Origin of the sequence: Ruegeria denitrificans, assembly GCF_001458295.1 — a bacterium.
In the GTDB taxonomy this organism is placed as follows: Bacteria; Pseudomonadota; Alphaproteobacteria; order Rhodobacterales; family Rhodobacteraceae; genus Ruegeria; species Ruegeria denitrificans.
On sequence record NZ_CYUD01000004.1, the window covers coordinates 1 to 113,590 of the forward strand.

Annotated in this window: 106 protein-coding genes, 3 tRNA genes and 1 pseudogene (1 of these 110 cut by a window edge); 42 read left to right on the forward strand and 68 right to left on the reverse strand. The window is 56.9% G+C overall.

The annotated features are described in order from the left end of the window. Positions 1–214 precede the first annotated feature (214 nt). Positions 215–907, reverse strand: a complete 693-nt coding sequence (locus RUE5091_RS06650) for a nitroreductase family protein (RefSeq protein WP_058281134.1) — start codon at positions 905–907, stop codon at positions 215–217. 58 nt (positions 908–965) lie between these two features. Here RUE5091_RS06650 and RUE5091_RS22540 point away from each other — a divergent pair. Continuing rightward, positions 966–1,461: pseudogene (locus tag RUE5091_RS22540) on the forward strand (IS6 family transposase); the annotation flags it as partial. A gap of 119 nt (positions 1,462–1,580) precedes the next feature. Here the strand turns inward: RUE5091_RS22540 and RUE5091_RS06655 are convergent. Genes RUE5091_RS06655 through RUE5091_RS06680 form a run of 6 tightly spaced genes read right to left on the reverse strand, consistent with a single transcriptional unit; the run spans position 1,581 to position 8,768 of the window. After that, positions 1,581–2,522: an ABC transporter permease gene (locus RUE5091_RS06655; protein ID WP_058281135.1), complete on the reverse strand. Its 942-nt coding sequence runs from the start codon at positions 2,520–2,522 to the stop codon at positions 1,581–1,583. Then, the gene (locus RUE5091_RS06660; protein ID WP_058281445.1) at positions 2,519–3,562 is read right to left on the reverse strand and encodes an ABC transporter permease; all 1,044 of its coding nucleotides are present in this window, start codon (positions 3,560–3,562) and stop codon (positions 2,519–2,521) included. Before RUE5091_RS06660 ends, RUE5091_RS06655 begins: the two co-directional genes overlap by 4 nt. Beyond that, positions 3,552–5,072 carry an ABC transporter ATP-binding protein gene (locus RUE5091_RS06665; RefSeq protein WP_058281136.1) on the reverse strand — a complete coding sequence of 507 codons (1,521 nt, stop codon included), beginning with the start codon at positions 5,070–5,072 and terminating at the stop codon, positions 3,552–3,554. Before RUE5091_RS06665 ends, RUE5091_RS06660 begins: the two co-directional genes overlap by 11 nt. Then, complete coding sequence (locus tag RUE5091_RS06670) at positions 5,069–6,427, reverse strand: amidase (protein ID WP_058281137.1); 1,359 nt, start codon at positions 6,425–6,427, stop codon at positions 5,069–5,071. Before RUE5091_RS06670 ends, RUE5091_RS06665 begins: the two co-directional genes overlap by 4 nt. Before the next feature lie 16 nt (positions 6,428–6,443). Beyond that, entirely contained in the window at positions 6,444–7,427 is a 984-nt protein-coding gene (locus tag RUE5091_RS06675) for a BMP family protein (RefSeq protein ID WP_058281138.1), read from the reverse strand. A 39-nt stretch (positions 7,428–7,466) separates the two neighbouring features. Further along, positions 7,467–8,768, reverse strand: a complete 1,302-nt coding sequence (locus RUE5091_RS06680; RefSeq protein ID WP_058281139.1) for an amidohydrolase family protein — start codon at positions 8,766–8,768, stop codon at positions 7,467–7,469. A gap of 447 nt (positions 8,769–9,215) precedes the next feature. Here RUE5091_RS06680 and RUE5091_RS06685 point away from each other — a divergent pair, with 447 nt between their 5' ends. Next, entirely contained in the window at positions 9,216–9,644 is a 429-nt protein-coding gene (locus RUE5091_RS06685; protein WP_058281140.1) for a MarR family winged helix-turn-helix transcriptional regulator, read from the forward strand. A gap of 155 nt (positions 9,645–9,799) precedes the next feature. On the opposite strand, the gene maiA is transcribed toward RUE5091_RS06685, so the two are convergent. The 16 genes from maiA to RUE5091_RS06765 form a co-directional block, all read right to left on the reverse strand. After that, a complete protein-coding gene (gene maiA / locus RUE5091_RS06690) occupies positions 9,800–10,432 on the reverse strand; it encodes a maleylacetoacetate isomerase (protein ID WP_058281141.1) in 633 nt (210 codons plus the stop codon). Between the two features lie 85 nt (positions 10,433–10,517). Then, complete coding sequence (locus RUE5091_RS06695) at positions 10,518–11,063, reverse strand: VOC family protein (RefSeq protein WP_058281142.1); 546 nt, start codon at positions 11,061–11,063, stop codon at positions 10,518–10,520. 63 nt (positions 11,064–11,126) lie between these two features. After that, complete coding sequence (locus tag RUE5091_RS06700; RefSeq protein WP_058281143.1) at positions 11,127–12,443, reverse strand: TRAP transporter large permease; 1,317 nt, start codon at positions 12,441–12,443, stop codon at positions 11,127–11,129. Further along, entirely contained in the window at positions 12,440–12,988 is a 549-nt protein-coding gene (locus tag RUE5091_RS06705) for a TRAP transporter small permease (protein WP_082637164.1), read from the reverse strand. Before RUE5091_RS06705 ends, RUE5091_RS06700 begins: the two co-directional genes overlap by 4 nt. A gap of 3 nt (positions 12,989–12,991) precedes the next feature. Then, positions 12,992–14,026 carry a TRAP transporter substrate-binding protein gene (locus tag RUE5091_RS06710; protein WP_058281144.1) on the reverse strand — a complete coding sequence of 345 codons (1,035 nt, stop codon included), beginning with the start codon at positions 14,024–14,026 and terminating at the stop codon, positions 12,992–12,994. A 16-nt stretch (positions 14,027–14,042) separates the two neighbouring features. Continuing rightward, a complete protein-coding gene (locus tag RUE5091_RS06715) occupies positions 14,043–14,234 on the reverse strand; it encodes a DUF2783 domain-containing protein (protein ID WP_058281145.1) in 192 nt (63 codons plus the stop codon). Next, entirely contained in the window at positions 14,231–15,865 is a 1,635-nt protein-coding gene (locus tag RUE5091_RS06720; protein ID WP_058281146.1) for an FAD-dependent oxidoreductase, read from the reverse strand. Before RUE5091_RS06720 ends, RUE5091_RS06715 begins: the two co-directional genes overlap by 4 nt. A 25-nt stretch (positions 15,866–15,890) precedes the next feature. Then, positions 15,891–16,841, reverse strand: coding sequence for an MBL fold metallo-hydrolase (locus RUE5091_RS06725; protein ID WP_058281147.1), 951 nt, complete (start codon positions 16,839–16,841; stop codon positions 15,891–15,893). Between the two features lie 522 nt (positions 16,842–17,363). After that, on the reverse strand, positions 17,364–18,092 hold the full coding sequence (locus RUE5091_RS06730) for a metallophosphoesterase family protein (protein WP_058281148.1): 729 nt from the start codon (positions 18,090–18,092) through the stop codon (positions 17,364–17,366). Between the two features lie 43 nt (positions 18,093–18,135). Continuing rightward, a complete protein-coding gene (locus RUE5091_RS06735; protein WP_058281149.1) occupies positions 18,136–19,191 on the reverse strand; it encodes an aldolase/citrate lyase family protein in 1,056 nt (351 codons plus the stop codon). An 11-nt stretch (positions 19,192–19,202) separates the two neighbouring features. Beyond that, positions 19,203–20,003: a 2-oxo-hept-4-ene-1,7-dioate hydratase gene (hpaH, locus tag RUE5091_RS06740; protein WP_058281150.1), complete on the reverse strand. Its 801-nt coding sequence runs from the start codon at positions 20,001–20,003 to the stop codon at positions 19,203–19,205. After that, positions 20,000–20,854 carry a fumarylacetoacetate hydrolase family protein gene (locus RUE5091_RS06745; protein ID WP_058281151.1) on the reverse strand — a complete coding sequence of 285 codons (855 nt, stop codon included), beginning with the start codon at positions 20,852–20,854 and terminating at the stop codon, positions 20,000–20,002. Before RUE5091_RS06745 ends, hpaH begins: the two co-directional genes overlap by 4 nt. Further along, positions 20,854–22,335, reverse strand: a complete 1,482-nt coding sequence (locus tag RUE5091_RS06750; RefSeq protein ID WP_058281152.1) for an NAD-dependent succinate-semialdehyde dehydrogenase — start codon at positions 22,333–22,335, stop codon at positions 20,854–20,856. The genes RUE5091_RS06745 and RUE5091_RS06750 overlap by 1 nt, the downstream gene beginning before the upstream one ends. Before the next feature lie 24 nt (positions 22,336–22,359). After that, a complete protein-coding gene (gene hpaD, locus RUE5091_RS06755) occupies positions 22,360–23,202 on the reverse strand; it encodes a 3,4-dihydroxyphenylacetate 2,3-dioxygenase (RefSeq protein WP_058281153.1) in 843 nt (280 codons plus the stop codon). Positions 23,203–23,366: 164 nt separating this feature from the next. Beyond that, on the reverse strand, positions 23,367–24,875 hold the full coding sequence (hpaE, locus tag RUE5091_RS06760) for a 5-carboxymethyl-2-hydroxymuconate semialdehyde dehydrogenase (RefSeq protein ID WP_058281154.1): 1,509 nt from the start codon (positions 24,873–24,875) through the stop codon (positions 23,367–23,369). Positions 24,876–24,878: 3 nt separating this feature from the next. Next, positions 24,879–25,277 carry a 5-carboxymethyl-2-hydroxymuconate Delta-isomerase gene (locus RUE5091_RS06765; RefSeq protein WP_058281155.1) on the reverse strand — a complete coding sequence of 133 codons (399 nt, stop codon included), beginning with the start codon at positions 25,275–25,277 and terminating at the stop codon, positions 24,879–24,881. 106 nt (positions 25,278–25,383) lie between these two features. On the opposite strand from RUE5091_RS06765, the gene hpaR reads away from it, so the two are divergent. Next, complete coding sequence (hpaR, locus tag RUE5091_RS06770) at positions 25,384–25,824, forward strand: homoprotocatechuate degradation operon regulator HpaR (protein ID WP_058281156.1); 441 nt, start codon at positions 25,384–25,386, stop codon at positions 25,822–25,824. Between the two features lie 33 nt (positions 25,825–25,857). Here hpaR and RUE5091_RS06775 read toward each other — a convergent pair whose 3' ends face one another. Next, positions 25,858–27,210 (reverse strand): aminotransferase class III-fold pyridoxal phosphate-dependent enzyme, encoded by a 1,353-nt coding sequence (locus tag RUE5091_RS06775; protein WP_058281157.1) that lies wholly within the window; start codon positions 27,208–27,210, stop codon positions 25,858–25,860. 35 nt (positions 27,211–27,245) lie between these two features. Beyond that, a complete protein-coding gene (locus tag RUE5091_RS06780) occupies positions 27,246–28,025 on the reverse strand; it encodes an IclR family transcriptional regulator (RefSeq protein WP_058281158.1) in 780 nt (259 codons plus the stop codon). A gap of 108 nt (positions 28,026–28,133) precedes the next feature. Here RUE5091_RS06780 and RUE5091_RS06785 point away from each other — a divergent pair, with 108 nt between their 5' ends. The 6 genes from RUE5091_RS06785 to RUE5091_RS06810 are packed head-to-tail and all read left to right on the forward strand — an operon-like array spanning position 28,134 to position 35,606. Then, positions 28,134–29,063 (forward strand): tripartite tricarboxylate transporter substrate binding protein, encoded by a 930-nt coding sequence (locus RUE5091_RS06785; protein ID WP_058281159.1) that lies wholly within the window; start codon positions 28,134–28,136, stop codon positions 29,061–29,063. 56 nt (positions 29,064–29,119) lie between these two features. Further along, positions 29,120–29,656 (forward strand): tripartite tricarboxylate transporter TctB family protein, encoded by a 537-nt coding sequence (locus tag RUE5091_RS06790; protein ID WP_058281160.1) that lies wholly within the window; start codon positions 29,120–29,122, stop codon positions 29,654–29,656. 9 nt (positions 29,657–29,665) lie between these two features. Further along, positions 29,666–31,198: a tripartite tricarboxylate transporter permease gene (locus RUE5091_RS06795; protein WP_058278613.1), complete on the forward strand. Its 1,533-nt coding sequence runs from the start codon at positions 29,666–29,668 to the stop codon at positions 31,196–31,198. 7 nt (positions 31,199–31,205) lie between these two features. Next, positions 31,206–32,690, forward strand: a complete 1,485-nt coding sequence (locus RUE5091_RS06800; protein ID WP_058281161.1) for an aldehyde dehydrogenase — start codon at positions 31,206–31,208, stop codon at positions 32,688–32,690. Between the two features lie 28 nt (positions 32,691–32,718). Further along, entirely contained in the window at positions 32,719–33,954 is a 1,236-nt protein-coding gene (locus RUE5091_RS06805) for a Tm-1-like ATP-binding domain-containing protein (protein WP_058281162.1), read from the forward strand. Continuing rightward, on the forward strand, positions 33,951–35,606 hold the full coding sequence (locus RUE5091_RS06810; RefSeq protein WP_082643576.1) for a sulfatase-like hydrolase/transferase: 1,656 nt from the start codon (positions 33,951–33,953) through the stop codon (positions 35,604–35,606). Before RUE5091_RS06805 ends, RUE5091_RS06810 begins: the two co-directional genes overlap by 4 nt. 748 nt (positions 35,607–36,354) lie before the next feature. On the opposite strand, the gene RUE5091_RS06815 is transcribed toward RUE5091_RS06810, so the two are convergent. Beyond that, positions 36,355–36,431: transfer RNA gene (locus RUE5091_RS06815), tRNA-Ile, on the reverse strand. Between the two features lie 107 nt (positions 36,432–36,538). Between RUE5091_RS06815 and purM the strand changes: the two genes are divergently transcribed. From purM to rnd, 3 genes are all read left to right on the forward strand, one after another. Continuing rightward, entirely contained in the window at positions 36,539–37,588 is a 1,050-nt protein-coding gene (gene purM, locus RUE5091_RS06820) for a phosphoribosylformylglycinamidine cyclo-ligase (RefSeq protein ID WP_058281447.1), read from the forward strand. Further along, positions 37,585–38,181 carry a phosphoribosylglycinamide formyltransferase gene (purN, locus tag RUE5091_RS06825; protein WP_058281163.1) on the forward strand — a complete coding sequence of 199 codons (597 nt, stop codon included), beginning with the start codon at positions 37,585–37,587 and terminating at the stop codon, positions 38,179–38,181. The genes purM and purN overlap by 4 nt, the downstream gene beginning before the upstream one ends. A gap of 111 nt (positions 38,182–38,292) precedes the next feature. Next, positions 38,293–39,450 carry a ribonuclease D gene (gene rnd / locus RUE5091_RS06830; RefSeq protein WP_058281164.1) on the forward strand — a complete coding sequence of 386 codons (1,158 nt, stop codon included), beginning with the start codon at positions 38,293–38,295 and terminating at the stop codon, positions 39,448–39,450. Between the two features lie 6 nt (positions 39,451–39,456). Here rnd and RUE5091_RS06835 read toward each other — a convergent pair whose 3' ends face one another. Then, on the reverse strand, positions 39,457–39,984 hold the full coding sequence (locus RUE5091_RS06835) for a hypothetical protein (RefSeq protein WP_058281165.1): 528 nt from the start codon (positions 39,982–39,984) through the stop codon (positions 39,457–39,459). Between the two features lie 139 nt (positions 39,985–40,123). Between RUE5091_RS06835 and RUE5091_RS06840 the strand changes: the two genes are divergently transcribed. Then, positions 40,124–40,534 (forward strand): SufE family protein, encoded by a 411-nt coding sequence (locus RUE5091_RS06840; protein WP_058281166.1) that lies wholly within the window; start codon positions 40,124–40,126, stop codon positions 40,532–40,534. Positions 40,535–40,540: 6 nt separating this feature from the next. Here the strand turns inward: RUE5091_RS06840 and RUE5091_RS06845 are convergent, their stop codons facing one another. Beyond that, complete coding sequence (locus RUE5091_RS06845) at positions 40,541–41,206, reverse strand: DUF1638 domain-containing protein (RefSeq protein ID WP_058281167.1); 666 nt, start codon at positions 41,204–41,206, stop codon at positions 40,541–40,543. Between the two features lie 87 nt (positions 41,207–41,293). Continuing rightward, positions 41,294–41,992, reverse strand: coding sequence for a cobalamin B12-binding domain-containing protein (locus RUE5091_RS06850; RefSeq protein ID WP_058281448.1), 699 nt, complete (start codon positions 41,990–41,992; stop codon positions 41,294–41,296). Between the two features lie 290 nt (positions 41,993–42,282). Here RUE5091_RS06850 and RUE5091_RS06855 point away from each other — a divergent pair, with 290 nt between their 5' ends. After that, positions 42,283–43,347: a PA0069 family radical SAM protein gene (locus RUE5091_RS06855; RefSeq protein WP_058281168.1), complete on the forward strand. Its 1,065-nt coding sequence runs from the start codon at positions 42,283–42,285 to the stop codon at positions 43,345–43,347. Positions 43,348–43,395: 48 nt separating this feature from the next. Here the strand turns inward: RUE5091_RS06855 and gltA are convergent, their stop codons facing one another. Together gltA and gltX are read right to left on the reverse strand one after the other, a co-directional pair. Further along, on the reverse strand, positions 43,396–44,691 hold the full coding sequence (gltA, locus tag RUE5091_RS06860) for a citrate synthase (RefSeq protein ID WP_058281449.1): 1,296 nt from the start codon (positions 44,689–44,691) through the stop codon (positions 43,396–43,398). A gap of 120 nt (positions 44,692–44,811) precedes the next feature. Further along, positions 44,812–46,212, reverse strand: coding sequence for a glutamate--tRNA ligase (gene gltX / locus RUE5091_RS06865; RefSeq protein ID WP_058281169.1), 1,401 nt, complete (start codon positions 46,210–46,212; stop codon positions 44,812–44,814). Between the two features lie 78 nt (positions 46,213–46,290). Between gltX and RUE5091_RS06870 the strand changes: the two genes are divergently transcribed. After that, positions 46,291–48,342 (forward strand): ComEC/Rec2 family competence protein, encoded by a 2,052-nt coding sequence (locus tag RUE5091_RS06870; RefSeq protein ID WP_058281170.1) that lies wholly within the window; start codon positions 46,291–46,293, stop codon positions 48,340–48,342. On the opposite strand, the gene lexA is transcribed toward RUE5091_RS06870, so the two are convergent. The 6 genes from lexA to RUE5091_RS06900 all read right to left on the reverse strand — a co-directional run bounded on the left by lexA (position 48,336) and on the right by RUE5091_RS06900 (position 53,161). After that, positions 48,336–49,034, reverse strand: coding sequence for a transcriptional repressor LexA (gene lexA, locus RUE5091_RS06875; RefSeq protein ID WP_058281171.1), 699 nt, complete (start codon positions 49,032–49,034; stop codon positions 48,336–48,338). The two genes, RUE5091_RS06870 and lexA, sit on opposite strands and share 7 nt — an antisense overlap. Positions 49,035–49,112: 78 nt before the next feature. Further along, positions 49,113–50,285, reverse strand: a complete 1,173-nt coding sequence (locus RUE5091_RS06880; protein ID WP_058281172.1) for a molybdopterin molybdotransferase MoeA — start codon at positions 50,283–50,285, stop codon at positions 49,113–49,115. Next, positions 50,282–50,755 carry a cyclic pyranopterin monophosphate synthase MoaC gene (moaC, locus tag RUE5091_RS06885; protein ID WP_058281173.1) on the reverse strand — a complete coding sequence of 158 codons (474 nt, stop codon included), beginning with the start codon at positions 50,753–50,755 and terminating at the stop codon, positions 50,282–50,284. Before moaC ends, RUE5091_RS06880 begins: the two co-directional genes overlap by 4 nt. Then, complete coding sequence (trpC, locus tag RUE5091_RS06890; RefSeq protein ID WP_058281174.1) at positions 50,755–51,567, reverse strand: indole-3-glycerol phosphate synthase TrpC; 813 nt, start codon at positions 51,565–51,567, stop codon at positions 50,755–50,757. The genes moaC and trpC overlap by 1 nt, the downstream gene beginning before the upstream one ends. Next, a complete protein-coding gene (gene trpD, locus RUE5091_RS06895) occupies positions 51,564–52,583 on the reverse strand; it encodes an anthranilate phosphoribosyltransferase (RefSeq protein ID WP_058281175.1) in 1,020 nt (339 codons plus the stop codon). Before trpD ends, trpC begins: the two co-directional genes overlap by 4 nt. Next, entirely contained in the window at positions 52,580–53,161 is a 582-nt protein-coding gene (locus RUE5091_RS06900; protein WP_058281176.1) for an anthranilate synthase component II, read from the reverse strand. Before RUE5091_RS06900 ends, trpD begins: the two co-directional genes overlap by 4 nt. Before the next feature lie 117 nt (positions 53,162–53,278). On the opposite strand from RUE5091_RS06900, the gene RUE5091_RS06905 reads away from it, so the two are divergent. Continuing rightward, positions 53,279–54,805: a divergent polysaccharide deacetylase family protein gene (locus tag RUE5091_RS06905; RefSeq protein ID WP_243470727.1), complete on the forward strand. Its 1,527-nt coding sequence runs from the start codon at positions 53,279–53,281 to the stop codon at positions 54,803–54,805. A gap of 44 nt (positions 54,806–54,849) precedes the next feature. Here the strand turns inward: RUE5091_RS06905 and trpE are convergent, their stop codons facing one another. From trpE to fabI, 5 genes are all read right to left on the reverse strand, one after another. After that, positions 54,850–56,361 carry an anthranilate synthase component I gene (trpE, locus tag RUE5091_RS06910; protein ID WP_058281178.1) on the reverse strand — a complete coding sequence of 504 codons (1,512 nt, stop codon included), beginning with the start codon at positions 56,359–56,361 and terminating at the stop codon, positions 54,850–54,852. A gap of 12 nt (positions 56,362–56,373) precedes the next feature. Beyond that, entirely contained in the window at positions 56,374–58,215 is a 1,842-nt protein-coding gene (locus RUE5091_RS06915; protein ID WP_058281450.1) for a peptidyl-prolyl cis-trans isomerase, read from the reverse strand. An 80-nt stretch (positions 58,216–58,295) separates the two neighbouring features. Next, positions 58,296–59,471, reverse strand: a complete 1,176-nt coding sequence (locus RUE5091_RS06920; RefSeq protein ID WP_058281179.1) for an aminotransferase — start codon at positions 59,469–59,471, stop codon at positions 58,296–58,298. A gap of 27 nt (positions 59,472–59,498) precedes the next feature. After that, positions 59,499–60,008, reverse strand: coding sequence for a xanthine phosphoribosyltransferase (gene gpt, locus RUE5091_RS06925; RefSeq protein ID WP_058281180.1), 510 nt, complete (start codon positions 60,006–60,008; stop codon positions 59,499–59,501). A gap of 5 nt (positions 60,009–60,013) precedes the next feature. Beyond that, on the reverse strand, positions 60,014–60,820 hold the full coding sequence (fabI, locus tag RUE5091_RS06930) for an enoyl-ACP reductase FabI (RefSeq protein WP_058281181.1): 807 nt from the start codon (positions 60,818–60,820) through the stop codon (positions 60,014–60,016). A gap of 136 nt (positions 60,821–60,956) precedes the next feature. On the opposite strand from fabI, the gene pdxH reads away from it, so the two are divergent. The 4 genes from pdxH to RUE5091_RS06950 all read left to right on the forward strand — a co-directional run bounded on the left by pdxH (position 60,957) and on the right by RUE5091_RS06950 (position 62,805). Beyond that, on the forward strand, positions 60,957–61,562 hold the full coding sequence (gene pdxH, locus RUE5091_RS06935) for a pyridoxamine 5'-phosphate oxidase (RefSeq protein ID WP_058281451.1): 606 nt from the start codon (positions 60,957–60,959) through the stop codon (positions 61,560–61,562). 142 nt (positions 61,563–61,704) lie between these two features. Then, the gene (locus RUE5091_RS06940) at positions 61,705–62,211 is read left to right on the forward strand and encodes a cold-shock protein (RefSeq protein WP_370732069.1); all 507 of its coding nucleotides are present in this window, start codon (positions 61,705–61,707) and stop codon (positions 62,209–62,211) included. A gap of 6 nt (positions 62,212–62,217) precedes the next feature. Further along, complete coding sequence (locus RUE5091_RS06945; RefSeq protein WP_058281183.1) at positions 62,218–62,685, forward strand: DUF192 domain-containing protein; 468 nt, start codon at positions 62,218–62,220, stop codon at positions 62,683–62,685. A 43-nt stretch (positions 62,686–62,728) separates the two neighbouring features. Next, positions 62,729–62,805: transfer RNA gene (locus RUE5091_RS06950), tRNA-Pro, on the forward strand. Between the two features lie 10 nt (positions 62,806–62,815). Here the strand turns inward: RUE5091_RS06950 and RUE5091_RS06955 are convergent. Next, positions 62,816–63,250, reverse strand: a complete 435-nt coding sequence (locus tag RUE5091_RS06955) for a hypothetical protein (protein ID WP_058281184.1) — start codon at positions 63,248–63,250, stop codon at positions 62,816–62,818. 531 nt (positions 63,251–63,781) lie between these two features. On the opposite strand from RUE5091_RS06955, the gene RUE5091_RS06960 reads away from it, so the two are divergent. Next, the gene (locus RUE5091_RS06960) at positions 63,782–67,402 is read left to right on the forward strand and encodes a vitamin B12-dependent ribonucleotide reductase (RefSeq protein WP_058281452.1); all 3,621 of its coding nucleotides are present in this window, start codon (positions 63,782–63,784) and stop codon (positions 67,400–67,402) included. 548 nt (positions 67,403–67,950) lie between these two features. Beyond that, on the forward strand, positions 67,951–68,196 hold the full coding sequence (locus tag RUE5091_RS06965) for an EF-hand domain-containing protein (protein WP_082643577.1): 246 nt from the start codon (positions 67,951–67,953) through the stop codon (positions 68,194–68,196). Between the two features lie 47 nt (positions 68,197–68,243). Here the strand turns inward: RUE5091_RS06965 and RUE5091_RS06970 are convergent, their stop codons facing one another. Continuing rightward, complete coding sequence (locus RUE5091_RS06970; protein WP_058281185.1) at positions 68,244–69,788, reverse strand: trimethylamine methyltransferase family protein; 1,545 nt, start codon at positions 69,786–69,788, stop codon at positions 68,244–68,246. A gap of 417 nt (positions 69,789–70,205) precedes the next feature. Here RUE5091_RS06970 and RUE5091_RS06975 point away from each other — a divergent pair, with 417 nt between their 5' ends. After that, entirely contained in the window at positions 70,206–70,724 is a 519-nt protein-coding gene (locus RUE5091_RS06975; RefSeq protein WP_058281186.1) for an outer membrane protein, read from the forward strand. 6 nt (positions 70,725–70,730) lie between these two features. Here the strand turns inward: RUE5091_RS06975 and RUE5091_RS06980 are convergent, their stop codons facing one another. After that, a complete protein-coding gene (locus RUE5091_RS06980; RefSeq protein ID WP_058281187.1) occupies positions 70,731–71,921 on the reverse strand; it encodes a pyridoxal phosphate-dependent aminotransferase in 1,191 nt (396 codons plus the stop codon). A 265-nt stretch (positions 71,922–72,186) separates the two neighbouring features. Here RUE5091_RS06980 and cysS point away from each other — a divergent pair, with 265 nt between their 5' ends. From cysS to RUE5091_RS06995, 3 genes are read left to right on the forward strand one after another with little or no spacing between them, the layout of a single operon-like run. After that, positions 72,187–73,584, forward strand: a complete 1,398-nt coding sequence (cysS, locus tag RUE5091_RS06985; protein ID WP_058281188.1) for a cysteine--tRNA ligase — start codon at positions 72,187–72,189, stop codon at positions 73,582–73,584. Continuing rightward, a complete protein-coding gene (cimA, locus tag RUE5091_RS06990; RefSeq protein WP_058281189.1) occupies positions 73,584–75,218 on the forward strand; it encodes a citramalate synthase in 1,635 nt (544 codons plus the stop codon). Before cysS ends, cimA begins: the two co-directional genes overlap by 1 nt. Beyond that, entirely contained in the window at positions 75,215–75,997 is a 783-nt protein-coding gene (locus tag RUE5091_RS06995) for a squalene/phytoene synthase family protein (RefSeq protein ID WP_058281190.1), read from the forward strand. The genes cimA and RUE5091_RS06995 overlap by 4 nt, the downstream gene beginning before the upstream one ends. Positions 75,998–76,000: 3 nt before the next feature. Here the strand turns inward: RUE5091_RS06995 and RUE5091_RS07000 are convergent, their stop codons facing one another. Beyond that, positions 76,001–77,227, reverse strand: coding sequence for an MFS transporter (locus RUE5091_RS07000; RefSeq protein WP_058281191.1), 1,227 nt, complete (start codon positions 77,225–77,227; stop codon positions 76,001–76,003). 98 nt (positions 77,228–77,325) lie between these two features. Here RUE5091_RS07000 and RUE5091_RS07005 point away from each other — a divergent pair, with 98 nt between their 5' ends. Genes RUE5091_RS07005 through RUE5091_RS07015 form a run of 3 tightly spaced genes read left to right on the forward strand, consistent with a single transcriptional unit; the run spans position 77,326 to position 79,126 of the window. After that, positions 77,326–77,958, forward strand: coding sequence for a DNA-3-methyladenine glycosylase family protein (locus tag RUE5091_RS07005; protein ID WP_058281192.1), 633 nt, complete (start codon positions 77,326–77,328; stop codon positions 77,956–77,958). Further along, a complete protein-coding gene (locus tag RUE5091_RS07010; RefSeq protein ID WP_058281193.1) occupies positions 77,955–78,620 on the forward strand; it encodes an alpha/beta hydrolase in 666 nt (221 codons plus the stop codon). The genes RUE5091_RS07005 and RUE5091_RS07010 overlap by 4 nt, the downstream gene beginning before the upstream one ends. Before the next feature lie 2 nt (positions 78,621–78,622). Continuing rightward, the gene (locus RUE5091_RS07015; protein ID WP_082643578.1) at positions 78,623–79,126 is read left to right on the forward strand and encodes a GNAT family N-acetyltransferase; all 504 of its coding nucleotides are present in this window, start codon (positions 78,623–78,625) and stop codon (positions 79,124–79,126) included. Positions 79,127–79,130: 4 nt separating this feature from the next. On the opposite strand, the gene RUE5091_RS07020 is transcribed toward RUE5091_RS07015, so the two are convergent. Beyond that, positions 79,131–79,556 (reverse strand): VOC family protein, encoded by a 426-nt coding sequence (locus RUE5091_RS07020; protein WP_058281194.1) that lies wholly within the window; start codon positions 79,554–79,556, stop codon positions 79,131–79,133. 31 nt (positions 79,557–79,587) lie between these two features. Then, positions 79,588–80,193: a pseudouridine synthase gene (locus RUE5091_RS07025; RefSeq protein WP_058281455.1), complete on the reverse strand. Its 606-nt coding sequence runs from the start codon at positions 80,191–80,193 to the stop codon at positions 79,588–79,590. A 211-nt stretch (positions 80,194–80,404) separates the two neighbouring features. On the opposite strand from RUE5091_RS07025, the gene RUE5091_RS07030 reads away from it, so the two are divergent. Continuing rightward, the gene (locus RUE5091_RS07030; protein WP_058281195.1) at positions 80,405–80,992 is read left to right on the forward strand and encodes an HNH endonuclease; all 588 of its coding nucleotides are present in this window, start codon (positions 80,405–80,407) and stop codon (positions 80,990–80,992) included. Here RUE5091_RS07030 and RUE5091_RS07035 read toward each other — a convergent pair. Continuing rightward, positions 80,989–81,453 carry a disulfide bond formation protein B gene (locus tag RUE5091_RS07035; protein ID WP_058281196.1) on the reverse strand — a complete coding sequence of 155 codons (465 nt, stop codon included), beginning with the start codon at positions 81,451–81,453 and terminating at the stop codon, positions 80,989–80,991. The two genes, RUE5091_RS07030 and RUE5091_RS07035, sit on opposite strands and share 4 nt — an antisense overlap. Continuing rightward, entirely contained in the window at positions 81,450–82,028 is a 579-nt protein-coding gene (locus RUE5091_RS07040) for a YqaA family protein (RefSeq protein WP_058281197.1), read from the reverse strand. The genes RUE5091_RS07035 and RUE5091_RS07040 overlap by 4 nt, the downstream gene beginning before the upstream one ends. A 145-nt stretch (positions 82,029–82,173) precedes the next feature. Here RUE5091_RS07040 and RUE5091_RS07045 point away from each other — a divergent pair. Then, positions 82,174–82,259, forward strand: a tRNA-Leu gene (locus tag RUE5091_RS07045). A gap of 75 nt (positions 82,260–82,334) precedes the next feature. Here RUE5091_RS07045 and RUE5091_RS23235 read toward each other — a convergent pair. Both RUE5091_RS23235 and RUE5091_RS07050 read right to left on the reverse strand, forming a co-directional pair. Beyond that, positions 82,335–82,481: a hypothetical protein gene (locus RUE5091_RS23235; RefSeq protein ID WP_165590758.1), complete on the reverse strand. Its 147-nt coding sequence runs from the start codon at positions 82,479–82,481 to the stop codon at positions 82,335–82,337. Further along, positions 82,478–83,971, reverse strand: coding sequence for a BCCT family transporter (locus RUE5091_RS07050; RefSeq protein WP_058281198.1), 1,494 nt, complete (start codon positions 83,969–83,971; stop codon positions 82,478–82,480). Before RUE5091_RS07050 ends, RUE5091_RS23235 begins: the two co-directional genes overlap by 4 nt. Positions 83,972–84,354: 383 nt before the next feature. On the opposite strand from RUE5091_RS07050, the gene RUE5091_RS07055 reads away from it, so the two are divergent. The 3 genes from RUE5091_RS07055 (at position 84,355) to RUE5091_RS07065 (ending at position 88,465) form a co-directional block, all read left to right on the forward strand. Further along, positions 84,355–85,323 carry a TAXI family TRAP transporter solute-binding subunit gene (locus tag RUE5091_RS07055; protein WP_058281199.1) on the forward strand — a complete coding sequence of 323 codons (969 nt, stop codon included), beginning with the start codon at positions 84,355–84,357 and terminating at the stop codon, positions 85,321–85,323. A 104-nt stretch (positions 85,324–85,427) separates the two neighbouring features. After that, positions 85,428–88,037, forward strand: a complete 2,610-nt coding sequence (locus RUE5091_RS07060) for a TRAP transporter permease (RefSeq protein ID WP_058281200.1) — start codon at positions 85,428–85,430, stop codon at positions 88,035–88,037. Continuing rightward, a complete protein-coding gene (locus tag RUE5091_RS07065) occupies positions 88,034–88,465 on the forward strand; it encodes a universal stress protein (protein WP_058281201.1) in 432 nt (143 codons plus the stop codon). The genes RUE5091_RS07060 and RUE5091_RS07065 overlap by 4 nt, the downstream gene beginning before the upstream one ends. Positions 88,466–88,472: 7 nt before the next feature. Here RUE5091_RS07065 and RUE5091_RS07070 read toward each other — a convergent pair whose 3' ends face one another. Genes RUE5091_RS07070 through RUE5091_RS07080 form a run of 3 tightly spaced genes read right to left on the reverse strand, consistent with a single transcriptional unit; the run spans position 88,473 to position 92,561 of the window. Continuing rightward, entirely contained in the window at positions 88,473–89,513 is a 1,041-nt protein-coding gene (locus tag RUE5091_RS07070; protein WP_058281202.1) for a lipocalin-like domain-containing protein, read from the reverse strand. Continuing rightward, positions 89,503–91,917: an ABC transporter permease gene (locus RUE5091_RS07075; protein ID WP_058281203.1), complete on the reverse strand. Its 2,415-nt coding sequence runs from the start codon at positions 91,915–91,917 to the stop codon at positions 89,503–89,505. The genes RUE5091_RS07070 and RUE5091_RS07075 overlap by 11 nt, the downstream gene beginning before the upstream one ends. Continuing rightward, positions 91,914–92,561: an ABC transporter ATP-binding protein gene (locus RUE5091_RS07080; RefSeq protein WP_058281456.1), complete on the reverse strand. Its 648-nt coding sequence runs from the start codon at positions 92,559–92,561 to the stop codon at positions 91,914–91,916. The genes RUE5091_RS07075 and RUE5091_RS07080 overlap by 4 nt, the downstream gene beginning before the upstream one ends. 151 nt (positions 92,562–92,712) lie before the next feature. Between RUE5091_RS07080 and RUE5091_RS07085 the strand changes: the two genes are divergently transcribed. Next, on the forward strand, positions 92,713–93,147 hold the full coding sequence (locus RUE5091_RS07085; RefSeq protein WP_058281204.1) for an ion channel: 435 nt from the start codon (positions 92,713–92,715) through the stop codon (positions 93,145–93,147). Here RUE5091_RS07085 and cls read toward each other — a convergent pair. From cls to RUE5091_RS07100, 3 genes are all read right to left on the reverse strand, one after another. Beyond that, on the reverse strand, positions 93,144–94,556 hold the full coding sequence (cls, locus tag RUE5091_RS07090) for a cardiolipin synthase (protein WP_058281205.1): 1,413 nt from the start codon (positions 94,554–94,556) through the stop codon (positions 93,144–93,146). The genes RUE5091_RS07085 and cls overlap by 4 nt on opposite strands. A gap of 23 nt (positions 94,557–94,579) precedes the next feature. Beyond that, entirely contained in the window at positions 94,580–95,554 is a 975-nt protein-coding gene (locus RUE5091_RS07095; protein ID WP_058281206.1) for an HAD family hydrolase, read from the reverse strand. 69 nt (positions 95,555–95,623) lie between these two features. Continuing rightward, positions 95,624–97,234 (reverse strand): arylsulfatase, encoded by a 1,611-nt coding sequence (locus tag RUE5091_RS07100; RefSeq protein ID WP_058281207.1) that lies wholly within the window; start codon positions 97,232–97,234, stop codon positions 95,624–95,626. A 196-nt stretch (positions 97,235–97,430) separates the two neighbouring features. Here RUE5091_RS07100 and RUE5091_RS07105 point away from each other — a divergent pair, with 196 nt between their 5' ends. After that, the gene (locus RUE5091_RS07105) at positions 97,431–98,111 is read left to right on the forward strand and encodes a Crp/Fnr family transcriptional regulator (protein WP_058281208.1); all 681 of its coding nucleotides are present in this window, start codon (positions 97,431–97,433) and stop codon (positions 98,109–98,111) included. 3 nt (positions 98,112–98,114) lie between these two features. On the opposite strand, the gene RUE5091_RS07110 is transcribed toward RUE5091_RS07105, so the two are convergent. The 8 genes from RUE5091_RS07110 to RUE5091_RS07145 form a co-directional block, all read right to left on the reverse strand. Next, positions 98,115–99,344 carry a BatD family protein gene (locus tag RUE5091_RS07110; RefSeq protein WP_058281209.1) on the reverse strand — a complete coding sequence of 410 codons (1,230 nt, stop codon included), beginning with the start codon at positions 99,342–99,344 and terminating at the stop codon, positions 98,115–98,117. Beyond that, positions 99,341–100,846, reverse strand: a complete 1,506-nt coding sequence (locus tag RUE5091_RS07115) for a VWA domain-containing protein (protein WP_058281210.1) — start codon at positions 100,844–100,846, stop codon at positions 99,341–99,343. Before RUE5091_RS07115 ends, RUE5091_RS07110 begins: the two co-directional genes overlap by 4 nt. Beyond that, complete coding sequence (locus RUE5091_RS07120; protein WP_058281211.1) at positions 100,843–101,826, reverse strand: VWA domain-containing protein; 984 nt, start codon at positions 101,824–101,826, stop codon at positions 100,843–100,845. The genes RUE5091_RS07115 and RUE5091_RS07120 overlap by 4 nt, the downstream gene beginning before the upstream one ends. Continuing rightward, entirely contained in the window at positions 101,823–102,299 is a 477-nt protein-coding gene (locus RUE5091_RS07125; protein ID WP_058281212.1) for a DUF4381 domain-containing protein, read from the reverse strand. Before RUE5091_RS07125 ends, RUE5091_RS07120 begins: the two co-directional genes overlap by 4 nt. Further along, complete coding sequence (locus tag RUE5091_RS07130) at positions 102,296–103,243, reverse strand: DUF58 domain-containing protein (RefSeq protein WP_058281457.1); 948 nt, start codon at positions 103,241–103,243, stop codon at positions 102,296–102,298. The genes RUE5091_RS07125 and RUE5091_RS07130 overlap by 4 nt, the downstream gene beginning before the upstream one ends. Positions 103,244–103,261: 18 nt before the next feature. Next, on the reverse strand, positions 103,262–104,239 hold the full coding sequence (locus RUE5091_RS07135; RefSeq protein WP_058281213.1) for an AAA family ATPase: 978 nt from the start codon (positions 104,237–104,239) through the stop codon (positions 103,262–103,264). 119 nt (positions 104,240–104,358) lie between these two features. Beyond that, entirely contained in the window at positions 104,359–105,468 is a 1,110-nt protein-coding gene (locus RUE5091_RS07140; protein ID WP_058281214.1) for an acetoin utilization protein AcuC, read from the reverse strand. 3 nt (positions 105,469–105,471) lie between these two features. After that, on the reverse strand, positions 105,472–106,551 hold the full coding sequence (locus tag RUE5091_RS07145) for an AI-2E family transporter (protein ID WP_058281215.1): 1,080 nt from the start codon (positions 106,549–106,551) through the stop codon (positions 105,472–105,474). Between the two features lie 157 nt (positions 106,552–106,708). Between RUE5091_RS07145 and RUE5091_RS07150 the strand changes: the two genes are divergently transcribed. The 3 genes from RUE5091_RS07150 (at position 106,709) to RUE5091_RS07160 (ending at position 109,759) form a co-directional block, all read left to right on the forward strand. After that, complete coding sequence (locus tag RUE5091_RS07150; protein WP_058281216.1) at positions 106,709–107,575, forward strand: YihY/virulence factor BrkB family protein; 867 nt, start codon at positions 106,709–106,711, stop codon at positions 107,573–107,575. Further along, positions 107,572–109,473: a multiheme c-type cytochrome gene (locus tag RUE5091_RS07155; protein WP_058281217.1), complete on the forward strand. Its 1,902-nt coding sequence runs from the start codon at positions 107,572–107,574 to the stop codon at positions 109,471–109,473. The genes RUE5091_RS07150 and RUE5091_RS07155 overlap by 4 nt, the downstream gene beginning before the upstream one ends. 97 nt (positions 109,474–109,570) lie before the next feature. Then, on the forward strand, positions 109,571–109,759 hold the full coding sequence (locus RUE5091_RS07160) for a hypothetical protein (protein WP_058281218.1): 189 nt from the start codon (positions 109,571–109,573) through the stop codon (positions 109,757–109,759). 1 nt (position 109,760) lies between these two features. Here the strand turns inward: RUE5091_RS07160 and RUE5091_RS07165 are convergent, their stop codons facing one another. Next, complete coding sequence (locus RUE5091_RS07165; RefSeq protein ID WP_058281219.1) at positions 109,761–110,477, reverse strand: RlmE family RNA methyltransferase; 717 nt, start codon at positions 110,475–110,477, stop codon at positions 109,761–109,763. After that, on the reverse strand, positions 110,477–111,589 hold the full coding sequence (locus tag RUE5091_RS07170; protein ID WP_058281220.1) for a Ppx/GppA phosphatase family protein: 1,113 nt from the start codon (positions 111,587–111,589) through the stop codon (positions 110,477–110,479). Before RUE5091_RS07170 ends, RUE5091_RS07165 begins: the two co-directional genes overlap by 1 nt. A gap of 241 nt (positions 111,590–111,830) precedes the next feature. Here RUE5091_RS07170 and RUE5091_RS07175 point away from each other — a divergent pair, with 241 nt between their 5' ends. The 3 genes in view from RUE5091_RS07175 to RUE5091_RS07185 are tightly spaced (at most 26 nt apart) and all read left to right on the forward strand, a layout consistent with a single transcriptional unit that may run on beyond the window. Next, positions 111,831–112,127, forward strand: coding sequence for a virulence factor (locus RUE5091_RS07175; RefSeq protein ID WP_050603423.1), 297 nt, complete (start codon positions 111,831–111,833; stop codon positions 112,125–112,127). Between the two features lie 26 nt (positions 112,128–112,153). Beyond that, positions 112,154–113,080, forward strand: coding sequence for a methylenetetrahydrofolate reductase (locus RUE5091_RS07180; RefSeq protein ID WP_058281221.1), 927 nt, complete (start codon positions 112,154–112,156; stop codon positions 113,078–113,080). A 9-nt stretch (positions 113,081–113,089) separates the two neighbouring features. Continuing rightward, a protein-coding gene (locus RUE5091_RS07185; protein ID WP_058281222.1) for a methyltetrahydrofolate cobalamin methyltransferase crosses the window boundary here: on the forward strand, positions 113,090–113,590 show its 5' portion. Its footprint extends 564 nt past the window's final position; 501 of the gene's 1,065 nt are visible here — the first part of the coding sequence; it begins with the start codon at positions 113,090–113,092; the stop codon falls past the right edge of the window.

Sequence of the window (113,590 nt, forward strand, 5' to 3'; positions counted from 1 at the left end):
CTGCACTTTGGCACATTCGATGCCGGTGGAGCAGGAGCCACCCACCTCATCCGCTTAGGGCCGCATTGTTCGTTCTTGATCAAAGTCAGAGTAAAAGTGGGAAAACTTTAGCCAAAGTGCATGTCACTACACTGCGAAAATCCAGATTGATGCAGTGCAGCGTGTTGCCGGAACAGCTTAACCTTCAATTTCGGAAAATGAACCTAGGCAGTACTTAATCAGCAACCGTCAGGATCTCGTCAAGTGGCTTTTTGATCTTCGCCACAGCAGGTACCTTTGCGTCCTTCGCGGCATGACCAACAGCCACGATCATGATGGGTTTTTCGCTATCCGGTCGATCAAACATCTTATTGAGGAACTTCATCGGATTTGGTGTATGCGTCAAAGTGACCAGGCCCGCATGATGTAGTGCGGCCAACAGGAAACCGCAGGCAATGCCCGTGCTTTCGGGTACGTAGTAGTTCTTGAAACGCGTTCCGTCCTCGAAATGGCCCCAGCGCTGCGCAAAAACGACGATTAACCATGCGGCTTCCTCGAGATGCGGTTTGTTGTCGTTGGTGCCAATTGGTTCCAGCGCTTTCAGCCATTCGTCACCCGCGCCACCATCATAGAACTGCCGCTCTTCCTCCTCGGCGGCTTCACGGATCTTCTTCTTGAAGGTGGGAGCCGAGATAGCGACAAAGTGCCAGGGTTGATGGTTTGCTCCTGAGGGCGCTGTGCCCGCCGTGCGTATGCACTCTTCAATCACTTCGCGAGAAACCGGCTTGCTTGAATAGTCCCTAACCGTATGCCGCCGCTTCATCCGCTCATAGAATGCGCGGGCTTCTTCAAGGCTTTGAGCCGCCGAATAATCCAGGTGGTCAGGAAGATCGATGGGTTCGTATTTTACTTTATCGCGTGAAAACATTGATGATCTCTTCTGGATATGCAGTTTGACTGTTTATGCATCTCGCCCGGGGTTTTGGAAACAGGGCCGAAAAGGCGACGTCTGTCACCTCGATGAAGTTGTCGTGAGCATCTCTGGCCGCAAGTATTGGCTTTGGCGCGGCCGATAAACATGGCGTCGTGCTGGACGAAGTTCTCCAACCGAAACGGGACAAACGGGCCCCAAAACGCCTGTTGCGCCACCTGATAAAACGTCTTGGTTTCATTCCCAAGTGGGTCATCACAGACAAGCTGCGCTCATATGGCGCCGCTAATCGGGGGATCGCTCCAAGTCTAGAGCATCGGTCGCACAAGGTTCTCAATAACCGCGCTGAAAACAGCCATTTCCCATTCCGAAAACGGGAACGGTCGAAGCAAGGCCATCGGTCTCCAGGTGGTTTTAAGAGGTTCGCGGCAACCCATTCAGCCGTTCGGAATTGCTTTTGTGTCCCAGCACGTCGTTGCTCAGCCTTAACAATTCGAAACCACCGGTTCGAGGCATTTGATGCCTGGAAGGCCGCAAACCAAGCTGCTTGAAATCCGAGTATCAGTATTCCTTGGTGCGCCGCAATTTAACGCGATAACACACGTTCAGATTTGCAGCGCGAAGTCTTTCATCTTGATCAATTCCGGTGAATATGCGCGAACGAATGCCGCTAACGTTCACCGCGCCGGTAGGGTGCCATCAACGCTGCAGGTATTTCGGCTCTGCGTGCGACGAGGACGAGCGCGACGATGGAAAGTACGTAAGGCGCCATCAGGAAGAGCTGGTAGGGTACGCCTTCAATCGCAGTCTGCAGCCGCAGCTGGTATGCATCGAAGAATGCGAACAATACCGCGCCAATCAGCGCCTTGCCGGGCCGCCAGCTGGCGAAGACAACCAGCGCAATGCAAATCCAGCCACGCCCCTGAACCATACCCGGGAAAAAGCTGTTAAACGCCGTTGTCGTCAGGAAAGCCCCGCCCACCGCCATCAAAGCCGATCCGACAACAACTGCGCCGATGCGGATGCGGATGGGGTTCAGCCCCTGCGCCTCAACAGCATGCGGGTTTTCACCGGTCATACGAATGGCCAGCCCCAGCGGTGTACGGGCAAGAACATAAGCCATCGCAGCCACAGCAAAGAGCGCCAGATAAGTCGGCAGGGCCTGGGAAAACAGGATCGGACCGAGAACAGGTATATCGGAAAACCCCGGAACATTGAGCGGCTGGAAAGGCTCTATCGTTGGGGGCAAGTCACCCACTTCGACAAGTAGCCTGTAGAGGTAGTAGGCCAAAGCAGATGCAAACAGCGTAATACCAAGCCCCGATACATGTTGCGAAAGCCCAAGCGGAACCGTCAGCATGGCATGCAGCAAGCCCATCACGGCGCCGCAAAGGGCCGCAATCATCAGGCCCACGAGCAAAGGTGCACCCATGTAGACGGCAAGCCAACCGCTCATCGCGCCCATGGTCATAATCCCTTCGATTCCCAGATTGAGCACGCCCGAACGTTCGCAGAGCAATGCGCCAAGGACTCCAAATATAAGTGGCGTAGCAATACGCAACACGGAAGCCCAGAGGCTGGTATTCAGCAGCAGTTCAATTGCATCACTCATCGACGCACCCGATAGGTTGTGAAAAGAAGGGCCACGATCATGGTAAGCAAACAGAGCGCTACAATCACATCAGCGATGAAACTGGGAACACCGGTCGCGCGGCTCATGGCGTCGGCCCCGACGAAGACTGTAGCAACGAAAACAGCGGCAGCAACGACCCCGGCCGGATGCAAAGCGGCGAGCATTGCGACAACGATGCCTGCATAACCAAAACCGGGGCTCATCGTGGTGGTGACCCCAGCTGTAACACCCATGACTTCGACAGACCCGGCGAGCCCCGCCAAGGCGCCCGAAAGCAGAGCTACGCCCATGATCGTTCGGGGCAGGGATATTCCGGCAAAAGCGGCGGCACTGGCATTTAGACCTGCGGCGCGCGTTTCAGCACCAAATACGGTGCGCGCCAGGATCAGCCAAACTGCACCTGCTGCTGCGATGGCAATAAGCAGCCCGATATGCAGACGCGTGCGCGGGATCAGATCCGGCAGACGAAAATCCCCGTCTACGGGCACAGAAGAGGGCCACCCAAAGGCCAACGGATCACGCATCGGGCCTTCAATCATGAGGCCCACAAAAAGGATTACGATGAAGTTGAGCAGAAGGGTCGTCACCACCTCATCCACCCCGAAACGCAGGCGTAAAAAGGCAGGCCCCGCCAAAAGAGCAGCGCCCGCAGCCATGCCTGCCAGCATCAAAAGTGGAATACCGATCCACCCCAGAACCCCGAGCGAATGGCCGATCCAAGCGGTGATCAGCGCGCCGACAAAGAACTGCCCTTCGCCGCCGATATTCCAAAGCCGCGCACGAAAGGCGACAGCCGCGGCAAGTCCGGTGAAGATAAGCGGCGTGGCACGGGTCAGCATCTCGGTGATCGAAAGGCGTGAGCCGAACGCTCCGGTCAGCATTTCACCATAAGCCATAAGCGGGTTTACCCCAGCAGCTGCGATAAGACCCGCAGCCAATAGCAATGCGGTAAAGATCGCCGCCAACGGCGCAATGACCACAAGGTGCAGCGGAACATGTGTGCGTCGTTCAAGCCTCACTATCATCTTCCTTCCAGACACCCGCCATCATCAGGCCAAGGCGTTGCGGGTCAGCCTCGTCGGCGGATATGGGCTCCGACAAGCGCCCTTTAACGATGGCCTGTATACGGTCTGACAGGGCCACGGCTTCTTCCAATTCTTCTGAAATGAGCAATATCGCGGCACCTTCAGCCCGTGCCGCCAAGAGCTCGACATGAACCGCGGCAATTGCCCCCTCATCAAGGCCGCGCGTTGGCTGGTTGGCGAGGACAAAGCACGGCCCGTTGGTTAGGACCCGACCAAGGATCAGCTTTTGCATATTGCCGCCAGACAGCAACCGTGTTCGCGTGTCGGGACTGGCACCACGGATATCAAAACGTTTAATCAGCCCTGAAGTGTAATCGCGGGCGGCACGTTGCCGGACAAATCCTCGCCGCGAAAATTCCGGTGTGCGCAGCCGTTCGAGCACTGCATTTTCCCACAAGCTCAACTCGCCCACGACACCTTCTGCATGGCGGTCTTCAGGCACCCTGCCTGCTCCGGCGCGGATCATTCCACGCGGTCCCAGATGGCTGATTTCTTCGTCTAGGAGTGTCAACCGCCCGGCGCTTGGGTGGACCAACCCAGAAAGCAACCCGCCGAGCGAAGCCTGACCATTGCCTGAAACGCCAACGATACCAAGGATTTCACCAGTATGGACGGTGAATGACACGTCATCCAGACGCAACTCACCGTCCTCTTCCACGCGCACATTGTTTGCAATCAGAACTGGCGCGCCAATCTTATGGTCATGGCGTACGGGCCGTTCCACTTTGCGGCCAACCATCAGTTCCGCCAGCTCTCCGGGGTTGGTTTCAGAGGTTTTGCGTTCTGCAACCATCTTGCCGCCGCGTAGCACTGCCACACGGTCAGAGGCAGCCATGACCTCATGCAGTTTGTGGCTGATGAAGATAAGCGAAAGACCCTCCTTCGTCATGTCGCGCAGGGTCTCGAACAGGCGCATCGCCTCGGGCCGGGCCAGAACGGCGGTAGGTTCATCCAGGATCAATATTCGCGCGTCGCGGTAGAGCGCTTTAAGAATTTCAACACGCTGTCGTTCTCCCACGGAAAGCGACCGAACCTTGGCCTCGGGGTTCACGGGCAGGCCAAACCGCTCTGCGATCTGCAACAACTTTTCGCGCGCCTCACCACGAGCGGATCGCGCGCGCGTCAAGTGTTCGGAGCCAAGCATGACGTTTTCAAGAACGGTGAGGTTGCCCGCAAGCGTGAAGTGCTGGTGAACCATTCCCACTCCCACCTCGATCGCTGCGCGTGGAAGGCCCGGAGGCAGCTCTTCGCCGAACACCCTGACAGTACCTGCGTCGGCTGCGTAGTGGCCAAACAGGATATTCATCAGCGTCGTCTTGCCTGCGCCGTTTTCACCCAGAAGCGCAAGGATTTCCCCCTCCGCCAGTGTCAGGGTCACATCATCATTTGCGGTAAGCGTTCCAAAACGCTTGGTGATGCCGTGAAGCTCCAGAACCTTGGTCATGCGGGTAGGCCTGCGATTGGGGACGGAAAGGAAAGTGCGGGCGCGCGGGTCTCGATAAGTGCACCGAGTTTTAGCAGTGCGAAATCGGCGCCGGTGGGACCAATCAGTTGCACACCGAGAGGAAGGTCATTTGCCATGCCAAAAGGCAGCGCCAGGGCTGGCAAGCCCGCGACATTGGCAAGCGCGGCGTTTGGTGCAAAAGCTTCCAGCCGCGCCATGTGTGCGTCAGGGGTTGAGCCAGACAGATCCAAAGTGCCGACAACGGGCGGAGCAGAGGAGAGGACCGGCATCAGGATGGCATCGGCGGATTTGAAAAGCTTGCGGGAGCGATTTGTCAGGCGTGCCAGCTGTCGCGAGGCCGCAAAAAGCGCGGTGGCAGGTGTCGCACGACCCTCAGTAGCCATGGCGGCTGCGAGCGGTGGAACCTGGTCGTCAGAGATCTTGAGTGCGGTCAGCCATTCAGCCAACGAAACAGCCAGTATGGTTCGGGCGATTTCATGAGCCTCAGCCCCAATCCGGTCGGGGGCACGAACATCATGCACTTCACAGCCTGCGTCGCGCAGCGCGTCGGCAGCACCTTCTGCAGCTTTGCGCTGATCAGGTCCACAACGATCCGGCAATGCCACCGCGACACGGGGACGTTTTGGGAAGTGCACTGGGGCCATTGGCCGGACTACAGATTGAAGGGCGGTCTCCACGTCGCGAACCGAGCGCGCCAAGACCAGCTCAGATGCTATGCCCATCAGGTGATTGGCAAAATCAGGGCCTCCGGGCACCGCACCACGAGACGGCTTGAGCCCGGTCAAACCGCAACACGTAGCAGGTACTCTGATTGATCCGGCTGCATCCGTGGCATGAGCAATTGCAACGATACCGGCTGCAACCGCAGCCGCAGCGCCGCCAGATGAACCACCGGGTGTCAACGCGGGATTCCATGGATTTCGGGTCGCCGCCATGCCATCTGGTTCGCATGTCAGGGAAAGGCCGAATGCGGGTGTTGTAGTCAAGCCAAATGGGATCAATCCAGTTTGGCGCAAATCCTGTAACAGGCGATTGTCACTTTCGGGTTTACGCGCTTGTGCTCGGATTGCTGCGGATCCAGCCGCAGCAGGTAGCCCTTTTGCGAAACCACCGAGGTCTTTCACCAAAAACGGAACCCCATGAAACGAACCGCGCTGTTCAGATGGCAATGCGTCTGCTGCCCTTGCCCCGGCGCGCGCCATTTCTTCGTCCAGAAATGCCACGGCCCCCAAATCCGCCTGCGCGTGGCAGGCAGAAAGGCTTGCCTCCATCACGTCGACGGCAGTGATCTGCCCTGTCGTAATGGCGGCCGCAAGAGCCGTGGCATCGGTCACGTCAAAACCCGCGGGATCAGGAGGGCTCGCTTTCGTCGATCGGAACGTCCCATTCGCCGGATTGGATCGCGGCCTGTTTAGCCTCCATCGCCGGGATGGCGTCAGCAGGCACTTCATCGGCGACATAGATCAGTTCATTGCCGCCATGAGCCATGAAGGAATATTCCGTGTAGTTGCGCCCCGTTGGATTGCCGGCTTGAACGTCCGCTACGATGGCCTCGATAGTAGGACCGTAATTCCAGATCGCGTTGGCAAAGACTGTACCAGGATAGCGAGGCGTATAGTCAATAAGCGAACCGATGGCCTTCACGCCCCGCGCTTGGGCGGCATCAGCAGTGCCAATGCGCTCACCAAACAGGACATCCGCGCCCGCGTCGATCTGGGCAATCGCAGCTTCTTGCGCGCGGGCCGGATCAAACCATGCTCCGATAAAGCCGTTGACGAAGGTGGCATCAGGGTTCACCTCGGTCACCCCCATTCGGAAGGCATTGATCAACAGGTTCACTTCAGGGATCGGATAACCGCCGACCGAACCAAAGACATTGCTTTCTGACATTTGGCCCGCAAGCATCCCGGCCAGATAGGCCGCCTCGTGATTGCGGGTGCCAAAGACACCGAAATTGTCACCCTCCGGCCCACCGGAAGAGCCCATGAGGAAAGCGGTATCCGGGTAATCGCCCGCCACTTCGCGTGCTTCGCGTTCCACGGCGTAGGACTCGCCCCAAATGATTTGCGCACCACCTTCGGCATACTCGCGCATCGCGCGGGGATAGTCAGTCGGAGCTACACCTTCCGAGAACTCATACTCGATCAGACCAGCATCGGCGGCCTCCTGCATCGCGACGTGTATACGACTGTTCCACGCGTTTTCAACCGGAGACATATGCACGCCAGCGACTCGGGTCGCAGATTGTGCGTTCACGCGACGGACATAAGCCGGCAGGGCCAGTGTGGCCGCAGCGCCGACCATCAGTTGACGGCGGGTTGTGGTGAGTTTCATTGGTAGATCCTCTTCTGTTGGTGGCGATTGTTCTTGTTCTTAAGCTTCCTGAGTATTGGGCCTGGGCGCGTATTCTGCGGGATCCAGGGTCGTGGGGCGGCCGGGCAACGAAAGCGCGGCCATTCGGGGTTCTGTACGGGCCAACACCTTCCCGTTTTTGATCACGGCAAGGCGGGTGGCTTTCATGCGAACAGCTTCAATGGGATCACGCGCCTGCAGCACAACCATATTGGCAGGGCCGCCCTCGCGGATTGTCGGGTCGGGCAGGCCCATGGCTTTGGCGCCATTTTGGGTTACCGACGTGAATGCCCATTCCATCGCTTCTCGGGATGTCATCGGTACCGCGTGCACACCCATATGAGCCACTTCCAGCATGTCGGCGGACCCGAGCGAATACCACGGGTCCATTGTGCAATCCTGCCCGAAGGCAACGTTTACACCGGCCGCGCGCAGCTCTGGCACACGAGTCAGGCCTCGGCGGCGCGGATAGGTGTCCGAACGCCCTTGCAGCGTGATATTGATCAGAGGGTTGGGTACCACGTTCATTCCGCTTTCTGCGATGAGTGGGATTAGCTTCGATGCATAGTAGTTGTCGTAAGAATGCATTGCAGTGACATGGCTTGCAGTTACACGGCCCCCAAGCCCAAGGCGCGTGGTCTCAAAGGCCATCGTTTCTACGTGGCGAGACATCGGATCGTCGCTTTCATCGCAGTGCAGGTCCAGCATCAGGCCGCGGTCCGCCGCAATCTCGGCCAGTCTCGTGACCGATCGAGCCCCTTCCGACATCGTGCGTTCAAAATGCGGGATCCCGCCCACGACATCGACACCCATATCAAGCGCCTGGATCAGGTTTTTCTCTGCGTTGTCTGATCGGTAAAGGCCATCTTGCGGGAATGCTACCAGTTGCAGGTCGATATAGGGGGCAACCTGTTTACGTACCTCCAAGAGCGCTTCAACACCCACCAACGGGGCGGATGAAACATCCACATGCGAACGGATAGCCAGCAGTCCCTGCGACACGGCAAGGTCGCAATAGCGCATGGCCCGTTCAATCACGGCTTCGGGTGTCAGCAGGGGCTTCAGTTCCCCCCAAAGCGCGATGCCCTCCAAAAGCGTGCCCGAGACATTCATGCGCGGCAACCCGAGGCTTAGGGTCGCGTCCATATGGAAGTGCGGGTCCGTAAAAGGAGGGGAAACCAAACGCCCAGTCGCCTGAATCTCTTCATGCGCCTCAGCCTTGATATCAGGCGCAATTTCCACAATGCGGTCTGCCTTGATCGCGATATCCACCGGCCCGCTGCCATCCGGCAGGCTGGCCTGTCTGATGATTATATCGAGCATCCACCTCCCCCCAAATTTGACCGCATGGTAAAAAGTATTCTGCAAGAATGCTAATAGTTTTTGCGGCTCTTCCGGATCCAGTGTTTCAGCTAGTCTCGGTGCGTGCCTATAACCAAGGCTTGTGTTGACCATTCTTGGCAGCTGAAGCTGACATAACGATCAACTTTCGCTTTTGGGATTTTGCGTTGCAGAACTGCTAATTTTTGCAAAGGTCGGTTCACGCTGGGAATCTGTCCGTTTCAGCAGAATGCCGATCCGGACCCTTGATCCAGCGGATCCGCAGTTTTCTTGCAAGCCGAAAAATACTTCGTAACAGAATCAAAACACTGGGAACCTCGATTTCGTAAACTTCGGCTTATAGTTTGCAAAACAACCAGCATAAGGATGGCGAAGATCAGTGCAGGCAAATTTCGTTGCATGTGAAACAAAGCGGTCTTATAGTTTCGTATGCAACTAGATTCCTTCTTTCCCTATCGTCTCGCCGTGGCGTCCGAAGCGTTCTCACGAAAACTCACGGAAGTATACCAGCGCGAATTCGGGCTATCACGGGAGGAATGGCGCCTGCTTTTTCTACTTGCCAATGCCAAAAGCCTGACCTCTCTAGAACTCTCGCAACGCACCACTCTGGACAAGGTTCAAGTCAGTCGGGCCGCGCAGAGGCTTGACGATAAAGGTTTGATAACCAGAGCAATTTCCGAAGAAGATCGCCGGATAAGGGTCTATCATTGTACGCCGGAAGGCCATCGGCGTTTCGAACAGTTGCTGCCACAAGTCGATGCTTGCGCGCAAGGGATGCTGAATTCCATGTCGGCTGAGGACCGCGCAGCGCTGGACCAAGGCGTGACTGCTCTGCTTAAAGCCGCGTCGGTGACATAGGTACTAAGCCAATCTGCGCAACTCAAGCCATCTGGAGAGCTGGCTGCCGACCGGCGTAGAAATCCGTGTAATCGGTGACGCGGAAGGGCATTGCCTTCCCGGTCGGGCTAACGCCGTCGACTTAGAATAGAATTAGGTCTGCCAGTGTATTTCTCTCAGGAGGCATCGGGCTGGCTTTCAGGTCGGGCGGCGTCGAAAGCGGGTAGGGTGAATGCGCGTTCTTCGATCTCAAGCAGACGGTCGAATGGAGTCATATCGACACCCCAGCGATGTGCATTGTAAAGCTGTGCGACAAGGCAGATATCGGCAAGGTCCGGCTTGTCACCAAAACTGAAGGTGGTGTTAGTTGGCAAAAGCGCTTGGTAGGCATGGAAACCTTCGGTCATCCAATGCCGGAACCACTCGACCCCATCCTCAGCCGTAAGCCCGTACCGGGACTTCAGATGCGCAGTGATCCTAAGGTTGTTAACTGGATGAATGTCCATCGCGATGGTATGGGCCGCAGCCTGTACCCGCGCACGCTCGAACGGGTCCTCCGGCAGGAACGGAGGTTCGGGTATGGTGGCGTCGAGATAATTGATGATCGCAAGCGATTGAGTGAGTACACGACCGTCCTCAAGGATCAGCGTAGGGACGCCCTTCCCGGGGTTCAGCGCGACGTAGTCCGGCGCGCGCTGTTCTCCGGCAACAAGGTTGACCGGAACTGTTTCATAGGAAATACCCTTGAGATTCAGTGCGATCCGGACGCGAAAAGAGGTCGTCGAACGCCAATAGCCGTATAGTTTCATGACTTCCTAGTTTTGTGGTCAGCCGTCTTGGGTTTTTCCAAAGGTCGGTTCCCGCGCCAGAAAGTCTTCTGGCACGAGAAGCCTGTTAGGCAGACTTGTTGAGTTCTTTGGCATGCAGCCAATCGGCATGTTTCGGAGCTTTCTTGGTCTTCGACCACTCTTCCAACATGAGCCACTTCACTTCGTCCATGCGCTCCAGCAGCGCTTCTTCTTCCGGGTCCGGGCAGGCCAGTTCGATACGATGGCCGGAAGGATCAAAGAAGTAGATAGAGTGGAAAATCGAATGGTCGGTCACGCCGAGTACTTCGACGCCATTAGCTTCCAGATGGTCCTTGAACTGAAGCAGCGTTTCACGATCCTTCACCTTGAAGGCGATGTGCTGCACCCAGATTGGGGTATTGGGATCCCGGCCCATTTCCGGCTTCGTGGGCAGCTCGAAGAAGGCCAGAACATTCCCATTCCCGGCGTCCAAAAACAGATGCATGTAGGGGTCTGGTTCATGCGTCGATGGGACATGATCCTCGGCGATGGCCAGGATGAAGTCCATGTTCAGCATTTTTCCATACCATTCGATCGTCTCTTTTGCGTCTTTGCAGCGGTAAGCGACGTGATGGATCTTCTCGATTTTCATCGACTTCTCCTTTCCGAGGTTGCAGTTTTTAAGGCCAAAGCGACGTACGGTCGCCCCAGCGGTTCACATCAATCCCACCAGCCAGAGTGACAGGGAGGGTATGAGGATGAGCAGGATCAGCCGCAGGATGTCTGCGATCCAGAATGGCAGTACGCCGCGAAAGATCGTTCCAAGTGAGACATCTTGCAATACGCCCTTCAGTACGAAGACATTCATACCGACCGGCGGCGTGATCAGGCTGATTTCAGTAGCCACAACAACGACGATGGCGAACCAGATAAGGGCGTTTTCAGGATCGAGCAGGAGTTCATTGGCAAACTCAAGCTCGAACATTAGCGGGTAGAAGACCGGCACCGTCAGCAGGATCATCGACAGACTTTCAAGTACACAGCCAAGCACCATGTAAGTCAGCATTATGAACACGATGACCGCCCAGACTGGCAATTCATTGTCGATAACAAAGCCTGATAGGGCATCCGGCAGTCCGGCGTAGTTTATAAAGTTGGTAAATAACTCGGCGCCGATAATCACAGCAAAGATCATGGCTGTAGCCCGGATCGAATCCAGCGTAGCTGCGAAAAAGCTGCGCAAGGTCATCGTCCTGAGGGCAATGGCGATCAGGATCGAAGCACCTGCACCCATTCCGGCCGCCTCAGTTGGTGTAAAGAACCCACCGTAAATTCCAACCATGATGAAGAGAAAAAGGCCCAGCACACAGATGACGCCTACGACGTCAGCCCGGCTCATCGGTTCGGTGTTTTCCTCCTCCGGAGCCAGAGAAGGGTTCAACCGTACTGCAACCATGACCGCGCCAAGATAAAACAGCACACCAATGATACCTGGCACAATTCCCGCGATAAAAAGCTTGGCAATATTGGTTTCGGTCAACAGGCCGTAGATGATCAGGATCACCGACGGCGGGATCAAAATGCCCAGTGTCCCACCCGCGGCGATAGAGCCTGTCGCCAGCCGGTCATCATAGCCAAAACGACGCATTGAAGGCATGGCAACTTTTGACATCGTGGCAGCAGTGGCCAAGGACGAGCCACACACTGCGGAGAAACCGCCGCAAGAAAAAACCGAAGCCATGGCAAGTCCGCCGCGCAGTCTGCCAAAAAGCCGATCGGCACCGGCAAACAGCCCATGTGCCACGCCTGAGCCTGCCAACACGTTGCCCATGAAGATGAACAGAGGGATGACCGAAAGGGAGTAAGACAAAGAAGTGTCAAAGGCCACTTGCCCTGTCATAGCCCAGGCAGGCTCCCAACCACGCATATAGGCAAACCCAAAGCCGCCTACAGCCGCCATTGCGAACGCGATAGGCACGCGCAGTAGTATAAGTCCCAGCAGGATCGCAAAGCCGATCAGAGATTCAATCATGGGGCGCCCTCTAGGTGATCTTGATCGGTGTCGTGTTCGATGGGCGGTTGTAGTCCACGCAGGAATGCGATGAACGCCGAAACCATGCAGGAGACCCCAGCCAGATAGCCGAATGGCGCCAGTGGAATCTCCAGCGCGTTGGTCACCGCGCCGTCATGGGCGGCTTTGGCCGCATGGGTGAAAAGCCGCCAAGAAAAGGTGGCTAACAGGGCCGCAGAGAAGAGGCCTGCAAACGCAGACAAAAGACGTTGCGTCTTGCGTCCAAGCGCCAGATTCAGCAGGTCGACCTCGACATGTTCGCGGCGCTCTGTCGTCAGTGGTAAGGCCAAGAAAACAAGCGCTGCCAGGAGTATTTCAGTGAGTTCAAAGGCACCGGAAAGCGGTGCGTTGAACAGGTAACGCCCAACTACATCCACACAGGTGATGAGGACGAGGCTGAACAGGATCAGTGCGGCCCCGACACCCAGAGATCTGTCGAGCAGCAGCCCGATGTCCAGCCCCTCATCAGGGGGCTGGTCGGGGAAACGATGGCGAAGCCGCTCCATGGATCAGAAGTCCACGCCAGCTTGTTTGCGCATTTCTTCCAGAGCAGCAGTGCCGTCATAGCCGTCTGCCGAGATGGCTTCGGACCACGCTGTTTCGGCATCTGCTGCTTGGGACTTGATCGCATCAACGACTTCGGCTGGCGCTTCGTAGATTTCGATCCCGGCCTTTTCCGCCGCGGCACTGCCTTTCTCGTCTGCACCGACCCAAGCTTCGCCAACCAGTGCGGCAAAAGCTTCACCGGAAATCGCCTCTATGGCTGCCTGATCCTCTTCAGAGATCTCGTTCCATTTGTCTTCGTTCATGACCATGAACCAAGTGGTGTTGTAGATACCACCGGGCACTTTCATTGTGTACTTGACGTCTTCGGTCAACTTAAACGCAGCAAGAGCATCGTAGGGGAACGTCACGCCGTCGATTACTCCGCGCGAGAGCTTTTCATACACCTCACCCGAAGACATGAAGAGCGTTGTGGAGCCGAGACCAGACATCAGGTCTGAGATGTAGCCACCAGGAACGCGAATCTTGAGACCCGAGAAATCGTCTGTCTTTTCGATCTTGCGGACATTGTTGTGCAACATGCCGGGGCCGTGCACAAAGAGCCCCAGAAGCTTGGTGCCCTCATGTTCTTTCTGCGCCTCCAGCGGGCCGGAATAGACATTCCAGAATGCTTTGGAACCAGCAACGGCATCGTCACCAATGAACGAGAACTGACCGATCCGAGAGCGGGTGAAACGGTCATCTGTGGTAAAGGAATGCAAGCCATAGGTGATGTCAGCGATACCTTCGGCAGCCATGTCGTAATGTGCCGGGGGCGGGCCCATGGGTTTTGCAAGTACACGTACGGTGACGCGGCCATCGGTGACTTCTTCCACTTGCTTGGCCCAGGGTTTGATAGCCTCTACTACGATCGGGTGGCGCGGCGGCAGCCAGCTCGAAAGCGCCAGCTTGGTCTCTGCTACGGCAGTCGTTGCGATGGACATGGCCGCGGTTGCAATGCCGGCGAGCAGCAGGGCGTTGCCCTTCAGTTTGATATTCATGGTATCCTCCCTTGGATTATGTGATGTCGGCGGCATTGAGCGCCTGGGTCAGGACGTCCCGGTCGCCGATGTGGTTGGCCAGGATCAGAATTAACCTTGCGTTGATTGTATCGCTCTCGGCCTTGGTCTTGCCGTCATGCGTTGCCAGCAGGTCGGCGTAGAAATCGTCGGTTCCGTCGATATTTGGTGTCAGGATCAGATCGCTCATTGGCTTACTTCCTTCCCGATCGCACGGCGCAGGGCGGTGCGCATCAGGGTTTCGTTGTATTCCGCTCGGCGGGCAGCGACATGCTGATCCGGTCGGATCAGGTAGACTGCCGAACTGGCTTCGCCGAGATAGCGTTTCCTGAGTTGACCAGTCGGGTCGTCGCGGGTCGAAAGAGCCAGCCGGCGTGCCGTGATCCCATCCTCTTCCAGAACTTCAGGTGCTTCTGCATCGATTGTCAAAAGGATGAACTCATCACCCAGCTTTGACAGCAAAAATTCATTGCCCAGCGGAGCATCGGGGCAGGGGGCGCCGGGCTGCGTCCTTTCAGGACCGCCTGCCAGCGCGTCAGCGGAATTGAGCCCCGATCCACTGTACACGCATGGAACCGAGAGCCGACCCGAGTTGACCATCGGTCGTGCGAACTCATACGTTCCGCTCAGGCTGAGCACGGCATCACGAAATATCCGGCTGGTTTCTGATTTCGGCGTGATGAAATCGGTGGACCGTGTAGAATTCAGGATGTTTTCGTCCGCGCCATGAACCCGTTCGTTATCATAGGTGTCAAGCAGGCTCTCAGGCGCTTTGCCTTGAATAACCAACCCGAGTTTCCAGCCAAGATTGTCCACGTCCTGCATGCCGGAATTGGCACCACGCGCACCAAAGGGCGAGACTTGGTGCGCCGCATCACCAGCAAAAAACACCCGCCCCGAGCGGAAACTGTCCATCCGCTTGCACTGGAAGGTGTAGATAGAGGACCAGACCATTTCATAGTCCACATCCCCCAGCATTGCGTCCAATCGGCGACGGATATTCTCTTCTTTAAGTTCTTCTTTGCGGTCAACATCCCAGCCGATCTGGAAGTCGATCCGCCAGACATCATCAGGTTGTTTGTGCAACAAAGCCGATGCACCTGAGCCATGGGTCGGTTCAAACCAGAACCAGCGCTCGGTAGGGAAATTCAGATCGCCTTTCAATTTGATATCGGCGATCAGGAAGCTGTCTTGAAAGACGCGACCGCTGAAATCGAGATCAAGCATCCCGCGCAACGGTGAGTTGGCGCCGTCGCACCCGATAAGCCAGTCCGCTTCAAGCGTGTATGGCCCATCCGGTGTCATCACCTTCAGGGTGACGTGATCGTCGTGTACTTCGACGCTGTCCACACGGTTCTTGCCACGCAACTGGATCGGAGCACCCTTGTCCTGCAGCTCGCGCAGGCGATCGATCATGTATTGCTCGAAATAAGGCTGTTGTAGATTGATGAAGGCGGGGTATTTATGCCCGTCTTCCGGCAACAGGTTAAATTCGAATACCTTGTCATCGCGATGGAATACCTTACCGAGATTCCAGACTACGCCTTTTTCGAGCATCGGTTCGCCGCAGCCATAGCGGTCGGCCACTTCCAGGCAGCGCTTTGCGAAACAAATCGCCCGACTGCCCATGCCGATCCCCTCATGATCATCAAGCACAACTACCGGAACACCTTGGCGGCCGAGGTCCAGCGCTGTGGCTACTCCGATCGGCCCGCCGCCCATGACCACAACCGGATGACGCACCGGCGCGTCAATATCCTGATCGGGCGATTTCTCGTATGGATAGCTCTTGTAAGCGAGCGTGTAACGGTCATCAAACATTGGAAAATCCCCTCCCTTCAGGCGTTCAGCCTTGCAGTTGTTCCCACATTTCTAGATCCCGCTGAGCCGTCCAGATACGTGGTGTGTCGATGCCGCGGGCTTCGTCATAGGCGCGCGCAACATTGAACGGCAGGCAGTGTTCGTAGATCGCGTAGTCAGCGAATTTCGGGTCGCACGCGTCACGTACAGCGTCCCAGGCATCTTTCAGGCTGCCGCCGCTAGCGGCGACACGAGCGGCCGGGCGATAGGTGCTTTCAACAAAATCCCGGGTGGACTCGATTGCTGCTTCAACCATGTCTTTACCGACCAGTGCATCACCGCGGCCGGGCGCTATAGCATCGACGTCAAATGCGGCGATATTGGCCAGAGTGCCACCCCAATCGTTGAAATGGCCGTCGCCGCAATAGCAGGCCGAGTGGTACTCGACGATGTCACCGGTAAACATGACGTTCTGATCGGGGACGTGAATGACGATGTCACCGGCAGTATGGGCGCGACCAAGATGCATTAGATCGACGCGTCGACTTCCAAGGTAGACGCTCATGCGATCCTTGAAGGTCGTAGTGGGCCAGGTCAGTCCGGGAATGCTCTCATAGCCTTCGAACAGACGTGGAAAACGCTGAAACTCACTGTCCCAGTCTTCTTGGCCGCGTTCGACAACCTGCGCCCGGGTTGTTTCGGACATGAGAACCTGATCTGCGCCATATGCTGAAGCGCCTAGAACACGAACCGCGTGATAGTGAGTTAGCGCTAGATGTGTAATCGGTTTGTCGGTAACTTCTCTGACCTTCTCAATCACCTTGCCAGCCAGACGTGGCGTGGCCTGCGCCTCGACAATCATGACGCTATCATCGCCGATGATCACGCCGGAATTGGGATCACCTTCAGCAGTAAATGCCCAAAGCCCTTCACCCACTTCGGTGAAGCTAATCGTCTTTTCAGCCAAATCTCCCTGAGATGCGAATGTCTTAGCCATTGTGTTCTCCCGAAGTATGTCGCTCGCGTGACTCGTTTGTTGCATTTGCAACGAATATCGTTACATATGAAACTAAAGTCAATGCCGTTTCGTTTGGAGTTGCGTGTTTGAACTATTGTTGCTGAGTGCATTCGAAGATTTTTTCGAAGTTTCCGGCGTAGAAAAATGTTGTCCATTCCCGCTGTTTTTGCGGCCAATTATGCCGACCGCCGTAAAGAACTAATGTTCCATTAAGCGACTGATAGGCCCAATGGGATGGTTCAAGGCTTAGCGCTAATGGCTTCCACGTTGTATAGGATCGAAATGGTCAACATGACCCGCAAGCGTCGATTCACGTCCGGTCTCTCTCAGTTTCCACATTGCGCCGTGTAGGCGGGACAATTTGATTATTCCTGGATTCACAATCGTCGCGGCCAATTGCCCGAGACGGAATCTGCTGATGGCGATCCTGGTTGAGAAGCTTCTGAAACAGAAACGGCACCGGCGACGCTACATTTTTCGCCATGTGAGCCCGAGACCGCCTCAGTGAGTCACAAGTTTCCGCCCACCATCATCCAGTACCCAGCATTTGGTGCCTTCAAACACGGCGGTGGTCAGGGCGTGGCCATAGCCTGCACCTGTATCCAGATTGATACGGTTTCCATGATGTTCAGGTGCGGCCACGTGGCTGTGGCCATGGACTACCAACCATGGATGTGGATCTTTATGGTTCAGGAATTCCTCACGAATCCATATCAGATCGTCGTGGTCTTGCTGAGCCAGTTTCAACCCGGGTCGAATACCTGCGTGCACGAACAGCAATGCGCCGTCCTGATGGAACGGATTTAGCCCGTTCAGAAAATCGATATGAGCCTGAGGGACGGCCTCCTTGGCCTCGGCGTGAACTTGATAGATTCTGTCCACGTTGGTGGCTTTTACCCCATAGGACTGCAGCGTTTCGGTCCCGCCGATCCGAGGATGAAGCCAGTGATACCCGACCAACAGGCGCGCATCATTGCGCGGATAGTCCTCCAGAAACATTGCGCACATCTGGTCATGATTGCCACGCAGAAAGACCCAGTTCTTACCGTCGGCGTTCCCTCGGACCAGCAGATCCAAAACCCCGCAACTTTGCGCACCCCGGTCCGTATAATCACCAAGAAACACGATCTTGGCGTCTGGTCCTCCATCCCGTTCGATCCGGTCCAGTGCGTCTTCAAGCATCCCCAGTTGGCCATGGATATCGCCGATTGCGTAAATCGGATCTGACATGAGTGTTCCTTGTAGTCGTCTTCAGACGGTAGTTGATTTGGGATCAGTCCACCCAGTCAATGCTGAAGTCTTCGCGAAAAGCAAACCGTACCAGATGCGCTTCGATGACTTCCTGCCAGCGGGTCAGATCACCGCGAGGGCCGGTTTGCGCCGTCAGCGAAAGGCTGGTTTCACCTGCGACCAAGGTCAGCCGGCTTCCGCCCGGAAATTCCACGCTGCCGTGGGTGTCGTCGAAAGCCACCTGGGCCTTGTGGGACCAGTGTTTGCACAATTGCTGCAGGTACTTGCTGGCCGCTTCCGTTTTAGCAACACCCGAAACGCTTTGGTCAGGTAGCAACGCCAAGGCTTCATCGGCGGCCCGGCGCACCGCCTGCGCGAACAAAGTAACGTCGATGTTTGTGGCCAGGAAGGTCGCCCCCAGATCCAGACATTTACGCTGCATGGCCGGATCAAGTGTCAGTATCCCGGCAAATTTGCCTGCCGCGACGACCCGAGTTATCGCGTCCAAAACGGCTTCTACCACTTCTGTATGACTAGCATCACCGATATGTCCCATGTCAGCGGCCAGATCGGAGGGACCGAGAAATACCCCATCAACGTCAGAGGCAAGAATATCGTCTAGTGCCTCTAACCCGGCGCGGTTTTCCACCTGAACGAGCAGGCAGATCTGTTTATCCGCCGTTTTCAGATAGTCCGGGATCGCCGCAAATCGCGAGGCCCTTGCCAACGCCGATCCCACGCCCCGAACCCCGTAGGGCGGGTATCGCACAGCCCGCACCAAATCCCGCGCCTGATCTCCGCTTTCGACCATCGGCACCAGAATATTCTGAACGCCGGCATCGAGGTATTGCTTGATCATCCAGGTTTCACCGATCGGCAAGCGTGCGACCGGTTGGCTGCCGCTTCCTTCGATGACCCGTACCTGTTCCAGGATTGAGCGAAGATCATTTGGGGCGTGTTCCCCGTCAACGAGCAGCCAGTCGAACTGGGACGTGGCCGCGATTTCAGCGGCATAGGTGTCGGCCATTCCAATCCAGCAGCCGACCTGCGGCTGACCAGCCTGCAGCGCGGCCTTGAATGCGTTTAGTGGCGCAGGCATCCCGGCCTCCTTTAGGCAAAGTTGATATCGACCGAGCCAAATGGTCCGAAATCAGCATGGATTTCGGTGCTCGGCGGGCATTCGACGGGTCGAATAAAGCTACCAGACAAGACCACCTGGCCTGGTTCTATGCTTTGGTCGTACTGCGCCATGCGACGAGCCAGCCAGACGACGCTTTCGACCGGGTCGTTCAGAACACCTGCGCCCAGACCGGTTTCCTCGATCTCACCATTGCGGAAGGTCAGTGCCCCAACCCAACGCAAATCAAATGCATCTATCGCGTGACGCTCAGGGCCCAACACGATGCCCGCATTGGCGGCGTTGTCGCTTATTGTGTCATAGACGGTACGTGTTTGTCCGGTCGCGGGGTCGACACGCTGAATACGCGTGTCGAGGATTTCAATCGAAGGCGCGACGTAATCCGTGGCGGCAATGATGTCGTCACGGGTGACGTTCTCTCCGCCTACCGCAGATTTCATGACAAAAGCAATCTCAGCCTCGATCCGGGGCTGGATGAACCGGCCCGCAGGAACGGTTCCGCCGTGATCGAACTTCATATCATCGAACAAAATTCCGCTGTCGGGAATATCGATGTTCAGCGCATATTGCATCGCTTTCGAGGTCAACCCGATTTTCCAGCCGATCACCTTGCGCCCTTTGGCCAATTTTTTTCGATAAATGGCGTTCTGCACCTCATAGGCGTCGCTCATTCCCATTTCGGGATGGCGCAGTGTCAAAAGGCCAATCTGTTCGTGCGAGCATTCAGCCTGCAATAAGTCGGCTGCGGCACGGGCATGATCTTCGGGGGTCATACCTGTTCGTCCTCGACTGTGTTGCGCAGCGTGCCAATGCCCTCGACTGAGATTTCCACTACGTCACCCGGTTCCAGGTATTTCGGTGGATCAAACCGCGCGCCCGCACCCGTCGGGGTGCCGGTGACGATGATGTCTCCGGGCAGAAGCGTCATGAAGGTCGAAATATATTCGATCTCGCGCCTTATCGGGAACATCATGCGATTCAGCGTATCGTCCTGGCGCAGCTCACCATTCACATGGGTCTGAATTCGGGCATCGTCCAACTGGGCCGCGTCGGTGAATGGCACTAGCCACGGACCGATGGCACCGGAATTGTCCCAGTTCTTTCCCTGTGTGACGTTGAACTTGGCATGACGGACCCAGTCGCGGATTGTGCCTTCGTTACACAAGGTTAGGGCCGCAATGTGGTCATAGGCATCTTCCTGCGAAATTCGCCGACCGGATTTGCCAATCACGATAACGACTTCGCCCTCGTAATCCAGCGTTTGGTTTTCCGGAGGACGGATCAGCGGGCGATCGTGCCCGGTGAAACCGCTGGCAAAGCGCGGAAACAACGACATGTATTTCGGCTGTTCGCTGCCGTCTTTGTATTCCGCGTTGCGGTCGGGAAAGTTCACTCCGACGCAGAGGATGCGGCGGACATCCGGCATCACCATTTCGTAAGTGAATTCCTTGTGGGTCACTTCGCGGCCTGCTGCGGCCTCGGTCAGCTTTTCAAACGCGCCCGAGGCGATCACCTCGTAAAGGCTGGCCTGATCGGGAAAGGCGTCGTTCAGCGCAATTGCACCGTCATTGGTGATCGCGCCGAAAAAAGTTGCTCCGTTTGCGGTGAAAGTTGCAAAGCGCATCAGGCCTCCTCGGCGGCGTCAATGCCACCCATGCACAAGTATTTGAGTTCCATGAAGTCATCCAGCCCATGGCGCGACCCCTCGCGCCCCAGACCTGACATCTTAACGCCACCAAAGGGCGCTTCGGCAGTTGAGATCAGGCCGGTGTTGATCCCGACCATGCCATATTCCAATGCTTCGGACACGCGCCAGACACGGGCCATGTCGCGCGAATAGAAATAGGAAGCGAGGCCGAATTCGGTATCATTGGCGGCTGCGACAACTTCGCTTTCCCTGTCGAATTTGAACAAAGGCGCGACTGGGCCGAAGGTTTCCTCGGTTGCTACCGCCATGCTTGCTGTCACGCCAGTCAGGATGGTCGGCTCGAAGAAAGTGCCGCCAAGGGCGTGCGGCTTGCCGCCCAGTGTGACTGTTGCACCCTTGGTGGTCGCGTCTTTGATATGCTCAGACACTTTCGCGACTGCGGCCTGATCGATTAGTGGGCCAAAGACGGTGCCTTCGTCAAACCCGTTTCCAGTCGGCAGTTTTGCGACCATAGCGGCCAGTTTTTCGGCGAACGCGTCGTAGACCCCAGTCTGGACATAGATGCGGTTGGCACAGACGCAGGTCTGGCCGTTGTTTCGAAACTTGGCGATCACCGCCCCTTCGACTGCCGCGTCCAAATCCGCGTCGTCAAACACGATGAACGGAGCGTTGCCGCCCAACTCCAAACCTAGCTTCTTGATCGTAGGTGCGCATTGCGCATAAAGCATCGCGCCGATTTCGGTGGACCCGGTAAAGGTCAGTTTCTGCACGATTTTGCTCGAGGTCATCTCACCTCCGATGGCGCGCGCTGATCCGGTGATGACCGAGAACAATCCCGCGGGCAATCCGGCTCGCTCGGCCAGAACTGCCAGCGCGATAGCCGAGAACGGTGTCTGGCTGGCAGGTTTGAGCACCATGGAACAGCCTGCCGCCAGTGCCGGTCCCGCCTTTCGCGTGATCATGGCATTGGGGAAATTCCACGGCGTGATCGCGGCAACAACCCCAATCGGCTGTTTGATTGTGATGATCCGCTTATCCGGCGCGTGGCCCGGGGTGACGTCGCCATAGGCGCGGCGGGCCTCTTCAGCGAACCATTCGATGAAGCTGGCACCATAAGCGATTTCACCCTTGGCCTCAGCCAGCGGCTTGCCCTGCTCGGCGGTCAGGATAGCGCCAAGATCATCCTGGTTTTCGATCATCAGGTCATACCAGCGGCGCAGAATTTGGCTGCGGTCCTTCGCTGTGAGCTTGGCCCAGCCCTTCTGTGCACGGTGCGCTTCGGCGATTGCTTCGGCCGTTTCGGCCGCCCCAAGATTGGGGACTCGTCCGATTAGATCACCAGTTGCCGGGTTGGTCACTTCCAGAGTGGTGGATATCTCAGTGGCACCGACCCATTTGGAGCCAACCCGCGCTGCTTCGATAAGCAACGTGGGGTCGTTGAGACGTAAGTCTGTCATTTGCAGGATTCCCGTGTCTCGGCCTCAGACCGAAAAGCTGATATTTGCCTGACCCGTTCCGGAACTACCGAAATACGGGGTGTAGATGTCGATCTCGCCTTTGTAACTGCCCCATCCCAACGCACCGAACAGCAGCGCAGTGTCGTTCATCGCACACTCGCCCGTACATTTCTTGGCGTAGTCGGGTAGAAGCTCCAGGAATTCTTCGAAACGGCCCTGCTCCCACAATTCGAGCACGCGCATATCCATCTGGCGGTTGAACTCGCCATTCACCGCGTTCAGACCCTCGACCGAGCGTTCATTCGGCGTGAAATCATGACTTAGAGACCCGGAGGCCAGAATAGAAACATTGCGGTCCGAGCGCCGGATGCCTTCTGCGATGGCTTCGCCCCAAACGCGGTTCTCGGCGATGGATGAGAACTGGTTGACCGCAACCGGCAGTATCCGGGCATTCACACCGTCATTGATGAAATGCATTGGCAAAAGGGTACCGTATTCCATGCCCATGTCGGGATGCGAATGACCCAATGCCCGTTCCCCACGTTCTCTCAGAACGTCGAGGATGGTTTCACCAAGATCGTGATCACCGCGATAGTCGAACTCCATATCCGCCAGCATGTGCGGCAGTTCATGGCTAATAAAACGGCCCTTGTGGTGCTCCTTTGTGTTCAGGTGAAAGCCCTGATTGGTGATCCAGTGCGTGTCGAAGATGATGAAGGTGTCGACCTCGCGGTCAATCGCGTCCTGACGCAGACGTGCGTAACCATCTATCGCAGGTTGCCGGATACCTTTGTATTTCGGCATCGTGTGGGACATCCAGATGCTGGGCACATGTGTGATCTTAGCAGCCTGTACAATCTTTCCCATGACAGTTCCTCCTCACTTAAGGTGGCGTCTGACCGCTTTGTTAGGGAGAGCGGACGACCAGACGTCGTTTGGTCCGACTCTCAAAGAGTTCATGGACCATAGATGTGCGCGCGTATCTTGTCTTTTTACGAGCGGCACCTTGTCCAGACGTCGCTCGAGAGGCGTTACTTTCCCAACTGCATAATCTTGTGCTGACCAGTGGCAAAGCCCACGTGTTTCTGCTCCATATAGAAGTCAAAGCTCCAATCACCGCCGTCGCGACCGATACCTGACGCCTTCACTCCGCCAAAAGGCGTGGGCAGGTGACGAACATTTTCCGAGTTCACCCAGATCATCCCAGCTTCCAACTTATCGGTAAAGCGCAGGGCGCGTGTAAGGTCGTTGGTCCAGACATAGCCGGTTAACCCATAGGGCGTGTCATTGGCGATTTGCAGCGCTTCTTCTTCGGTCGAGAAGGGAATGGAAGTTAGCACGGGGCCAAATATTTCCTCTCGCGCGATGCGCATGTCGTTGTTGGCGTTGGTAAATAATGTCGGGCGTACGAAATACCCGTCATCACCAACCTTGACGCCACCAGCCGCGACAGTTGCACCATCCTCTTCGGCGATGTCGAAGTATGAGGTCACCTTGTTGTAATGCTCCTCGGTGACCAGCGGGCCGATCTCGGTCTCAGGGTCCAGGGGGTGCCCGACATTGATGTTGTTCACACGCTCGACCAGTTTGGCCTCGAACTCTTCTTTGATAGTGTCCTGCACCAACAGCCGCGAGGACGAGGTGCAGCGTTCACCGTTGATCGAGTAGATCATGAAGATCACCGCATCCAGAGCCCGGTCCAGATCGGCGTCATCAAACACGATAACGGGGTTCTTGCCGCCTAGTTCCAGGTGCATCCGCTTGAGCGTATCGGCACCCTGCTTTGTGATGATGCTGCCTGTCCGGCTTTCTCCGACAAAAGCGATGGCTTTGATCAAGGGGTGCTCTGTCAGCGCCTTACCGGCATCAGGGCCAAAACCGTTCACGGTATTCAGCACGCCCTTGGGCAGCCCTGCCTCTTCGGCAATTTCCACCAACAGGCGGGCGGACAAAGGTGAGTCTTCGGCTGGTTTGTGGACCACGGTGCAGCCCGCGGCCAGAGCTGGCGCGATTTTCCAAGTCGACAGCATGAAGGGCGTGTTCCACGGAGTGATCACACCAACCGGGCCGATAGGTACACGAGTGGTGATATTCATCAACGTCGGCGATTTCAGGTGTTGCCCGTCGCGAGCCTGCACGACTTGATCCGCAAAGTAGCGAAAATTCTCTGCACCGCGCAGCGCCGCCTTGGACATGAACCGTAATGTTTGGCCCGTATCCCAACATTCACACAGCGCAATTTCTTCTGCCCGGGCTTCGATCGCATCGGCAACGTTTAGCAGGATCCGGCGGCGTTCGGTGGCGGGCATGTCGCGCCATTCAGTAAAGGCAGCATGGGCCGCTTCGACCGCCGCGTCGATATCGTCGGACGTACCGTGCGCAACGTTGCAGATTACTGATTTGTCCACCGGAGAGGTGGATTGGAAAACGCCAGCTGCGCCATCCCGGTCTTCGCCTGCGATACGGTTCTTGATGCCCGTTTCTTTGAACCGGGCCAGAAAGCCTGCCAGTTTCTCGATATTCGTATCCAGTACGCTCATGCGTCAGGTCTCCTGCTTTGTCGCAGCCAAATGATTCCGGATTGTGCCGGTCTTGGGCGAAAGGTCTGGGTCGATGTCACGCATCTCTAGTGAAAGCGCGATAGAGTGTTTCGAGAAGGCCGGTTCCAGATACGCCTCAACCGCGTCAAAGATACGCTGTGTTGCGTCCTTCTTAACGTCGTCAGGACGGCCAGCGCGCAGGCGGATTGAGATGTCCACAAAGCCATGCTTGGGATCTCCATCCGCAATGGCAAAATAGTCAACACGCGTGGCGCGGACGCGGATTCCCGGCATTGGAAAAGCCTCAATCCCCGCAGCGGTGTCTCGTATACATTCGCACAAGCCACCGATATCGATCCGATCGTCCAGATTGCCGGAGTATTCGACGTGGAAGTGTGGCATGACCTCTCCTTTACTACTTAACATGTTTAGTAAATTGTATCGCGATCGTCAAGAACTTGCTTTGTTAATCTTTGCAATTCGTGAAATGGCGTTCTAGAAGGCTGGAATGAACCGACAAAGCCATACAACGAGAACCTCTCGCGCTCTTCCGATCGCTCTGCTGCGCGCACGCGAAACCGTTATGGCCCCAATTCGGGATATGCTACAGGGCATACAGCTGACCGAGCAAAAGTGGCGTATCCTTCGTGTTCTGGACGAAATGGGCGAAGTGGAACAAAGCACTATTGCAAATGAGGCCTGCCTTTTGCTGCCCAGCCTGACACGAATTCTACGCACGATGGAGACTGATGGGCAGATATCCCGCCGTCAGGGCAGCACGGATAAGCGCCGCACCATGGTGAAGATCACTGATGAGGGGCGTCAAATTCTTGAAGAGAACCTTGCGACCTCGCTGGCGATTCACAATACAATCGAGGCGCAAATGGGACAGGAAAAAATCGACAATCTGCTGGATCTACTTGAGGAATTGCAGGCCGTAAAGGTTTGACCCCGACCTTCAAAATCGGGGTCAGCGTGATCACTACAGGCTCGCTAGTCCTGTATCCAGGGCGGACAGGATCTTGGCTACGTCATCAGACGTGATGACCAACGGCGGAGACAATATGATGTTGTTTCCAGATACACGGACCATAACGCCATCTTCATAAGTTGCTTTTTGAACCTGCAGCGGAAGATGTTTGGCAATTGGCGCCTTGGTCGCACGGTCCGAAACCAGCTCGAGCGCGCACATCAGGCCTTCACCCCCTCTCACGTCACCGACTACGTTGTATTTGTCGGCCAGTTTTTTTAGACCGGCAAACAATTCATCCCCCCGTGCAGCTGCGTTTTTCCATACCTGTAGGCGGTTGATCTCGGCCAGCGTGGCCAAGGCTGCGGCCGCGCCAACCGGGTGTCCGGAATAGGTGTAGCCCTGATCGACAGAGGCTCTGCCGGTAGTGTCGCTTTCGAACACCTCCGCAACCGCGCCAGAGATCATAGCCGCACCGAAAGGGAAATAGCCGTTTGTGATGGCCTTGGCTGTTGTCATGATATCGGGTTGCACTCCCCAATGCCGCGCGCCACTTTCGCTGCCTGTACGCCCAAAGGCAGTAATGATCTCGTCGGAAATCAGCAGAATTCCGTGCTTCGAGCAGACCTCACGCACCATGGGCATAAAGCTCTTGTGCGGCGGGATCACTCCGCCCGCGCCCAAGATTGGCTCCATAATAAATGCGGCGACGGTGTTTGCACCCTGGAATGCGATTTCGGCCTCCAGCGCTTTTACGCAAAGCTGCGCAAGACGCTCGGGGTCCGTCTCGTCGAACGGGTTGCGATAGGTCCAGGGCGCGGGCACGTGGAAACAGCCCGGCATCATTGGCTCATAAGCCGCGCGGAACTTTTGATTGCCATTGACCGAAGCAGCCGCGAAGTGGGTGCCGTGATAGCCCTGTTTCAAGCTGATGAACTTGGTACGGCCAGCCTCGCCTCGAACTTTGTGAAACTGACGTGCAAGTTTCAGCGCGATCTCAACCGAATCCGATCCACCCGAAGTAAAGAATGCACGGGTCAATCCGTCAGCTGCAAAGAACTGCGCCAGCTCATAAGACAATTCGATCGCCTTGTCGTTGCTGGTGCCGCGAAAGGTTGAATAATAGGGTAGCGCATTCAGCTGATCGGTGATGGCCTGCTTTACCGGATCACAGGAATAGCCCAGATTGACGTTCCATAAGCCACCCACTGCATCCAGCGCCTTGTGACCATCTACATCAATGATGCTGACCCCTTCACCTCCGGTCAGAATGGTCGGCGGGTTTTTCTGGCTGTCGGCCGGGTGCGCCATTGGTTGCCAGAAATGTCGGGCGTTGTTTTCCTTCAGAAAGTTGGAGTCTTTCATGTAGTGTGTCTCCGGAGATTTAGTCCGCCCGTCAATCATGGGTGGAATTCGGTTGGAAAAGTTTCGGGCATCTGGCCGCCAAAGTTTGCGGTCAGTTCTTTCGAAAGAGTGTGGAGTGAGGTCAAAATCAGCGGCTGCCGCGCGCTGGTTGCACGAATTTCGGGAACGGCAATCGCAATGGTTCCAATCGCGATCTGATCAATACCGAAGATAGGCGCCGCATATCCGAAGACACCATCTTCATAGCTGCCATTACTATTGGCCCAGCCCGCCTGACCGATTTGTGCAACCCGGTCACGGATAATCTCTGGGTCCGTCATTGTTGCCTCGGTAAATCGGGTGAGTGTGTCGGATTCCAAGCGTTCCAGAAGGAAAGCGGGACCGAAGCTCAGCATGCATAATCCCGAAGCAGTCGCGTTGACCGGAATAATTTCGCTAGGGTCGAGACTTACGCGAACGCTGTGCTGCGTGGTTTCAACCACCAACGCGGTTTGTAGAGTGTCTTTCTCAAGCAGGGTAAGGTGCAGGCTCTCGCCAACCTCATGCATCGCGGCCTGCATTTTTTGGCGTGCACCATCAAGGCCGGGCTTGGCAATTTCGCGCAGGGCGGCCAACCGTAGAGCCGCTGGTCCGATGGCATATGATTTCGTCTGCGGATTCTGCTCGATTAGGCCGAACTCTTCCAGTGCTCGTAAGTGGCGGAGGGCGGTCGCCTTGTTCAAACCAGCCAGGCGCGCAATGTGACTCAGCCCGATTTCCGGCTGAGAGCTTGAAAAGTACTCTAGCATTTTCAAGGCATTAAGTGCGGTGCCCATGTGTTTTGCCTCCTCCCGGTCAGGTTATACTTGACAGAAATAACTTAACAACGCAACATTAATATCGTTAACGAGGTTCATTTATTGAACCACTAACGGGAGGTGTCAATGAGGAAATTTCTAGCAACCGCCGCATTTGTAGCGTCAGCAACCGCTGCACTGGCAGAGTATCCAGAGAAGCCGGTAACCTTCGTGGTTCCATGGCCTCCGGGCGATCTTGAGGACGTGCTGACGCGAATGATCGCGGACGAATTTCAAGCCATGTACGACGTCCCGGCCGCGGTCGTGAACAAGCCCGGCGGCGGCGGCGGTCCGTTCCCAGGTGCAGTCGAAGTCGCCACCGCCCCGGCGGACGGATACACCATCGGCTCTTTTGTCATAGGTGTACCGGTCATTGGACCGGAAATCGGTATCCCTGAACTGAACCCGAACCCGTTTGATCCGATCGGTATTTTTCTGACTTACCCATTTGTAATCGCATCCAGCAAGGATGCGCCGTTCTCGAACTGGGAAGAACTGGCGGAACACGGCAAGGAAAACGATTTGGCGCTTGGTCATTTCGGCTCGGTCTTGCCGCCCACGCAGGTCACCTTTGCTGCTGCTGTAAGCAGCGGATTTGATTTTGCAAGTGAAGCAGCCTTTGACGCGTTGGATTGCAACACGCTGGCATCGGGTGACGTGGACGTCATCAACACCACGTTGCAACTTGTTCTACCTTGCCTGGACGACGTGAACATTCTGGCGAGCATTGGTGGCGAGCGGATTTCGCTGATCCCCGATACGCCGACGATCGTCGAGCTCAACCCGGATCTGCCGCTGGCATTGTGGAACGGTCTGTTCGTTCACAAAGATACTCCACCCGAGGCACGCGAAAAAATCACCGCAGCAGCACAAAAGGCGGTGCAGTCGGACAAGGCCAAGCAGCTTGCTGAGGAAACCGGTGCTTTGATCTACTGGCAGGACCCAGACGCATCCAATGCTCAGATTGAGCAAGACAAATCCTCTTTCGCTAAGATTGAAGAAATTCTGGGCGAGTAAGGTCCAGATCGGGCGTGGGGTACAGCCTCACGCCTCTTTCAGGTTGGGAGGAAACGATGATTGCAAAGACTTTACAGGACATGTTCAAAAGATATCGCCGACCCGGCGATGTCGTTTTCGCCGTACTGTTTCTGGCATTCGCGGTGTTTCTGTTGTCCCAGCTGGGTGATCAGACCAAGGTCGTCAAACGAACCAAATGGTTCGCGCAGCCGGGTCTTTGGCCCACAATTGCAATCTGGTGCATGGTGGTGTTCGGGTTTCTGCATTGGCTTAGCTCGGCCTTGTCAGACCGGATCAGCGGCCGCTGGACCGAGGTCGGGTTCTGGGTTCGGTCGTTCGAATATGTTGCCTATTTCCTGATCTATGTGCTGGTGGTTCCGCAGTTGGGATATCTGCCCTCAACCATGTTGTTCGCAGTCTTCCTGACCCTTCGTGTAGGGTTTCGTGGTGCAAATGCTATCGGAATAGCTGCGTTTTTTGGCTTTGTGGTCACCATCGTTTTCCGTGGCTTTCTTCAGGTCAAAATCCCCGCCGGAGCGGTCTATGAATACCTTCCGGATTCCGTGCGCGCCTTTGCGCTGACCTATCTGTAAGGGGCCACTATGGAAACGCTTCTCTCCGGCATTTCTATCCTGCTGCAATGGCAGGTAATCGTCGCCCTGCTGATCGGTTCGATCGGCGGCGTCATCATCGGTGCATTGCCCGGCGTGGGTGCGGCGGTGGCCATCGCAATCCTGTTGCCTGCCACCTTTGCGTTCGAGCCTATCGTAGGACTAACCCTGTTATTGGGTATTTACGGCTCGTCTATGTATGGCGGAGCCATTCCCGCGATTCTGATCAACACCCCCGGCACAGCGGTGAACGCGCTGACCACTTATGACGGATATCCCATGACCAAACGGGGGCAGGGCCACCGTGCGCTGTCTCTGGCGTATTCGGCCTCGTTCTTCGGGGGAGTGTTTGCGATTATCTGTCTGATGGTGTTGTCACCGGTTCTTGCCCTTGTTGCCCCACATTTCGGCAGCCGCGAGATTTTTCTGGCCGCGCTATTGGGCATCATTCTGGTTGTGCTGGCCCATCGGGGGCAGATTTTTGCCGCTGGTATGCTGGCGGCCTTCGGTATTTTTCTGAATTCGGTGGGGCTGGAGCCCGTGAAATACACCCGCCGGTTTACCTTTGATCAAAGTTGGCTGGCTTCGGGTATTGATCTCATTGTGGTCGTGCTGGGTCTGTTTGCGATTAGCCAGGCATTTCTGCTGCTATTGGAAAAGAACCACGCGCCAGGCGACACCCATGTAAGTGGCAATATTTTTGCCGGTCTCAAAGAACTCCTGGGCGTGAAACGCGTTGCTACCGTGTCCTCAAGTATCGGTGTTTTCATGGGCATGGTGCCGGGTACGGGCGAGTTTACATCGCAATTTTTGTCCTACACCTATGCTCAAAAAACGTCAAAAAACCCAGAAAAGTTTGGTGATGGCTCACCCGAGGGCCTTGTGGCGTCCGAGGCGGCGAACAACGCCGTTCCAGGCGCTGCGATGATTCCTCTGCTGGCTCTGGGTATTCCTGGCGAGGCGCTGACGGCGATGATGCTTTCCGTGTTTTATGTCCACAACGTGATCCCCGGACCCCAGCTGTTCGAAAACCAGATGGATTTCGTATTGGCCCTGTATATGGCGCTGATCCTGCTTAACGTGATCGTTCTTGTGTTCTTGTTGTTTTCGACGAACCTGCTGCTGAAGATTATCCAGATCCCGACCCGGTTCCTTGGTGTCATGATCCTGATTTTGGCATTCGTGGGGGTCTATAGCCTGCGCAACTCGATCACAGATTGTGCCATTGCTGCCGGGTTCGGGGTTTTTGGGCTGATCCTAAAACGGCTGGACCTGCCGATTGTTCCAATCATTTTGGGCATGGTTCTTGGCGGGATTATGGAAACCAAGTTGCGCAGCGCAATGGCACGGGTCAAAACGCCGCTCGACTTCATCGACCGGCCCATCGCGGCCATTCTGTTTGGCCTGATCGTTCTGATCCTGATCCTGCACTGCCGAACGCTGTATTTCGAATTCAAAAACAAACTGCGGCCGGAACCTACGATGCAACCCGTGGATTCCGATAATCCGAACCAGCAAGGATAAGCGACCTATGGATCAATTTGCCATCGACGCGCTACGTGGTCAGCCCGTACAGGCCCGGAGCCTTCTGATTGACGGGCGTCACGAGGCCGCAGCGGAAGGTGGGCAACTGGATGTCATTTCTCCAATTGACGGTCAGGTTCTAACTCAAATTGCCGAGGGCACGCCCGAAGATATGGAGCGGGCTATTGCGGCGGCCCGCACGGCGTTTGAAGACGGACGCTGGTCGCGGGCTGCACCTTCTGTACGCAAGAAGGTGTTGTTGAAACTGGCCGATCTGATTGAAAAACACGCTTTGGAACTGGCCGTTCTGGGCGTGCGGGACAACGGCACTGAGATCAATATGGCCATGAAGGCCGAGCCGATGTCGGCTGCGGGCACGTTCCGCTATTATGGCGAGGCCATTGACAAGATCTATGGTCAGATTGCGCCCACAGCTGAAAATGTGCTGGGTCTTGTGCATCACGCGCCCGTCGGCGTTGTGGGGGCGATTGTGCCGTGGAACATGCCGATGATGATAGGTGCGTGGAAGATCGCGCCGGCGCTGGCTGCGGGTAACTCGGTGGTGTTGAAACCTGCGGAATCGGCCTCGCTATCACTGTTGCGATTGGCGGAATTGGCGCTTGAGGCAGGTGTGCCGGACGGTGTCCTAAATGTCGTCACAGGCAAAGGCAGCGTGGTTGGTGAAACACTGGCCCTGTCGATGGATGTAGACATCATGGTTTTTACCGGCTCGGGTGCGACAGGGCGGCGGCTTCTGGAATATTCCGCGCGCTCGAATTTGAAACGCTGCTACTTGGAGCTTGGCGGAAAGTCCCCCAACATCGTGTTCAACGACGCCCCCGATCTCGAGCAGGCGGCCAAGGTCTCCGCCGCAGGTATTTTCCGAAATTCAGGTCAGATTTGCGTCGCGGGATCGCGCTTGCTGGTTCAGGAGGATATTCACGAAGATTTCGTCGCCGAGATCGTTAAACACGCGCAGGCCTTCCGCGTCGGCGATCCGCTGGATTTGAGCACTCAGATCGGGGCAGTGCACTCATTGCCGGAATTGGAAAGCAATCTGGAATTCGTCGCCCAAGCCGAAGCGGAAGGTGCTGAGCGCCGTGCCGGCGGTGACCGAATTCTGACGGAAACGGGCGGCTATTATATGGCACCCACTGTAATGAACGGGGTCAAACCGACCGACAATCTGTTCCGCAATGAGGTCTTTGGTCCGGTTCTGGCCGTGACATCGTTCAGAGACGAAGATGAGGCACTGCGCCTGGCAAATGACAGCGTTTATGGATTGGCCTCGGGCGTGTGGACTGCAAACCTGAGCCGTGCGCATCGCATGGTGGCGGGCATCCGCTCTGGCGTCGTTCACGTCAATACCTATGGCGGCGCGGACGGCACAGTGCCTTTGGGCGGAGTAAAGCAGTCGGGCAACGGCCACGACAAGTCTTTGCACGCAATGGAAAAGTATCTCGATCTGAAAACAGCCTGGATTCAGCTGTAAGACGATAGCCTGCAAGGAGAAGATTACCATGGGCGAAAAGACTATCTTGCTGATCGGCACCTATGACACCAAAGACCCCGAGATGCGCTACATCGAAGAATGCATCACTGCGCAGGGTGGCAACGTGCTGACCATGGACGTCTCGGTTCTTGGGGATCCAACCGCGCCCACAGACATTTCCAAACATGATGTGGCCGCGGCCGGTGGTATGACCATAGATGAGGTGATCGCGCTCGGTGACGAAAACAAGGCTTTTCGCGTGATGTCGCAGGGCGCAGCAACGCTTGTGGCACAAGTCTACGCCGACGGCAAATTTGATGGGATGCTCGCGACTGGTGGCACGATGGGCACCGATCTGGCGCTGGATTGTGCACAAGCTTTGCCGATGGGCGTGCCGAAATATATCGTCTCCACCGTCAGTTTTTCACCGCTGATTCCGCCGCACCGTTTGGCGCCGGATATTCAGATGATCCTGTGGGCGGGCGGGCTTTATGGTATGAACTCGGTTTGCCGCTCATCGCTAAGTCAGGCCGCAGGCGCTGTTTTAGGCGCAGCCCGCGCAGTTCAACGCCCTCAGCGCGATCGCCCGATGATCGGAATGACTTCGTTGGGCTCATCCTGCCTGCGTTATATGAAAACTTTGAAACCTGCTTTGGAAGAACGGGGATACGAAGTGGCCGTGTTTCATTCAACGGGCATGGGCGGTATGGCATTTGAGAAGCTTGCGGGTGAGGGCGCGTTCTGTTGTGTAATGGATTTCTGCATGCAGGAATTTGCCAACATGCTCGCAGGTTCGCTGGTGTCCTCGGGGCAGGATCGGCTGACAAATGCCGGGCGCGCGGGCGTGCCGCAAATGGTGGCCCCAGGCGCGCTAGATCTTTTGGATTTTGCCGGTTGGCAGGACATTCCCGACCAATATGCCGACCGTCCGTTCCACGAACATAATCGCCTGATCAAAAGTGCGGTGTTCAATGCAAAAGAGCGGCGCGCCGCTATTCGGGAAATGGCTGGTCGTCTGAAACAGGCTGCCGGCCCAACCCATTTTTTCCTGCCCACCGGCGGAGTTGAGGAATGGGATCGTGAAGGTCAGGAAGCGCATGACCCGGAAGCGCTTGCCGAAATGGTTGACGAGGCCCGCAACGTGATGCCTGCGGTTGCATCAACTACTGAAATCGGCGCTCATATCAATGACGACGCCTTCTGCGATGCTGTACTCAAACAGTTCGATAAATGGATGAATGACGGGGTGGTTAAGGCGACATGACTAGAAAAGCCAAGAACATCCTGTTTATCATGTTCGATCAGCTTCGGTACGACTACCTGAGCTGCACCGGACATCCGAGTTTGAACACGCCTCATCTGGATGCGCTTGCGGGCAAGGGAGTGCGGTTCTCCCATTGCTATGTTCAATCGCCCATCTGCGGTGCCTCAAGAATGAGCTTTTACACAGGGCGTTACGTACACAGCCACGGCGCTGCCTGGAATAATTTCCCGCTCAAGGTTGGAGAGGTCACTCTGGGCGATCATCTGCGCGAACGTGGGATGGATAGTTGGTTGATCGGCAAGACGCATATGAGTGTGGATCAGGCAGGGATGGACCGTCTGGGCATTTCGCGCGATGGCGTCATCGGAGCACGTGTCGCGGAATGTGGTTTTGATGTCTTCCTCCGTGATGACGGCTTATGGGGTGAGGGGCCGCAAGGCTTCTATGACAAAAGACGTTCGCCCTATAACGAGTATCTGAAAGGGCAGGGGTATGAGGCTGAAAACCCCTGGCAGCAAAATGCCAATGCCGGGGTTGATGAAGATGGTGGTGTCGCTTCGGGTTGGTTTTTGCGGCACGCTGATAAGCCTGCAAACATAAAGGAAGAAGATAGCGAAACGCCGTGGCTGACGGGACAGGCGATTGAATTTATCAAAACGCAGGATGCAAATTCCGCTGGGCCATGGATGTGCCACCTGTCCTATATCAAGCCGCACTGGCCTTACATTGTTCCAGCGCCGTATCATGACATGTACACGGCAGAGAATGTTTTGCCGGTGGTCCGCTCGGATGGCGAATTACAGAATCCGCACCCTGTCTATGAACAATTCATGCAGAACGAAATCGGCCAAACCTTTAGCAAACCGGGCGTGCGTGAAAAGGTGATACCCGCCTATATGGGGCTGATCAAACAGGCTGATGATCAGATGGGTCGCCTGTTCAATTGGCTAGATGAAAATGGTCACATGGAAGATACGATGATCGTCGTGACCTCCGACCATGGGGACTACCTTGGTGATCATTGGATGGGTGAAAAGGATCTCTTCCATGATCCGTCAGTGCGCGTTCCACTGATCATCTATGATCCGTCACAAGAAGCAGACACAACACGTGGCACTGTTTGTAGCGCGCTGGTCGAAAGTATTGATCTGGCGGCAACATTTGTTGATCTGGCAGGTGGCGATGTCCCGGATCACATTATCGAAGGCCGCTCGCTGTTGCCGTTCCTGCATGGCCAAAACCCCGAGGCATGGCGCGAGTATGTGGTTAGCGAATATGACTATTCCGCCACGCCCGAAGCCGCGGCTCTGGGCCTTGACCCCAAACAGGCACGCTTGTTCATGCTGGCGGATAAGGATTGGAAATTCATCTTTGCCGATGGTGGGTTTCGCCCGTTATTGTTCGACCTGAAAAACGACCCTAAAGAGTTGAATGATCTCGGTGCCGACTTGGGCCATGCCGAGGTGATCAACATGTTCATGAAGCGCTTGTCAGAATGGGCGCGCCGTCCATCGCAACGTACAACGGTTTCAAATGACACGTTGCTGAAGAAGCGAGATGGGAGTGCGGCCGATGTCGGTATTTTTATCGGTGTTTATGATGAGCGTGAATTGCCCTACGACGTAATAGAGAAAACGATCAGGCGTCGGTGAGACATGCTGGGGTTTTGTCCGCTGTCCCGACCTCCAAACTGATTGCGATTTTGCGGTTGCAGCTAAAATCCGGAATGCTGGCTGCGACCGCAGCATTTGAAGACCGTGCGCAAGGTCGGCTCAGGGCCGCTAGCTAAACTTTGCAAAGTCGGCTTTCTGCGCATTGCTGTCATTGGGGCATCGCGCATCATCGGTCAAAGTGGGCCCACAGCAGACTTTCGAAAGTTCACCAAAAGGAACAGCTTGTTTCTCAAAAATCGGGAAGTCTGAGCAACAATGAGATTTGTGTCTCGCTACCTCGCATCAAACAATTTCTCTTGTCGCTACTTCGCGCCGCGTACATATCGTTTGTATGAATACCTGGCCCAAGCGAATCCCGTTTAATCTCCATAAAGAACTGAAGCCCTCCGGGTCGATGTCTGGCAAGCTGCGGTGCGTGCCTGGGCCAAGCTTCACGGGCTAAAACTCAAGATCCAATGGTGGCGACAACTTGAAATCGCCATCGCAGAATTGCAGGCGATGCGCTTCACAGCTAAACCGCAGGATCTTTGGGCCGCGATCAGGGAATGGCTAGCGCGCCACGATGTCCCGGCACCGAAAAACTGCCGGAATGGCCTGAACTGGAATCGGTGACGAAATACTGAAAATCGTGGAACACTTGTCTTGTAACCCATTGAAAACATATGGGTCACCGGAGTGGATTCGTGGGGCACCCGGTCGTTAACTTTAAAAGGCATTTTGCGGTTTTTGGTAGGCCCGGCAGGACTTGAACCCGCAACCAAAGCGTTATGAGCGCTCTGCTCTAACCAATTGAGCTACAGGCCCGCCTGAGCGCTTTGAGTATCACGGTGAACGGCCGCGTCAAGCCTGACCGTTGCAACATGCCCAACAATCGACTAACCCGCGCGGGAACCATTCATAAGGGGCTGGCCATGACGACGGGCAAGAACGGAATCACCTATGCCGATGCAGGCGTTGATATTGATGCGGGGAACGCTCTGATCGACCGGATCAAGCCTGCGGCCAAGCGCACCAACCGCTCTGGCGTAATGAGCGGTCTGGGCGGGTTTGGCGCCTTGTTCGATCTGAAAGGCGCCGGATATCAGGATCCGATTCTGGTTGGCGCGACAGATGGTGTAGGTACCAAGCTGCGAATTGCCATTGATACCGGCGTGGTTGACGGCGTGGGCATCGACCTGGTGGCGATGTGCGTCAACGACCTGATCTGTCAGGGGGCCGAGCCTCTATTCTTCCTCGATTATTTCGCCACCGGCAAGCTGGACACCGACACCGCCGCACGGATCATCGAAGGCATTGCCGAGGGCTGTGTGCAGTCCGGTTGCGCCCTGATCGGGGGCGAGACGGCCGAGATGCCGGGTATGTACCCCGATGGTGATTTTGATCTGGCCGGGTTCTCGGTCGGCGCGATGGAGCGTGGGGCGCATCTGCCTGCGGGCGTACAGCAGGGCGATGTATTGCTGGGGTTGGCCTCGAACGGGGTGCATTCCAACGGCTATTCGCTGGTGCGCAAACTGGTTGAGATCTCGGGTCTGGGCTGGGAAGCGGCGTCGCCCTTTAGTGACGGGTCGCTGGGTGAGGCACTACTGACGCCAACGCGGCTGTATATAAAACCCGCGCTGCAGGCGATCCGGGCAGGGGGGGGCGTACATGCCCTGGCCCACATCACCGGTGGCGGCTTGACCGAAAACCTGCCACGCGTGCTGCCCGAAGGGCTGGGTGCCGAGATCGACTTGAACGCCTGGGACCTGCCGCCCGTCTTCCGCTGGATGGCGGAAACCGGCGGGATCGTCGAGGCCGAGATGCTGAAGACCTTCAATTGCGGCATCGGCATGGTTGTCGTCTGTGCCGAAGACAGCGCCGATGAACTGGCCGCACTGCTGGCCGGGGCTGGAGAAACAGTTGCTCGCATCGGCACCGTGACCTACACGCCCGGCATGGCCTATTCGGGCAAACTGTTGTGAGTCACAAGCGCGTCGCCATCCTGATTTCGGGGGGTGGGTCCAACATGCTGTCGCTGGTCGACAGCATGGTCGGCGATCACCCGGCACGCCCATGTCTGGTTCTGTCGAATGACGTCGAGGCGGGAGGGCTGAAAAAGGCCGCAGACCGCGGCATCCCGACGGCCGCGGTGGATCATCGTCCGTTCAAAGGTGACCGCGCCGCGTTTGAGGAGGAACTGCTGAAACCGCTAGAAGAGGCGCAACCGGATATCGTCTGCCTCGCGGGGTTCATGCGCGTTCTGACCGGTGATTTCGTTTCACGGTTTCAGGGTCGGATGCTGAATATCCACCCTTCATTGCTGCCGAAATACAAAGGCCTCAACACCCATGCCCGCGCGATCGAGGCCGGGGATGCCGAACATGGATGTTCGGTTCACGAGGTTACGGCAGCGCTGGATGACGGCCCGATCCTGGGGCAGGCGCGAGTGAACATTGATACCGGCGATACACCCGACGCCTTGGCTGCCCGTGTGCTGGTTTGGGAGCACAAACTTTATCCTGTAGTGTTGCGCCGTTACGCCAGTGGCGACCGGACTCCGGTGTTGCTGCCCTGAACGCCCCAGGGTGATTTACACGCGTGTTAAATTCGGCCTATGGTCTGCACTACGGCTAGGTACGGAAGAGACGATAAGCCGAAGAAAACAAGAGCAAGAACAGCACCGCGCATGAAAACCCTGACAAAGACGCAAGAGCTGGCCGATTTCTGCAAGGCCGCGGCGGAATATGACTATGTCACCGTAGATACCGAGTTTCTGCGCGAACGGACCTATTATTCAAAGCTTTGCCTGATACAGTTGGCCGTTCCGTCTGATGACGAAGACAGCGCGGTTCTGGTCGATCCGCTGGCAGATGGATTGTCTCTGGACCCGCTTTATGAGCTGTTCGGTAACGACGATGTGGTCAAGGTTTTTCATGCCGCGCGTCAGGATCTTGAGATTTTCTGGGTCGAGGCTGGCGTCTTCCCAAATCCGCTTTTTGATACGCAGGTTGCGGCGATGGTCTGCGGCTTTGGCGAACAGGTGGGGTATGAAACGCTGGTGCGCAAGATCTGCAAGCAGGGGGTCGACAAGACCTCGCGCTTTACCGATTGGTCCCGCCGCCCGCTGTCTGAGGCGCAAAAGACCTATGCGCTGGCGGATGTCACCCATCTGCGCCAAATCTATGAATACCTCGCAGCGCAACTGCAAAAAACGCAGCGCAGTCATTGGGTGGCCGAGGAGTTGCGCACGCTGACCCAGCCCGCGACCTATGACATTCGACCCCAAGACGCCTGGAAACGTGTGAAAACCCGGACGAATTCGGCCAAGTTTCTGGCGGTGGTGCGGGAATTGGCGCAGTTTCGCGAGGCTTATGCGCAGGAAAACAACGTTCCGCGTAGTCGGGTTTTCAAGGATGATGCGCTGATCGAGCTGGCTTCAACCAAGCCCAAATCGCCCTCGGATCTGGGCGGCTCGCGCTTGTTGCTGCGCGAGGCCCGCAAGGGCGCGATTGCCGATGGTATTCTAAGCGCCGTCAAAAAAGGGGTGAATTGCCCTGCAGATCAGCTGCCGCAAGTCGACAACAGCCGGGACAAACTGAAGGTGAACCCGGCACTGGCGGATTTGCTGCGGGTGCTGCTGAAATCGAAAACCGAAAGCTCGGGCGTGGCGGCCAAGCTGATTGCCACCAGCTCGGAACTGGATCAGATCGCAGCGGGTGAGCGGGAACTGCCTGCGATGTCAGGTTGGCGGTTCGAGGTGTTCGGCGAAGACGCCTTGAAACTTTGCGAAGGTAAGATCGCGCTGGCGGCCAAAGGCCAGAACGTCAAGGTCGTGTCGCTGTAGCACCCACTAACGGCGCCGCGATTCCAATGCGTTCTGCTGCCCCACAACCCGCACCAGACGGGTATTTTGCAGGTCATCCTGGCTGATATTGATGGCGTCGGACACCTTGCGGGACCGTTCGGTGCCGGTATTGGTGGCCCGCGCGGGATAATTTACCCGGAAAGTAAACTCTAAAACACTGTTTTCTTGATTCTCTTCGCTGTCCACGCGGACCAGTCGGGCATTATACGCGCCTTGGCGGATTGCAGTTCCCGACGCGTAAACGATCGCACCTGTCGGTGTCGGGTCGATCCGCAGTTCGTCAATCTTGGCGATTGGAACGCTGGTATCTTCGGGAGCAGACCTTGAGAACAGGCCGCCGCCTTCCTGGGTGTCGGGCACCAGAGCATTGGCATCATTGACCACTGATTCCGTCGGAGCGGCTGGCGTGCTGGAACCAAACCAGTTGGACGGGTTCACCCGTGACTCGCGCCAGCTGTTGCAAGCTGACAGGGTCAGGGTGGCAACCAAGATAACAGTAAAAGATTTTTGCATGGTTCCAACGTTCAGAGCAGTAAGTCCTGCAATGGGTTATCGCAATTTCTGCTGCTTGAAAAGCCACGCAGGGGGGTGGACAGGCATAGATCAGAGGCATAGTTCACAATTGTGAATGCAATGAAAGGACCGCCGCGACATGGCAACGCCTGCCTTTGAAGAGATCGTCGAGGATTTCGAGTTTCTGGAGGACTGGGAAGACCGGTATCGCCACGTCATCGACCAGGGCAAAGCGATGGAGCCGCTGGACGACGCGCTGAAAGTGCCGGCCACCAAAGTCCACGGCTGTGCAAGTCAGGTCTGGCTGCACCCGATCATCGAGAACCGGGTGTTCCGGTTCGACGGTGACAGCGATGCGTTGATCGTGCGCGGCCTGATTGCGGTACTGCGATCCCTGTATAATGGGTTACCCGTCAGCGAAGTTCCCAAGGTGGATGCAGGTGGTGAGCTGGCTCGACTGGGTCTGAACGATCACCTGTCCGCACAACGGTCGAACGGATTGCGGGCGATGATTGAACGTATCCGCGAAGTGGCGCAGGAAAACGCCTGATTTAATTCAGTCTTTTGGTTTGCGGGTTGCCCAGTCTCTCAGAGTGGTTTCCAGATCGCCGTAGCCGGTTAAGCGGCGTTCAAAATCTAAACCCATCCGCTCGGCGCATTCACGGGCGCGGGCTGTCAGGTCCGGGTCGTCGATCTGTGCCTGATAGACAAGCTTGGTGTAGTTGCCGAAATACATGCTAAGCAGCTCGGGGTGTCGGTCCAGCCCCAGGGGTTTCCACACAAAGGCATCGAACTGCCTGGCCAGAAAATCAGTCAGATAAAAGGCAGTGGTTTCCTCGTCGCCATGGGCATCAAAGGCCTGATTTCCTTCGAAGAAGGAATAGCAATGCGGGCCTTTCACCATCTCGATGCCGAGTTCCTCGCAAGCTTGTTGCAGCAAGCCGCCAGTACCGCAATCGGCATAGACAACAAATATCTGGTCATAGTCGTCGCGATGTTTGGCGACAGCTTCCCGCACCGCGGGAATGATCTTGTCAGGCTGGATATGAAAAATTGCGGGCAGGCAGGTCAGTACCATGTGATCCCAGCCATTGCGCTGCTTCAGGTCTAGAATCTCGCGCGCAAGCGCACCGCAGGCCAACAACAGGATGCGTCCCTGTTCATCGGATACATAACCCTTGGTCGTCAGGCTGGCGTCGTCTGGCAATTTATCCTGCTGCATTGGGTGCCCCTCGGAATCTATGCGACAGTCGGTGTAACAAAAGGCCGCCCGAAACCCGGACGGCCCCAGAACAAGCTGTGCGTCCGGTTAACCGGCCAGTTGGTTGTGCTTGCGCGAGACGAAATCCTTGGCGGTTTCAACCGCGACGGCCGCGTCACGGCAATAAGCGTCTGCGCCGATGGCTTTGCCGAATTCCTCGTTCAGCGGCGCGCCGCCGACCAGAACGATATACTCTTCGCGTAGGCCCTGTTCGATCAACGTGTCGATCACAACCTTCATATAAGGCATTGTGGTGGTCAACAGGGCGGACATACCCAGAATGTCGGGCTTTTCGGCCTCCAGTGTTTCCAGATAGTTCTCAACCGGGTTGTTGATGCCGATATCGACCACTTCGAAGCCGGCGCCTTCCATCATCATCGACACGAGGTTTTTACCGATGTCGTGAATGTCGCCTTTGACGGTGCCGATTACCATTTTACCCACGCGCGGCGCACCGGTTTCGGCTAGCAGCGGCTTGAGGATGAACATACCGCCCTTCATCGCGTTTGCCGCCAGCAGAACCTCGGGCACGAACAGGATACCGTCGCGGAAGTCGTGGCCAACGATGGTCATGCCACCGACCAGAGCCTTGGTCAGGATGTCGTAAGGCGTCCATCCGCGCTCCAGCAGGATGTTCACACCTTCTTCGATCTCTTCCTTCAGGCCGTCATAAAGATCGTCGAACATTTGCTCGACAAGTTCGTCGTCATTCAGTTCGGACAGGACGATGTCTTCTTCTTCAGACATGGGGCGTTTCCCTGAGCTGTGCGGGCCATCGGCCCGTGGTGGCATTTTTCCCGTTTTGGCCAAAACGTCGCAGTTTGACTGTGACGATTGCGACCTCAGTGGTTTCGGGACCGACCTATACGGTAATTTTTCGCGTCACTCGACAGAATTATCTGCATGATGATCCTGTATCTCGCTCATTTTGGTCGCGAATGGCCACGTCGCTGAAATCTATTCGGAACCGATTGGTACGCTTGCGGGATTTTTGGATAGGCGGTATACCGACAGGAAGGAACATAACGAGAACAAATATGGCTGTATCGCATATCCGAGGCCGTGGAGTCTCCACCAACACCGCCGGACGGTTCGAGCATTTCGATACTGTTCCTTGCGACGACGGCTGGGATACCGAGGAAGACCTGCCGCCGTTGAGAACCGATATTCGGGATGAGGTCGCGCGCAGCCTGATCACTTACAACCGTTCGCCTGATTTGCCCTTTGATCGCTCGATAAACCCGTATCGCGGATGCGAGCATGGCTGTGTTTACTGCTTTGCTCGCCCGACTCACGCCTATTTAGGGCTGTCCCCAGGTCTGGATTTTGAAACTCGTTTGATTGCGCGACCAAATGCGGCGGAGATTCTGCGTAAAGAACTGGCGTCCAAGAGCTACAGGGTGGCCCCGATTGCCTTGGGAACAAACACAGATCCATATCAGCCGGTTGAGAAAACCCGTTCCATTACAAGGGAGTGTCTTTCGGTCCTTCAGGAATTCAACCATCCGATTGGCATCGTGACCAAAGGTGCTCTGGTCGAGCGGGATTTGGATATTCTGACCCCCATGGCGGAAAAGGGTTTGGTGCGGGTTGGGATTTCACTCACCACTTTGGATGCCAATCTATCGCGCCGAATGGAGCCGCGCGCACCTTCTCCCCAGCGGCGACTGGCTGTCATTCGACGCCTGAGCAAAGCGGGCATTCCCGTACGGGTGATGACGTCTCCTGTCATACCGGGATTGACGGATCATGAGTTGGAACATTTGCTTGAAGCGGGCAGGGAGGCCGGTGCTGATGCCGCAAGCTGGATCATGTTGCGCCTGCCGCGCGAAGTTTCTGAACTCTGGCAAGAGTGGTTGGGCGATCATGAACCAGCACGCGCTGAAAAGATCATGTCCAAGCTGCGCGAAATGCACGGGGGCAGGGACTATGACCCGCGCTGGGGTCATCGCATGCGGGGCGAGGGCGAATATGCCGGTCTGATTGCCAAACGTTTCAAGCTGGCGGTCAAACGGTTAGGCTTAGCGACGAAAACGCACCCGCTGTGCTGCGATCAGTTCGCGCGACCGACTCAGATCGGCGATCAACTAAGCCTTCTATGAAAAAAGCCCCGGAGTCTGATCCGGGGCTTTTGCGTTCAATGTCAGCAATCAGCGGTTTTCGATATCCACGTAATCGCGCATGGTCTCGCCCAGATACAACTGGCGCGGACGGCCGATCTTGTTCTGAGGATCGGCGATCATCTCTTTCCACTGGCTGACCCAACCAACGGTGCGCGACAGGGCGAAAATCGGTGTGAACATCGAGGTTGGGAAGCCCATCGCCTCAAGAATGATGCCCGAATAGAAGTCGACATTCGGGAACAGTTTCTTTTCAGCGAAGTATGGATCTTCCAGCGCTTCCTTCTCTAGCTCTTTTGCGACCTGCAGTTTTGGATTGTCTTCAATACCCAGAAGATCCAGCACTTCGTCAGCCGATTGCTTCATCACCTTGGCGCGTGGGTCAAAGTTCTTGTAGACGCGGTGGCCAAAACCCATCAGGCGGAACGGATCGTCCTTGTCCTTGGCGCGGGCAATGTATTCAGGGATGCGATCCACCGAACCGATCTCTTCCAGCATCTCCAGACATGCCTGGTTTGCACCACCGTGGGCCGGGCCCCAGAGGCAGGCGATACCAGCCGCGATACAGGCGAACGGGTTTGCGCCCGATGACGACGCCAGACGCACGGTCGAGGTCGACGCGTTCTGTTCATGATCCGCGTGCAGGGTAAAGATACGGTCCATCGCACGACTAAGGATCGGATTGACCTCATATTCCTCGGCGGGAACGCTGAAGCACATGCGCAGGAAGTTCGAGGCATAGTCCAGATCGTTGCGCGGATATACGAAGGGCTGACCGGTGTGATACTTATAGGCCCAGGCCGCGATGGTGGGCATCTTCGCGATCAGGCGGTGCGATGCGATCTCACGCTGGCGAGGATCTGAGATATCAGTCGAGTCGTGGTAGAAAGCCGACATCGCGCCAACGACGCCGACCATGATCGCCATTGGATGCGCGTCGCGACGGAAGCCGCGATAAAAATACTGCATCTGCTCGTGCATCATGGTGTGGCGGGTGATCGTGGTTTCGAACTTCTCCAGATCTTTTGCGACCGGCAGCTCTCCGTACAGCAGCAGGTAACAGACTTCGAGGAAGTGCGATTTTTCGGCCAGCTGATCAATCGGATAGCCGCGGTGCAGCAGTTCGCCCTTATCACCGTCGATATAGGTGATGGTGCTGTCGCAGCTGGCTGTCGACGTAAAGCCCGGATCATAAGTAAACACACCCGCATCGCTGTACAGTTTGCGAATGTCGATCACATCAGGACCTACAGTTGGCGAGTAAACCGGCAACTCGTAATTTTCGCCATGTACGGAAAGAGTGGCTGTTTTTTGGCTGTCGGTCATTGTTGTCCCTTCTTCGTTCATGAGCACGCCGAGAGAACGGCTTGCGCGCGGTCTGCGGTCACGCACCAAAGTGTTGACCGGGTCGTAGCGGAGCAGCGTTACCTGAAAATTAAGTCAGGACTATTTCGCTGCGTCGGAGAGCCGCGCCAGGGTCTCTTCGCGCCCCAGCACAAGCATCATGTCAAACACCGAAGGAGTCACTGCTCGACCTGCCAGAGCCGCCCGCAAGGGCCCGGCCAGCTTGCCGAACTTGATATCCTTTGCCTCTGCAAAGGCGTTGAGGGCTTCCTCCAGTTCGTTCCGCAACCAGCTAGCATTTTGCACATGCGGCGTCAATTCTCTTAGTATACCGTCGGATACATTTTGCAGCGCCTTTGCCGCTTTCTCATCTGGTTCGATCGGGCGGGAAATTAGCGCAAAATGAGCTTTTTCAAGCAATTCCGGGAATGTTCGCGCGCGATCCTTCAGGCAATACATCGCACGTTCCAGATCACTGGATTGTGTCTGGCTGAGAGTGGGAAGGCCAGCTGCTGCCAGATACGCTTCGATTTCACGCCGCAACGCAGCGTCATCCGAAACCGCAATGTGCTGTCCGCAGAGATTCTCCAATTTTTTCAAATCAAAGCGGGCCGGGCTTTTGCCGATTCCGTCCAGATCAAACCACTCTTTGGCTTGATCGTCGGTAAAGAACTCGTCATCGCCGTGGCTCCAACCCAGACGCGCCAGATAATTGCGCATACCGGCGGCTGGATAGCCCATCGCCTGATATTCCTGCGCGCCCAACGCACCGTGACGTTTCGACAGTTTCTTACCGTCCGGCCCGTGAATCAGCGGTATGTGCGCCCAAACCGGAACGTCCCAGCCCATTGCTTCGTAAATCATCATCTGGCGCGCGGCATTGTTCAGGTGATCATCGCCCCGGATCACATGGGTCACGCCCATATCGTGATCATCCACCACAACAGCCAGCATATAGACCGGCGTGCCGTCCGAGCGCAGTAGGATCATGTCGTCCAGCTGGTCGTTGCGGATCGTCACATCGCCCTGCACCTGATCGCGGATCACGGTGGCTCCGTCCTGCGGCGCTTTGATGCGAACTACAAACGGTTCGTCTGTGTGCGATGCCGGGTCGGCGTCACGCCAGGGGCTGCGGAACAGGGTGGATTTGCCTTCGGCTCGGGCTTGTTCGCGAAAGGCTGCGATCTCTTCCTGCGTCGAAAAACACTTATAAGCTTTGCCCTCGGCCAGCAGTTGATGCGCGACCTCGGCATGACGCGCGGCACCTTCGAACTGGCTGATCACATCACCATCATGATCAAGCCCGAGCCACTTCATCCCTTGCAGAATGGCCGCTGTCGCTTCGGGCGTTGAACGCTCACGATCCGTGTCCTCAATCCGCAGCAGGAATTTACCGCCACGTCCACGGGCAAAAAGCCAGTTGAACAGCGCAGTGCGGGCTCCGCCAATGTGCAAAAAACCGGTGGGCGAGGGGGCGAAACGGGTGACGACCTGATCGGACATTGTGTGGATTAACCTTTTGGTAACCGTGTCTGGCATAGCTTGGCGTCTGTCTAACGAGCCCGAAGGACGGGGGCAACCATGCGTGTTCTGGCACGGGTCGACGCTGCTTTGCTGAACCAGACAGGGTATCTGTTTCAGTGGTCTCCGATTTGTCTGGCGGTTGGCATCGGCCTGTATTTCAGCCTTCGGTTTGAACCGGAATGGCACGTCTATGCTTGTCTTCTGTTGGGTGTTGCGGTGCTGGTCTGGATTGGTCGCGCGCGGCGTACCGGTTGGGCGGCGTTGGCAATGGGGGGTGCGCTGATTGCAGCCGGCTTCATGCTGGCTGGAGCGCGGGCCCACTCGGTCGCAGAGCCGGTCCTGTCCTGGCGGTATTACGGCCCGATCGAGGGGCGGGTCGTAGCCATGGATCGCTCTGCGTCGGACGCGTTGCGGGTCACGCTGGATCGGGTGCGTGTAGGGGATGTGCCCGTGAACCGCAGACCGCAGCGCGTCCGGCTTTCGCTGCATGGCGGGCCGGCCTCATTGGCGCCGGGCCAAAGGATCATGACCACAGGGCACCTGTCCCCACCGCAAGGGCCAGTCGAGCCCGGTGGTTTTGATTTCCGCCGCCATGCCTGGTTTCAGGGATTGGGTGCAGTTGGCTATACCAGGGTGCCGGTAATGACCATTGCGCCAGCCACTGACGCAACCGAAGGGGTTCGGATTACGGCCTTGCGAATGGCCATCTCAGAAAGGGTTCGCGCGATCCTGCCCGGCGAGGTCGGAGGGTTTGCAGCCGCCGTCACGACCGGAGACCGCAGTGGCATGGGACAAGAGACACTAAATTCCCTGCGCGCCTCGAACCTGGCGCATCTGCTAGCAATTTCTGGCCTTCACATGGGGTTGCTGACTGGGTTCGTCTTTCTGGTGTTCCGGCTATGCCTGTCTGCCATTCCCGAAGTTGCATTGAGATTGCCGGTGCGAAAGATGGCGGCAAGTTTTGCGCTGGTCGCAGCGGTAATTTACCTGATGTTGTCTGGTGGAAACGTTGCCACAGAACGGGCGTTTGTCATGGTCAGCGTCATGCTGGGGGCGATCCTGATCGACCGCCGCGCAATTTCTTTACGCGCCGTGGCCGTTGCCGCGTTGATCGTGTTGATATTGCGGCCCGAATCTCTGTTGAGCCCCGGATTTCAGATGTCGTTTGCTGCAACGACCGCGCTTGTGGCGGTGTTCGGACAGCTGCGGGGCTATGGGCCTATGCCAGGGTCGAAATGGACGAAGCCTGTAGCCGGGTTGTTATTGTCGTCTGCCATTGCCGGACTTGCGACTGCTCCGATCGGTGCCGCGCATTTCAACACGATGTCGCACTATGGATTGTTGGCCAATATGCTCTCTGTTCCGGTGATGGGTACAATTGTAGTACCCGCTGCCTTTGTCGCGGCGCTCTTGGCCCCCTTCGGGCTAGAGAGCGTGGCGTTGAATGTCATGGGTCTGGGGCTGAAGTGGATCCTTACTGTTTCCCAACATGTGTCGACCCTTGATGGAGCGCAGGGTTATGTTGTCAGCCCTCCGCACTACGTGTTGCCCATGATTGCTTTGGGGGCCTTATGGCTGGCGCTATGGCAAGGGCGCGCGAAATGGATTGGGATTATTCCGGTTGTAACGGCTTTTCTAACGTGGGAACAGGCGCATAGGCCCGAAGTTCTGATTGCGGATTCAGGTGGATTGGTGGGCGTCATGTCGGAAAATGGCCGTGCGTTGAGCAAAGAAAAGGGCAGCGGGTTCATCGCAACGGTATGGTTGGAAAATGACGGCGACGGGGTGGATCAGATGAAGGCGGCCAGCCGTTGGCCCGATGGCGCGGATATGGTTAAACGTTACACTTGGCAGGGCAAGGAATTGATCCACATCACCGGAAAGCGCGCGGCCCAGGGGTTCGACGAATGCCAAGGCCACCAGATCGTAGTGTCTGCCGTTGATCTGAACCTGAGTGGGGATTGCGGTCTTTTCGATCCGAACAGGCTGAAAGAGACCGGAAGCCTCGCGATATCAAATGATCGGATTACAACCAGCCAAGAGACGATTGGCCAACGCTTATGGTCCCCGGCAATCACCGAGAACCGCAATTTCAAAAGGGATCAGTAGCTGCGGATCAACCCAACCAAGCGTCCCTGCACCTTGACCTTGTCTTCGGGCAGCACGCGGGTTTCGTAGGCGGGGTTTGCAGCTTCAAGCGCGATAGCGTTGCCGCGGCGGAAAAACCGTTTCAACGTGGCTTCCTGATCTTCGACCAGTGCCACAACGATATCGCCATTATCGGCCACTTTGGTTTCGCGGATCACCACAACGTCGCCGTCATTGATACCGGCGTCGATCATCGAATCGCCGCGTACCTCAAGCGCATAATGCTCACCTTTGCCCGAAACCATACTGCCTGGCACGGCAACGCGGTGCGATACATGGCTGATCGCCTCAATCGGAACACCAGCTGCGATGCGACCCATAACGGGCAACTCCAAGGCATCCACAGTGACCGGTTCGAAGTTTGCCGGGCGCGGGCCTTCGGGTCTGTCACCCTCAATCACACGGGGTTTGAAGGCAGCTGTTGGTTCACCACCAAGACTTTCGGGTAGTTTCACGATTTCTATCGCACGCGCGCGGTGGGCGAGGCGACGGATAAAGCCGCGTTCCTCCAGCGCCGTGATCAGGCGATGAATGCCGGATTTCGATCTTAAATCCAACGCGGCCTTCATTTCGTCGAAACTGGGCGGAACACCGTCTGCTTGAACGCGTTTGTGGATGAATTCCAACAAATCCAACTGTTTCTTGGTCAGCATTGCTCACACCTCGTCGGTTATGCGTTTTCTTTTGTTCTACGCATGTTCACGTTTTGTGTCAACGGATTTGAGCGCGGCCTAAATCGGCAGGTACTGAACCTGATCCCCTGCGGGGCGTGCCGGATCATGTGGCTCGCGGACCAATAGCGCGTTGGCCTTTGCCAGAACGCTAAGAAGCGAGCTATCCTGATCGGAACAGGCACGAAGGCCATCGTCACTGAGGACAGCCCGCATGTAATGTTCACGTGGACCGTTTTTGCCGATCGGTTCGGCAAGCTTGGCGCGCTGGAATGGGTTCAAAGCTTGTTCGATGCCCATCATGCGGCGCAGCATGGGGATCAGAAAGAGATAGCCGCAAACCATTGCACTCACAGGATTTCCCGGTAGCCCAACCATTGCTGTGTCACCCAACCGACCCGCCATCAGAGGTTTCCCGGGGCGCATGCGGATTTTGTAGAACGACCGCTCCATCCCCAAATTCTGTGAGACGTCGGCGACCAGGTCGTATTCCCCGACCGAGGCCCCTCCGATTGTCACGACCAGATCCGCACCGTCAGCCAGCCCAAACGCCGTTCCAAGCGATGAGACGGTATCGCGTGCAATGGGCAGAACGCGAACATGCGCGCCTGCGTTCTCTAACATCGCTTTCAGACCAAACGTATTCGAGGCGATGATCTGATCCGGGCCGGGCGTCTCGCCCGGCATCACCAGTTCATCCCCGGTCGAGATCAGTGCGACCACGGGTTTACGTCTGACTGGCACCACCGCGATGTTCATTGCCGCGAGCAGCGCGACGTCTTCAGGGCGCAGAATACGTGGAGCTGTAATTTTGGTGCCTACGGTAAAATCGATACCAGCAGGGCGGATGTTCGTTTTAGATCCGGGGTCGTCTGTGATTGTTAGCAGATCGCCACGTCGATCCGTATCCTCTTGAATAACAACGAAATCCGCCCCGTCAGGAACCGGTGCACCCGTAAAGATGCGAACGGCTTGGCCGGGTCCAACGGTGCCTTCAAATCGACGCCCGGCTGCGGATTCGCCGACAACCTTGAACATAGCGTGCTGTTCGACCTCGGCCGATTTCAGGGCATAACCATCCATGGAAGATGCAGCAAAAGGGGGCTGATCGCGTGTGGCGCTGACATTCTGTGCCAACACGCGCCCTGCAGCTTCGGCAAGAGGAACCGTTTCGGCGTTGAGTGGAGAAACGAGATCAAACAGCAGCGCCCGAGCGTCTTCGACAGTAATCATGTCGCTTCGTAACGCCCTGATTTACCGCCATCTTTCAGCAGAACACGGATGCCGCCGATCTCCATCGCCTTATCAACCGCCTTGGTCATGTCATAGACAGTCAATGCGGCAGTAGAGACGGCGGTCAACGCTTCCATTTCAACCCCAGTCTGACCCGAGGTCTTAACGGTTGCCTCGATCTGCACGCCGGGCAATTCAGTGTCCAGCGTCAATTCGACTGCAACTTTTGTTACCGGCAGAGGATGGCAGAGCGGGATCAGGTCGGGCGTCTTCTTTGCACCCATGATACCGGCTAGTCGCGCAATGCCCAGAACGTCGCCCTTATTGGCGCGACCTTCTGAAATTAAATCAAAGGTTTCCTGTGCCATCTTGATGTGGCCCGCGGCAACAGCCACACGGTCCGTAACAGCCTTGTCCGAGACATCGACCATATGGGCCTGGCCCTGCGCATCAAAATGGGTCAGCGGCATTACATCACTCCGGGTATCAGCGGGTTTGCCAGCAATTGCCGGGTCGCGGCAGATACATCGTCCTGACGCATCAGGCTTTCCCCAATCAGGAAACACCGTGCGCCATAACGAGCGATATCGGCCAAATCTTCCGGTGTGCTTAGACCGCTTTCACAGACGATAGTTCGACCACCCGGAACCAGTTTGGACAGGCGGCGTGTTGTATCAAGGGTAGTCTCGAAGGTCTTGAGATTACGGTTATTTATCCCAATCAATGAGCTTTTCAGCTGGGTCGCACGTTCCAGTTCGACCTCGTCGTGCACTTCGATCAGAACATCCATGCCCCAGTCAAAAGCCGTCTGCTCCAATTCTGCCGCCTGACCATCTTCGACCGAGGCCATGATGATCAAAATACAATCGGCCCCCAATGCGCGCGCCTCGACCACCTGATAGGGATCGTACATGAAATCTTTGCGCAGGGCTGGCAGTGAGGTCGCAGCGCGAGCTGCGGTCAGATACTCCTTAGCCCCCTGAAAACTGGGCGTGTCGGTCAATACGGACAGGCAAGTCGCGCCGCCGTCTTCGTAGGCTTTCGCCAACGCGGACGGGTCGAAGTCCGATCGGATCAAACCCTTGGACGGGCTGGCCTTTTTGACTTCGGCGATCAGGCCGTAACCGCGACGTGTCGCTTTCTGCAAGCTATTGGCAAAGCCGCGCACCTCGGGTGCGAACCGTGCCTCACTTTCCAGTGTTTCCAAGGACTTCTCAGCCTTGTCCGCAGCTACTTCTTCCAGTTTATAGGCTTTGATCCTGTCTAGTACCGTCTCGGTCATGCGGCCTCCTGAGTCATGCGGGCCAGTGCGGCAATTTTTTCTTTAGCTTTTCCGCTGTCGATGCTTTCGACAGCTTTTTCAACACCATCCCGGAGGTCGCTTGCAGCGTCGGAAACAACCAGAGCGGCGGCCGAATTTAAAAGTACCGCGTCGCGATAGGCCGAAGGGCGCCCGTCCAGCAGCGCGCGGAAGGCGACGGCGTTTTCTTCGGGCGTACCGCCTAGGATATCCTCGAAAGGATGCACCGGCAGACTTGCGTCTTCGGGGTGGAGTTCGATCTCTTTGACGGTGCCATTCTCAAGCGCAGCAACCCAGCTGATGCCTGTGATGGTCAACTCATCGGTGCCGTCCGAGCCGTGAACTAGCCAAGCGCGGTCAGATCCAAGCAGACCCAGCGTCTCTGCCATGGGCCGGATCAAGTCGCGGCTGAAAGCCCCTGTTAGTTGGCGTTTGACACCCGCAGGGTTCGTCAATGGTCCAAGAATGTTGAAGATCGTCCGGGTCCCAAGCTCTTGCCGCGAGGGCATGACATGGGCAATGGCAGGATGGTGCATCGGGGCCATCATGAATCCGATACCAACCTCTTTCAAAGCGTTTTCAACAGTTTCGGCGCCGACCATGACATTGATTCCCAGCTGTCCCAAAGCATCCGCCGCCCCAGATTTCGAGCTGAGATTGCGGTTGCCGTGCTTGGCAACCGTCACACCGGCACCTGCAACAACAAAAGCTGTGGCGGTCGAGATATTCAGCGTGCCTTTACCGTCCCCACCGGTTCCGACGATGTCCATCGCACCGGCAGGCGCGCTGACAGCGTTGCACTTGGCGCGCATCACGGCGGCGGCGGCGGCATATTCCTCGATCGTTTCGCCGCGGGTACGCATGGCCATCAGCAACCCGCCAATCTGGCTGGGTGTGGCTTCGCCGTCAAACAGGATACCAAAGGCCTGTTCGGCCTCGGTGCGAGTCAGAGGCCGGTCGGCGGCGGCTCCGATCAGCGGTTTCAGAGCGTCGCTCATGCAGGAACTTTCATCTCAGACAAGAAATTCTTGAGCAGGGCGTGACCATGCTCGGACGCGATGGATTCCGGGTGGAACTGAACGCCGTGAATCGGCAGCTCTTTGTGCTGCAAGCCCATGATGGTGCCATCTTCCAGCTCTGCCGTGACCTCAAGACAGTCGGGCAGGGTATTCGGATCGACCACCAACGAGTGGTAACGGGTCGCCTCGAATGGCGTGGGAAGTCCGGCAAACACTCCTTTGCCGGTGTGGTGCATCATGCCCATTTTACCATGTACGATTTCATGGCACCGGATCACATCGCCGCCAAAGGCTTGCCCAATGGTCTGATGACCAAGGCAGACCCCCATCAGCGGTGTTTTCGTTTCGGCAGCAGCCTCGGTCAGGGCCAGGCAAATTCCGGCCTGATCCGGATCACAGGGGCCGGGGCTAAGCAGGATGCCGGACGGGTTCATAGCCATGGCTTCCTGAACGTCTAAGGCATCATTCCGCCGAATAACCATCTCGGCGCCAAGTTCGCCTAAATAATGTACCAGGTTGTAGGTAAACGAATCGTAGTTGTCGATCAGCAGCAGCATTTGGGCACTTGTCTCGGATTGGGCATTTCGGGGTGGCGATGCAGCCCCGAGCCACGGTATAATGTCGGGACATACATGCTCAGGCTTGTGCGGCAGCGTCAAGGGGACATCCCGTTCTTGGCGCCGCGACAAGCAAATGCCGCAGCAGACGGCGAACATGTGATCGAAGCAGGGCCAAGACGAGAGGCATTTGGTATGGGCGGATTTGTCGGTGGAATGATCGTGGGAACGATCACTGTTCTAGTATTAGGGGCAATGTTGTCACTGAACATGCCTCTGGCCAGCCAACCGAATGTAGCGGTTTCCGCACCGCAACCATCAGCGGCTGAAGTCCCGGACACTGTTGCAGACGCTACCGATGCTGGTGGTGATTCCGATGTGCTGGAGTTGCCGCCTACCACACCCGAAGCCGTTGATGATCAAAGCGACACGTTGTCGGAGCTTTTGGACGTTGAGATTGAGCCTGAGGCGCAGCCTGAGGTGACTGAGAATGCGCCACAAGCCGATGCCCCGAGCGTTGCCCAATCTGTACCGGTGGCCGTGACGACAGAGGCACCGATTGCACCGCAGACCCTACCGGTACCGCAGGGGAGCCCAAACTCTGAAGCTACGCCTCAGGTGTCGTTGGAGGTGCCTGAACCACAGCCCCAGCCGTCCATCGACCCGAATCCCGAAGTTGCCGAAGCCCAACCGACTCCGGAACCCAAGGTTGACGATATTCAAGTACAACCCGAAATCTCAGCAGTGTCGGACCCTGAAGAGGAAAACCCATTCACCGACAGTCCGATTGCTGTAGAAGGCGATGAGGATACAGCGCCGCGCAATTTGCCCCGGATCGCTTCTGTTCCCCAAATTGGTGGGACTGACACAGCGGTTTCAGGTCCGTTGGTCGGCAAACGGGTGGTGCCCTTGACGGAGCGTGATGATGTTATTGAGGTCAGCACGACTGGCCCGGAAATAGCTGCCCCGGGAATGCCGATCGAAGCCTATGCTGCCAAATTTGAAAATCCCGAATCCAAGCCATTGATGTCGATCATCCTAATCGACGACGAAGGAGCCTATGGTGCCGAAGCCCTGCGCGACTTTCCTTATCCGCTGAGTTTTGCCGTCAGCCCGTCTGATCCGGAGGCTGTCGAAAAAATGGCACGTCACCGCGAGGCTGGGTTCGAGGTTCTGGCAATGGCGGATCTGCATGAAGCCGCCAGCGCGCAGGACGCAGAGGTATCGCTGGCCGTGTGGCTCGACACGCTGCCAGAAACAGTTGGTATTCTCGAGGGTGTGGATTCGGGGATTCAGGGCAACCGCAAATTGGCTGATCAAGTGGCTGCGATTGCTGCCGACACTGGTCGTGGTCTGATCACGCAAGACAACGGTTTGAATACGGTGCAAAAGCTGGCTGCGCGCAATGGCGTGCCATCCGGCGTGATTTTCCGCGATATCGACGGAGCGCGCCAGGATCCCCAGATCATGCGCCGTTTTCTGGACCAGGCCGCGTTTCGCGCCGGGCAGGAGGGTACGGTCGTGATGCTTGGTCGTCTGCGTCCCGACACGATCTCGGCTTTGTTGTTGTGGGGGCTTGAGGATCGCGGCAGCCGTGTAGCAATGGCGCCAATCTCGGCCGTGATGATGAAAGAAGTTCAGTAAGATCTGAACAGTTGAAACGGTTGGCCTTTTAAGCCAACCGTTTTTTATGCGTTACCCGAACCTGTGAAACGGGATGCGTCCGCAGCCGCGCGGCGAATGGCATTTGACTTATGGACGGTCTCCATAAATTCCGCCTCGGGGTTGCTGTCATAAACAACGCCGCCGCCTGCCTGAATATAAAGTTTGTTATCCTTCACGATGGCCGTGCGCAGGGCGATACACATATCCATGTCACCTCCGGCGCTGAAATATCCGACTCCGCCGCCATAAACTCCGCGCTTTTCAGGCTCCAACTCGTCGATGATCTCCATCGCGCGCACTTTTGGCGCGCCCGAGACGGTGCCCGCAGGCATCCCCGCAAAGAAAGCGTCCAGCGCGTCTTTGTCTTCGGCCAGTTCTCCGACCACGTTCGAGACAATATGCATCACGTGGCTGTAACGTTCGATGATGAACTCTTCGGTCGGACGCACGGTGCCGATCTTGGCCACGCGACCCGTATCGTTGCGGCCTAGATCCAGCAGCATCAGATGTTCGGCCAGCTCTTTTTTGTCCGCCAGCAAATCGATCTCGTTGGCCTTGTCCTCTTCGGGGGTTGCGCCACGTGGGCGGGTACCAGCGATGGGGCGGATCGTCACCTCGTCGCCGAAGACGCGGACCAGAATTTCTGGGCTGGCACCGATGACCTGAAATCCGCCAAAGTTGAAGTAGAACATGAACGGCGATGGGTTGGTGCGCCGCAATGACCGATACAGCGTAAAGGGCGGCAGCGGAAAGTCTTGCGTCCAACGCTGCGCAGGAACGACCTGAAAGATGTCACCTGCGCGGATATATTCCTTAGCCTTTTCAACCGCTTCCATATATCCGGATTTGGTGAAGTTCGACACAGGCGAGGCAACCTCGGACGCATCGCCCAGATCGCGGGTTTCGGCGGGCATGGCGCGTTCCAGGTCGCGCACTGCGTCCATGACGCGTTCTGCGGCTTGTGCATAGGCGGCTTTGGCGGATTGCCCCTCGGCCACCCAGGCAGGCGAGACGACCGTGACCTCGCCCTTCACGCCGTCCAGAACGGCGATGACCGAAGGGCGCAGCATAATCGCATCCGGCAAGCCCAGCGGATCGGGGTTCACGTTAGGCAGATATTCAACCAGCCGCACCATGTCATAGCCCAGATACCCGAACAGACCCGCCGCTGCCTGTGGCAGATCGTCGGGCAGCGCAATCCGGCTTTCGGCCAGCAGCGCACGCAGGTTATTCATCGGATTGCCGTCTTGCGGCGAAAACGCATCGGCATCGAAACGGGCTGAGCGGTTCAGTTCTGATGTCTCACCGCGGCAGCGCCAGATCAAATCCGGTTTCATTCCAATAATCGAATAGCGGCCGCGCACCTCGCCACCGGTCACGGACTCCAGCATGAAGGCGTCTTTCTGCGCGCCCGTCAGCTTGAGCATCAGGGACACAGGCGTATCCAGATCGGCCGCCAAACGGGTGTAAACGACCTGATTTTCGCCAGCCTCATAAGCGCGGGCGAAGCTGTCAAACTCGGGGGTCAGGGCCATATTCGGTCTCTTTTAATAGCTCGACTGCACGGCATTCAGCGCGCGTTGGTCAATCACAGGACGGGCGCGGGTCTGCGCGTCGCGCACATAGGCGTCAAAGATGTTCTGGGCCAGCGCCTGATTCAGTTGTGCCTCGAGCGCGGTCTGTACCTGACGCAGTTCATCTGTCTCCGCAGGCGGTAGCAGTTCTTCGAGGCGCACAACAAAAGCAGTACCGTCGCCGGGAACAACACGCAGTTCACCAGTCTCCATCTCGAACACCTGACCCATGAAATCCGCTGGCACATCCTCAAGGAAAGCGGTGCGGGTCAGGGCATTTTCCACCCGGAACTGCAGACCGGTGGCGGTGAAATCGCCGTCAGTCGTCAGTTGCTCCAGAACGGAATTTGCATATTCAGCCAACGCTTTGCTGGTTTCCACCTGCGTCCAAGCGGCAGCCACACGATCATGCGCGCTTTCCAAGGGCTCGGGCCGTTGAGGCAGCAGTTCGTTCAGGCGCAGCGCAAAGATCGAACCGTCTTCGAGGAACGCAACCTCGGGGAAGTCCCCTTCGTTCACGGCTTCGGCAGCGGTGCGGAACCCGTCATAAGCGGCAACGCCATCATCGCTTTGGCGGGTCCAGTCGATCTGGCCCAGTTCCATCTCGGTCTCGCCGGTCAGTTCTTCCAGCGTCGCACCACCGGCAAGCAGATCGTCAATGTCTTCGGCCTGCGCTTCGATTTGACGGCGCGCGCGGTCAGCGGCCAGTTCCTCACGCAGGGCTGGGGCGGCATCTTCGAAGGGTGTGTTGTTTTCGGCCAGAGATCCGTTGATACGGAACAGCGCCGGACCGAAGGTCGAGGGCAGCGGGCCAACGACCGTATCCAGATCGGCGGCAAAAACGGCATCTGCGGCTTCGCCCAGATCTTCGCGGGTGACATCGCCAAGGTCGATATCGCTCAGCTCTAGTTGACGATCCCGCACGAGGTTTTCGAACGTGGTGCCACCGACCTCAAGCTGCGCTATTGCATGCTGCGCATCTTCTTCGTTCGGATAGGTCAGGCGTTCGACCAAGCGACGCTCGGGTTGATAGAACTCCGAGGCACGCTGATCGTAGAGGCGACGTACCGCATCCTCGTCAATCTCGACACTGTCCAACAGCATGTCGGGCGACAGGATCGCGTAGGTCAGTTGCTTGGTACGGGGCAGGGTAAACTGATCCTGGTTCTCATCATAATAGGTCTGAATCTGTTCATCTGTAGGTGCGGGAACGGGCGCGGTTAGGGCGTCAGGCCCAACCGTCGCAACGGTGAAACTGCGGCGTGCGCCAACATAGTCCGTCAGCACCTGAGTCAGAAGAGAAGGCATTTCAACCCCGCTGATCACCGCGTTTTGCACGATGGTGCGTGAAGATTCCTTGCGCAGGTCCGATTCGAATTCGGAATCCGTCATGCCAGCCTGTTCCAGCTGAAACTGATAGGCTTCGCGGTCAAACGTGCCATTAACACCCTGAAAGGCCGGAACCGCGACGATTTCTTCCTGCAGATTCTCATCCCCGATCGAAATGCCCAACTCACCGACTTCGTTGTCAAGCGCGGCCAAAGCGGTCAGGCGCGACAGGGCTAATTGGTCCAGTCCGAACTCATGCGCCTGCGACATTTGCAGAGGTTGACCGGTCTGGCTTTCGACCGCGCGGATTTCACGCTGTAGTTCGCGAACGTATTGGTTGATCGAAACCTCTTCGTTCCCGACCTGCGCGACCGTGCGCACGGTACCGCTTAGGCTGGTCGCGCCAAAGCCTGCAAGGCCCAGCATCAATAGGCCCATGAGAATCCAGACAAAGGTCTTCGATAGGTTTTTCATGCCTGCGGCCATGGTGCCCTCTTTATCTTGTGGCAAGGAACTGCCCTGTCGGTTGCGGCCCTGAATACGACGCGCACCGCCGGGGGGCAAGCTCAGAAGGACAGGGCCCGCAACCGTTCGAACAATTGCGCGATTCCTGAGCGGTCGAGATTGGCGAAAGCAATGCGCATCTGGCGTTTTCCGGCGGGATCATCCTGTGGCACAAACATGGTTCCAGGCAGCAGAAGAACACCGGCCTCGGGCACCAAACGGCGGGCCAACTCGTCCGAGGAAATATCGAACGGATGTTCGAAATAGGCAAAATAAGCCCCCAGCCCCAGCAAGCGCCAGCCCTTGTCAGTCAGGCGCGGTAGTTGCTCTTGGATCGCGGCGCGTCGGTCGAGGATTTCGTCGCGCTCTCCGGCAACCCACTGCGACAGATTCTTCATTCCCCAAAGGGCTGCGAACTGGCCGATCTGACCGGGGCAGATCGCCACTGTATCGAGGAATTTTTCCAATTCGGCCAGCAGGTCAGCGCTGGTTGCAATCGCGCCAACGCGATGACCGGTCAGGCGATAGGCTTTGGAAAAGGAATAGAGGTGAACCAGCGTCTCATCCCATCCGGATTGCGCGAATAGATCATGGGGCGGGCCGCTACGGCTGTCAAAATCGCGATAGGTCTCATCGACCAATAGGCGCAGTCCTTTTTCGCGGGCCAGATCATAGAATGCACGGACCAGACCAGCCGGGTATTCCACACCGCCCGGGTTGTTTGGAGTCACCAGAGCGATAGCGCGGGTCTTGTCGGAGATCAACGCGCGGGCGGCGTCTGGATCAGGCAGCAGATCATCTCCGGTTTTCAGGTCAACGGCATGCACTCCTGCCATATCCAACCACATTTTATGATTGAAATACCATGGGGTTGGCAGGATGACCTCATCCCCTTCATCGGTGATGGCCGAGATCGTGGCGGCAAACGCCTGATTACAGCCTGAGGTGATTGCGACCTGATCTGGTGCGATCTCGGCAGCATAGTGCTGACCAATTTGCACCGCCAGTTCGGTGCGCAAATCGGGATTGCCCAGAACCGGCCCATATACGTGCGCCCGGTCCTCGGTCACCGCAAATTCGGCCATGGCCTGACGCAAGACCAAAGGGGGCGGATCGACGGGCGCGGCCTGACTGACATTGATCAGAGGCCGGTTTTCAGGAAACATCACGCCTTCCAGCCAGCGTCGCGCCTCCATCACCGGAGGGGCGAAGGTGGCGGCGGTGCGTGTCCGGGTCATGCGCGGTCCTAGATGTTCAGAAAAAGATCAGTCGGTGCCGCGATATGGCTCGACATATTGGAGGGCCATATCCCACGGGAAGAAGATCCACGTATCCTGGCTAACTTCGGTGATAAACGTATCCACCATGGGGCGACCCTTGGGCTTGGCATATACAGTTGCGAAATGAGCCTTGGGATACATCGCCCGCACCAATTCCAGTGTTTTGCCGCTGTCGACCAGATCGTCGATGATCAGAATGCCGGTGCCATCGCCCATCAGTTCCGTATCGGGGGCTTTCAGCACCTCTGCCTCGCCCTGATCCTGGTGATGGTAGGACCGCACGCTGATTGTGTCGACGGTGCGGATGTCCAGCTCGCGGCTGACGATCATCGCGGGGGCCATGCCGCCACGGGTGATCGCAACCACAGCGCGCCAGGCACCGTCATTCGGGCCCTGACCATCCAGACGCCACGCTAAGGCGCGCGAGTCGCGGTGAATCTGGTCCCAACTGATGTGAAAACCTTTTTCGTGGGGCAGGCGGTCCTTGGCGCTCATTGCATTTAACCCTTTTCAACGTCCGGGGCGTCGACGGCTTTCATGCCGACGATGTGATACCCCGAATCTACGTGCAGATTCTCACCCGTGACGCCGCTGCTGAGGTCAGACAGCAGATACAGCGCTGATTTACCGACATCGTCGATCGTCACATTGCGACGCAGGGGCGAGTTATACTCGTTCCACTTCATGATATAGCGGAAGTCGCCAATACCGCTGGCGGCCAGCGTCTTGATCGGACCGGCAGAGATCGAGTTCACGCGGATACCGTCCTTGCCGAGATCCTCGGCCAGATATTTGACCGATGCTTCCAGCGCAGCCTTCGCAACACCCATGACGTTATAGTGCGGCATCACCTGTTCGGCACCGTAATAAGTCAGCGTGATTGCGCTGCCGCCTTCGGACATCATCTTTTCCGCGCGCTGCATAACGGCGGTGAAAGAATAAACCGACACATCCATGGTCAGCTTGAAATTTGCCCGGCTGGTGTCGACGTACCGACCGCGCAGTTCGTTCTTGTCGGAAAAGCCAATCGCGTGAACGACGAAATCCAGCTTGCCCCACTTCTGTTCCAGTTCCGAGAACAAGGCATCAATTGATTCCTCGTTACCGACATCGCAGGGCAGGACAATTTCACTGCCCAATTGCGCCGCCAATGGGTCGACTCGCTTTTTTAGGGCATCGCCCTGATAGGAAAAGGCCAGTTCGGCCCCGGCGTCGGACAAGGCGCGGGCGATTCCCCATGCGATTGATTTGTCATTGGCCAGTCCCATGATGAGGCCGCGTTTGCCGGCCATCAACTGATTTGACATGCTTTGGTTCTCCGCCTGTCGTCGCGATTTGTTGAGTTGGTTTATGCCATTGGATGCGCTGCATCAAGGCCGCGAACTCTTGCCCGCAGCGGGTTCTCGCCCTAGGGTGGTTAATTATAGTTTCCGGGGGATGGAAATGACCGAGCGTGACGGCCTCTTCGCCGGCACCGATCCGTTTAAAATTGCGGGGCGGTGGCTGGGCGAGGCCAAAGACAGCGAACCGAATGATCCCAATGCAATAGCGTTGGCAACTGTCGATTCTGATGGCATGCCCAACGTGCGCATGGTGCTGTTGAAGGAAATCGAATCCGACGCCTTCGTGTTTTACACCAACTACGAAAGTGCCAAGGCGGTCGAGCTAGATTCGGCGGGCAAGGCAGCTTTTGTGATGCATTGGAAATCTTTGCGGCGGCAAATCCGTGTTCGTGGTACAATAACCCGCGAAAGCGGACCGCAAGCTGATGAATATTATGCGTCCCGCTCGTTAAAAAGCCGTCTTGGGGCTTGGGCTTCGAAACAGTCTCAACCCCTTAGCAGCCGATCTGCTTTGATGGCAGAAGTTGCAAAGGTGACCGCGAAACTGGGGACAAACCCTCCGCGACCACCGTTCTGGGGCGGGTACAGGCTGGTGCCGACCGAGATCGAGTTTTGGGCCGATGGTGCATTCCGGTTGCACGACAGGTTCCAGTGGCGCCGGGATCACGAAGACTCGGCATGGGATGTACAAAGGTTGAATCCATGACGTTCGCGTATCGTGAAATGCAACACGAAGGAAACACAGGATTTTTTCAGCTTGAATTTACGGGCCAATCCCATACACATCGGACCCTTAACGAACCATTAATTTTCGCGATGGGAAAACCGTGCCAGAAGATCTGAACAACATGTACCGCGTCCGTGGACACGTGAAATGGTTCGACCCCGCCAAGGGGTACGGTTTCGTTGTGTCTGACGAAGGCGGTCCGGATATTCTGTTACATGTGAATGTGTTGCGTAATTTCGGTCAAAGCTCGGTCGCCGATGGCGCCGGGATCGAAATTATGACGCATCGCACCGATCGGGGTGTTCAGGCGGTCGAGGTGATCAGCGTGGATCCACCTGAACGGGCCGACTCGATGCTGCTGGCAGATTTTGCAGAGCTTGATCCGGTTGTGATCGCCGAAGCTCCGCTGGAGGCGGCGCGGGTAAAGTGGTTCGACAAGGGCAAGGGCTTTGGTTTTGCCAATGTTTTTGGCCGGGGCGAGGACGTGTTCCTGCATATCGAAGTTCTGCGTCGATCAGGTCTGGCCGATCTGCAACCAGGTGAGGCGCTGGCGATGCGTGTCATCAGTGGTAAACGCGGGCGCATGGCAGCTCAGGTTATGGCCTGGGAAGCGGCACTGGACGAATAATTTCCAATGATCAGATTGTTAGCGGTTCTTGCAAGTGTAACAATGCTGTGGGCCGGTGACGTGCTGGCCGCGTGCCAGATGGACCGAGTCGGGCTGCGGAACGACAAGACACAGATCAGTTTTAACGTCGAACTTGCAATCAGCCCGCAAGACAGGGCGCGCGGATTGATGTTTCGCGAGTCACTGCCACAGCGGTCCGGAATGCTGTTCGTGTTCGACCCGCCGCAACCAGTTGCCTTCTGGATGAAAAACACACTGATTCCCCTGGATATCATTTTTGTGGACCGCACTGGTACTGTCGTGAGTGTGCATGAGAACGCAATTCCCGGAGATGAATCGGTGATCGAAGGCGGGGACTCGGTCTTTGCAGTACTGGAAATCAACGCCGGATTGGCGGCCCGTTACCTGATCACACCGGGAACACAGATGCAGCACGAAATTTTTTCGCAAGGTCCTGCAATTTGGGCCTGTTAGGGCTTTTCAAATCAGAACGGCGACGTTAGGAAGGCGCACGGTCCGGGGCGTGGCGCAGTCTGGTAGCGCACCTGTTTTGGGTACAGGGGGTCGTAGGTTCGAATCCTGCCGCCCCGACCACTTCTTTCACTTATGTTGGTGAACCACCCATTTGCTGGAACAGCGCGCCTAGCGCCTGATCCAGTGTCTTGCTTTCTACGGGAACTTTCACATCAGGGCCGTTTTTTCGCGGTACATTAAAAAACAATTCGGCATCCACGCGATACCCGGACGTGGTCTTTGTCGATGTCATACGCATGACGCTTTTCGGCAGATCCTGTGGATAGCCGTCGTAATTTAGAATCAGGAACGCTGTCGTATCCGGAGGCAGAAACTCCTGGCACTCGAAAATCCGATTCGCCGTTTTCTCAAAGTTTTCGCCTGGCCCTGCGCACTGTGTCTCGAACGTGTCGAACAGTCGTTCGGGGTAGGTTTCGAACTGCGCGCTTCGGGTAGGCAGGGGCACATCTTGTGGTGTGCAGGCCACGATCAGGGCCAATAATGGCAGAAATCGAAACGCCGTCATCACCTTTGACCCTCTCGATTTTCCATTTTGCACGTGAAGCCTCCTGTCTGGTCCCGCAATCTGCGGTGATCTGATTCTTGGTCAACCTAGCCATCTTACTGCGGGATTATCAAATGCCGGTAACTCTGCTGAGAAAAACAGTTAATTCAGATGAGCGAATTTCAACACCAGTGACATGATCCGTGGATGAAACTGTGGAGGAATCGGACTCTGCCACCCAGAGGGCGCTCAGATCGGTTCGGTCAACAGAAAAGATTTCAAAAATGACTGAAAATGCCGTTGACGATCTATGGGCGAATACGCCAAGTTGTATGGGCCGAAAGACATGCCACTAAATCTGGTAGCATAACCAGAATAAGGCATAGGGCGAGGGTCGGAAAGCACATCCATTAAACGTGCAACCGTTTAGGCGGTTTCGCGCTGTAAACAGCAGCGCCCGGTCATTTGCGTCCAATTTTCAGGCATGGCGTTCGGATCGTTGAACAGCATCTGACGCAAACGGACAAGTTGATTGAATCTAGGGCTGCGGACATGAAGATTGACAGGAAATTCACCAAATCGGGGCAAGACGCATACGCAGATCTGGACTTTGTCTCTGCGACATCTGAGATCCGGAACCCGGATGGCACCATCGTTTTCCGTCTGGACGAAATCGAAGTCCCCGCAAAGTGGAGCCAGGTTGCCAGCGACGTCATCGCGCAGAAATACTTTCGTAAGGCCGGTATCCCGTCCGCTCTGAAAAAGGTGAAGGAGAAGGACGTACCTGAGTTCCTGTGGCGCTCGGTCCCTGCGGAAGGTGCTGAATTTGGGGGTGAATCCTCGTCAAAGCAGGTGTTTGACCGACTGGCTGGCGCTTGGGCGTACTGGGGCTGGAAGGGTGGTTATTTCTCGACCGAAGAAGACGCGCGCGCCTATTTCGACGAGATGCGCTATATGTTGGCGACCCAGCGTGCTGCACCGAACAGCCCGCAATGGTTCAACACCGGTCTACACTGGGCTTATGGAATCGACGGTCCGGCGCAGGGGCACCACTATGTCGACTACAAAACCGGCAAGCTGACCAAATCGAAATCCGCTTACGAGCATCCGCAGCCGCATGCGTGTTTCATCCAGTCCGTCGATGATGACCTGGTGAACGAAGGTGGCATCATGGATCTTTGGGTGCGCGAAGCGCGCCTGTTCAAATACGGCTCAGGTACCGGGACCAACTTCAGTCATCTGCGTGCGGAAGGCGAAGCGCTGTCGGGTGGCGGCAAGTCCTCGGGGCTTATGGGCTTTCTCAAGATCGGCGACCGCGCCGCTGGCGCGATCAAATCAGGCGGGACAACCCGTCGGGCAGCAAAGATGGTAATCGTCGATGCAGATCACCCCGACATCGAGAAGTTCATCGAATGGAAGGTGATCGAAGAGCAAAAGGTGGCCTCGATCGTTGCCGGATCTAAGATGCACGAGAAGATGCTGAACGGCATTTTCGAGGCCATCCGCAGTTGGGACGGCACGCAAGACGATGCGTATGATCCCAACAAGAATGACGGTCTGAAGAAGGCGGTTCGCGAGGCGAAAAACGTTGCGATTCCAGAAACTTACATCAAACGCGTGTTGGATTATGCCAAGCAGGGTCACGACAGCATCGAGTTCCCGACCTATGATACTGACTGGGATTCGGAAGCCTATAGTTCGGTCTCAGGTCAGAACTCGAACAACTCGATCCGTGTGACCAATGCCTTCCTGACCGCTGTCAAAAAAGACGCGGATTGGGAGTTGATCAACCGGACCGATGGCAAGGTCGCCCGCACCGTCAAGGCGCGCGATCTGTGGGAAAAGGTTGGCCACGCCGCCTGGGCCTGTGCCGATCCGGGCATTCAGTTCCACGACACGGTCAACGAATGGCACACATGCCCGTCGGATGGCGAAATTCGCGGCTCGAACCCGTGCTCGGAATACATGTTCCTCGATGACACGGCCTGTAACCTGGCGTCGATGAACCTGCTGACCTTCCTAAAGGATGGTGAATTCCAGGCGGCGGATTACATGCACGCCTCGCGTCTGTGGACCCTGACACTGGAAATTTCGGTGACAATGGCGCAGTTCCCGTCGAAGGAAATCGCGCAACTGTCTTATGACTTCCGCACACTGGGTCTAGGTTATGCGAACATCGGCGGCCTGCTGATGAACATGGGCTACAGCTATGACTCGGATGAAGGCCGGGCTATCTGCGGCGCGCTGACCGCGATCATGACAGGTGTGGCTTACGCGACTTCGGCTGAGATCGCCGGTGAGCTTGGTTCGTTCAAAGGTTATGAGCGTAACGCCGATCACATGCTGCGTGTCATCCGCAACCACCGCCGCGCGGCGCAGGGAGTGACCGAGGGTTATGAGAAACTGGCGGTCAAACCAGTGCCTCTGGACCACGGCAACTGCCCGGACAAACGTCTGATCGATCTGGCCATGTCGGCCTGGGACGAGGCGCTGAGCCTGGGTGAGAAAAACGGTTACCGCAATGCGCAGGCCACTGTGATCGCGCCCACCGGCACCATCGGTCTGGTGATGGATTGCGACACCACAGGGATCGAGCCGGACTTTGCGCTGGTAAAGTTCAAGAAGCTGGCCGGTGGCGGTTACTTCAAGATCATCAACCGTTCGGTGCCTTCCGCGTTGGAAAAGCTGGGCTATTCCTCGTCGCAGATCGAAGAAATCGTGGGCTACGCAGTTGGCCACGGTACTATCGGAAACGCCCCGGGGATCAACCACACCTCTTTGACCGGTCACGGCTTTGGTCCAAATGAGCTGGCCAAGGTGGATGCCGCGCTGGAAAGCGCATTTGATATCCGGTTCGTGTTCAATCAGTGGACACTGGGTGAGGATTTCTGCACCGGCGTTTTGGGCATCCCGGCGACCAAGCTGAATGACCCGACTTTCGATCTGCTTCGCCATCTGGGCTTTACCAAGGCGGATATCGACGCGGCCAACGACCACGTTTGCGGAACCATGACGCTGGAAGGCGCGCCGCATCTGAAGGAAGAGCATTACGCGATCTTTGACTGCGCCAACCCGTGCGGCAAGAAAGGCAAGCGTTTCCTTGGGGTTGATAGCCACATCACCATGATGGCAGCGGCGCAAAGCTTCATCTCGGGAGCGATCAGTAAAACGATCAACATGCCGAATGACGCGACCATCGAGGACTGCCAGAAGGCCTACGAACTTTCGTGGTCGCTGGGTGTAAAGGCAAACGCGCTCTATCGCGACGGCTCAAAACTGTCGCAGCCTCTGGCGGCGGCGCTGGTCGAGGATGATGACGAGGCGGCCGAAGTGTTGGAAAGCGGTTCGGCGCAGGAAAAAGCCGTCGTTCTGGCCGAGAAGGTCATCGAGAAGGTTGTGGTCAAGGAAATGATCCGCAGCCACCGCGAGAAACTGCCGCATCGACGCAAGGGGTATACCCAAAAGGCGATCGTGGGTGGCCACAAGGTCTACCTGCGGACGGGTGAGTTCGAAGACGGCAAGCTGGGCGAGATCTTCATCGACATGCATAAGGAAGGTGCTGGCTTCCGGGCAATGATGAACAATTTCGCAATCGCAGTCTCGGTTGGCCTGCAATATGGTGTGCCGCTGGAGGAATTCGTCGACGCCTTCACCTTCACCAAGTTCGAACCGGCGGGAATGGTGCAGGGCAACGACTCGATCAAGAACGCAACGTCGATCCTGGACTACATCTTCCGCGAACTGGCGGTGTCTTATCTGGATCGCACCGATCTGGCCCATGTGAAACCCGAAGGCGCAAGCTTTGACGATCTGGGCCGTGGCGAGGAAGACGGTTTGTCCAATGTCTCAGAAATCAGCGACAGCGCAGCATCCAAGTCTCTGGAAGTGCTGAAACAAATCAGCTCAACCGGTTATCTTCGCAAACGTCTTCCGCAGGATCTGGCGGTGTTCAATGGCGGTCAGGTCGAGGTGAACGGTATGTCTGAAACTGCTGCGTCGTTCGAGGCTCCGGTCGCGGAAACCGCAGTTGCAACCGGTATGGATGCACGCACCAAAGCCAAGATGCAGGGGTATGAAGGTGACCCGTGCGGTGAATGCGGAAACTACACGCTGGTGCGGAACGGCACCTGCATGAAATGCAACACTTGCGGTTCGACCAGCGGGTGTAGCTAAGGCAAACGCCCCGCCACGCGGGGTGTAGGGACCTTGGATTTCCCCCCGGATTTCCGGTCCCGACGAATACGGAACAAGGCAAAGCCTGAGACTTACCACTAGGCGTCTTGTTCCACTCGGCCGACATGCCCGTGTTGGCCGGGAACAGGGTGGGGCGGAATATTTGCTCTTTCCCACTCTTTCACGGGGCGGGTGCGCTCGCCCCATGCGCAGTCCAGGCCGCAGGCAAAAAAATACCGGGCGGTCAACGAAATGAGCCTGGAAGGCGAAACTGACAGGGGGCTTCGGCCCCCTTTCTTTTTTCAGACGCGATCGGGAATCTGAGCAGGGTTTTGCCGGATTGTGCATTCCCTATCGGGCAAACCCCGCCGAGCCAGCTTGCGGGAATTTTGCCCAGCGGCTGACCGCAGATGCGACTCGGAAAAACACGCAAAGATTGGCGCGAAAGTGAGTTTTTCCCGCAACGCGGGTGACAGCAGCTTGGGTTGCGGTGTTTGTGATGCTTGTCCGGACGCAAACACTTAAAAACTCAATCAGGAGGCATCACAATGAAACCGCAAACTCTGGCCGCTATTTCCGCCATTGCCCTTGGACTGCCGGCGCTGGCCGTCGCACAATCCTCGGCAGATGCAAATGGGGATGGCGTGCTGACCATCGAAGAAGTGCAGGCAGTTGTGCCTGGTGTTGACGCAGATGTTTTCTCGGCAATGGATGCCAACGGCGACGGAGCGCTGGATGAGGCCGAGATTGCCGTGGCACAGGAAGCAGGCCTACTGCCGGCGACTGACGGCTAACGCATTTAAGAAAGCGGCCAGATAGTTTCTGGCCGCTTTTCAGTGCTTTACAAGGGTAAGTGAATTTTGAAGTTGGCCCGGAGTTCCGCGTCGAGCAACGGATCGAAACGGGCTGGCGACGGGGTCGACAAGATTTCTTCCTTCCGCTTGATCGCTTTTTCGATCAGACCGGGTTTACCAAGCTCGACCCATTCCTTGGGCGACGTGCGGTCGCCGAAAACGGGATACACATAATCCGCCTGCATTCGGCTGAGCGTTGCATCGGTGCCCAGATAATGACCCGGCCCGCCCATACAGACCTCGGCGATCTGGTCCAGAGCCAGCGTTTCGTCAGTAACCTCGATCCCGCGCACGCAGCGTTGCGCCTGACCGATCAGGTCGTCACTGAGGATCAAGCTCTCATGGCAGAAGCCCAGCAGCGACGCATGCATGCCCGCCGCTTCGTATACCATGTTCAGACCGGACAGACCCGCCATGACGTTCGAGCACATTTGCTCCCATCCGGCTTGCATGTCGGGCAGTTTCGAATCCGATGCGCCAGCGGCAGCACCGCCTGGCAGGTCATAAAAGCGATGCATCTGAGCGCAGCCCGCCGTTAGCAGGGCTTGTTCGCCCGAACCGATGGACATTGCTCCTGTGCGCAGGTCCAGACCAAACGGCCAGGTGCCAAAAACTGCCGGGGCGCCAGGACTTACGGCGTTTACGTAAACCAGTCCGGCCAGACATTCCGCAGTGGCCTGTGTGATCGCACCGGCGATGGTCGAGGGCGCGGTTGCACCAGCCATCCCGGCGGACAGCAGCAGAACCGGCATACCTGCCTTGATGCACTCTTCCATCACTTCGCAGCTTTCCGTTGCGAATTTCATTGGCGGAACGACAAAACAGTTCGAGTTCGAAACGAAGGGACGCTCACGGTATTTGTCCTCACCGCCAGCGATCATATAGATCATCTCCATCGCGGGGGCGACATGGCTTGGTTCGGTGAAGGACGTACCGATATGTTTGAACGTGCCCGAACAGGCGGCGTAAATCGTGTTAAGGTCCATTTCCAAATTGTCCACGATATCGCGGCACACCATGGGACGTTGGACAAAATGTATGTTTTCCAGCTGCTGACAGATGCGTGCCGCGTCGTGCAGATCCTGAACAGTCGAGTCGCGATATTCCTGCCCGTGCACGTCAACCATGCTGACGGCGGCCCCGGCGGTTCCATAGTGAACTTTGGTGCCCGACAGCTCCAAATCGGTTTTTCCATCGCGGCTGTGTAAGGTGATCGAGCGGTTGGCCTTGGCAATTGTATCTTCGACTAAGGCGCGCGGAAACCGAATGCGGCCATCGTCGCCCAGGATGCAACCGGCACCGACCAGATAGTCGATGCCGCTTTGCGGGGCATCGGCCAGACCGATGGTTTCCAATGCTGTCAGGGCGGCTTGATGGATGCGCTCGATCTGGGCTTGAGTCAGCACATTGAGAACGCCACCTTCCATGCCGGGGCGGACAGGGCGCAGATGTTCGGGCAGGGCAGTGGCACGGGCGGCGCGACGGGCTGCGCGACCGCCGGTACGGGAAGAGGTGCGGGATTGATCGTTCATAATTCGGATTCCGGTCGTTAAGGGGGTGTCAGAGTGATTGTTTTAAACCTCTGACGGCCGCCCACGCGCCGCACGACCGCGATCCGCACCGATGGTGCGGCTGACCAGCCGAATCTTCCAAACGTCGTCTTGCATTCAGGTCCTCACCTTATGAAACGAATTATCCAGATGTGTCCTGCGGCAATCTGTTCTGTTTGCGACCTGAGGGTCTAAAAGCGAAGTATACATGAAGATGTCACACTCGTAATTTGTCTGCTCAAGTTTTTTTCTGAGGCAAATAAAATTCTGTTATAGTTCCTTCACTTATTTAAGAGTGGTTCGTGATCTCAATTGAATTTTAATGGTCGTGAACCAAGTTTTTGAGTTAGCATGACTTAACCCAACGTCGCTGCGACGAAAGGTGTTTAGGAGAGATTTATGAATGCCCTTAAGGCCCTCAGTCTCACTTTGATGGTGTCATTCGTGACCCCGTTATGGGCTGAAGATTGGACCGGGGCTTATGCAGGCTTCAGCTTTGGCTACGCGGATGCGGACGGTCCGAACGGCGGCAGCGGTGATGATCTGACCTTTGGCCCGCATATTGGCTATGATCGCGACTTCGGAAATTTTGTTCTGGGCGGTGAACTTGAATACAACAGCCTGTCATTGGATTTGGGTCAGAGCGAGGGATCACTGGACAGCATGACCCGTCTGAAGCTGCGCGGTGGATACGATTTCGGTCCGGCCCTGGGCTATGTCGTTATCGGTGCGTCGCGGGTGGATAGCTCGGTCGATAATGATACTGCCGCAGTGTATGGAATTGGCGTGGCCTATCCCATAGGTGATCGCTTTGTCATCAGCGGCGAGGCGTTGCGGCAGGAATTCGACGACGTCACCCGATCAGATGGGTCGCTGGATTCGAACGTCTTCAACCTGCGCACGTCCTTCCGGTTCTGACTTCCCCTAACTTGCAACAGCAGGACGGTTCGCCAGATCAGTTGCGAACTCGCAGATCGTCGACAAGGCCGCTGCGAACCGTTCGTCGTCAATGGTCATGGCCACGCGGATATGACCGGCAGCTGCTGACCCAAAACTCTCACCCGGCATCACGGCAATGGCGTGTGTATCCAACAGGGCGTTGGCGAAATCCTCACCGCCGAGACCCGTGGCGCGGATGTCTAGCATCAGGTACATGGCTCCTTGCGCCGGAACCAGACCAACCGTGTTCTGGGCTTTCAAAATATCCACGGCAAGCTCACGTCGCCTGCGGAAGGGCGCGGCGATCTGCTCCTCCAGCGCGCTGCCTGCGTTCAGAGCGAAACTGGCGGCATCCTGAATAAACCCGGGAACCCCGTAGGTGGTGTGCGTGGCGAGGTTTATCAGATGCGAAATTACCTCTTCCGGTCCAACAATCCAACCGCAGCGCGAACCGGTCATGGCGTGCGACTTGGACATCGATCCGACGACCAATGTACGTTCGGCCATTTCCGGCAGGGTGCGCGGCGAAATATGTGAGCCTTCCCAAACCTGTGTATCGTAAACCTCATCTGAAATTAGCCAAAGATCACGTCTGCGACAAACTTCGGCGATCCCTTCGAGCGTCCGACGGGAATAGACGACTCCGGTGGGGTTGTTTGGAGTGTTAATCAATAGAGATACCGCACCCTCTGCAGCGGCGTCGATTTGCTCGGCACGCGGTTGGAACGCATCTTTGGAGGTCGTCTCAATCGCCCGTGCCACCGCGCCAGCGCCGCGGATCGTACCGGGATAAGTGGCATAGTAAGGGTCCAGATAAAGACCAACATCACCCGGATCGCAAACCGCAAAATGCGCAGCGAACAAGGCCGATTGCCCACCGGGGGTGATCAGCACGTTGTGGCGGATGGTGGGTACACCGGTGCGCGCTTGCAGCCGGGCGGCCACAGTATCGCGAAGCAAATCCGTGCCGGGCACCATTGCATAGCCGGTGTGGCCCTGACGTGCCGAAAGGTCCATGGCCTCAAGAATCGCAGAATCGGTGCGGACGTCATGTTCGCCAATAGTCAGTTCAGTTACAGCATAGCCGTCGCTGATCATCCGCCGGGCACGATAGAACACATCCCAGCCGTCACTGCCGCCGCCGGTCAGATGAGTAATACGCTGCGACAATTTCATGACCTGCCTCCGTCTGGTGTTCTTCGCAGAATGGGCCAGAGCCGTTGGTTAATGTCAATCGGCGAAACAGGTGGACAGAACTCAAGGCTTGGCGCAGGGCGGTCCACGTGATATTGGGGCAATATGAACCCGATGACCTGCATCATTATTTGCTGCATTTCCTGCTGATACTTCAAGCGGGCCGGTTTCTTTCGTTTTCATCCCTGAGACAAGTTGCTAAGCCCGCGTCAACGCGACCAGCCATGCTGTCTTTAGGAGCCGACCGATGACGACGATCAAACTGCACAACACCCGGACGCGGACGAAAGAGGATTTCGTGCCGATCAGCGCCGACAATGTGCGGATGTATGTCTGTGGGCCTACCGTTTACGACCGTGCCCATCTGGGCAACGCACGGCCTGTCGTAGTGTTCGACGTGCTCTACCGGTTATTGCGGCACGCTTATGGCGGGGGTCACGTGACCTATGTGCGCAATTTCACCGACGTAGATGATAAGATCAACGCGACCGCTTTGGCACGGCAACAGGCCGGGGCCAAGGGCACGTTGGAGCAGTTGGTGCAGGAGCGGTCGGACGAAACCATAGGTTGGTATCTGCACGATATGGGCGCGCTTGGGGCGTTGGAGCCCAATGAAATGCCGCGCGCTACGCAATACGTTGCGCAGATGATTGCGATGATCGAAGACCTAATCGCCAAGGGCCATGCTTACGCGGCCGAGGGGCACGTACTGTTCGCAGTCGACAGTTGGAAAGAACATTACGGCGAATTATCGGGCCGGTCCGTCGACGACATGATCGCGGGCGCTCGGGTCGAGGTTGCGCCTTACAAGAAAAACCCGATGGATTTCGTGCTGTGGAAGCCATCGACCGATGAATTGCCGGGGTGGGACTCCCCTTGGGGCCGGGGGCGCCCGGGCTGGCACATCGAATGCTCGGCGATGAGTTACGAGCTGTTGGGCGAGAGTTTTGACATCCATGGCGGCGGCAATGACTTGATGTTCCCGCATCATGAGAATGAGATCGCACAGAGCAAGTGTGCCCATCCGCATGGTGAGTTCGCAAAGGTCTGGCTGCACAATGAGATGCTGCAGGTGGAAGGCAAGAAGATGTCCAAATCCCTGGGCAATTTCTTCACCGTGCATGATCTGCTGGAACAGGGCGTGCCGGGTGAGGTTATCCGCTTTGTCTTCCTGCAGACCCATTATCGCAAGCCGATGGACTGGACCGAGAAGAAGGCGCGTGAGGCTGAGGCAACGCTGCGCAAGTGGCGGGCGCTGACAACGGGCATCGAGCCCGCCGCTAGCGCTGCACCCGCAGTCGTCGCTGCGCTGAGTGACGACCTGAACACTGCGGGCGCTTTGGCTGAACTCTACCGCCTGGCTGCGGATGGGAATGCTGCAGGCTTGTTGGCCAGCGCGCAATTGCTGGGTCTCTTGATCCCAGAGATGGGGGAGTGGGCGGATACCACATCGGCGGATTTGTCTTTACATGCGGACCGGTTGGCAGACGCGCGAGCCATTGCGATGCAAAGCAAGGATTTCTCGGAAGTGGATCGTCTGAAAGCCGCCTATTTGGCCGCTGGGTTGGAAGTTCGTATGAGCAAAGATGGGGTTGAACTGGTGCCTGGTGCCGGATTTGACCCAGCCAAGCTGGAGGAGGTGTGATGACCAAGGAACGCCTCTATCTCTACGACACCACCCTGCGCGATGGGCAGCAGACTCAGGGCGTGCAGTTTTCGACCTCTGAGAAAGTGCAGATCGCGCAGGCGCTGGACGCGTTGGGGGTCGACTATATCGAAGGCGGTTGGCCGGGCGCGAACCCAACCGACAGCGCGTTTTTCGATGTTGCGCCCAAGACCTCGGCCCGTCTGACCGCGTTTGGCATGACCAAACGAGCAGGGCGGTCGGCCGAGAATGACGATGTTCTGGCCGCTGTAATGAACGCGGGCACGCAGACGGTCTGTCTGGTTGGCAAATCGCATGATTACCATGTGACGCACGCGCTGGGTATCTCGCTGGAGGAGAATGTCGAGAACGTCCGTGCCTCGGTTGCGCATATCGTGGCGCAGGGGCGTGAAGCGCTTTTCGATGCTGAGCATTTCTTTGACGGGTACAAGGACAACCCCGGCTATGCGGTTCAGGTGTGTCAGGCGGCCTTGGACGCCGGTGCGCGCTGGGTTGTGCTGTGCGACACCAATGGCGGCGCACTGCCCGCCGAGGTGACGCGGATCGTGACCGAAGTGATTGCCGCCGGATTGCCCGGTGACCGCTTGGGCATTCACACCCACAACGATACCGAAAACGCGGTGGCTTGCTCTCTGGCCGCTGTCGATGCGGGCGCGCGGCAGATACAAGGCACGCTGAACGGGTTGGGTGAGCGATGCGGCAATGCGAACCTGACCGCTCTGATCCCGACTTTGCTGTTAAAGGAGCCCTATGCGTCAGGTTTTGATATTGGTGTTAGCGAACAGGCCTTGGCCGGCTTGACGCGGGTCAGTCGGATGCTGGACGATATCCTGAACCGGGTGCCCAGCAAGCAATCGGCCTATGTCGGCGCCTCGGCCTTTGCGCACAAGGCGGGGCTGCACGCCAGCGCGATCCTCAAGGACCCGTCGACTTATGAACATGTCGACCCGGCCTCGGTCGGGAATGCGCGGATCATCCCGATGTCGAACCAGGCGGGGCAGTCGAACCTGCGCAAACGCCTTACTGAGGCCGGTCTGTCCGTGGAAAAAGACAACCCGGCGCTGGGGAGCATTCTGGATCGGATCAAGCAGCGCGAGGCCGAGGGGTATTCCTATGACACCGCGCAGGCCAGTTTTGAGCTGCTGGCGCGTGATGAGTTGGGGCAGCTGCCCGAGTTCTTTGAGGTCAAGCGCTATAAGGTGACCGTTGAGCGGCGCAAGAACAAGTACAACAAGATGGTCAGCCTATCCGAAGCCGTCGTTGTTGTGAAAGTCGACGGGGAAAAGAAACTGTCGGTTAGCGAGTCTTTGGACGAGGACGGCAGTGACCGGGGGCCGGTGAACGCGCTGGCCAAAGCGCTGGCCAAGGATCTGGGGCAGTATTCGCAGATTTTGTCCGACATGCGTCTGGTCGACTTCAAGGTCCGCATCACGCAGGGCGGCACCGAGGCGGTGACCCGCGTGATAATCGACAGCGAAGACGGGCAGGGGCGGCGTTGGTCTACCGTGGGCGTAAGCGCGAACATAGTCGATGCCTCGTTCGAAGCGCTGTTGGACGCGATACAGTGGAAACTGGTGCGCGATTGCGGGTCACAGACGGCGGTGGCCGAGTGAGCGTAGATTTTGATGATGACGTTAAGGCCTGCGCAGCATTGGTGCATCGCGCCGATCCTGATCGGTTTATGGCGGTCATGGCGGCACCCGTTGCCGTACGGCCTAAACTGTTCCCGCTCTATGCGCTGAATGTCGAGGTTGCTCGGGCCCCTTGGGTCACGCAAGAGACAATGATCGCTGAGATGCGCCTGCAATGGTGGCGCGATGCGCTGCAAGAGATCGCCGACGGTAAAGCGGTGCGTCGGCATGAGGTCGTGACGCCTCTGTCCCAGGTTCTGTCACCCGATCTGGCCGCCATGTTGGATGAGTATGTGGCCGTAAGGCGTTGGGATATTTACCGTGATCCGTTTGAGGACGAAGCGCATTTCGACGCCTATATCAACCATAGCGCCGGATCCTTGATGGTCGCAGCCGCGCAGGTTCTGGGTGAAGCGGACGAAGCTGTGCTGCGCGATTTCGGCTATGGCGTAGGGGTTGCGAACTGGTTTCGGGCGATACCTGATCTTGAGGCGCGTGGTCGTATTCCTTTGCTTGACGGCACGCCTGAAAGCGTACGGGCGTTGGCGCAAAAAGCCTTGGACAGGCTTCAGCGCGCACGGTCAAACGCTGCGGGGATTTCAAGTGATGCCCGTCCAGCTTTATTTGCGGGGTGGCAGGCGGAATGGGTTTTGCGACAGGTCGTGGCGCGCCCGGACCGTGTTGCGGCTGGGGATCTGGCCCAGGGTGAAATTCGCCGCAGAGCGTCCTTGATGTGGTCCGTCGCCAGCGGGCGCTGGTAGGTGTCAGACCGTTTCCGGTTCAGAGGGTTTCAGAACCAACCACAGCAGCGCACCGCCTGCCAGTGTCAACAGCGGGATCATGGCTAGGTTCACGGCGGTCCATCCCTCGACTGGTGACCCGCCCGAGCAGTTCATCAACCCGCCCGAAGCGAGCGATGCAAGCGTCACTCCGCCAAACACCAGCAGGTCGTTCAGCCCCTGCATCCGTCCGCGTTCGTTCACGTCGTGCGACGCGGCCAGCATGGTGGTGGCGCCGATAAAGCCAAAGTTCCAGCCAATGCCCAGCAGGATCAAAGCGACGAAGAAATTGCCCAGCTCGACCCCTTGCAGCGCGACCACCCCGGCCCCAGCCAGAATGGCAAGGCCAAAGGCCACGATCTTTTCCACTCCGAAACGCGCGATCAATTGGCCAGTGAAAAAGCTGGGCACATACATGGCCAGAACATGTGTGGTAACGACATCGGCGGCGTCATTGGCGCTGAAACCGCAGCCCACAACAGCAAGTGGGGTTGAGGTCATAACAAGGTTCATCAATGCGTAAGACACCATTGCGCAGATGATCGCCACGGCGATGCGCGGAGTCTTCAGCATTTCAAGCCGGGTCCGTCCTTTGGGGGCATCTTCCCTGGGCTTTTCGGGCGTCGGGATATCGAGGAAGAAAAACAGCCCCGAGCCAAGGAGGTTCATCGCGATCACGGCCAGATAAGTGCCAAAGAACGGGATTACATAGGCAGTCGAGGTCAATTTGACGATCTGCGGACCGATGATGGCCGCCGCCAACCCTCCTGCCATGACATAGGAAATAGCCTTGGGTCGAAATGCGTCAGACGCGGTATCAGCTGCTGCAAAGCGGTAAAAACCGTGCGCGCTCATGTAGATACCGGTCAGCAGGCTTCCCAAGAGGAAGATTGGGAACGAGCCCAAAAATAGACCGTACGCGCCGACCGCGCCGCCGCAGGCCCCAGCCGTGGCGCCGACCAGAAAACCCACGCGCCGTCCCCAGCGTTGCATGATCGCGGAAATTGGCGTGGCCGCCAGCATCGACCCCAAAACGATCAGCGAAATGGGCAGGGTGGCGAGGCAGGGGTTGGATGCCAGCGATTGCCCCGCCAAGCCGCCGACAATAAAGATCATCGGCATCTGAGCGCCCAGCACAGCTTGTGCCGCCACCAATACCGCGACGTTGCGTTTGGCCTGGCTGTTGTCTGGGGTTGATGCAGTCAGTGTCATGTGCTCATGCGTATCTTTGAAAAGTCAGTCATACAAGCGGGTTGCATCTGCGACAAAGCAACCTACCGTGATCGCAACATCAACTTGCCGGAGGGCCCATGTCGGTCGGACGCATCATTGAAACTCCCGACTGTGTTGCAGAAGGGGCTGAATGGTTGGCCGGGAAATGCCCGCGCATGGCTTGGGCGATGGAACAGACCGGGCCTTTACCCCTGCGTCGTCGCCCAGACGGGTTTGCTCAGCTTCTCAGCGCCATAATCAGTCAGCAAGTCAGTGTTGCCTCGGCCAGCGCTATTTGGAAACGCATGCAGGATGCGAAACTGACCGGGCCGCGCAAGATCATGTGGGCCACCGATGACGATCTGAGGGCCGCCGGGTTGAGCCGGCAAAAGATACGTTATGCTCGTGCGCTGGCTGATGCGCGTATTGATTACAAAGCATTACGTGATGCTCCTAATTCAGACATCATAGCAACGTTGACCGAAATACCGGGGATTGGCGTCTGGACCGCAGAGATATATGCCATGTTCTCTTTAGGCCGTGCTGACGTCATCGCGCCGGGCGATCTGGCGCTGCAAGAGGCGGCGCGTATCCTTTATGATCTGCCCAAACGCCCGACAGACAAAGAGCTGCGCCAGATGGCCGAAGCCTGGTCGCCCTGGCGGTCGGTTGCGGCGCGTGTGTTGTGGGCCTATTACCGGGTGGCCAAAGAACGAGAAGGGATCAGATGACACGGGTATTGAATGCGCTCCGAAAAGAGCCGGTTTCGGGCGATACACGCTCGGTCGTGGTGTTCGTGCACGGCTATGGGGCCAATGGCGCTGACCTGTTGGGTCTGGCCGATCCGTTGGGCGAACACTTGCCAGACACACTGTTTGTCGCCCCCGACGCGCCCGAGCAGATCCCCGGGATGCCAAATGGTTTCCAATGGTTTCCGATCCCATGGATTGACGGCTCGTCCGAAGAAGAGGCGCGCCGCGGTATGGAAATGGCGGTTGAGGATTTTAATGCCTTCCTCGACGCCCTGATGGTGGACGAAGATGTTTTGCCGGAACAGGTTGTGCTGTTCGGGTTTTCGCAAGGCACAATGATGAGCCTACACGTCGCCCCGCGCCGCGAGGACCCTGTGGCTGGTATTGTTGCCTTTTCGGGCCGGTTGCTGGAACCTGATCTGCTGCCGGACGAGACGGTCAGCCGGATGCCGATCCTTCTGGTTCATGGCGATGTTGATGATGTGGTGCCGCCACAATCGCTGCCCGAGGCCGCCGAAGCGCTGCAAGAGGCTGGGTTCAAAGAGGTCTACGCGCATGTGATGAAGGGCACCGGTCATGGTATCGCGCCGGATGGCCTGAGTGTCGCGCTGGCCTTCATGCGTGACAAGCTGAGCCTGTAAGGATGATCGCGGTCCGCCCCATGATGCCCGAGGACGTGGCAACAGCCTGCCGCGTCCTCAATGACATCATCGAAATCGGGGGCAGTACCGCGTTTGAAATCCCGTTTTCTGAATCGCTGTTTGTACAAAGCTACCTGGATGGCGTCGATAAGATCTGCAGCCACGTCGTGTTAGGTGATCAGGGTGAGGTGGCTGGTTTTCAGTGGTTAGGGACGTATGACACCTTGCCACAGGACTGTGCTGATATTGCGACCTTTACACGCCGCCAGCCCGTGTTGAAGGGGGCAGGTCGGGCCTTGTTCGCGGAAACGTCTAAAATCGCGGCGGCAATGGGGTTTACTGCGATCAATGCAACCATCCGTGCCGATAACCGGATGGGTCTGAGTTACTACGACAAGATGGGGTTTCGCGACTACTCGGTCGCCTATAGCGTGCCTCTGCGGGATGGCACTCCGGTCGACAGAATCTCCAAACGGTTTGATTTGGTGGCGGGCCCGGCGCTCTGAGCGGTCAGCCCCACAGATGCCCCTCGGCAAACTCGACCGAATTGCCTGACGGGTCGCGCACGTAAAGCGAACGCGCGCCGTTGGGCCAGTCGAATTCGGCATCTACAGGAATGTTCCAATCCAGCAGATGTTTGCGCATCGTGTCGATCTGCGTGCGTGACAGGACCAGACACACATGACCGGGCCCTTGTGCACCATGGGGCGGAACGGGCAGGTCGGGATTGCCCGGCGGTTTTTGGGTTTCTTCCGCGTTGAATAGCAACAAAACCGAGCTGCCGACTCGAAAGAACACGTGCCGATCCGTCACGCGCTGGATTTTCTCTAACGCCAGTATCTCTCCATAAAACCGCTCGGCCGCATCCAGATCGTCGACATAAAGCGCGGCTTCAAGGATGCCACTTGGTGCTGGGATATCTGGTGTGACTTTCATGTTGTAAGTCTATCACAACACGCGGTTTTTGTCACCGGCGCGGGCGGCGATCCCGTTTGCGCTGCGGAGTAGCGTTCAATGTTGGCATAGCTAGGCTATCCCATTGGCCCGGTTCCAGCCCATCCAGCGACCAGTCGCCGATCCGGGCGCGGATCAGCCGCAGGGTCGGATGGCCCACGGCTGCCGTCATCCGCCGCACTTGTCGGTTTCGCCCCTCGCGGATAGTCAGTTCGATCCAGCAATCGGGCACCGACTGGCGCACCCGTATCGGCGGATTGCGGGGCCATAATCCCTGCGGTTCATTCATCGGGTGTGCCTTGGCGGGGCGGGTTAGGCCGTCTTTTAGCTCGACCCCGTCACGTAGGGCGTTCAAGGCAGCAGTATCGGGCAGACCTTCCACCTGAACCCAATAGGTTTTGGCCATTTTGTGCTTGGGATCGGAAATCTGTGCCTGTAACCGCCCATTATCGGTCAGCAGCATCAAACCTTCGCTGTCCCGGTCCAGCCGTCCGGCCGGGTATACGCCGGGCAGGTTGATATAGTCCGACAACGTGCTGCGTGGCGAATCCGCATTGGCGCGGTCGGTAAACTGCGGCAACACGTCGAAAGGTTTGTTGAAGCGAATGAACCAGGACATGGCAAACGCCATAGCCCGCAGGCCACATCTGTGCAACCTGTGGATAACTGTCACATAACCGTTACTGCGGCAGCTTAGCAATGCCCGAGATATTGTGGAAACTCAGGGCTTGTCAGAGTTTTAACACGATATATAGTTAAGTTAAGGCCGGGGCGGGTGTTCCCCGCTCTGATGTCAAAAAGGGCAGAGCAGAGCGAGGAGCGATTCTGATATGGACGGAGACTTCAGGACCGAATTTGTCAGGGAACCCGGTGCGCTCAGGCATCATCCGGCATTGGTTTTGAACGCCGATTATCGCCCCTTATCTTACTACCCGTTATCCCTGTGGCCCTGGCAAGAGGCGATCAAGGCGGCCTGGCTGGACAGGGTGGACATCGTGGCCGAGTACGACGAGGTCGTACGAAGCCCCAGTACCGAGATACGAATACCCTCGGTCGTTGTTCTGAAAGATTATGTAAAACCCAGAAAGCGCGTGGCCTTCACGCGCTTTAATTTATTTTTGCGGGACGAATTCCGATGTCAGTATTGCGGCAGCAAGGGTGATCTAACGTTTGATCACGTGGTGCCGCGGGCAGCGGGGGGCGTGACAAGCTGGCAGAACGTGGTTGCGGCATGCAGCCCGTGCAACCTTAAGAAAGGGTCCAAGTCTCTGCGTCAGGCGAGAATGACTTTGCGCAAGCCTCCGCGCCAACCGGACGCCGAGGCGCTGCGCAATGTCGGGCGAAAGTTCCCGCCGAACCACCTGCATGACAGCTGGATCGACTTTCTCTATTGGGATGCGGAACTGGACGAACTTTAACGAGCGTGCCAGGCGGCAATCCAAACCAGCACCAAAACCCCCGACAAAACGGCGTTCCAACCTGCCATGGATAGGCCAAGCATTTCCCACGGGATATCGTCGCAGCGCACCAACGGCGCGGACATGATCTGATCCATCAATTGCTCGGTGGACAGGCCGCCGATATCACCGGACGTGCAACTTGTCGGACCTTCCCACCATTTCTGCTCAACCCCTGCGTGGAACACACCGATTGCTGCCGTGGTCAAAGCCGCGAGCGCGCCCAACAATGGAAGCAGTGTTGCCCGAGGCAGGATCAATGCCAAGGCTCCCACAAGAACGGCGGCACCATGCGGATACCGTTGCCAGATACACATTTTGCAAGGCGCCAGCCCGCCGATGTACTGAAATCCCCACGCGCCAAGCAGAAGTGCGGCAGAACCAGCCGTTGCGATCAGGACCAGAGTGTTTTTGCGTGTCATAGATATTTTACCACGAAGAATCCGCCGAACAGCAGGATGATGAACAGCGTGAACATAAGGCCCAGGCGTTTTTCGATGAAGTCCCGGATCGGTTCGCCAAAGCCCCAGAGAAGTCCGGCAACCATGAAAAACCGCAAAGCTCGGGCCAGAATGGACGTAGCGATGAAGGTGCCCAGCGGCATGCCGGTCCAGCCGGACATGATGGTGATGACCTTATAGGGGAAAGGTGTAACGCCAGCGGCCAGTACGGCCCAGAAACCGAAATCGTTGAAACGGGTGTTGAACTCTTCCATAGCATGCGCCTTGCCCATCGCTTCGAGGATGGGTTGGCCTAGGCTTTCGTAAAAGAATGCACCGATGGCATAGCCGAGCAAGCCCCCTAATACCGAAGAGACCAATGCCACCGTTGCGATCAGCCATGCTCGCGAAGGGCGCGCCAGGATCATTGGAATCATCAGTACGTCGGGCGGAATTGGAAAGACCGAGCTTTCGATAAAGGCCACAAAGGCCAATGCCCACAATGCATGGGGATGTTCCGCCAGACGAATGGTCCAGTCATAAAGCGATCGCAACATAAGATGCTAAAATCCTGTTTTAACGTTGCGCAAGCCAAACCACGCACCCAGCAAGGCGTCAACCATTGCTGCGCAAACAAACTGGATTTTGGTTGCTTTTTGCCTCTGGACCTTCCCGATTAGGAGCGCTAATCCAATGGTCGTGGCCCAAGTGGCGGAATGGTAGACGCAGGGGATTCAAAATCCCCCGGTAGTGATACCGTGCCGGTTCGAGTCCGGCCTTGGGTACCAAAGTAAAAACAGAGGGTTAGGTAATCCTGCTCTCTGTTTTTTCTTTTCCGGCATTGTGTTTGCTTCGCTGCCCTCTCACTTTTTCTCTTTCAGGACTTGCTTTGTCTCAGTCTCGACGGGTTTGGGCGGCCTTGGAAAGCCTGTGAGGATCAACCAGATCAGGAACCCGATATAGGCGAAAACGACGACATTCAGTATGGTATCGACGAATTGTCCGCTCATGGCTGGTCCTCACGTGCAAGGCTTTTGAAAAGGCAGATCACAAGGATCGGCACGATAAACACGAATGCCATGGCCGACAGCGCGATGATAGACCGGACCACAGTGATATCGCCCACCAGAATCATCGCCAGCCCTAAGGCTCCCAGAATAATGCCCCAGATCGTGCGGATGCGGGGCGACGGGTTTTCGTCGCCGCCGGAGCCAATCATTGCAAGCGTAAACCCGGCGCTGACGACACTAGTGACAACAAACAGAAACGCGGCCAGAACCGTAGCGATCTGGGTGACGCCGCCCAATGGGAACTTGGCAAGCAGTGCAAAGGTTGTCGCGTCCAGATTCTCGGCGTTGACAGCCGAAAGGGCGCCGTCCTGACGCAATGCGTCATAAAACCCCAGCCCTCCAAAAATGCCGAACCACAAGATCGAGAACAGGGTGGGGGCGACGATGACACCGATCAGAAACTCTCGGATCGTGCGCCCGCGTGAGATCCGAGCGATGAAGATGCCAACAAAAGGCGACCAGGCCAGCCACCAGATCATATAGTTCAGCGTCCAGCCGTGAAACCAATCGACGATGATGTCATCGAAGAACTCGGCCGTAGAGAACCCGGCAGGAAGAACTCCGAACAGATAGCGCCCGAACCCGGATACGATGCCATCCATAATGTAGGACGTGGGGCCGAGGACCAGCAGATAGATCATCATCCCAACGGCGATCAGCATCGCCGTGTTGGACAGCAGGGACATCCCTTCGCCAAGGTCACGGCGTAGCGGGATGATATAGGCCACGCATAGCAAGGCAAAGACGGGAAGGGTCAGCGAGCCTGGTGAGTCGACTCCGATCAGACCCGCCAGCCCGGTCTGGATCTGGAAAACGCCCATTGCCAGCGACCCGGCCAGCCCCACGGCAATCGCGACAATCGAGAGTAAATCGAACACCCATCCCATCGCCTTGCTCCAGCGGGCCGGGCCCAGTGCCTCGGCTACGGGGGCGCTCAGCAACAGGGCGCGCTGTCGGCGATAGGCAAAATAGGCAATGATCAATCCAACGATCGCATAAATGGCCCAGGCATGAAATCCCCAGTTCAGATAGGTAATGAAAAGGGCGTGGCCAGCGGCCATGGGGGCAGGATCGTATTGGCGCAAAACCTCGAAATGAGTCAGGGGTTCGGCCGCTCCGTAAAACAGCAAACCGACACCCATGCCCGCTGCGAACAGCATGGCGATCCAGGCCGGTGTCGAAAACTCGGGCGTGGCATCGTCAGGGCCAAGGCGGATGCTGCCAAACCGGGACAGGGCCAGATACAGCGTGACGAACAGCAGGCCGCTGACTTCCAGCATTATGAACCAACCACGGCTGTTGAACTGCGTGGCCACCGCTGCGGATGCCAGTTGCCCCAGTCCTTCCGGGTCGACAATACCCCAAGCCGCAATCGCCGCGCTGATGATCAGTGCGATAACAAGCAACGGGCTGGGGGTTGTGGGCTTCATTTAAAAGGCCTTTCTCGGCAGGTGCAGAACAAATTCCTTTCCAGCCCTGCGCTTACAGATGTCTGTGAATGTCGTTCTGACACTAAAGATCGCCATACAGAGTTTCAAAAGAATTGTTCCCAATAACCGGAAAGACCTCGGATTTGCGCATTCAAGGGGGGAAAGTTCAGAAAAAACCCTCAGATATGCGGCGTGGGCGTTTCGCGCCGTGCACGGGGGTTGACAAGTGGAGTGTCTGAATGAAACGTCGAATATGTTGGGAGATTTTGGAAATTCAGTCGCTTGCGCCTGTTGCAAGACAGGTGCGGTTGGCGTACCGGCAGGTCCCAGGATGGGACCGCTAACAGTCTCCCATCCACAAAAAGAATTGGGAGTTCTCTAAAATGAAAAACAGCAGCAAGCTCAGCCTCGGCGCGGTCGTCACCGCGGCCCTTATGGCTCCGGCCGCGTATGCAGAAGAATTCATCACAATCGGCACCGGTGGTGTGACCGGTGTGTATTACCCGACAGGTGGCGCGATCTGTCGTCTGGTCAACAAAGGCCGCAAAGAGCACGGCGTGCGCTGCTCGGTCGAATCGACCGGTGGGTCGGTTTACAACATCAACACCATCCGTGAAGGCGAGCTGGAGTTCGGTGTGGCGCAGTCCGACTGGCAGTACCATGCTTTCAACGGCACCTCGAAATTCGAAGAGGCTGGTCCCTTCGAAAACCTGCGCGCCGTCTTCTCGGTTCACCCCGAGCCGTTCACCGTTGTGGCCCGTGCCGATTCCGGCATCACCAACTTCGAGGACATGAAGGGCAAGCGCGTCAACATCGGCAACCCCGGTTCCGGTCAGCGCGGCACCATGGAGGTTCTGCTGGGTGAAATGGGTTGGACCACTGACGATTTCGAACTGGCGACCGAGCTTAAGGCGGCGGAACAGTCTGCCGCTCTGTGCGACAACCAGATCGATGCGATGGTCTATACCGTTGGTCACCCCTCGGGTTCGATCCAGGAAGCCACCACTGCGTGTGATTCCGTGCTGGTGAATGTCAGCGGTGATGCCGTGGACAAGCTGGTCGGCGACAACTCGTTCTACCGTACCGCAACTATTCCCGGTGGAATGTATCGCGGTTCGGATGGCGACACGGCGACCTTTGGTGTAGGTGCGACCTTCGTAACCTCGGCAGACGTGTCGGACGATGCGGTTTATGCGGTTGTCAGCTCGGTCTTCGAAAACTTCGATGACTTCAAAAAGTTGCACCCGGCATTTGCCAATCTCAAGCCCGAAGAGATGATCGCGGACGGTCTGTCGGCTCCGCTGCATCCGGGTGCCGAGAAGTACTACAAAGAAAAAGGCTGGGTTCAGTAAGCCAGACCTGATGCAGGGTGCCCACGGGCGCCCTGCAACTCAAGCCCGTAGAATAACGGGTGGTTTAAAGGCCAAAAAACAGGCCGCGACGGGGAGACATTTGCATGAGTTCCGACACACAATCCAATCGCCCGCTATCCGAAGAAGAGCTACAGGATCTTGTAGCCTCGTCCGATGCGGGAGGGCGTAATCCGTTCGGTAATGTCGGGATTTTTTTGGCCGTTGTGGCGGCAATCTGGTCGATTTTTCAGGTGCTTTTGGCCTCACCTATTGCCAACTATGTGTTGCCGGGCAGTGTGGTGAATAATGCGCGCCAGTTTCATTTGGCCTTTGCCATGTTTCTGGCCTTTGCAGCCTATCCAGCACTGAAAAGTAGCCCGCGTGACTATATTCCGGTTCAGGATTGGATCATGGGGGTCGCAGGCGCGTTTTTGGCGTTGTACGGCTACTTTTTCTACGAAAAGATCGTCGACGCGGGTGGCCTTGCGGACGATACCGACAAATGGGTCGCTTTGGTTGGCCTGCTGCTGCTGTTCGAGGCCGCACGTCGCGCGCTTGGCCCTGCCATGGCCATTATCGCGACGATCTTTCTAGCTTACGTGTTCTTCGGCTCATCCGAATGGGTTCCCGAAGTTATCCGCTGGAAAGGCGCAAGCCTGAAAAAGGCCATGAGCCACATGTGGATCACGTCCGAGGGCGTGTTCGGCATCGCCTTGGGTGTTTCTACGAAATTCGTGTTCCTGTTTGTGCTGTTCGGCGCTTTGCTCGATAAGGCCGGGGCAGGGAACTACTTTATCAAGATGGCCTTTGGTGCCCTCGGCCATCTGCGCGGTGGTCCGGCCAAGGCGGCGGTTGTCGGCTCAGCTGCGACCGGCCTGATCTCGGGCTCGTCCATCGCCAACGTGGTCACCACCGGTACGTTTACCATCCCGCTGATGAAACGTGTGGGCTTTAGCAGTGAACAGGCCGGATCGGTCGAGGTTGCCTCATCCGTGAATGGTCAGATCATGCCGCCCGTTATGGGTGCTGCGGCTTTCCTGATGGTGGAATATGTGGGCATTTCCTATGTCGAGGTGATCACCCACGCCTTCCTGCCCGCGGCGATTTCCTACATCGCGCTGGTCTATATCGTGCACCTCGAAGCGGTGAAGCGGAACATGCCTACGCTGGGTGATCGCGATGTACATTTGGCACGCACTGTCGTCGGAATGTTGATGTTCTTCCTTGTATTTGCAGGGCTTTGCTATGGCTCGCAATTCCCCGTCGATGCGGTCACCAGCTGGGTGCCTTCGGCGGCAGGGTTGGTCCTGAGCCTGATCGTCTGCGCGATCTATGTCGTGCTGCTGTATCTGGCGGCGCAGGTGCCGGATCTGGAACCCGATGATCCGAACGCCAAGGAAGTTACACTGCCGGTCATTGCCGATATCTACAAGGCCGGGCTGCACTACCTACTGCCGATCATCGTTCTGGTCTATTTCCTGATGATCGAACAGAAATCGCCGGGTCTGTCGGCATTCTGGGCCACCGCGTTGCTGTTCGTGATCCTGCTCACGCAAAAACCACTCAAGGCGATGTTCCGAGGGCAGAGCAACCTTTATAACAGCTTTATCGATGGCGTGGCCGACCTGTGGCAGGGTCTGATTGACGGCGCGCGCAACATGATCGGTATCGCCCTTGCGACCGCCACTGCGGGCGTGATCGTCGGCACCGTGACACTGACTGGTGTTGGGCAGGTGATGGCCGACCTGGTCGAATTCTTGTCGGGTGGCAACCTGATCCTGATGCTGGTGATGGTCGGTATCCTTAGCCTGATCTTGGGCATGGGCCTACCGACCACAGCGAACTACATCGTTGTTAGCTCGCTGATGGCCGGTGTCGTGGTGGAATTGGGCGCGCAAAGTGGCCTGATCGTACCGTTGATCGCCGTGCACCTGTTCGTGTTCTATTTCGGGATCATGGCGGACGTAACGCCTCCGGTGGGTTTGGCGAGTTTCGCTGCGGCAGCCGTTTCGGGCGGCGATGCAATCAAGACCGGTTTCACTGCGTTCTTCTACAGCCTGCGCACCGTGGCACTTCCGTTTGTGTTCATCTTCAACACAGACCTGCTTTTGATCGACGTCACCTGGGTTGAGGGGATAACCGTCGCGATATTCGCGACCATAGCCATCCTTGTCTTTACCGCAGGCACGATGGGCTATTTCGTGACGCACAGCCGGATTTACGAGAGCGTTGCGCTGATCTTCGTGGCCTTCGCGTTGTTCCGGCCTGACTTCTTCATGGATCGGTTGTCACCGCCCTATGCATCTGTCGAACCGGCTGCTTTCGTCGAAACGATAGGACAAACGCCACCGGGAACCGAGGTGCGCCTTGTTGTCAGTGGCCCTGATTTTGACACTCTGGAAATGACGGACACCACGGTTGTAGTGGCCGTAGGCAACGAAGAGGGCGGTGCCGCACGTGTGGACGCCATGGGCCTGATGCTGATCGAAGAGGACGGCCTGGTCAAACTGGACGAGCCGTTGTTCGGCACTCCGGTCGCGGATGAGTTGGACAACTTCGACTATTACGCTGACGACGCGGTGCGTCTGAGTTCGGTAAGCCTGCCGTCCAGCCAGCCACCGAAGCAATTGATCTATATCCCCGCGATGATCTTGCTGGGGCTGATCGCCTTCCTTCAACGCGGCCGCGCCGCCAGACAAGAGGTGCTCGCATGACAAATTCAGTTCTTTGTGCCGTGGATATCAGCAATGGGGATCTGGACGTGCACGTGCTGAAGACCGCGGCGTCCTTGGCCGATCAGGACGGCGCGCAGTTGGACGTGGTAACCGTTTTGCCGGACTTTGGAGAAAGCTGGGTATCCGGCTTTTTCCACCCGGATTTCCACGAAAAGGCACTGGATGAGGCGCATGCCAAGCTGACGGATATGTGCACGGCAACCCTGGGCGCAGAGCGGAACGAGAAAGTCCGCCATGTCGTCGCCACCGGCACCGCTTATCAGGAGATACTGAAAACCGCCGAAAGTGCGAATAGCGATCTGATCGTGATCGGCGCACATAAGCCGGACCTTAAGGACTATCTTTTGGGTCCGAACGCGGCGCGGGTCGTGCGGCATTCCACGGTCTCGGTTTACGTGGTTCGCTAGGGTTCCACTAGTAGCCGGTCATCTCAAGGTAGCCGCGCCCAGAGTGGCTGCCTGACACCGAGACTGGGCCTTCCCAATATTCGAACCGTGTCGCCATCCAGGCGTTCGGTGTGATTGCCGACACTTCGACTTCAATGTCGCGTTCGGGCAATGTCACACGCCATTGGACGGGTACGTCCCGTCCGGCAACGGGTGCCGTGTCCAAAGGAGCGAACGAAACGGACCCGTCGGGTAGGGGTTTCGCTGTGCCATCCGGGTCGATCCAAGTGGCCGCCGTGAAATCCCCGCGCCCGCCGCGCAGGCGAAAAGCCATCAGCTTGTTGCCGTCATCGAAACTGAGCGAAAACCAATCCCACCCGCTTTGATCCGCGGCAAGCGGCTGCGAAGACCATTCGCGATCCAACCAACCCTGACCGGTCACCGCGACATCCCCGTCGGGCAAGCGCAGCGCGCCCTCAACGTCATAGAAAGGTTGCGAATAGTAATAGCTGGCCTGCCCATCAGCGGACTTGACCGAATACCCATCCTCTCCGTGAAACACCAACGGGCCTTGGGCTGTCAGAGACAGGTCATAGGAAAACTCAGCACCGCTGGCAGACAGAGATAACGAGTTGAGATCAAGCCCGCGCATATGCCATTCGTCGATCCATGCTTCGAACGGTTCGGCAGTTACCCCGGCCTGACCAATGCCGCCGCGCGACAGGCGTTCGGCAAAATAGTGTGTTTTCGGTGTCGTCACAGCAGCATGGCCCAACCATAGCTGCGGACTTTGCCAACCTTCAGCCTCGGTCGGTTTCAGGGCGGATCGGAACAGGGTCCATTGAATGCCGTAATCGCGGCCGTCTTCTCCGGTCAGGTTGGCGGTCAGATACCACCATTCAATTCGGAAGGTTGGGTGTGGTCCGTGATCGCGTGGAAATTCGAACTGGTAGATGGGCTGCGGAACGTCAAAACCTTCGGCAGACCCACCCAGCCCGGCATAGCCTTGCCCATATAAGGCCGAAGGCAGCAACAGGATCAGGGCACACAGCCAAGCTCTAACGTTCATTAGCAAATACCTTCAACAGGTCAGCAGGCGGCAGGCGCATCAGACGCAACGCGGGCAAGGCAGCCGCGACAAAAGCGGCTAGCAAGGTCAACAAGAACAGATATGCCCAATCAACGGGAAACAAAAACATCGGCAACCGCCAGCCGAAGGCCTGCACATTGATTACCGCCAGCAGCGCCCAGGCCAGAACAAGCCCAAGTGGCAGGGCCATAACTGCCGTAAAGGCGGCAAGCAGCACACTGCGCAGCAACTCCAACCGCGCCAACTGTGCGCGTGTCAGTCCCAGCGCCCAAACCGGGGTAACCTGCGGCAGTCGCTGGGTCCACAAGGTCAGCAGGCTGGTCAGGATGGCAAACCCCGCCACCCCCAGTGTCAATACGTTCAGCGCCGAAGTCACCACAAAGGTATTATCGAAGATCGCCAGCGATTGCGCCTTCATGGCAGCCTGTTGCACCACGGCTTGTCGGGGCAGGTCAAACTGCTGTCGTAACGCCTGAGTGATTTCGGTCGCGCGCTCGGGTGCAAGGCGGATGCCGAACCGGCGTGTGTCAGCCCCGGGTGCGATCTGGTCAAGCTGCGGCATAGACACGATCGCCTGACCGGTTGGGTTGCCATAGTCGGAATAGACGCCCGCCACAGTCAGAGTATGGTCCGCTTTCAGGGTCAACGTATCGCCCGGCCACAAGCCTGCCCGGCGGGCAAGTTGTTCGTTGATCAGAACAGCCTTACCCGCCATGACCCGATCCCATTCGCCTGCCGACGTAGCGATCAGCGGCCAATGATCGCGGTAGGTTTGATGATCTTCGACCCCGTACAAAAACAGCGGACCAATCTCGTGGGTCAGTTCAACGCTGCGGATTGGCAGAACGGCGTCCACCTGTGGGTCCAGCCATTCGGCGATCTGCCGGCCCTGTTGGTTGTCGATGGCGGTCACATAAACCTCGGACGTCAGGCGTTGATCTAGCCAGCCTACAAAGGTGAGGCGAAAGCTGGAAACCATTGTTCCAACGCCAATATTTGCGGCCAGTGCCAACAACAGCGCCATCAGTGCCAGAGACAAGCCGGGCAATTGCGCCCGCATATCGGCCCAGACCCATTGGGCGACCGGTCCCCGGGCGCGCCGCTGGAACATCGACAGGGCGAGGGACAGAAGAAACGGCAACGTCAGCGCCGCTCCGGTGAGGATGCCGCCAACCATCGCAAATCCGGCAACCAGCCCGTCAATGGCGAACCCGATGGCGAATCCGCCCGCAATCAGGATCAGCCCGATCAGACCTGTGCGGTGTTGTCCCGCGGCAGCGCCGCGCCAAGCGTGTAGCCCGGCTCCGGTCAGCAAGGGCATACGCGCCAGTCGATACAGGGCATGGCCACTGGCCAGCAATGTCCCCGCCAAAGCCATCGCCAGCCCCGCCAGTGCCCATTGAGGTTGTAAAGACATCTGCCCATCGACCGGCGCGCCATATAACCCGCGCAAAGTGGCTGCGACGTCGGGCAACAGGGCTCCGGCCAGGAAGAATCCAAGGATCAGGCCCAGCGTGCCGCCGATCAGGGCCAAGATCGTTAGTTCGGCCATGATCATCCAGATCAAGCGGCGCATTGAAACGCCCAAAGCCCGTAGAGTGCGGATCATTGCCCTCCGCTGTGCAAAGGCCAGTCCGACTGTGCCGTGAACGATAAACAAACCAACGGCAAAGGACAGCAGGCCAAAGGCGGTCAGGTTCAGGTGGAAGCTGTCCGTCAGGCTGGCCGCGTCAAGTCGCGCCGAGGCCGTGACACGTTCGAGTTCAGGCGCGATTTCGGACAACGGTGGCACGCCAACAGGCTGGTCGGGCAGAACTATCAACCGCGAGATTTGTCCGGATTTTTCTAAAAGGGTCTCGGCAACTCCGATATCGGTCAGGATCAAATCTGGCGGGATTGAGTCAGAGGTTAGAACCGGTGGCAACCCGCTTTGCGTGCGCAGCATCTGCGCAAGATCCGGTGCAGCCAGCAAACGGCCCGGTGCGGTCAGCATGTCAGCCGGGTCGGGGGGTGTTTCGCTTTGCTCGATTTGAGTTACGGCGGGCAAGGCCGGGTAAGCGACCATGTCGACCCCCATGACCTGAACTGTGCGCCCGGCGACCCGTAAAGAGCCTTCCAGAACCGCTGCTACCTGCCAGCCAGTTCGGCGCAAAACGACATAACGTTCGATCGGGATCGGACCAGAAGGGTCGCGCAGTTCATCAAACAGGCCCAAGGCTAGCTGATCACTGGCTTGTTGATAGCTGGCGCGCGCTTCGGCATTTATGGCTTGCACCGCCGACCACAACCCGGTCGCCAGCGCAATGCCGATCAGCAGGGTTGCGAGTTGCAACCAATGACGCCGCCAATGGGACATCAAGGCCTGTATGACGGCCCCAGTCATGCGATATGGCCACCAGTCAGATGCGCGCGCCGATCCAGACGCGCCGCGATGTCTAGCGAGTGTGTAACCAGCAACAAGGCAGTTCCGGCCTCAGCAACCAGTGAAAGCATCAGGTCCAGTACTGTTGCGCTGGCGGTTTCGTCCAGATTGCCGGTTGGCTCATCCGCCAGCAACAGCTTTGGCCGGGGGGCCATGGCGCGTCCGATGGCTACGCGCTGTTGCTGCCCACCCGACAGGTTCTCGGGATAGCGCGCCAACAGGTCGGACAACCCAAGCCGTTCAGCCAGTTGCGCGGTCCATTCGGTGTCTTCCCGGTTCGCCAGCCGGGCGTGAAATGACAGGTTCTGAGCAACCGTCAGCGATGGGATCAGATTGAATTGCTGAAATACCAGAGATACGCTTTGTCGGCGCAAGGCGGCGCGGCCACGGTCATCCAGCGTTGACAAGGCGGTACCGTCCAGCGTGATCTCGCCCCCGTCAAAGCTGTCTAATGCGGCTGCAAGGTTCAACAACGTGCTTTTGCCGCTGCCGCTTTCACCAGTTAGGGCCAGCGTCTGCCCGTGATCCAGGGTCAACGACACATCCCGCAACACGGGCCGCCCGCCGGGATAGGATTTTTGTACCTTTTCGATATTCAGCAGCATGAAAACCCCTTGGACAATGCCAGCCACAATGTGCAACGCCATGGCTGAGAGTCCAGCGTCCAAACACAATCTTTTCTAATTGTCACAGCCTTGTTCTTCTTTGGTTAAGTCGCCATTGTGTCAGAACTTCTCCGGGCCGGGATACGAGTTGATGACACTAGCGCAGCAGATTATTTGGGGCAGTATCTATCTGGGGATTTGTTTTCTGATCGAGATCATCCTTCTGACGTGGTGCACGCAATTCATCCGGCACATGGCACCACGGCTTGAGAACACAAAACGGTTCCTTGCGATTGCCGGACCGATTTGCATCGCCCTTGCGTTCATCGTTTTCATTCACACGATTCAGGTTTGGCTGTGGGCGATTGTCTGGATGATGGGGGATGTTCTGCCAGACTGGAACTCGGCCCTGTATTTCTCGTTGGTGACATTCACCACACTGGGCTACGGCGATATTGTGCTGGGTGAACCGCTGCGCATTTTTGGAGCGTTCGCTTCGGTCACCGGGCTGTTGGCCTTTGGCTTGTCGACCGCCTTTATGGTCGCGCTGATGACCCAGGTCTTTAAAGAGGAATTAATGTCCTAGAGGATCGGCGCGAACAGCCGGGCCAGGGGCGAGCCGAACCGGATATAGGCCGGTTGTTCGGGTAGATTATGTGTCAGTTCATAGCTGTTTTCGAAATCAGCGCGCAGCATTTTGTCCACGGCCTCAGCCGCGCGTTGGTCGAAAAACAGCGCCATGGCTTCAAAATTCAGCCGGAATGAGCGGTTGTCCAGATTGGTCGTTCCCACGGCGGCCAGCGTGTCATCGACCACGAATGCCTTTTGATGCATGAACCCTTCAGTATACCGAAATACGCGCGCGCCACAGTCGCGGATCTCGTCAAAATAGGCGAAGGCGGCCAGCCAGGGTAGGCGGTGGTCGATCACTTCGGGCACCAAGATGCGTACATCGACGCCCCGCAAGGCGGCGTGCTGCAGGGCCGTCATGACGTCGATATCGGGCACAAAATAGGGCGAGGCGATCCAAATGCGTTCCTTGGCCGCGGTGATGGCCGAAAAAAACATCATCGCGCCGGTTTCCGTGTCATCCCCCGGTCCAGTTGCGACCAGAAGGGCATTCATATCCTGTTCGGATTCCGAACCGGCCCAGTTAAGCTGGTCAATCAGGTCTTCTTCGTGGGCCCAATGCCAGTCTTCGACAAAGATCAACTGTAGTTGCCGGACGATGTGGCCGGTCATTTTTAGATGCGTGTCACGCCAATGGCCGAAATGTTTGTCCTCGCCCAGATACTCGACACCCACATTATGACCGCCGATAAAGCCTGTTTCACCATCAATGATCACGGTTTTACGGTGATTACGATAGTTGAGCTGAAAGCGATATTGCGGCCCCCGCCGATCACGTGGGTTGGCAATTTCAATTCCGGCGGTGCGTAGTGTTTCCAGATAGGCGGTCGGTAACCCATAGCTGCCCACGGAATCCGTCATGAACCGGACCTGGACACCGCGCCGGGCCGCCGCGATCAGCTTGGACTGCAACTGTTGGCCCAGTTGGTCGTCGCGGACTATATAGAACTGGATCAGGACATAATTCTGCGCAGCATCTATGGCGTCGAAAATAGCGTCGAACGTGGCTTTGCCGTCGATTAACAACTCGGCCCCATTGCCGCGAGACACTGGCAGATGCGCCAGCGCCTCAAAAGGGCGGGGATTGATCGACATCTTGGCAAGGTCGGGTATCGAGAAATCGGCAAAGCTTTTGATGCCTTCGACGACCCGTTCGCTGTGCTTGCGGGCGATGCGATAGCCGCGAAATCTGTGGTGTCCCAGAAACAGGTATAACGGTACGCCAAAAATCGGGGCCGAGATCAGAAACACCACCCAGCCAACCGCGCCCTGCGGTGTTCGGGCGGTCTGCGCCGCCCGTATCGCAAAGACCACAGCCGTCACGTACAGGACGAGGACGGCAGCGGAAACAAGCAATGTCCACATGAGGTTATCGTTCTCTGAGTGCTTTATTCCGACCCAGTGTAGATGCGATTCCAGTCTTGCGCCATATCCACGATGACCCAGCCCATATCAGGGCCTTTGTTCAACCCGTCGACCAGTTTCCCGATCGGGCTTTCGCGGTCATAGGCCCATTCTCTTTCTGCATCGGTATGGTGGATCAGGATGCCCAGACGCGGCCCATGACCGGCGGTGGTCCATTCAAGCATGGCGAAATCCCCGTCCGAATTGCCACCGGCCAGAATGGGACGCCTGCCAAGTGTGCGTTCGATGTTGATCGGCTTACCTTCCTTGTCGTCCACAAAGGCAATTCCGGGGGCCTTGATGATGGTGGGTGTGCCGTCGGCTGTTTCATAGGTAGTGCCAGTGTAGGTGCCCAGAACCTGTTCCGGTGGAACACCATATGCATCTTCGGCAAAAACGCGCATGAAATGCAGACCTCCACCCGATACGATATAGGTGCGGAACCCTTCATCCCTGAGATAACGCAGCAGCTCGACCATTGGCTGATAGGTCATCTGGTCATAGGGCAGCCCGGTATCGGGGTGGCGCGCGGTGTCCAGCCACTTGGTCACCGACGCCTGAAACTCTTCGACACTGATCCCGGAATGCGAGGCGTTCAGAACTTCAATCAAGGCCTCATGGCCGCCTTCGGCGATGGTTTGTAATTCTCCTTTTGCCGCCGCCTCCAGCGTTGGGCTGGTCAGGATCGAAGGGTTAGCCGCTGCCAATTCGGCAAGGCGATCCATGGCGAAGGTCAGTTGGAAATAAACCGGTTGTTCCGCCCAAAGTGTCCCGTCATTGTCGAACACTGCAATCCGGTCTGACGGTGTCACGTAGTCTGGGTTATCCGGATCAGTGACGGCATCGACAAAGGCAACAATCCTGTCTTTCGACTGAGACGTGCCCCAACTGGGCAGCGGATCGGCAAGCGTAATGCACGGAGCCATGAAAACAGCAGTGGCAAACAAGGCAGCCTTCATGAGGAAATCCTTTTGTTTCAATGTGAAAAGGGCCGCCGTTGAACCGGCGACCCGTGGTTTGCGAGGGGGTTAATTGTTGGTCGGTGTGACCAGTTTCTCCATCACTTGATCCAGGTTGAAACTGGCTGCCTTTTGGCGCGGCGGGAATTCCTGGAAGGTTTCAAGGAAATCTCCGACATATGCCTGCGCAGGGACCAGGAAATAGGCACGGTCCAACAGCCAGTCGTAATAGGTGTTGGAGGTCCGATACGCGCGTTCATAAGGATCACGGCGCAGGTTCACGATCAGCGGAATACGCAGTTCAGTCCAGGGTTCGATCCAAGCGCGGAGGGTGGCCCATGCTTTCTGCTCAAGGAAGATCAGCTTCCAGTCCTCAAAACGCAGCGCAGTCAAGTCACCGTCATCCGAGAAGTAGAATATCTCTTTCCGTGGGCTTTCCGTGGCTTCGCCAGTCAACAGCGGCAGGATGTTATAGCCGTCCAAATGTACTTTATAGTCGCGGCCCATGCCGGAGGAACTATAGCCAACTTTCAGCTTTTCCTTGATCTCCGGGTCACCAGCGACCGCCAGATAAGTCGGCAGCCAGTCCATGTGATGCACGATCTCATTTGTGACCGATCCCGCCTCGATCTGACCGGGCCAGCGCACCATCGATGGAACGCGCCATCCGCCTTCCCAGTTGGTGTTCTTTTCGCCCCAGAACGGTGTCATGGCAGCATCCGGCCATGTATTCATGTGCGGCCCGTTGTCGGTGGAATAGTGGACGATCGTGTTGTCTGCGATTCCAAGCTCATCCAGCAGGTCCAGCAACTGCCCCACATGCATGTCATGTTCGATCATGCCCGCTGTGTATTCGTCTGCAACGCCACCAATGATATCGTTCGCTTGCGCGCGTATCTCATCCTTGACGTGGGTGCGGAAATGCATCCGAGTGCCGTTCCACCAGACATAGAAGGGCTGGCCTTGCTCATGGGCTCGCTTGATGAAGTCAATTGCAGCAGCAACCGTCTCTTCGTCTACCGTCTCCATGCGCTTGCGGGTCAGGGGGCCGGTGTCTTCGATGGTTCCATCCGCCTTGGACTTGATCACACCGCGCGGTCCGTATGCTTCGCGGAAGGTGCGACCATCGGCCAGAATTGCGTCACCGGGATAGTCTTCATTTTCCGGTTCTTCCTCGGCATTTAGGTGATACAAATTGCCGAAAAATTCATCAAATCCATGGTTTGTCGGAAGATGTTCATCCTTGTCACCCAGGTGATTTTTACCAAATTGACCAGTGGCATAGCCGTGATCCTTCAGCAGGCCCGCAATGGTTGGATCCTCGACCTGCATGCCCAGATCCGCACCGGGTAAACCCACTTTGGACAGGCCGGTCCGGAACACTGATTGCCCCATGATATAGGACGACCGGCCCGCGGTGCAGGATTGCTCTCCATAATAGTCGGTGAATATCATCCCTTCCTTGGCGACCCGGTCAATGTTCGGCGTTTGATACCCCATCAAACCCATCGTGTAGGCGGAGATATTGGATTGTCCGATATCGTCCCCCCAGATGACCAGAATGTTGGGTTTCTGTTCCTGGGCCCAGGCGGGAATTGCCAGCGCAACGGCGAAAGTAGCCACAGCAACCCGACGTAGGCCAGAGCGCCAACTATATGCAATCGAACGTGGTGGTGACATGATGTGCTCCTGATTTGAAAGGGTCGAAAAACCCAGAAGTGAAAATTAGTTGGAGGCAGGCTTTTCAGCCAATAAGCTGCCAGGAAATGGTCGATTTCTGAACGGCGTTACATCACCCGTAGGGGAATCGAGCGTGCTCAGGTTAGGCGATCATTTGGATTGAAAACTCATCATATGATGATATTGAAAAATTCTAATGTTTGACAAAGCGAATAATTTGAAACTCTTGCAGGTCGGCGGCTGGTTCAGCAAACGCCCGGCCGCTTTTCAGCGCGATTTGCAAGAGTGCGGAGTTCCCAGAACCTATGAAGCCTGGGAAACGCTGTATCACCATGGAGACCCGTCCAACGGGGTGTTTGTGGTTCTCAGCGGCGGTGTGCAGATTACCGCGCCGGCGGATGATGGGCAGGAGTTTGTTTTGCATCGCGAAGGCGCAGGGTTCTGGGTGGGGGATTTGGCGCTGTTTGCAGGTGAGCCTCGGTTGGTCAGCGTCGTGACCACGCAAGAGACACACGTACTGTTCTTTCCGACCAGTCGCATTACCAAGCTGGTCCAATCCAAACCGGATTACATCCGGGACTTTTATGCGCTGACCCATGAAAACATGCAGACCGCCCTTCGCATCATGGCAAACTTGGCGGTAACGGGCAGTGAAAAGAGGCTTGTTCTAAGGCTGCTGCATCTGGATGAGGGCACCTCAAAATGCGACGGCTGGATCGTAGTCTCGCAGGAGGAACTGGCAGAGATGATCGCCGTTTCACAGCCCACGCTTCATCGCAGTCTGCATCGCCTTGCAGACTTAAATCTCATTGAACTGGGGTACGGCCGGGTGCGGTTGAAAAACAGGCAGGCGCTGATCGCGAGCTGCCAAACATAGCTGTCAGGGGTTCAGTGGTGGAAGGGGCTGTGTTCGATCTTGGTGTGCTCCTTTTAGTCCGTTTAAGGTCGAAATTGCTGCTGACCAATCCGAAGTTACCTGAATGGTTTCAGATGAGTAGCGTGCAGCGCCAATCCTTTCCAACTGTTCCTCAAGTGCTTTGTATCCTTGTGGATCACTGCATCGAAGCTTCCAGATTTCCAGTGCAGAGTATGTCCCGGACAGATCGTGCGCTTGCAGCGCATGGCGCAATTGCGTCAGAGCATATTCCGGCGATGCCTGAAAAGCCTGCCGCCGTGCGTCTTTCCATTGCCGAAAGCGCGGCGTACCCCAGCGCATAAATGCCCAGGTCACAAAGGCTGCAAGTCCGGCCCAAAATGCATACTCAATCAGTTTATCTGTCGTCAAAGGATCCGTTTTGGGCGCGGTCAGCGCCAAATCCACCCCCGGGACTTCCACGGTTTCGACCGCATTGGTCGTTAGGTTGTACCACTGAATTGAAACTGGTGGCAGTTGGGTTTGGCCCCCACCTTGGGCGAGATAGACAACCTCGTCGGTGCGTTGACCAGACAAGGTTCCTCGATCCTCGGTCTCGGTCAGGCGCGGTTCTTTTGGATAAGAACGCAGCAGAGTATCTTGATTTTCAGGAATAAGTTCTGGAACCAAAATCGGACTGGTGCCAGTGATGCGCGCGGTTAACCGACGTGTGATCGCATCTCCGGCCTGCATCTCGGTCGCGCCTTCAATTTCCTGATCCAATTCGAAACCTGTCGCGATGATCAGAGGGTTCAGGCTGGCCGCGCCTTCGGGGACAACCGCGTTGATCGTGATTGGTGAAAGCTGGGCCGATACTTGGGTAGGTGTATTTGTTTCAGGATCGGCAAACGTTACTGTCATGTCTGCAATGCCAAGGTCGATTTGTCCGGCGACCAATGGATAGACGCGGTAACTGCGCTGAACGCCAGACCAGGTCTCACCGCTCACAGATTCGCTGACAGGTCCTGACGCGCGTTCGGGAAGACGGACCAGCAGATTTTCCTGTTCCAGTGAAGGAAACACAGGAGGAGACGGCATGAATGTCGGAACCAGCACTTTGATCCGGACCATGGCCGATTGCCCAACGATCACATCTTCGGTCGGCGCTTCCACCGTGATTTGAGGTTGGATGGTAGCGGTTCCTTGCGACAACGCCGCGCAGGGCAACAACAAGAGCAGGGTCAGAAGGCGTCTCATTGAGATCGCTCCTGATTTTCCAGCAAGAACCGGTTGCGCAGAAAGTCTTGCATGTCCGTGTCGATGGCGCTGATCCACTGATCTGCAGACAAAGGCCGAGTGCCGTCAATCTGAGCTTGGATGGTCGTATTCTCGCCCTTGCCGGTTTCGTTGTCGAATACCGTGTCATCCGCGCCAATTCCGGCTTCCTCACCGGTGTCGGACTGTTCGCGCGTGGTTTCAACATAGTCCAGAACAGCAGTGGCGACTTCCAAATTATGTTGCGCTTCCGGCCAGTTGGGGCGACGATTCAAAGCTGTTTCAAAGGCTGCTATGGCAGGTCGGTATTCCCGGTTTCGGATGCGTGCCATACCTTCGGCAAAGGCAGCTTCCGCGGTGTTAAGCTCCGCAAAGATCGCTGCGGCCTCAGGGTATTGGCCTGCCTTCAGGCGGGCGTATCCTTCGTAATAGGGGTTTTCGAATAACTCTGCCGCGTCGGCAAAGCGCTTTTGGTTCATGGCGATCTGACCTTGTTGATCCGCTGTCAGAAACCAATCACGCCATCCGTCAGCTTTGGCCGGACCAGACGGTTGCACCAGGAACAGCCCCAGTAGGGCCCACCGGATGACCCAACCTCGCCGAAACCAAAGAAGGGACAACAGCGCCGCAGGCCACGCTAAAACCCATCCGTGATCCTGCCAATCAAGCCGGTCCTCGTCATCCAGCGCATCGACATACGCCGATTGTATTTGCCTCAGCAACTGTGTGACATCGCGGTCATCATTTGAAAACGGGACGGCGGTTGCATTTTTCAACGTGTTCAACTGAACAATTTGTTTGCTGTCAGGCAGCATTGTCAGAAAGAACACCTGCGATGACGCGGTCTGGAGCTCTGGAATTTGCGAAGGGTCGAGATCGTCCAGAGCAAACAGAACGGCACCCGGTGTCTCACTGTCATCCAATATACTTTGCGCCAGCGTCAATGCGTCGCCTGCGGCATCTCCGGACGTTGGCATGACGGCTGGGCTCAGGCCCTCGAGCAGCGGGCGAAGGATGTTTGCATCTTCGGTCAATGGGGCTACCCGGTGGGGAGAGCCAGCATAGGCAACCAAAGCGGTCGGGGCTCCGGACCGTGCGTTGATAATATCCGTGATCTTGAATTTCGCTCGTTGCAGCCGTGACGGGGTCAGGTCAGTACTTTCCATGCTATCGGTGACCTTCAAAGCGATCACTAAGGGTGCCGTGTCAGCAACCAGAGGATTGGTCGCCCGCGTCCAGGTCGGACCAGCAGCGGCGATGGTGATCAACGCTGCGACGAACATGGCGACGTCTATCGGATAAATTTGGCGTTTTTCATCCGTACCCAGCGTAAGTGCCCGGGCAAGATGAGGCGCGATACCCGCAGGCAAGTCAGCTTGGCCCTTACGTTTTGGGATGACCAGCCACCACAGTCCGACAATTGGAATTAGAAATAAGAGATAACTTATTCTGATAAAATGAAATTCTGTTACCGCCTCGATCATGTCGCTCTCCTGCGACGTTGTTCGATATGGAAGCCTGCCGAACTGCAAAGGAAAACGATCAGAGCGATCAGCAATGGGTAATGCGTCAGACTTTCGCGTGGGCGATAGCTTTGGGTTTCGACAATTCTGGGGTTCTGCTCATCGATGCGCTGGTAGGTGTCGCTGAGCACGGTCTGATCATTAGCAAAGAAATATTGACCACCGGTGCGATCTGCGATGGCTTGCAGCGCCTCCAGATCCACGCGATCTTCGCCCGAGGCATTGGGATCTCCAACACCGATGGTATAAATAACCACACCTTTATCCGCAGCGATGGCGGCCGCATTTGTGGGCGTCATACGGCTGGACGTATCCGCTCCGTCGCTGAGCACGATCATCAAGCGCTGATCTACCTCGCTTGTATCGAAGATACGTATACCCAGTCCGATGGCGTCGCCCAAAGCCGTGTTCGGTCCAGCCATGCCAACCTGAGTTTGGTCCAGGAACCCATTCAAACTATTCAAGTCTTCGGTAAATGGAGCTTGTACGAAAGCGCGGGTGCCAAAGATAATCAGCGCCATACGGTCACCCTGACGTTCGGCTATGAAAGTGCGCAGAACGTCCTTTACCGCTGCCAACCGTTGCGTGGGCGTTCCATCCGTGGATTGGAAATCGCGTTGATCCATCGAACCCGAGATATCGAGGGCCAGAACAACGTCTCGGGCGGATTTCTCAATGACGATCGGATCCGCCAGCTTTTCGGGGCGGGCAAGCGCTGTGACCAGCAGCAACCAGATTAAGATTGCCACAAAGCTCTGCAGCATCGACCGCTGTGGGATCGCTGACCCGGATTGTGGTTCAGCCCCGGCTGCCTTAGCGACATGGCGGAAAAAAGGGATGCGGATTGCGTTTGTTTGTTCGCGATGAGGCGGCACAAACCAGTAGACCAACAGCGGTAACGGCAAAAGCAGAAAAGCCCAGGGTGCAGCGAATGAAATCATCTGCGCCCCCTTTTCACTTTGTGGGTTTTAATCCAGGCGCGTGCCATATGTGAAACTTCTCCGCTTGGCGGGCATATTCTATAAGGAGCCTCGAGCAGCAAGCGAGAGGCTGACTGTGAAATTGATACTTTATCAGAAGTTTGCTGAAGAAATTTAATCCAGTCCTCCCCATGTAGGCCAGCGACTTGCGCGCGTGGATAGGCGGCAAGTGCGGTACGTCGTAGAACCTCTGCTATTTTTGCGGGGTCGTCGCCTGCGACCTGCAGATCGGTCAGGGCAGCCCGTCGATAGGCGTTGGCTTGGCGATGTCGTTGGAACAGGTAAATTTCAATAAATATGGCCAGAAACAATATGACGGCAAGACCGAGCCAACCCCAGGTCTGCGGTGTCATTGGTATTGGTTCGGGTGGCGGTGCAGGGACAAGCATGTCCAGCAGCTCGACCAGGGATTTACCTTCCACATCAACGCTCATGCCCGTCCTCCGGGATGACCGAACAGTTTCAGCAATTGATCCAGGGTCGGTTCTGACGTTGTGAGTGGGACAATCGGAAAGCCATAGCGCCGTGACCAGAGGCGTAATTGCGCCAACCGGTCATCCATTGCCGCTTTGATGCGGCTGGCCAGGTCAGGTTTGAAGCTGTCGAGTTGGATTTGTTTCGTTCCGTCCGAGACGGTTACTTTCAACCCAGAGGTCAGCTGATGAGCGCTGGGATCGGAAATATTGAAAAGAATAAGGTCGTTTGACTGCGCCAATCGGCTCAACAAGCGTTCTGATGCTTCGTCCAGACCATCGAAATCGGAAAATACACAGATCAGCGCGTTGGTATGTGCAATACTGACGGCCTGCTTGAGAACGTCGTTCAGATTGATAGTTGGTTCTGGGCGCAAGGATGCGTTTAAGCCGCTGTTCATGGCCGCGACCGAGGAAATGAACCTCGTCAAGGCAGAAGCGCGGCGTTGAGGGCAATGTTCGGCAAGATCTGTATCACCAAAGACAATCCCACCGACACGGTCGCCTTGGGAAAGGACTCGATGAGCCGCAATTGCAGCGGCTTCGGCCGCGATGACCGATTTCATGTACACTTCGGTGCCAAAAAACATGGAAACACGTTGATCAACCAGCAATAGGGCAGGGCGATCCCGTTCTTCGGTGTAGACCCTAACATGAGGTTTTCCGGTGCGCGCTGTTACTTTCCAGTCGATTGTTCGAATGTCGTCGCCGGGTAGATAGCCGCGCAGTTCCTCAAAATTCAGACCACGCCCCCGCAGGCGCGATGCATGACGCCCGTTCAGGATCGAGCGCGCGGGTTGTTTCGGCAAAAGGCTGAGGGCGCGCGATTTTGCACCAAGACGCAACAGATGTTGGGCATCCACGTGTATGCGTGGGTCATTGGGATATGTGGCTGTTTTGGCCACGGGCCTCTCTCCGATCAATCAGGGCAGCGCCACAAGGCGCAGAATTTCCGTAATTACGTCGTCCGGTGTCTTGGCACTTCCTTGGGCCTCGAAGCTCAGCGTGATACGATGGCGAAACACGTCATGCGCAATGGAACGAATGTCGGCGGGGTCGACATAGTCCCGCTCCTTCATCCAGGCGTGCGCGCGCCCGCATTTGTCCAGTGCAAGCGAGGCACGTGGACTGGCACCAATCTCGATCCAGCTGGCCAGCTCTTCGCTGTATTTCTCGGGGGTTCGAGTCGCCTGAACCAGATCGGCCATGTAGCGCTCCATAGCTTCGGACACGTGGACCTGGCCGATCTCGGACCTTGCTTGAAAAACGGCGTCTTGTGGGATCGGGGGTTGAGGTTTCTTGAACATGCCGGACCCGGCAACAATTTCTTCGCTGCGGACCAGCCGAATGACCTCTACCTCGTCTTCAACCGGGGGGTAGCTGATCTGGACGTGCATCAGAAACCTGTCCATCTGCGCTTCGGGCAGGGGGTAGGTGCCTTCCTGCTCGATCGGGTTTTGCGTGGCCATCACAATGAATAACGGCTCCATCTTGTGCGTAGTACCCGAGACGGTGACCTGTCGTTCCTCCATCGCCTCCAACAGTGCGGCTTGTACTTTGGCGGGTGCGCGGTTGATCTCATCGGCCAGAACGATATTGGCAAAGATTGGGCCGGGATCGAACCGAAAGGTGCCGCCATCACTGGTTTGCTGGAATACTTCGGTGCCGGTTACGTCGGATGGCAGCAGGTCGGGCGTGAATTGTATCCGGCTGAACCTGGCATCAAGATTGCGCGCCATAGCTTTGACCGCTCGGGTTTTTGCCAGGCCGGGCAGACCTTCGATCAACAGATTTCCGTTAGCCAGCAAACCGATGAGCAGCCGGTCTATCACCTCGACCTGCCCGATAATTGACTGCCCCATACGAGCTTTGAGATCATTTATCTGATTAAGTGCATTCATTTATTTGGTCCAATCATGGCCAGATGTCAGGAAATGACATGTCAGAGCAACGCTGCAGCGTAATAGTCAGGAATATTTAGCAATGATCGAAGGTTAGCAGCGTTATCCTCACCGATCCACTATGAAATCCGATCCGCCAGATGTTGCAGGTCAGCTCGAAGTTCGGGGCGAATTTCGCCGTGGTTTGGCGTGTCGCGCAATGTCTCGAACCAGTATCGTGGGGGGCATTTGCCGGCGGCGCGACTCCAGGTCAGATCACCCAGCACTGATTGTGCCTTAGAGTTCAAAGCATCAGGTATTTCGATCCCATTCAGGGTTGCCCAGACGCCGCTCCACAGCCGCGCAACGGACCAGGGATTGTATCCGCCGCCGCCCAACACAAGCAACCGCGGCGCTATATCTCGCAGGCTGGCAACCGCGCGCCAATGGGCGTTGTTCGAAAGCGCCAGGCGCGATAGCGGGTCCTCGGCCACCGCGTCCGCGCCGCATTGCAGGACAATGGCCTGAGGATTGAACGAGGCAGTCCCAGGCAGGATGAGCTGATCGAGAATGGCATAGAATTCATCATCATTCAGATTGCGCCCAACGGGGAGGTTGAACGCGGCCTCGCCTGCGTCGTAGGTCAATGTGCCGCTGAACGGCCAGCGGCGCGCCTCATGAACCGAGATCATGCGAACTTTGGTTGAACCGTGAAAAGCAGCCTCGACCCCATCGCTGTGGTGCGCGTCGATATCGACATAGACGATCCGGTCGAGGCCATTTTTCAGCAAGGTCAGGATCGCAAGAACCGGATCGTTTAGATAGCAAAAACCATTGGCGCGGTTTGCAAGTCCGTGATGCGTGCCGCCCGCCGGGCTATAGACGATACCACCGTCTCGGATCAGTTCCGCCCCCAGAATTGACCCACCAGCAGCGGTGGCCGGACGTCGGTACATTTCGGCGAATACCGGGTTTGACAGTGTGCCCAGAGCATATTTTTCCCGCGTCTCGTCCGACACGGCCTGATCCCGCTCAGCCCTTTGCAGGGCGGCGATATAGTCCGGCGTGTGAAACGCATGAAGCGCAGCGGGTTTTGCGCAGGGGCTGACGCGATAGTTTGATGTCGTCAACCAACCTTGGGCTCGGCACAGATCAATGACGGTGGATACGCGCGGAATGGCCAGCGGGTGTTTTGAGCCATAGGTCGAACTACGATAGATCTCCGATCCGATGAACAGAGGCGCGTGCATCGCTTAGCTTGCGTTTCCGGGGCGGATATCTTCACCCAGTTTTCCATCCAGAGACATCAGGATGGCCACAGGACGCAGAGCCGGAATATGGCTGAATACGATAAGGATACAGACGGTCAACGGCACGCTGAGGAATGCGCCGATCAGGCCCCAGATCGTGGTCCAGAACATTAGCGCCAGGATGACCAGAAAGGTGGACATGTTCAGCGAACGCCCCAAAAAAGCGGGGTCAAGGAAGTTGCCAATCAGGAATTGAATCGTACCACAGCCCAAAATGATCACCAAAAATGGCCCAATGCTTTCGAACTGCACCAGTGCAATCAGGGATGGGAAGATCACCGCGATGATCGAACCGATGGACGGGATGAAGTTCAGCGCGAAGGTCAGCACCGCCCAGGTTTCGGCAAATTCCAGCCCGAGTATCTTGAAGACAGAGTAGCTGATACTTGCCGTAATCAGGCTGATCAGGGTTTTCACCCCGACATAGCGCTGCAGGCTGAACGAGATCGCATCCAGAATGGCGGCGAATTCGATACCCGTTTTGGGATCGCCCGCAGCCAGTTGGATTTTTTTGCGAAAGGCCAGACGCTCGGCCATCAGGAAGGCGACATAGAGGCTAATCAGGAAGAACTGATTCAACAGCGATGTGGCGCTGCCCAAAAGAACACGCGCAATAAAGGACATGTCGATATTGATCAGGTTGTCGCGGATAAACGCGGTCACGTCATTGCCCACTAAACCGGTGACGCGGTTGACCGTCTCGTCGAACTGGTTTTCGTAAGTCCCAATCGTACGGGCAAATTGGGTGGCTTGGCTGCCCAGAATATACATGATCACGAACAAACCGGCCAAAACGACTGTGACACCGGCAAGATTGGCCAGCCAGACGGGCATGCGGGTCAGGGCGATGATCCGGTCGCTGAGCGCGATGATCAGGACATTGACCAGCAAGGCCATCGTCAGCGGGATCAGAAATGCCGAACCTGCGTATAACCCCAGCACCACCAGAGTCGCCACAATCGACACGTCGCGCACAACCGACAGTTTCAACTTTGTCTGTGTCTCGTCTTTCTCCGGTGTCATAGCATGGCCTGTTTCGGAAACTGCGTTTGGCGCGTGTGGTTGATCCTGCACAGCAGGGCCGGATTATGCAATGCGCCCAGACATTTGTAAGAGATTATTTGCGTATATCCTCGGATTGCCGGTTCTTTGGGTGTCGCTGCCGGGTTAGGCTTTCGGAATGAATGCACGTGTGATTCCATTTTTTGGTAGGCCGGTGAAGGCCCTGTGGGTGGCCATTGTTCGCTTTGACGCCAAGAACGGCTTCGTCATGAGCAGCCATGTTGCCATGTCTCTAATGCTGGCGCTTTTTCCATTTGCCCTGTTCACCGTGGCCTTAGCCGGGTCTTTGTCGCAGGATTACGTCACCAATGAACTGATCGAGCTGATTTTTGGCGCTTGGCCAAAGGATGTGGCGGGACCCATCGTGGCCGAGCTGCGGTCGGTTTTGACGGAATCGGGCTCGGGCGTGATTACCCTTGGTGGTTTGCTGGCGGTATTCTTTGCCTCGAACGGGGTGCTGGCCGTGCGCAAGGCAATGAACCAAGCCTATCACGACCATGACAGTTGGCCGTTCTGGAAAACGCGACTTTTGTGTCTGGGGCTGGTGATCGTCGGGGGTGTCACCATCATGATCATTGCCGCGGTCGAGGTGGTGGTGCCGGTCTACACGCAACTGGTGTCCGAGAAGACAGATGTGAACGTGTCCGATTGGTTGTCGGTCGATCGCCTGCGCTGGACTTTCACGGTGGCGGTTCCCGCTGGTGTGGTTCTGCTAGCGCATCTGGTCTTGCCGACTGGGCGGCACAAGCTGCGGCAGATATTACCGGGGGTTCTGCTTACGTTGGCTCTTTGGGCAGCTGGCGGTTGGGGGTTTTCAGTTTATATTGCGCAGTTTGCCTCATACAGCGCCACTTATGCTGGGTTGGCCGGGGCAATGGCGGCATTGATCTTTCTATATCTGTGTGCGGCAATTCTGATCCTTGGTGCCGAATATAATGGTGCCTTGATGGATATGCAGAGCAATCTGGACGGGCAGGCGGTGTGAAAACAGTAGCGTTTCTTCTTGGGCTGTTTGCGCCAGTATGCGCGTTTGCTCAGTCACCCGAGTATGTGGGCTCGGACCAATGTGTCGAGTGTCACACGGCCGAGGTCGAGGCTTGGTCTGAATCTCATCATGCTCTGGCTTGGACACGGGTGGAGGATTGGCATGTTGTGGCTGACTTCGACGGCACTCGGTTTGACCATGACGGCATGTTGACCGAGTTCAGTAAGACCGGCGATTCGTTGCAGGCTCGCGTGACTGAAAAGGACGGGTCGACAACCCATTATGACCTGCATTCAGTGGTCGGAATTGAACCATTGCAACAATATCTGTTCGAAACAGAACCCGGTCGGTTACAGAGTTTCGATGTGGTTTGGGATACAGGAGAACAACGCTGGTATCACCTCTATCCCGATCAGGATCTACCGCCGGATGACGGGCTGCACTGGACCGGGCCGTATAAGAACTGGAACGCCCGCTGCGCTGAATGCCACGCGACTGGGTTTAAAAAAAACTATGACGCGCAGACCCGCAGCTACAGCTCGGTTCAGGCTGAGATTGGGGTTGGGTGTGAGGCCTGCCATGGCCCGTCTTCGGCGCATATCGACTGGACGCGGGGCGAAGGCATCAACACTGATCTCAGCGCGTTTGGGTTCACTATGGATTGGGGCAAAGGCCGGACCAAGGTTGAAATTCAGCAATGCGCTGGCTGCCATTCCCGGCGCGAGGCCCACGGCGACGGCAACCCGGTACCCGGAACGCCCTATCATGATGCCTACAATCTGTCGGTTCTTCGCCCCGGTCTCTATCACCCTGACGGTCAAATTTTAGATGAGGTTTATGTCTACGGCTCATTCTTGCAGTCCAAGATGTATGCGGAGGGCGTCGGTTGCATGAACTGCCATGATCCGCACAGCGTCGAGCTGAAGGCCGAGGGCAACGGTGTGTGTACCCAGTGCCATTCTCCTGCAGGAAACCCCGATTTCCCGACCCTTACGGCCAAGGAATATGACACGCCCGCGCATCATCATCATCCGGACGAAAGCGCAGGTGCTCAGTGCGTTTCCTGCCATATGATCGAGCGTGTCTATATGGGCGTAGACTGGCGGCGCGATCATAGCTTTCGCATTCCGCGACCCGATCTGGGGCTGGGGCAGGACGCGTGTACCGACTGCCACAAGACTGAAGATCAGGCCTGGGCAGCACAGCGGATCGAAGAGTGGTTCCCCGACTCTACCCACCGCGGCACGCATTTCGGGACGACATTTCAAGCAGCGTTGTCCGGACAGGCCAATGGCCCGGACGCTTTGCTGGAAATTGCGGCTGATCCCAACATGGCTGGCATCGTGCGAGCCACGGCGGCGTATTTGCTGCAACCCTTCACCTCGGCTGAAGTTGCAGTGAAAACCGAGCCTTTGCTGACAGACGCAGACCCTTTGGTGCGTGCTAACGCGGTGCCGCTGCAACGTCAGGCGGCGCTGCCAGACATGGTGGCGCGACTGGAGCCGCTAATGTCCGACCCAATTCGCAACGTGCGTATTTCAACAGCTAAAGAGTTCCTGAACATTCCCCAACAGGTGCTATCGCGGGACCAACAAACGCAAGTCGCACAGAGTATGGCTGAATGGCAGGGATCAATCGCGAACCGGTTGGACTTCCCTGAAACCCATCTTGTTCTGGGCGGAATGGCTTTGACGTTCCGCAACGCTCCAGCCGCTGAACGCGCCTTTCGCGAGGTCGTTTCCTTAGACCCTCAGCGCGCCGAGGCGTGGCCAATGTTGGTGCAACTGGCGCAGATCAACCGGGGGATTGATGCAGCTCGAAACGTATTGCAGGAGGGGCTGACAGTTCTGCCCGATGATCCGGGATTACTGCAGCTCAAGGCGCAACTAGTCCCGTAATCCGGCATGGCGTGGCCCGGTTTTCGTCACGATCCCGGCAAATTTCTAGGTTAACTATGGGTCAGCGTAGAAACGCCGCCAGACCCGGAGGTGACCCATGTCTGACAAACCGGTTCACACGTCGCAGCTGCAAAACCCGTTGCCGCTGAACCAAAGGATTGCCGAGCTGCAGGCCAGAAAGCCGGAATACATCAATCACGGCGAAGCCCTGCTGCTGCAACGCACGGCCGCGTCATCGCTGCGCGAGCAGTTCCTGACTGGTGATCGCAGCTGGCTTGAGGATTAACTCAGCCCCGGAACCCTGTGGCGACAACGAATTTTTCGGAACTGTCTGACCGTGACGCAGGCGGTTTTACGTGTGCTACCTTTTCGAATTTCTGTTTCAGCAGCTTTTGCAGATCACCTTCGGCACCTCCGGCCAGAACCTTGGCGACAAACGTCCCGCCTTCTTCCAAAACGTCAAAGGCGAAATAGGCGGCGGTTTCGCACAAGGCCATGATCCGCAAGTGGTCGGTCTGCTTGTGCCCGGATGCCGAGGCCGCCATGTCCGACATCACCACTTCGGCCTTGCCGCCCAGCCAGTCTTTGACCTTCTGATCCGCGTCATCTTCCATGAAGTCCAGCACATGAGTCTCTGCGCCAGCGACGGGTTCGACTTCTTGCAGGTCGACACCCAGAACAGTGCCGACGCGCTTGCCCGACCGCTCGCCCAGCGCATTGACGCGTTTGACGGCCACCTGGAGCCAACCACCAGGCGCACAGCCCAGATCAACCACCCGCGCACCGGGGACGAGAAAGCGGAACTTGTCATCAAGCTCCAGAATCTTATAGGCCGCCCGCCCGCGATAGCCATCCGCCTGCGCGCGTTTTACATAAGGGTCGTTCAACTGCCGCTCAAGCCAGCGGGTCGAGCTAAGCTTGCGTCCGCGCGCTGTCTTGACCTTAACCTTCAGGTCGCGTTGCCCACGACCCGAGTTGTTTTTGCCACTTGGTGTCTTCGCCATCAGAATGGTCCGTCTTCCAATACACCGTCCGCGCTCATCTGCGCATAAAGCAGGCCTTCGCGCAGTCCACGGTCCGCCACAGAAAGGCGGTCAGTGGGCCAGCAGCGTAACAAAGCCTGCAAAATGGCTGAGCCGGACATGATCAGGGCCTGCCGGTCATCGCCGATACGCGGATCTCGCCGCCGCCCCAGTGGGCCGAGTTCTAAGTATCCCCGTATGACTTTGTCAATCTGATCGCTGGTCATGCGCAAACCATCGACCTTGGTCCGGTCATAACGCTTCAGCCCCAGATGCGAGGCGGCCACGGTTGTCACAGTGCCACTTGTGCCGACGATCTGAAACCCTGCGCGGGCCTGTTCGTCTTTGTACGGGGCGAAATCGGCCAGATTCTCCTCAAAAAACCAGCTCATCAGCGCAAAGCGGGCCGAGTCGTCTTCGACATCGTTGAATTGGTCGCGCAGCGTGGCCACGCCCAGCGGAACGCTGATCCAATCCACCACTTTGGCTGCCGGAAAAGGGCTGTCAACCGTATGAAACCCGTGATGCAGCCGCATGATTGCGGCGGGACGATCCCGACGTGGCACAGATGAGATGTCGATCCACACCAACTCGGTCGAGCCACCGCCAATATCCACGACCAGCAACTGTTCGGTCTTGGTCGACACCAGTGGCGCGCATGAGATCACGGCCAGGCGGGCCTCTTCCTCGGGCTGAATGATTTCCAGATTCAGGCCAGTCTCGCGTTTCACCTGCCGGATAAAATCACGTGAATTCTTGGCGCGCCGACAAGCTTCGGTCGCAATCAGGCGCATCCGTTTGACCTTATTGCGTTTTAGCTTTTGCTGACAGATGCGCAGCGCTTGAATGGTGCGCGCCATCGAAGACCGAGACAGCCGTCCGGTCCGTTCCAGACCCGCGCCCAATTGCACGGACTTGGAGAAGCTGTCCACCACATGAAACCCGCTGCCCTTGGGCTGGGCTATCAACATGCGGCAGCTATTTGTTCCCAAATCCAGCGCCGCATATAGTGCATCTGGATCGGGTCTTGCCGGCGCGGGGCTTTCGACCGCCTTCGGGAACGCGCCCGCACCTTTGGGACGCTTGGGCGCCATCTTTAACGCCCTCCGATTTACGAGTTACCCCGACCATAGGTCGGCCACATGTTTCGTGCAAGACGCTCATTAAAGTGATGAGTATTTTGATGTGCGCATTTGCGCGAGAATTCAGTACAAGCGGCGTATCCTATGGTGGACTAAAACGTCGTTTGAAAGACTGCTTGTGTCGAAAATCGACCGACCTTGGCCCATATAGAAGTCTAGAACCGATCCATCTGGTTAGGAGGAATCAACGGCAATGCCTGACGTCACCATCGTATACTGGCGCGATATTCCCGCCCAAGTCATCGTCGGCAAGGGCCGCCGTGGCGCAAAGCGGCAGTTGGAGGAGCGGTTCGAGCAAGCCATCGACCGGGCTGCTATGAAGGTGAACGCCAAGGACAGTGATGCCTATCTGGCCGAATGGCGCAAAGCCGCACCCTTTGCAGTTGATGGCGACCCGTCAGAAATTGCCGAGGCCGAGGCTGTGCGTTTGGAAACGGAATACGATCAGGACCGCATCAAAGCGCTGATCGCCAATGACGGTTGGGCATGAGCCCAAAATCTATATGGGAGGCCGCAATGGCTTTGCTGAACTTCAAGAAACGTGACACGGTCGAAAACGGCCCAGTGAACCCGACCGTCGAAGCCTTTTTGCAGGGCTATTCGATCGAGGTGATGCCACGCACCGCCGAAAAGGTCGAAGATTTCCGCGCGCTGTTGCCCGAAGGCACCCGCGTCTACATCGCCCATATCGAGGGCACGCCCATCGAGGATATGGTTAAGACCGCTAAGCGGATCGCGGACGAAGGTTATCCAGTGATGCCGCACTTCCCGGCGCGGATCATCAAGGATGCGGCAACGCTGGAAAACTGGATCTCGATGTATCAGGGCGAAGCGGGCGTCGATCAGGCGCTGCTGCTGGCCGGTGGTGTCACGAATCCGCACGGCGATTTCGACAGCTCGATGCAGTTGCTGGAAAGTGGTCTGTTCGACAAGGCGGGCTTCAAACGTCTGCACGTGGCGGGCCATCCCGAGGGCAACAAAGACATTGACCCAGACGGCTCGACCAAGAATGTCGACGACGCGCTGCGTTGGAAACAGCAATTCTCGGAAACCACCGATGCAGAAATGGCGCTGGCAACACAGTTTGCCTTCGACGCCAAACCGATCATCGCTTGGGCCGACGGCCTGAAAGAAGCGGGCATCGACCTGCCGATCCACATCGGGATCGCTGGTCCAGCCAAGCTGCAGACCCTGATCAAATTCGCCATCGCCTGCGGCGTTGGTCCCTCGCTGAAGGTTCTGCAGAAGCGCGCTATGGATGTCTCCAAGTTGCTGCTGCCTTACGAGCCGACCGATGTTGTCACCGAGCTGGCCAACCACAAGGCAGCTAACCCGGATTTCAACATCACCAACGTACACTTCTTTCCACTTGGCGGCATCAAGACCAACGCCAACTGGGCCATCAACAACGGCGGTGCTTCGGCGCAGCCGGCAAACTCCTAAGGAACGGACATGACCCGTACAGTCGTAGAATCAAAAACAAAAACTGCCGTTCTGGGCTTTGACGAACCGTTCTGCGTGATCGGTGAGCGGATCAACCCGACCGGCCGAAAAAAGCTGGCTGCTGAACTGGAAGCGGGCGATTTCTCGACCGTCGAGAAAGACGCTATCGCGCAGGTCGCGGCAGGGGCCACCGTTCTGGATATCAACGCGGGTGTTGTCTACAACTCGAACCCCAACCCGAACGAGACCGAGCCGCCATTGATGCGCAAGATCGTCGAACTGGTGCAGGGGCTGGTCGAAGTGCCGCTGTGCATCGACTCGTCGGTTCCTGGTGCGCTGGAAGCTGGTCTTGCAGCGGCTGAGGGTCGTCCGCTGCTGAACTCGGTCACCGGCGAAGAAGAGCGTCTGGAACTGGTTCTGCCCCTGGTCAAAAAGTACAACGTGCCGGTCGTCGCGATCTCGAATGATGACACTGGTATTTCGGAAGACCCCGATGTGCGTTTCGAAGTG

Bases quoted from the DNA above. Each gene is read 5' to 3' on its own strand.
- RUE5091_RS06775 (WP_058281157.1), bottom strand. From the start codon at position 27,210: ATGAAAGACTCCAACTTTCTGAAGGAAAACAACGCCCGACATTTCTGG.
- RUE5091_RS07180 (WP_058281221.1), top strand. From the start codon at position 112,154: ATGGCTTTGCTGAACTTCAAGAAACGTGACACGGTCGAAAACGGCCCA.
- RUE5091_RS07160 (WP_058281218.1), top strand. From the start codon at position 109,571: ATGTCTGACAAACCGGTTCACACGTCGCAGCTGCAAAACCCGTTGCCG.
- RUE5091_RS07105 (WP_058281208.1), top strand. From the start codon at position 97,431: ATGTTTGACAAAGCGAATAATTTGAAACTCTTGCAGGTCGGCGGCTGG.
- cimA (WP_058281189.1), top strand. From the start codon at position 73,584: ATGACCAAGGAACGCCTCTATCTCTACGACACCACCCTGCGCGATGGG.
- RUE5091_RS06720 (WP_058281146.1), bottom strand. From the start codon at position 15,865: ATGTTTGATGACCGTTACACGCTCGCTTACAAGAGCTATCCATACGAG.
- RUE5091_RS06940 (WP_370732069.1), top strand. From the start codon at position 61,705: ATGTACCGCGTCCGTGGACACGTGAAATGGTTCGACCCCGCCAAGGGG.
- RUE5091_RS06795 (WP_058278613.1), top strand. From the start codon at position 29,666: ATGGAAACGCTTCTCTCCGGCATTTCTATCCTGCTGCAATGGCAGGTA.
- RUE5091_RS06765 (WP_058281155.1), bottom strand. From the start codon at position 25,277: ATGCCACACTTCCACGTCGAATACTCCGGCAATCTGGACGATCGGATC.
- RUE5091_RS07100 (WP_058281207.1), bottom strand. From the start codon at position 97,234: ATGTCACCACCACGTTCGATTGCATATAGTTGGCGCTCTGGCCTACGT.
- RUE5091_RS06675 (WP_058281138.1), bottom strand. From the start codon at position 7,427: ATGAAACTCACCACAACCCGCCGTCAACTGATGGTCGGCGCTGCGGCC.
- RUE5091_RS06900 (WP_058281176.1), bottom strand. From the start codon at position 53,161: ATGCTGCTGCTGATCGACAACTACGATTCGTTTACCTACAACCTGGTA.
- trpE (WP_058281178.1), bottom strand. From the start codon at position 56,361: ATGGCCCTGACCCCCGAGTTTGACAGCTTCGCCCGCGCTTATGAGGCT.
- hpaE (WP_058281154.1), bottom strand. From the start codon at position 24,875: ATGAGCGTACTGGATACGAATATCGAGAAACTGGCAGGCTTTCTGGCC.
- RUE5091_RS07135 (WP_058281213.1), bottom strand. From the start codon at position 104,239: ATGAATGCACTTAATCAGATAAATGATCTCAAAGCTCGTATGGGGCAG.
- RUE5091_RS06960 (WP_058281452.1), top strand. From the start codon at position 63,782: ATGAAGATTGACAGGAAATTCACCAAATCGGGGCAAGACGCATACGCA.
- hpaH (WP_058281150.1), bottom strand. From the start codon at position 20,003: ATGACCCCCGAAGATCATGCCCGTGCCGCAGCCGACTTATTGCAGGCT.
- RUE5091_RS06845 (WP_058281167.1), bottom strand. From the start codon at position 41,206: ATGCAGCAGGATAAATTGCCAGACGACGCCAGCCTGACGACCAAGGGT.
- RUE5091_RS07060 (WP_058281200.1), top strand. From the start codon at position 85,428: ATGAGTTCCGACACACAATCCAATCGCCCGCTATCCGAAGAAGAGCTA.
- RUE5091_RS06945 (WP_058281183.1), top strand. From the start codon at position 62,218: ATGATCAGATTGTTAGCGGTTCTTGCAAGTGTAACAATGCTGTGGGCC.
- RUE5091_RS06695 (WP_058281142.1), bottom strand. From the start codon at position 11,063: ATGAAAATCGAGAAGATCCATCACGTCGCTTACCGCTGCAAAGACGCA.
- RUE5091_RS06665 (WP_058281136.1), bottom strand. From the start codon at position 5,072: ATGACCAAGGTTCTGGAGCTTCACGGCATCACCAAGCGTTTTGGAACG.
- RUE5091_RS06805 (WP_058281162.1), top strand. From the start codon at position 32,719: ATGGGCGAAAAGACTATCTTGCTGATCGGCACCTATGACACCAAAGAC.
- lexA (WP_058281171.1), bottom strand. From the start codon at position 49,034: ATGCTGACCAAGAAACAGTTGGATTTGTTGGAATTCATCCACAAACGC.
- RUE5091_RS06750 (WP_058281152.1), bottom strand. From the start codon at position 22,335: ATGACAGACTTACGTCTCAACGACCCCACGTTGCTTATCGAAGCAGCG.
- moaC (WP_058281173.1), bottom strand. From the start codon at position 50,755: ATGCCGCTGACCCATTTTGATGCGCAGGGCCAGGCCCATATGGTCGAT.
- RUE5091_RS07065 (WP_058281201.1), top strand. From the start codon at position 88,034: ATGACAAATTCAGTTCTTTGTGCCGTGGATATCAGCAATGGGGATCTG.
- RUE5091_RS06835 (WP_058281165.1), bottom strand. From the start codon at position 39,984: ATGCAAAAATCTTTTACTGTTATCTTGGTTGCCACCCTGACCCTGTCA.
- maiA (WP_058281141.1), bottom strand. From the start codon at position 10,432: ATGAAACTATACGGCTATTGGCGTTCGACGACCTCTTTTCGCGTCCGG.
- RUE5091_RS06745 (WP_058281151.1), bottom strand. From the start codon at position 20,854: ATGCGCTTTGCAACTTTCACCGCAAACGGAGCAACTTTTTTCGGCGCG.
- gpt (WP_058281180.1), bottom strand. From the start codon at position 60,008: ATGAGCGCCAAGGACCGCCTGCCCCACGAAAAAGGTTTTCACATCAGT.
- RUE5091_RS07150 (WP_058281216.1), top strand. From the start codon at position 106,709: ATGAATGCACGTGTGATTCCATTTTTTGGTAGGCCGGTGAAGGCCCTG.
- trpC (WP_058281174.1), bottom strand. From the start codon at position 51,567: ATGACCGAGACGGTACTAGACAGGATCAAAGCCTATAAACTGGAAGAA.
- gltA (WP_058281449.1), bottom strand. From the start codon at position 44,691: ATGACCGACAGCCAAAAAACAGCCACTCTTTCCGTACATGGCGAAAAT.
- RUE5091_RS07145 (WP_058281215.1), bottom strand. From the start codon at position 106,551: ATGACACCGGAGAAAGACGAGACACAGACAAAGTTGAAACTGTCGGTT.
- RUE5091_RS06730 (WP_058281148.1), bottom strand. From the start codon at position 18,092: ATGTCAGATCCGATTTACGCAATCGGCGATATCCATGGCCAACTGGGG.
- RUE5091_RS07010 (WP_058281193.1), top strand. From the start codon at position 77,955: ATGACACGGGTATTGAATGCGCTCCGAAAAGAGCCGGTTTCGGGCGAT.
- RUE5091_RS07050 (WP_058281198.1), bottom strand. From the start codon at position 83,971: ATGAAGCCCACAACCCCCAGCCCGTTGCTTGTTATCGCACTGATCATC.
- RUE5091_RS06870 (WP_058281170.1), top strand. From the start codon at position 46,291: ATGCGTGTTCTGGCACGGGTCGACGCTGCTTTGCTGAACCAGACAGGG.
- RUE5091_RS06920 (WP_058281179.1), bottom strand. From the start codon at position 59,471: ATGACCCGGACACGCACCGCCGCCACCTTCGCCCCTCCGGTGATGGAG.
- cysS (WP_058281188.1), top strand. From the start codon at position 72,187: ATGACGACGATCAAACTGCACAACACCCGGACGCGGACGAAAGAGGAT.
- RUE5091_RS06850 (WP_058281448.1), bottom strand. From the start codon at position 41,992: ATGTCTGAAGAAGAAGACATCGTCCTGTCCGAACTGAATGACGACGAA.
- RUE5091_RS06780 (WP_058281158.1), bottom strand. From the start codon at position 28,025: ATGGGCACCGCACTTAATGCCTTGAAAATGCTAGAGTACTTTTCAAGC.
- RUE5091_RS07040 (WP_058281197.1), bottom strand. From the start codon at position 82,028: ATGTTGCGATCGCTTTATGACTGGACCATTCGTCTGGCGGAACATCCC.
- RUE5091_RS07055 (WP_058281199.1), top strand. From the start codon at position 84,355: ATGAAAAACAGCAGCAAGCTCAGCCTCGGCGCGGTCGTCACCGCGGCC.
- RUE5091_RS07115 (WP_058281210.1), bottom strand. From the start codon at position 100,846: ATGATCGAGGCGGTAACAGAATTTCATTTTATCAGAATAAGTTATCTC.
- RUE5091_RS07140 (WP_058281214.1), bottom strand. From the start codon at position 105,468: ATGCACGCGCCTCTGTTCATCGGATCGGAGATCTATCGTAGTTCGACC.
- RUE5091_RS06680 (WP_058281139.1), bottom strand. From the start codon at position 8,768: ATGCTCGATATAATCATCAGACAGGCCAGCCTGCCGGATGGCAGCGGG.
- RUE5091_RS06970 (WP_058281185.1), bottom strand. From the start codon at position 69,788: ATGAACGATCAATCCCGCACCTCTTCCCGTACCGGCGGTCGCGCAGCC.
- purM (WP_058281447.1), top strand. From the start codon at position 36,539: ATGACGACGGGCAAGAACGGAATCACCTATGCCGATGCAGGCGTTGAT.
- RUE5091_RS07125 (WP_058281212.1), bottom strand. From the start codon at position 102,299: ATGAGCGTTGATGTGGAAGGTAAATCCCTGGTCGAGCTGCTGGACATG.
- RUE5091_RS07075 (WP_058281203.1), bottom strand. From the start codon at position 91,917: ATGACTGGGGCCGTCATACAGGCCTTGATGTCCCATTGGCGGCGTCAT.
- hpaR (WP_058281156.1), top strand. From the start codon at position 25,384: ATGAACCGACAAAGCCATACAACGAGAACCTCTCGCGCTCTTCCGATC.
- RUE5091_RS07175 (WP_050603423.1), top strand. From the start codon at position 111,831: ATGCCTGACGTCACCATCGTATACTGGCGCGATATTCCCGCCCAAGTC.
- RUE5091_RS06715 (WP_058281145.1), bottom strand. From the start codon at position 14,234: ATGAGCGATCTGATCCTGACACCAAATATCGACGGAACCGACGATTTC.
- RUE5091_RS07110 (WP_058281209.1), bottom strand. From the start codon at position 99,344: ATGAGACGCCTTCTGACCCTGCTCTTGTTGTTGCCCTGCGCGGCGTTG.
- RUE5091_RS06800 (WP_058281161.1), top strand. From the start codon at position 31,206: ATGGATCAATTTGCCATCGACGCGCTACGTGGTCAGCCCGTACAGGCC.
- RUE5091_RS06710 (WP_058281144.1), bottom strand. From the start codon at position 14,026: ATGAATATCAAACTGAAGGGCAACGCCCTGCTGCTCGCCGGCATTGCA.
- pdxH (WP_058281451.1), top strand. From the start codon at position 60,957: ATGACCGAGCGTGACGGCCTCTTCGCCGGCACCGATCCGTTTAAAATT.
- RUE5091_RS06965 (WP_082643577.1), top strand. From the start codon at position 67,951: ATGAAACCGCAAACTCTGGCCGCTATTTCCGCCATTGCCCTTGGACTG.
- RUE5091_RS07025 (WP_058281455.1), bottom strand. From the start codon at position 80,193: ATGTCCTGGTTCATTCGCTTCAACAAACCTTTCGACGTGTTGCCGCAG.
- RUE5091_RS06655 (WP_058281135.1), bottom strand. From the start codon at position 2,522: ATGAGTGATGCAATTGAACTGCTGCTGAATACCAGCCTCTGGGCTTCC.
- RUE5091_RS07030 (WP_058281195.1), top strand. From the start codon at position 80,405: ATGGACGGAGACTTCAGGACCGAATTTGTCAGGGAACCCGGTGCGCTC.
- RUE5091_RS07005 (WP_058281192.1), top strand. From the start codon at position 77,326: ATGTCGGTCGGACGCATCATTGAAACTCCCGACTGTGTTGCAGAAGGG.
- cls (WP_058281205.1), bottom strand. From the start codon at position 94,556: ATGTGGACATTGCTTGTTTCCGCTGCCGTCCTCGTCCTGTACGTGACG.
- RUE5091_RS07165 (WP_058281219.1), bottom strand. From the start codon at position 110,477: ATGGCGAAGACACCAAGTGGCAAAAACAACTCGGGTCGTGGGCAACGC.
- RUE5091_RS06725 (WP_058281147.1), bottom strand. From the start codon at position 16,841: ATGGCTAAGACATTCGCATCTCAGGGAGATTTGGCTGAAAAGACGATT.
- RUE5091_RS07015 (WP_082643578.1), top strand. From the start codon at position 78,623: ATGATCGCGGTCCGCCCCATGATGCCCGAGGACGTGGCAACAGCCTGC.
- fabI (WP_058281181.1), bottom strand. From the start codon at position 60,820: ATGTCAAATCAGTTGATGGCCGGCAAACGCGGCCTCATCATGGGACTG.
- RUE5091_RS06790 (WP_058281160.1), top strand. From the start codon at position 29,120: ATGATTGCAAAGACTTTACAGGACATGTTCAAAAGATATCGCCGACCC.
- RUE5091_RS07170 (WP_058281220.1), bottom strand. From the start codon at position 111,589: ATGGCGCCCAAGCGTCCCAAAGGTGCGGGCGCGTTCCCGAAGGCGGTC.
- RUE5091_RS07120 (WP_058281211.1), bottom strand. From the start codon at position 101,826: ATGATTTCATTCGCTGCACCCTGGGCTTTTCTGCTTTTGCCGTTACCG.
- RUE5091_RS06810 (WP_082643576.1), top strand. From the start codon at position 33,951: ATGACTAGAAAAGCCAAGAACATCCTGTTTATCATGTTCGATCAGCTT.
- RUE5091_RS06840 (WP_058281166.1), top strand. From the start codon at position 40,124: ATGGCAACGCCTGCCTTTGAAGAGATCGTCGAGGATTTCGAGTTTCTG.
- RUE5091_RS06700 (WP_058281143.1), bottom strand. From the start codon at position 12,443: ATGATTGAATCTCTGATCGGCTTTGCGATCCTGCTGGGACTTATACTA.
- RUE5091_RS06855 (WP_058281168.1), top strand. From the start codon at position 42,283: ATGGCTGTATCGCATATCCGAGGCCGTGGAGTCTCCACCAACACCGCC.
- RUE5091_RS07095 (WP_058281206.1), bottom strand. From the start codon at position 95,554: ATGAAGGCTGCCTTGTTTGCCACTGCTGTTTTCATGGCTCCGTGCATT.
- rnd (WP_058281164.1), top strand. From the start codon at position 38,293: ATGAAAACCCTGACAAAGACGCAAGAGCTGGCCGATTTCTGCAAGGCC.
- RUE5091_RS06880 (WP_058281172.1), bottom strand. From the start codon at position 50,285: ATGATTACTGTCGAAGACGCTCGGGCGCTGCTGTTTGATCTCGTTTCT.
- RUE5091_RS23235 (WP_165590758.1), bottom strand. From the start codon at position 82,481: ATGAGCGGACAATTCGTCGATACCATACTGAATGTCGTCGTTTTCGCC.
- RUE5091_RS06975 (WP_058281186.1), top strand. From the start codon at position 70,206: ATGAATGCCCTTAAGGCCCTCAGTCTCACTTTGATGGTGTCATTCGTG.
- RUE5091_RS07085 (WP_058281204.1), top strand. From the start codon at position 92,713: ATGACACTAGCGCAGCAGATTATTTGGGGCAGTATCTATCTGGGGATT.
- trpD (WP_058281175.1), bottom strand. From the start codon at position 52,583: ATGAGCGACGCTCTGAAACCGCTGATCGGAGCCGCCGCCGACCGGCCT.
- RUE5091_RS07035 (WP_058281196.1), bottom strand. From the start codon at position 81,453: ATGACACGCAAAAACACTCTGGTCCTGATCGCAACGGCTGGTTCTGCC.
- RUE5091_RS06955 (WP_058281184.1), bottom strand. From the start codon at position 63,250: ATGACGGCGTTTCGATTTCTGCCATTATTGGCCCTGATCGTGGCCTGC.
- RUE5091_RS06785 (WP_058281159.1), top strand. From the start codon at position 28,134: ATGAGGAAATTTCTAGCAACCGCCGCATTTGTAGCGTCAGCAACCGCT.
- RUE5091_RS07080 (WP_058281456.1), bottom strand. From the start codon at position 92,561: ATGCTGCTGAATATCGAAAAGGTACAAAAATCCTATCCCGGCGGGCGG.
- RUE5091_RS07070 (WP_058281202.1), bottom strand. From the start codon at position 89,513: ATGAACGTTAGAGCTTGGCTGTGTGCCCTGATCCTGTTGCTGCCTTCG.
- RUE5091_RS06685 (WP_058281140.1), top strand. From the start codon at position 9,216: ATGCAACTAGATTCCTTCTTTCCCTATCGTCTCGCCGTGGCGTCCGAA.
- RUE5091_RS06705 (WP_082637164.1), bottom strand. From the start codon at position 12,988: ATGGAGCGGCTTCGCCATCGTTTCCCCGACCAGCCCCCTGATGAGGGG.
- RUE5091_RS06980 (WP_058281187.1), bottom strand. From the start codon at position 71,921: ATGAAATTGTCGCAGCGTATTACTCATCTGACCGGCGGCGGCAGTGAC.
- RUE5091_RS07020 (WP_058281194.1), bottom strand. From the start codon at position 79,556: ATGAAAGTCACACCAGATATCCCAGCACCAAGTGGCATCCTTGAAGCC.
- RUE5091_RS06915 (WP_058281450.1), bottom strand. From the start codon at position 58,215: ATGGCCGCAGGCATGAAAAACCTATCGAAGACCTTTGTCTGGATTCTC.
- RUE5091_RS06735 (WP_058281149.1), bottom strand. From the start codon at position 19,191: ATGCCTGCGCCACTAAACGCATTCAAGGCCGCGCTGCAGGCTGGTCAG.
- RUE5091_RS06650 (WP_058281134.1), bottom strand. From the start codon at position 907: ATGTTTTCACGCGATAAAGTAAAATACGAACCCATCGATCTTCCTGAC.
- gltX (WP_058281169.1), bottom strand. From the start codon at position 46,212: ATGTCCGATCAGGTCGTCACCCGTTTCGCCCCCTCGCCCACCGGTTTT.
- hpaD (WP_058281153.1), bottom strand. From the start codon at position 23,202: ATGGGAAAGATTGTACAGGCTGCTAAGATCACACATGTGCCCAGCATC.
- RUE5091_RS07000 (WP_058281191.1), bottom strand. From the start codon at position 77,227: ATGACACTGACTGCATCAACCCCAGACAACAGCCAGGCCAAACGCAAC.